Annotated in this window: 97 protein-coding genes, 3 tRNA genes, 3 rRNA genes, 1 other RNA gene and 1 pseudogene (2 of these 105 cut by a window edge); 56 read left to right on the plus strand and 49 right to left on the minus strand. The window is 68.0% G+C overall.

All coding sequences use genetic code 11. From position 1 onward, the window contains the following. From ACOZ4I_RS00900 to ACOZ4I_RS00920, 5 genes are all read left to right on the plus strand, one after another. Nucleotides 1-57, plus strand: the 3' portion of a protein-coding gene (locus ACOZ4I_RS00900; protein WP_424002104.1) for an ABC transporter ATP-binding protein. It extends 756 nt beyond the left edge of the window; 57 of the gene's 813 nt are visible here — the last part of the coding sequence; the start codon falls outside the window, past its left edge; it ends in the stop codon at nt 55-57. Beyond that, a complete protein-coding gene (locus tag ACOZ4I_RS00905; RefSeq protein WP_424002106.1) occupies nt 54-776 on the plus strand; it encodes an ABC transporter ATP-binding protein in 723 nt (240 codons plus the stop codon). The genes ACOZ4I_RS00900 and ACOZ4I_RS00905 overlap by 4 nt, the downstream gene beginning before the upstream one ends. A gap of 148 nt (nt 777-924) precedes the next feature. Further along, entirely contained in the window at nt 925-1815 is an 891-nt protein-coding gene (locus tag ACOZ4I_RS00910) for a DMT family transporter (protein WP_424002108.1), read from the plus strand. 59 nt (nt 1816-1874) lie between these two features. Beyond that, nucleotides 1875-2285 carry an SCP2 sterol-binding domain-containing protein gene (locus ACOZ4I_RS00915; protein WP_424002110.1) on the plus strand — a complete coding sequence of 137 codons (411 nt, stop codon included), beginning with the start codon at nt 1875-1877 and terminating at the stop codon, nt 2283-2285. A 38-nt stretch (nt 2286-2323) separates the two neighbouring features. Beyond that, a complete protein-coding gene (locus ACOZ4I_RS00920; protein WP_424002112.1) occupies nt 2324-2551 on the plus strand; it encodes a DUF7470 family protein in 228 nt (75 codons plus the stop codon). 41 nt (nt 2552-2592) lie between these two features. Here ACOZ4I_RS00920 and ACOZ4I_RS00925 read toward each other — a convergent pair whose 3' ends face one another. Beyond that, the gene (locus ACOZ4I_RS00925; protein WP_424002114.1) at nt 2593-3606 is read right to left on the minus strand and encodes a sensor histidine kinase; all 1014 of its coding nucleotides are present in this window, start codon (nt 3604-3606) and stop codon (nt 2593-2595) included. Between the two features lie 91 nt (nt 3607-3697). Beyond that, a complete protein-coding gene (locus tag ACOZ4I_RS00930; protein ID WP_424002116.1) occupies nt 3698-5674 on the minus strand; it encodes a DUF460 domain-containing protein in 1977 nt (658 codons plus the stop codon). Nucleotides 5675-6016: 342 nt separating this feature from the next. Here ACOZ4I_RS00930 and ACOZ4I_RS00935 point away from each other — a divergent pair, with 342 nt between their 5' ends. The 4 genes from ACOZ4I_RS00935 (at nt 6017) to ACOZ4I_RS00950 (ending at nt 10373) form a co-directional block, all read left to right on the plus strand. Next, complete coding sequence (locus ACOZ4I_RS00935; RefSeq protein ID WP_424002118.1) at nt 6017-6586, plus strand: sugar O-acetyltransferase; 570 nt, start codon at nt 6017-6019, stop codon at nt 6584-6586. Between the two features lie 30 nt (nt 6587-6616). Next, a complete protein-coding gene (locus ACOZ4I_RS00940) occupies nt 6617-7006 on the plus strand; it encodes a DUF7383 domain-containing protein (protein ID WP_424002120.1) in 390 nt (129 codons plus the stop codon). A gap of 174 nt (nt 7007-7180) precedes the next feature. Further along, the gene (thsB, locus tag ACOZ4I_RS00945; RefSeq protein WP_424002122.1) at nt 7181-8860 is read left to right on the plus strand and encodes a thermosome subunit beta; all 1680 of its coding nucleotides are present in this window, start codon (nt 7181-7183) and stop codon (nt 8858-8860) included. Nucleotides 8861-9377: 517 nt separating this feature from the next. Further along, the gene (locus ACOZ4I_RS00950; protein ID WP_424002124.1) at nt 9378-10373 is read left to right on the plus strand and encodes an ornithine cyclodeaminase family protein; all 996 of its coding nucleotides are present in this window, start codon (nt 9378-9380) and stop codon (nt 10371-10373) included. Here ACOZ4I_RS00950 and ACOZ4I_RS00955 read toward each other — a convergent pair whose 3' ends face one another. The 5 genes from ACOZ4I_RS00955 to ACOZ4I_RS00975 all read right to left on the minus strand — a co-directional run bounded on the left by ACOZ4I_RS00955 (nt 10374) and on the right by ACOZ4I_RS00975 (nt 12441). After that, nucleotides 10374-10592, minus strand: a complete 219-nt coding sequence (locus tag ACOZ4I_RS00955) for a DUF7535 family protein (RefSeq protein WP_424002126.1) — start codon at nt 10590-10592, stop codon at nt 10374-10376. A gap of 41 nt (nt 10593-10633) precedes the next feature. Then, nucleotides 10634-10801, minus strand: coding sequence for a hypothetical protein (locus ACOZ4I_RS00960; protein ID WP_424002128.1), 168 nt, complete (start codon nt 10799-10801; stop codon nt 10634-10636). Then, nucleotides 10801-10986, minus strand: a complete 186-nt coding sequence (locus tag ACOZ4I_RS00965; RefSeq protein ID WP_424002130.1) for a hypothetical protein — start codon at nt 10984-10986, stop codon at nt 10801-10803. Before ACOZ4I_RS00965 ends, ACOZ4I_RS00960 begins: the two co-directional genes overlap by 1 nt. A gap of 77 nt (nt 10987-11063) precedes the next feature. Beyond that, nucleotides 11064-11600, minus strand: a complete 537-nt coding sequence (locus ACOZ4I_RS00970) for a hypothetical protein (protein WP_424002132.1) — start codon at nt 11598-11600, stop codon at nt 11064-11066. Between the two features lie 52 nt (nt 11601-11652). Next, nucleotides 11653-12441, minus strand: a complete 789-nt coding sequence (locus ACOZ4I_RS00975) for a response regulator (protein ID WP_424002134.1) — start codon at nt 12439-12441, stop codon at nt 11653-11655. A gap of 139 nt (nt 12442-12580) precedes the next feature. On the opposite strand from ACOZ4I_RS00975, the gene leuS reads away from it, so the two are divergent. Then, nucleotides 12581-15289, plus strand: a complete 2709-nt coding sequence (gene leuS / locus ACOZ4I_RS00980; protein WP_424002136.1) for a leucine--tRNA ligase — start codon at nt 12581-12583, stop codon at nt 15287-15289. 30 nt (nt 15290-15319) lie between these two features. Here the strand turns inward: leuS and ACOZ4I_RS00985 are convergent, their stop codons facing one another. From ACOZ4I_RS00985 to ACOZ4I_RS01000, 4 genes are all read right to left on the minus strand, one after another. Beyond that, a complete protein-coding gene (locus ACOZ4I_RS00985; RefSeq protein ID WP_424002138.1) occupies nt 15320-15772 on the minus strand; it encodes a peroxiredoxin in 453 nt (150 codons plus the stop codon). 2 nt (nt 15773-15774) lie between these two features. Next, entirely contained in the window at nt 15775-16182 is a 408-nt protein-coding gene (locus tag ACOZ4I_RS00990; RefSeq protein WP_424002140.1) for an Hsp20/alpha crystallin family protein, read from the minus strand. A gap of 49 nt (nt 16183-16231) precedes the next feature. After that, nucleotides 16232-17047 carry a prephenate dehydratase gene (gene pheA, locus ACOZ4I_RS00995; RefSeq protein WP_424002142.1) on the minus strand — a complete coding sequence of 272 codons (816 nt, stop codon included), beginning with the start codon at nt 17045-17047 and terminating at the stop codon, nt 16232-16234. An 86-nt stretch (nt 17048-17133) separates the two neighbouring features. After that, nucleotides 17134-17973 carry an aldo/keto reductase gene (locus ACOZ4I_RS01000; protein WP_424002144.1) on the minus strand — a complete coding sequence of 280 codons (840 nt, stop codon included), beginning with the start codon at nt 17971-17973 and terminating at the stop codon, nt 17134-17136. Between the two features lie 212 nt (nt 17974-18185). On the opposite strand from ACOZ4I_RS01000, the gene ACOZ4I_RS01005 reads away from it, so the two are divergent. Then, nucleotides 18186-18500: a hypothetical protein gene (locus ACOZ4I_RS01005; protein WP_424002146.1), complete on the plus strand. Its 315-nt coding sequence runs from the start codon at nt 18186-18188 to the stop codon at nt 18498-18500. Between the two features lie 122 nt (nt 18501-18622). On the opposite strand, the gene ACOZ4I_RS01010 is transcribed toward ACOZ4I_RS01005, so the two are convergent. From ACOZ4I_RS01010 to ACOZ4I_RS01020, 3 genes are read right to left on the minus strand one after another with little or no spacing between them, the layout of a single operon-like run. After that, complete coding sequence (locus ACOZ4I_RS01010) at nt 18623-18835, minus strand: hypothetical protein (protein ID WP_424002148.1); 213 nt, start codon at nt 18833-18835, stop codon at nt 18623-18625. Further along, on the minus strand, nt 18810-20228 hold the full coding sequence (gene lpdA / locus ACOZ4I_RS01015) for a dihydrolipoyl dehydrogenase (protein ID WP_424002150.1): 1419 nt from the start codon (nt 20226-20228) through the stop codon (nt 18810-18812). Before lpdA ends, ACOZ4I_RS01010 begins: the two co-directional genes overlap by 26 nt. Nucleotides 20229-20257: 29 nt before the next feature. Further along, nucleotides 20258-22639 (minus strand): PAS domain S-box protein, encoded by a 2382-nt coding sequence (locus ACOZ4I_RS01020; protein WP_424002152.1) that lies wholly within the window; start codon nt 22637-22639, stop codon nt 20258-20260. A 106-nt stretch (nt 22640-22745) separates the two neighbouring features. On the opposite strand from ACOZ4I_RS01020, the gene ACOZ4I_RS01025 reads away from it, so the two are divergent. Further along, the gene (locus ACOZ4I_RS01025; protein WP_424002154.1) at nt 22746-23081 is read left to right on the plus strand and encodes a carboxymuconolactone decarboxylase family protein; all 336 of its coding nucleotides are present in this window, start codon (nt 22746-22748) and stop codon (nt 23079-23081) included. A 4-nt stretch (nt 23082-23085) separates the two neighbouring features. Here ACOZ4I_RS01025 and ACOZ4I_RS01030 read toward each other — a convergent pair whose 3' ends face one another. Genes ACOZ4I_RS01030 through pdhA form a run of 3 tightly spaced genes read right to left on the minus strand, consistent with a single transcriptional unit; the run spans nt 23086 to nt 26813 of the window. Next, nucleotides 23086-24711 carry a 2-oxo acid dehydrogenase subunit E2 gene (locus ACOZ4I_RS01030; RefSeq protein ID WP_424002156.1) on the minus strand — a complete coding sequence of 542 codons (1626 nt, stop codon included), beginning with the start codon at nt 24709-24711 and terminating at the stop codon, nt 23086-23088. A 3-nt stretch (nt 24712-24714) separates the two neighbouring features. After that, nucleotides 24715-25710, minus strand: a complete 996-nt coding sequence (locus ACOZ4I_RS01035) for an alpha-ketoacid dehydrogenase subunit beta (RefSeq protein ID WP_424002158.1) — start codon at nt 25708-25710, stop codon at nt 24715-24717. Beyond that, nucleotides 25707-26813, minus strand: a complete 1107-nt coding sequence (pdhA, locus tag ACOZ4I_RS01040) for a pyruvate dehydrogenase (acetyl-transferring) E1 component subunit alpha (RefSeq protein ID WP_424002160.1) — start codon at nt 26811-26813, stop codon at nt 25707-25709. The genes ACOZ4I_RS01035 and pdhA overlap by 4 nt, the downstream gene beginning before the upstream one ends. A gap of 393 nt (nt 26814-27206) precedes the next feature. Here pdhA and ACOZ4I_RS01045 point away from each other — a divergent pair, with 393 nt between their 5' ends. Next, a complete protein-coding gene (locus tag ACOZ4I_RS01045; protein WP_424002162.1) occupies nt 27207-32513 on the plus strand; it encodes a glycoside hydrolase family 2 TIM barrel-domain containing protein in 5307 nt (1768 codons plus the stop codon). A 21-nt stretch (nt 32514-32534) separates the two neighbouring features. On the opposite strand, the gene ACOZ4I_RS01050 is transcribed toward ACOZ4I_RS01045, so the two are convergent. The 8 genes from ACOZ4I_RS01050 to ACOZ4I_RS01085 all read right to left on the minus strand — a co-directional run bounded on the left by ACOZ4I_RS01050 (nt 32535) and on the right by ACOZ4I_RS01085 (nt 39663). Beyond that, nucleotides 32535-33305, minus strand: coding sequence for a PHP domain-containing protein (locus tag ACOZ4I_RS01050; RefSeq protein ID WP_424002164.1), 771 nt, complete (start codon nt 33303-33305; stop codon nt 32535-32537). Between the two features lie 3 nt (nt 33306-33308). Further along, nucleotides 33309-34058: a 2-phosphosulfolactate phosphatase gene (locus ACOZ4I_RS01055; protein WP_424002166.1), complete on the minus strand. Its 750-nt coding sequence runs from the start codon at nt 34056-34058 to the stop codon at nt 33309-33311. 127 nt (nt 34059-34185) lie between these two features. After that, entirely contained in the window at nt 34186-34995 is an 810-nt protein-coding gene (locus ACOZ4I_RS01060) for an energy-coupling factor transporter transmembrane component T family protein (protein WP_424002168.1), read from the minus strand. After that, on the minus strand, nt 34992-36731 hold the full coding sequence (locus tag ACOZ4I_RS01065) for an ABC transporter ATP-binding protein (RefSeq protein WP_424002170.1): 1740 nt from the start codon (nt 36729-36731) through the stop codon (nt 34992-34994). The genes ACOZ4I_RS01060 and ACOZ4I_RS01065 overlap by 4 nt, the downstream gene beginning before the upstream one ends. Before the next feature lie 6 nt (nt 36732-36737). Then, nucleotides 36738-37595: a hypothetical protein gene (locus tag ACOZ4I_RS01070; protein WP_424002172.1), complete on the minus strand. Its 858-nt coding sequence runs from the start codon at nt 37593-37595 to the stop codon at nt 36738-36740. Between the two features lie 179 nt (nt 37596-37774). Then, the gene (gene lipA, locus ACOZ4I_RS01075) at nt 37775-38734 is read right to left on the minus strand and encodes a lipoyl synthase (protein WP_424002174.1); all 960 of its coding nucleotides are present in this window, start codon (nt 38732-38734) and stop codon (nt 37775-37777) included. A 137-nt stretch (nt 38735-38871) separates the two neighbouring features. Continuing rightward, nucleotides 38872-39036, minus strand: coding sequence for a hypothetical protein (locus ACOZ4I_RS01080; protein ID WP_424002176.1), 165 nt, complete (start codon nt 39034-39036; stop codon nt 38872-38874). Nucleotides 39037-39258: 222 nt separating this feature from the next. Next, nucleotides 39259-39663 carry an ArsR family transcriptional regulator gene (locus ACOZ4I_RS01085; RefSeq protein WP_424002178.1) on the minus strand — a complete coding sequence of 135 codons (405 nt, stop codon included), beginning with the start codon at nt 39661-39663 and terminating at the stop codon, nt 39259-39261. Between the two features lie 144 nt (nt 39664-39807). Between ACOZ4I_RS01085 and ACOZ4I_RS01090 the strand changes: the two genes are divergently transcribed. Then, nucleotides 39808-42177: a DEAD/DEAH box helicase gene (locus tag ACOZ4I_RS01090; RefSeq protein WP_424004836.1), complete on the plus strand. Its 2370-nt coding sequence runs from the start codon at nt 39808-39810 to the stop codon at nt 42175-42177. A 205-nt stretch (nt 42178-42382) separates the two neighbouring features. Further along, nucleotides 42383-42625: a hypothetical protein gene (locus ACOZ4I_RS01095; protein ID WP_424002180.1), complete on the plus strand. Its 243-nt coding sequence runs from the start codon at nt 42383-42385 to the stop codon at nt 42623-42625. Between the two features lie 16 nt (nt 42626-42641). On the opposite strand, the gene ACOZ4I_RS01100 is transcribed toward ACOZ4I_RS01095, so the two are convergent. Next, complete coding sequence (locus tag ACOZ4I_RS01100; RefSeq protein ID WP_424002182.1) at nt 42642-43313, minus strand: HAD family hydrolase; 672 nt, start codon at nt 43311-43313, stop codon at nt 42642-42644. Nucleotides 43314-43461: 148 nt separating this feature from the next. Between ACOZ4I_RS01100 and yciH the strand changes: the two genes are divergently transcribed. Next, nucleotides 43462-43761 carry a stress response translation initiation inhibitor YciH gene (yciH, locus tag ACOZ4I_RS01105; protein ID WP_424002184.1) on the plus strand — a complete coding sequence of 100 codons (300 nt, stop codon included), beginning with the start codon at nt 43462-43464 and terminating at the stop codon, nt 43759-43761. Nucleotides 43762-43926: 165 nt separating this feature from the next. On the opposite strand, the gene ACOZ4I_RS01110 is transcribed toward yciH, so the two are convergent. Then, on the minus strand, nt 43927-47112 hold the full coding sequence (locus ACOZ4I_RS01110; RefSeq protein WP_424002186.1) for a methyl-accepting chemotaxis protein: 3186 nt from the start codon (nt 47110-47112) through the stop codon (nt 43927-43929). 221 nt (nt 47113-47333) lie between these two features. Between ACOZ4I_RS01110 and ACOZ4I_RS01115 the strand changes: the two genes are divergently transcribed. The 5 genes from ACOZ4I_RS01115 (at nt 47334) to pheT (ending at nt 54386) form a co-directional block, all read left to right on the plus strand. Beyond that, nucleotides 47334-48056, plus strand: coding sequence for a DUF91 domain-containing protein (locus ACOZ4I_RS01115; RefSeq protein ID WP_424002188.1), 723 nt, complete (start codon nt 47334-47336; stop codon nt 48054-48056). 57 nt (nt 48057-48113) lie between these two features. Then, a complete protein-coding gene (gene endA / locus ACOZ4I_RS01120) occupies nt 48114-49118 on the plus strand; it encodes a tRNA-intron lyase (RefSeq protein ID WP_424002190.1) in 1005 nt (334 codons plus the stop codon). 94 nt (nt 49119-49212) lie between these two features. After that, nucleotides 49213-50847, plus strand: coding sequence for a tryptophan--tRNA ligase (locus ACOZ4I_RS01125; RefSeq protein WP_424002192.1), 1635 nt, complete (start codon nt 49213-49215; stop codon nt 50845-50847). Nucleotides 50848-51123: 276 nt separating this feature from the next. Further along, nucleotides 51124-52635 (plus strand): phenylalanine--tRNA ligase subunit alpha, encoded by a 1512-nt coding sequence (locus ACOZ4I_RS01130; RefSeq protein WP_424002194.1) that lies wholly within the window; start codon nt 51124-51126, stop codon nt 52633-52635. Next, nucleotides 52635-54386, plus strand: coding sequence for a phenylalanine--tRNA ligase subunit beta (gene pheT, locus ACOZ4I_RS01135; protein WP_424002196.1), 1752 nt, complete (start codon nt 52635-52637; stop codon nt 54384-54386). The genes ACOZ4I_RS01130 and pheT overlap by 1 nt, the downstream gene beginning before the upstream one ends. Nucleotides 54387-54598: 212 nt before the next feature. On the opposite strand, the gene ACOZ4I_RS01140 is transcribed toward pheT, so the two are convergent. From ACOZ4I_RS01140 to ACOZ4I_RS01150, 3 genes are all read right to left on the minus strand, one after another. Beyond that, complete coding sequence (locus ACOZ4I_RS01140; protein WP_424002198.1) at nt 54599-55075, minus strand: RDD family protein; 477 nt, start codon at nt 55073-55075, stop codon at nt 54599-54601. A 39-nt stretch (nt 55076-55114) separates the two neighbouring features. Beyond that, a complete protein-coding gene (locus ACOZ4I_RS01145) occupies nt 55115-56167 on the minus strand; it encodes a quinone-dependent dihydroorotate dehydrogenase (protein WP_424002200.1) in 1053 nt (350 codons plus the stop codon). 103 nt (nt 56168-56270) lie between these two features. Beyond that, complete coding sequence (locus tag ACOZ4I_RS01150; protein ID WP_162413780.1) at nt 56271-56468, minus strand: hypothetical protein; 198 nt, start codon at nt 56466-56468, stop codon at nt 56271-56273. Between the two features lie 248 nt (nt 56469-56716). On the opposite strand from ACOZ4I_RS01150, the gene ACOZ4I_RS01155 reads away from it, so the two are divergent. From ACOZ4I_RS01155 to ACOZ4I_RS01180, 6 genes are all read left to right on the plus strand, one after another. Further along, nucleotides 56717-57025, plus strand: coding sequence for a non-histone chromosomal MC1 family protein (locus ACOZ4I_RS01155; RefSeq protein ID WP_424002202.1), 309 nt, complete (start codon nt 56717-56719; stop codon nt 57023-57025). 660 nt (nt 57026-57685) lie between these two features. Next, a 16S ribosomal RNA gene (locus ACOZ4I_RS01160) occupies nt 57686-59157 on the plus strand. A 107-nt stretch (nt 59158-59264) separates the two neighbouring features. Continuing rightward, nucleotides 59265-59336, plus strand: a tRNA-Ala gene (locus ACOZ4I_RS01165). A gap of 202 nt (nt 59337-59538) precedes the next feature. Further along, nucleotides 59539-62463: ribosomal RNA gene (locus ACOZ4I_RS01170) — 23S ribosomal RNA — on the plus strand. Nucleotides 62464-62595: 132 nt separating this feature from the next. Continuing rightward, a 5S ribosomal RNA gene (gene rrf, locus ACOZ4I_RS01175) occupies nt 62596-62718 on the plus strand. Together the 16S, 23S and 5S rRNA genes with 2 tRNA genes alongside form the textbook arrangement of a ribosomal RNA operon. 181 nt (nt 62719-62899) lie before the next feature. Then, nucleotides 62900-62975: transfer RNA gene (locus tag ACOZ4I_RS01180), tRNA-Cys, on the plus strand. Between the two features lie 54 nt (nt 62976-63029). Here ACOZ4I_RS01180 and ACOZ4I_RS01185 read toward each other — a convergent pair. After that, complete coding sequence (locus tag ACOZ4I_RS01185; RefSeq protein ID WP_424002204.1) at nt 63030-63443, minus strand: hypothetical protein; 414 nt, start codon at nt 63441-63443, stop codon at nt 63030-63032. Nucleotides 63444-63771: 328 nt separating this feature from the next. Between ACOZ4I_RS01185 and ACOZ4I_RS01190 the strand changes: the two genes are divergently transcribed. After that, entirely contained in the window at nt 63772-64641 is an 870-nt protein-coding gene (locus ACOZ4I_RS01190; RefSeq protein ID WP_424002206.1) for a hypothetical protein, read from the plus strand. A gap of 57 nt (nt 64642-64698) precedes the next feature. On the opposite strand, the gene ACOZ4I_RS01195 is transcribed toward ACOZ4I_RS01190, so the two are convergent. From ACOZ4I_RS01195 to ACOZ4I_RS01210, 4 genes are all read right to left on the minus strand, one after another. Then, a complete protein-coding gene (locus ACOZ4I_RS01195) occupies nt 64699-64914 on the minus strand; it encodes a hypothetical protein (protein ID WP_424002208.1) in 216 nt (71 codons plus the stop codon). Nucleotides 64915-65244: 330 nt separating this feature from the next. Then, nucleotides 65245-65318: transfer RNA gene (locus tag ACOZ4I_RS01200), tRNA-Lys, on the minus strand. Nucleotides 65319-65352: 34 nt separating this feature from the next. Then, nucleotides 65353-66030 carry a DUF7119 family protein gene (locus tag ACOZ4I_RS01205; protein ID WP_424002210.1) on the minus strand — a complete coding sequence of 226 codons (678 nt, stop codon included), beginning with the start codon at nt 66028-66030 and terminating at the stop codon, nt 65353-65355. A 46-nt stretch (nt 66031-66076) separates the two neighbouring features. Beyond that, complete coding sequence (locus ACOZ4I_RS01210) at nt 66077-66220, minus strand: hypothetical protein (protein ID WP_174242934.1); 144 nt, start codon at nt 66218-66220, stop codon at nt 66077-66079. Between the two features lie 271 nt (nt 66221-66491). Here ACOZ4I_RS01210 and ACOZ4I_RS01215 point away from each other — a divergent pair, with 271 nt between their 5' ends. Together ACOZ4I_RS01215 and ACOZ4I_RS01220 are read left to right on the plus strand one after the other, a co-directional pair. After that, on the plus strand, nt 66492-66833 hold the full coding sequence (locus ACOZ4I_RS01215; RefSeq protein WP_424002212.1) for a hypothetical protein: 342 nt from the start codon (nt 66492-66494) through the stop codon (nt 66831-66833). Nucleotides 66834-66926: 93 nt separating this feature from the next. Then, complete coding sequence (locus tag ACOZ4I_RS01220; RefSeq protein ID WP_424002214.1) at nt 66927-68690, plus strand: nitrite/sulfite reductase; 1764 nt, start codon at nt 66927-66929, stop codon at nt 68688-68690. Between the two features lie 60 nt (nt 68691-68750). Here ACOZ4I_RS01220 and ACOZ4I_RS01225 read toward each other — a convergent pair whose 3' ends face one another. Together ACOZ4I_RS01225 and ACOZ4I_RS01230 are read right to left on the minus strand one after the other, a co-directional pair. Beyond that, nucleotides 68751-70052 carry a hypothetical protein gene (locus tag ACOZ4I_RS01225; protein ID WP_424002216.1) on the minus strand — a complete coding sequence of 434 codons (1302 nt, stop codon included), beginning with the start codon at nt 70050-70052 and terminating at the stop codon, nt 68751-68753. Continuing rightward, the gene (locus ACOZ4I_RS01230) at nt 70049-70684 is read right to left on the minus strand and encodes a hypothetical protein (RefSeq protein WP_424002218.1); all 636 of its coding nucleotides are present in this window, start codon (nt 70682-70684) and stop codon (nt 70049-70051) included. Before ACOZ4I_RS01230 ends, ACOZ4I_RS01225 begins: the two co-directional genes overlap by 4 nt. Before the next feature lie 113 nt (nt 70685-70797). Here ACOZ4I_RS01230 and ACOZ4I_RS01235 point away from each other — a divergent pair, with 113 nt between their 5' ends. The 16 genes from ACOZ4I_RS01235 (at nt 70798) to ACOZ4I_RS01310 (ending at nt 85457) form a co-directional block, all read left to right on the plus strand. Continuing rightward, nucleotides 70798-71427 carry a hypothetical protein gene (locus ACOZ4I_RS01235; RefSeq protein WP_424002220.1) on the plus strand — a complete coding sequence of 210 codons (630 nt, stop codon included), beginning with the start codon at nt 70798-70800 and terminating at the stop codon, nt 71425-71427. Nucleotides 71428-71672: 245 nt separating this feature from the next. Continuing rightward, nucleotides 71673-72100, plus strand: an RNA gene (gene rnpB, locus ACOZ4I_RS01240) — RNase P RNA component. A 61-nt stretch (nt 72101-72161) separates the two neighbouring features. Continuing rightward, nucleotides 72162-72776: a rubrerythrin family protein gene (locus ACOZ4I_RS01245; RefSeq protein WP_424002222.1), complete on the plus strand. Its 615-nt coding sequence runs from the start codon at nt 72162-72164 to the stop codon at nt 72774-72776. Between the two features lie 76 nt (nt 72777-72852). Then, nucleotides 72853-74913: an excinuclease ABC subunit UvrB gene (uvrB, locus tag ACOZ4I_RS01250; RefSeq protein ID WP_424002224.1), complete on the plus strand. Its 2061-nt coding sequence runs from the start codon at nt 72853-72855 to the stop codon at nt 74911-74913. A 222-nt stretch (nt 74914-75135) separates the two neighbouring features. After that, on the plus strand, nt 75136-75771 hold the full coding sequence (cbiT, locus tag ACOZ4I_RS01255) for a precorrin-6Y C5,15-methyltransferase (decarboxylating) subunit CbiT (protein ID WP_424002226.1): 636 nt from the start codon (nt 75136-75138) through the stop codon (nt 75769-75771). Next, entirely contained in the window at nt 75768-76550 is a 783-nt protein-coding gene (locus ACOZ4I_RS01260; RefSeq protein WP_424002228.1) for a cobalt-factor II C(20)-methyltransferase, read from the plus strand. Before cbiT ends, ACOZ4I_RS01260 begins: the two co-directional genes overlap by 4 nt. Continuing rightward, nucleotides 76543-77427, plus strand: a complete 885-nt coding sequence (locus ACOZ4I_RS01265; RefSeq protein WP_424002230.1) for a cobalt-precorrin-4/precorrin-4 C(11)-methyltransferase — start codon at nt 76543-76545, stop codon at nt 77425-77427. Before ACOZ4I_RS01260 ends, ACOZ4I_RS01265 begins: the two co-directional genes overlap by 8 nt. Nucleotides 77428-77790: 363 nt before the next feature. Continuing rightward, entirely contained in the window at nt 77791-78762 is a 972-nt protein-coding gene (cbiG, locus tag ACOZ4I_RS01270) for a cobalt-precorrin 5A hydrolase (RefSeq protein WP_424002231.1), read from the plus strand. Continuing rightward, entirely contained in the window at nt 78759-79682 is a 924-nt protein-coding gene (locus ACOZ4I_RS01275) for a precorrin-3B C(17)-methyltransferase (RefSeq protein ID WP_424002233.1), read from the plus strand. The genes cbiG and ACOZ4I_RS01275 overlap by 4 nt, the downstream gene beginning before the upstream one ends. A gap of 2 nt (nt 79683-79684) precedes the next feature. Beyond that, the gene (gene cobJ / locus ACOZ4I_RS01280; RefSeq protein ID WP_424002235.1) at nt 79685-80770 is read left to right on the plus strand and encodes a precorrin-3B C(17)-methyltransferase; all 1086 of its coding nucleotides are present in this window, start codon (nt 79685-79687) and stop codon (nt 80768-80770) included. A gap of 2 nt (nt 80771-80772) precedes the next feature. Next, nucleotides 80773-80994: a ferredoxin gene (locus ACOZ4I_RS01285; RefSeq protein WP_424002237.1), complete on the plus strand. Its 222-nt coding sequence runs from the start codon at nt 80773-80775 to the stop codon at nt 80992-80994. Next, entirely contained in the window at nt 80991-81650 is a 660-nt protein-coding gene (locus tag ACOZ4I_RS01290) for a cobalamin biosynthesis protein (RefSeq protein WP_424002239.1), read from the plus strand. The genes ACOZ4I_RS01285 and ACOZ4I_RS01290 overlap by 4 nt, the downstream gene beginning before the upstream one ends. Further along, nucleotides 81647-82870 (plus strand): CbiX/SirB N-terminal domain-containing protein, encoded by a 1224-nt coding sequence (locus tag ACOZ4I_RS01295; RefSeq protein WP_424002241.1) that lies wholly within the window; start codon nt 81647-81649, stop codon nt 82868-82870. Before ACOZ4I_RS01290 ends, ACOZ4I_RS01295 begins: the two co-directional genes overlap by 4 nt. A 28-nt stretch (nt 82871-82898) precedes the next feature. Continuing rightward, nucleotides 82899-83270, plus strand: coding sequence for a DUF3209 family protein (locus tag ACOZ4I_RS01300; protein ID WP_424002243.1), 372 nt, complete (start codon nt 82899-82901; stop codon nt 83268-83270). Next, on the plus strand, nt 83263-84531 hold the full coding sequence (locus ACOZ4I_RS01305) for a PQQ-binding-like beta-propeller repeat protein (protein ID WP_424002245.1): 1269 nt from the start codon (nt 83263-83265) through the stop codon (nt 84529-84531). The genes ACOZ4I_RS01300 and ACOZ4I_RS01305 overlap by 8 nt, the downstream gene beginning before the upstream one ends. A gap of 149 nt (nt 84532-84680) precedes the next feature. After that, nucleotides 84681-85457: a hypothetical protein gene (locus tag ACOZ4I_RS01310; RefSeq protein WP_424002247.1), complete on the plus strand. Its 777-nt coding sequence runs from the start codon at nt 84681-84683 to the stop codon at nt 85455-85457. 11 nt (nt 85458-85468) lie between these two features. Here ACOZ4I_RS01310 and ACOZ4I_RS01315 read toward each other — a convergent pair whose 3' ends face one another. The 3 genes from ACOZ4I_RS01315 to ACOZ4I_RS01325 all read right to left on the minus strand — a co-directional run bounded on the left by ACOZ4I_RS01315 (nt 85469) and on the right by ACOZ4I_RS01325 (nt 88617). After that, nucleotides 85469-86182, minus strand: a complete 714-nt coding sequence (locus ACOZ4I_RS01315; protein ID WP_424002249.1) for a CbtA family protein — start codon at nt 86180-86182, stop codon at nt 85469-85471. Then, nucleotides 86182-86388 (minus strand): CbtB domain-containing protein, encoded by a 207-nt coding sequence (locus ACOZ4I_RS01320; protein ID WP_424002251.1) that lies wholly within the window; start codon nt 86386-86388, stop codon nt 86182-86184. The genes ACOZ4I_RS01315 and ACOZ4I_RS01320 overlap by 1 nt, the downstream gene beginning before the upstream one ends. Nucleotides 86389-86454: 66 nt before the next feature. Then, nucleotides 86455-88617 carry a VWA domain-containing protein gene (locus ACOZ4I_RS01325; protein ID WP_424002253.1) on the minus strand — a complete coding sequence of 721 codons (2163 nt, stop codon included), beginning with the start codon at nt 88615-88617 and terminating at the stop codon, nt 86455-86457. A 35-nt stretch (nt 88618-88652) separates the two neighbouring features. Between ACOZ4I_RS01325 and cobN the strand changes: the two genes are divergently transcribed. From cobN to ACOZ4I_RS01340, 3 genes are all read left to right on the plus strand, one after another. Then, nucleotides 88653-92591 carry a cobaltochelatase subunit CobN gene (cobN, locus tag ACOZ4I_RS01330; protein ID WP_424002255.1) on the plus strand — a complete coding sequence of 1313 codons (3939 nt, stop codon included), beginning with the start codon at nt 88653-88655 and terminating at the stop codon, nt 92589-92591. Beyond that, on the plus strand, nt 92581-93306 hold the full coding sequence (locus ACOZ4I_RS01335; protein WP_424002257.1) for a precorrin-8X methylmutase: 726 nt from the start codon (nt 92581-92583) through the stop codon (nt 93304-93306). The genes cobN and ACOZ4I_RS01335 overlap by 11 nt, the downstream gene beginning before the upstream one ends. Before the next feature lie 66 nt (nt 93307-93372). Continuing rightward, entirely contained in the window at nt 93373-94137 is a 765-nt protein-coding gene (locus tag ACOZ4I_RS01340) for a cobalt-precorrin-7 (C(5))-methyltransferase (RefSeq protein WP_424002259.1), read from the plus strand. A gap of 143 nt (nt 94138-94280) precedes the next feature. Here ACOZ4I_RS01340 and ACOZ4I_RS01345 read toward each other — a convergent pair whose 3' ends face one another. After that, on the minus strand, nt 94281-95054 hold the full coding sequence (locus tag ACOZ4I_RS01345; protein ID WP_424002261.1) for a CbiX/SirB N-terminal domain-containing protein: 774 nt from the start codon (nt 95052-95054) through the stop codon (nt 94281-94283). A 162-nt stretch (nt 95055-95216) separates the two neighbouring features. Between ACOZ4I_RS01345 and ACOZ4I_RS01350 the strand changes: the two genes are divergently transcribed. Then, the gene (locus tag ACOZ4I_RS01350) at nt 95217-95705 is read left to right on the plus strand and encodes a cation:proton antiporter regulatory subunit (protein WP_424002263.1); all 489 of its coding nucleotides are present in this window, start codon (nt 95217-95219) and stop codon (nt 95703-95705) included. Nucleotides 95706-95739: 34 nt separating this feature from the next. Beyond that, the gene (locus tag ACOZ4I_RS01355) at nt 95740-96951 is read left to right on the plus strand and encodes a cation:proton antiporter (protein WP_424002265.1); all 1212 of its coding nucleotides are present in this window, start codon (nt 95740-95742) and stop codon (nt 96949-96951) included. Between the two features lie 20 nt (nt 96952-96971). Here the strand turns inward: ACOZ4I_RS01355 and ACOZ4I_RS01360 are convergent, their stop codons facing one another. Continuing rightward, nucleotides 96972-98012, minus strand: coding sequence for a zinc-binding dehydrogenase (locus ACOZ4I_RS01360; RefSeq protein ID WP_424002267.1), 1041 nt, complete (start codon nt 98010-98012; stop codon nt 96972-96974). A gap of 413 nt (nt 98013-98425) precedes the next feature. Between ACOZ4I_RS01360 and ACOZ4I_RS01365 the strand changes: the two genes are divergently transcribed. After that, on the plus strand, nt 98426-98620 hold the full coding sequence (locus ACOZ4I_RS01365) for a XapX domain-containing protein (protein WP_424002269.1): 195 nt from the start codon (nt 98426-98428) through the stop codon (nt 98618-98620). A gap of 77 nt (nt 98621-98697) precedes the next feature. Here ACOZ4I_RS01365 and ACOZ4I_RS01370 read toward each other — a convergent pair whose 3' ends face one another. Beyond that, complete coding sequence (locus ACOZ4I_RS01370) at nt 98698-99459, minus strand: hypothetical protein (protein ID WP_424002271.1); 762 nt, start codon at nt 99457-99459, stop codon at nt 98698-98700. Between the two features lie 3 nt (nt 99460-99462). Next, complete coding sequence (locus ACOZ4I_RS01375; protein ID WP_424004769.1) at nt 99463-102837, minus strand: CehA/McbA family metallohydrolase; 3375 nt, start codon at nt 102835-102837, stop codon at nt 99463-99465. Nucleotides 102838-103313: 476 nt separating this feature from the next. Here ACOZ4I_RS01375 and ACOZ4I_RS01380 point away from each other — a divergent pair, with 476 nt between their 5' ends. Then, nucleotides 103314-104237: a nucleoside hydrolase gene (locus ACOZ4I_RS01380; RefSeq protein WP_424002273.1), complete on the plus strand. Its 924-nt coding sequence runs from the start codon at nt 103314-103316 to the stop codon at nt 104235-104237. Nucleotides 104238-104290: 53 nt separating this feature from the next. Here ACOZ4I_RS01380 and ACOZ4I_RS01385 read toward each other — a convergent pair whose 3' ends face one another. The 4 genes from ACOZ4I_RS01385 to ACOZ4I_RS01400 all read right to left on the minus strand — a co-directional run bounded on the left by ACOZ4I_RS01385 (nt 104291) and on the right by ACOZ4I_RS01400 (nt 109778). Beyond that, a complete protein-coding gene (locus tag ACOZ4I_RS01385; RefSeq protein ID WP_424002274.1) occupies nt 104291-105466 on the minus strand; it encodes a mandelate racemase family protein in 1176 nt (391 codons plus the stop codon). An 82-nt stretch (nt 105467-105548) separates the two neighbouring features. Then, complete coding sequence (locus ACOZ4I_RS01390) at nt 105549-106415, minus strand: MBL fold metallo-hydrolase (RefSeq protein WP_424002276.1); 867 nt, start codon at nt 106413-106415, stop codon at nt 105549-105551. 42 nt (nt 106416-106457) lie between these two features. After that, entirely contained in the window at nt 106458-107540 is a 1083-nt protein-coding gene (gfo6, locus tag ACOZ4I_RS01395; RefSeq protein ID WP_424002278.1) for a D-xylose 1-dehydrogenase Gfo6, read from the minus strand. Nucleotides 107541-108326: 786 nt separating this feature from the next. After that, nucleotides 108327-109778, minus strand: a complete 1452-nt coding sequence (locus tag ACOZ4I_RS01400) for an aldehyde dehydrogenase family protein (protein ID WP_424002280.1) — start codon at nt 109776-109778, stop codon at nt 108327-108329. A gap of 361 nt (nt 109779-110139) precedes the next feature. Between ACOZ4I_RS01400 and ACOZ4I_RS01405 the strand changes: the two genes are divergently transcribed. Next, a complete protein-coding gene (locus ACOZ4I_RS01405; protein WP_424002282.1) occupies nt 110140-110904 on the plus strand; it encodes an IclR family transcriptional regulator in 765 nt (254 codons plus the stop codon). A 1150-nt stretch (nt 110905-112054) separates the two neighbouring features. Further along, nucleotides 112055-112699 (plus strand): annotated as a pseudogene (locus tag ACOZ4I_RS01410) (HAD family hydrolase); the annotation flags it as partial. A 47-nt stretch (nt 112700-112746) separates the two neighbouring features. Here ACOZ4I_RS01410 and ACOZ4I_RS01415 read toward each other — a convergent pair. Continuing rightward, entirely contained in the window at nt 112747-112923 is a 177-nt protein-coding gene (locus tag ACOZ4I_RS01415) for a hypothetical protein (RefSeq protein WP_424002284.1), read from the minus strand. A gap of 219 nt (nt 112924-113142) precedes the next feature. Between ACOZ4I_RS01415 and ACOZ4I_RS01420 the strand changes: the two genes are divergently transcribed. Next, on the plus strand, nt 113143-113709 hold the 5' portion of the coding sequence (locus ACOZ4I_RS01420; RefSeq protein ID WP_424002286.1) for a metallophosphoesterase family protein. It continues 144 nt past the right edge of the window; the window shows 567 of its 711 coding nt (coding positions 1-567); the start codon lies at nt 113143-113145; the stop codon falls past the right edge of the window.

The following is a 113709-nucleotide window of genomic DNA, read 5'->3' on the forward strand; positions in this document are numbered from 1 at the left end:
GCGGTCCGCAGCGACGAGCGCGTCATCGACGCCTACCTCGGAGGGCCGTCCGAATGAGCCAGCCGATCCTCACCGTCGAGGGCGTCGACAGCGGCTACGGCGAGGTGCAGGTGCTCGACGACCTCTCGCTGACGCTCGAAGAGGGCGAGATCGCCTGCCTCGTCGGTCCGAACGGGGCCGGCAAGTCGACCGTCCTCAAGACGGTGTTCGGCATGCTGGAGCCCTGGACCGGGTCGGTCCGCCTCGGCGACCGCGAAATCGGCGGCATGGCCCCCGAGGACATCGTCCGCATCGGCGTCGGCTACGTGCCACAGACCGAGAACGTGTTCGGTTCGCTGACCATCGACGAGAACCTCCGGATGGGTGGCGTCGCCCGCGACGGCGGCCTCGAAGCAGTCGTAACCGAGTTGTACGATCGGTTCCCCATCCTCGACGAGAAGCGCACCGCCAAAGCCAAGACGCTCTCGGGCGGTCAGCGGCAGGTGCTCGCATTCGCCCGCGCGCTCGTGATGGAGCCAGACGTGCTCCTCATCGACGAGCCAAGCGCCGGACTGGCCCCGAACACCGCCGCGGAGGTGTTCGAAGACGTGGTCACGGTCAACGAACTCGGCACCTCCATCCTGATGGTCGAACAGAACGCCCGTGAGGGGCTTGGCATCTCCGACCGCGGGTTCGTCCTCGACCAGGGCTCGGTCGAGTTCGAGGGCGACGCCGCGTCGCTGCTCGACGACCCCGAGGTCTCCCGGCTCTACCTCGGCGGCGAATCGAGGCACTGACCCGCGGCCGCCGAGTCGGCGTTCTCTCGCCGACCGCGGCCATCAGCGACAGCCTGAGTCACTGACGAATCGACGGACGAACGCCTCTCTCTGACGCTTTACATCACATGAATGCGACACGCCGTATCGGCGGTTTCGGAACAGTTCGATGACCAGGACGGAACGGATACTCGGCATCCTCGCCCCGCTCACGACCGCGATCATCTGGGGTGGGATGTACGTCGTCAGCAAGTGGGGGTTCGATGCGATTCCACCCGTGACGCTCGGGTTCTTTCGGGTCGCCCTCGGCGCGGTGGCGCTGGTCGCCATCGTCGGGTACAACGAATCGACCCGGACGCCGACGCGGGCGGACTGGCGCGGATTCACGGGACTCGGCGCGCTGGTCACCGCGACCATCGTCACGCAGTTCGTCGGGACGGACCTGACGACGGCCAGCCAGGGGTCGCTGCTGACCGTCGCGACGCCCGTCGCCACGCTGTTGCTCGCCGCCGTGGTCGTCGACGAGCCCCTCACCCGCGCGAAAGTCACCGCCGTCGGACTCGCGACCGTCGGGACCGTGCTCGTCGTCGCAGACGGCGGACTCGACGGGAGCCTCGACCCGGCCGGCGTCACCGCGCTGCTGGGCGCGAGCGTGGCCTGGGCCGGCTACACCGTCTGGGGCAAGCCGCTCGTCGCGCGCTTCTCCGCGCTGGAGACCGCCACCTACGCCACCGTCACCGCGGCGCCGATGCTGGCGGTGCTCGCGGCCGGGGAACTGTGGCTACTGGGCCGCTCCGTGTGGTCGCTCCCGACGGACCCGGCGGTGCTCGCCGCCGTCGCCTACCTCGGCTTTCTCGCCACCGCGGTGGCCTGGTACCTCTGGTACAAGGGGCTCGAATACGTCGACGCCGGCACGGTGTCGGTGCTGTTCGTGGTCCAACCGCTCGTCGGAACGGCCCTCGGCGCGGCCCTGCTGGGCGAGCAGATCGGTCCGTGGTTCCTCGTCGGGGGGACGCTCCTGCTCGCGGCCGTCGTGGTCGTCGGCCGGGCGCGGTCCTGACGGCGCGCGCCGACCGTAACGACAACACAAAAATGCCCCCCATGCCATATCGCCTGCAAATGACCGTGACGCTCCCGACCGACGCCGACGAGTGGGCCGCCGCGTGGCGTGACCGGATCAACGACCGAGCCGAGTTCGCCGACGCGGCGGCGGGCTTCACCGCCACGTTCTGCTTCGAGATCCGCGACGACGACACCTACGTCGGCGACCCGGTGCAGTTCCGGGTCGACATCGAGGACGGCGTCTGCACGCACGCGGCGACCGACGACGACCCAGACTACGACTTCGCGCTCCGTGGACCCTACGGCGAGTGGGTGTCGATGCTGCGGGGGGAACTCGACGTGTCGGCCGCCGCGATGGACGGAACCTTCGCGATCGAGGGCGACACGATGACGCTCCTGCGCCGGCAGGACACCATCGCGGAGATGGTCGCCGCGGCCCAGAACGTCGACACCGAGTTCGAGCACTGACCGACGGGCTTTTGTCCCGCGGCCCGGCGAACACGGATATGCTCGACAAACTCGGTGCCGTCGGCCTCGCCGGCGTCGCCGTCCTGCTCGGCGGCATCGGTCTGGTCGCGTGGAAAGCGCCGATCGTCGCCGTCGGTATCGCGCTTGTCGTCGGCGGACTCGGCCTCGTCGTCTACGGACTCGTCTCCAGCCTGCTCGGCGCGTTCGGGATGGGAATGGGCGGCGGCATGGGCGGTGGCGGCATGGGCGGCGGCGGAATGCCCTGACGACCGTCGCAACCGAACCCCGGCCCGCAGCGCCCCGGCCGCTACTGGCCGGTGGTGTCGGCGTCGAGGTCGAACTCGAAGCGCGCGCCGCCGCGCTCACCGTCGGTGACGGATACCGCCCAGCCGTGGGCCTCCGCGATGGCGCGGACGATGTAGAGGCCGAATCCCGTCCCGTCGGCCACAAGCGACGCACCGGGATCGAACACCCACTCGCGGTCCTCGGGGTCGATGCCCCGGCCGTCGTCCTCGACGGCGAATCCTTCCGCCGTCGCCTCGACGCGGACCGTCACGCGCTCGTCGCTCACCGGCCCGTGAGTCACGGCGTTGGCGAAGACGTTCTCGAACAGGCGGAGCAGTCGCTCCTCGTCGGCGTCGACCAGTATCGGCGCCGGCGGTTCGAGTACCGCGCCGTCGGTCTCGACGTGGCTCCAGGCCGCCTGCGCTACCGCGGCGAGGTCGACGGTCACCTCGTCGGTGGCGAGGGTCCCTTCTCTGGTCGCGGTCCGGATGTCCTCGATGATGGCTTCCAGGCGGTCGAGCCCCGCTTTGGCGGCCTCGACGTGCTCTGACGGCGACGCTTCGGCCGCCAGTTCGAGGTGCCCGCTGGCGACGGCGAGCGGCGTCCGGAGGTCGTGTGCCAGCAGGTCCGCGAACTCGGTCAGGCGGTCGTTCTGCCGCTCCAGATGCCACTCGCGCTCCAGTCGCTCGGTCACGTCGCGCCCCGTCCCGCTGAACCCCAGAACCGTGCCGTCCTCGTCGGTGATGAGCTGGCCGCTGAGTTCGAACGTCACGGGCCCTTCCGTCGTCTCGGCCCTCGCCTCGACGATGGTCCAGCCGGACTCGAAGATGTCGGCGAGCGCGGCCTCCACGTCGGGACGGTCCGCCGCGACGAAGAACTCGGTCGGGGCCATCCCCTCCAGCTCCGCGTCCGTCTTGTCGAACAGCTCGTTCAGCCGCGCGTTCCAGTAGAGGAGTTGTCCGTCGGCGTCGTAGACGTAGAAGACGTCGTCGAGCGTGTCAAGCGCCTCCATCAGGACCCGACACCGGTCTTCCATGCGTCAGCTAGGCTGTCAGAGGATATAACGATTCATGTGGGTAACTCGACGAACCCGCGCCATAGCGGGCCGATGGGCTCGATCTCTCGGCTCAGTTCTCGCTCGTCGGCCGGTCGGCCCGGTGCTCGCTGATGATCTGGTCGACCATCTCCGCGTTTCGCTCCTTGCGCCGGTCGGCGGCCCGCTCCTCCCAGTCCTCGATGGCGGCCTCGACCTCGCGCTCGCGGGCGACGGCCAGTTCGTCGACCTCCTGGACGGTGACGAGGTCGGCCGGTGCGACCGGCACGTCGTGATCGAACAGCACCTCGTCGGCCGCGTCCGAGAGGTTCCCCGTCCGCAGGACGAGTTTCGGGTCGATGTCGGCGAGTCGCTGGGCCGTCGACCGGCCAGCGCCGGAGGCGTCACGGAACAGGATCACGTCGTCCGCCACGAGGCCGAAGCGCTCGTCGGCGTCGTCGATGGCGTCGCGCGTGAACTGCTCGACGACCTTCACGGGCGTCAGCCCCTCGCGCTTCTCGGACACGTCGGCGAAGTTCGAGTGGTCGAGCTTCCACAGCTCCTTCAGTCGTTCGAGCTTGTCGGCCAGCGCCTCGCGCTTCTCCGCTTCTTCCTCGACCTTCCGCTCCAGCGCGTCGTTGCGCCGCTGGAGCCGCGTCACCTCGCGTTCCTTTCGGACCTCGCGGCGCCCCTCGCTGCGGGCCTTCTCCAGTTGCGACTCCGTCTCGGCGATGCGCTCGTCCTTCTGCTGGATCGTGTCCTTGAGGTCGTCGACGTGTGACTCCAGCCGGTCGATGCGGGCCCGCAGTCGCTTGATCTCCTTCTCGTCCTCCGTGAGTTCACGGGGCTCGTGGGCGGTGGTCTCTTCGGCCTCGCTCTCGTCGTCGTCGAGGTCCCGGAGCACGGCCTCGACGGACTCCTCGCCGGCGACGACGCGGTCGACGACCGTCCCCACGTCGAACTGCGGCGGGACCTTGCTCGCTATGCGGTCGAACTGGTCGGCGTGGTGGTCGAAGGCGGACAGCGCCGCGGCCATCGCGTCGCGCTCGTGGTCGTTGTCGTAGGCCTCCTCGCGGGTCCGGTGTTTCTTCTCGTCGACCGGCAGGTCCCGATTGGGCTCCCACCCGGCGGCGCTGAACGACCGGCGGAGCTTCTCGACCGTCTCTGGCATCGGCGTCACGTCGGCCGCGACGACCACGGGGCGGCCCCGCTCGATGATCCACTCCGTGGTCGCGGCCGTGTCGTCGGTCCGCGAGGAGTACACGTCCAGAACGGTGCCGTCGAGGGAGACGACGGCGACGGCCGTCGTCGTGCCGGGATCGACGCCGACGACGACGTGGTCGCGGCGCTTGGCCAGCGGTCGGAACTCGATGCCGTCGCGGCGCTGGCGCTCGATCTCGACGCGGGTGTCGCCGGAGCGACTCGCCGACACCGGAATGTCCTGCGGTCGGGCCGACACCTCGAAGACGGCGTTCGAGAAGCCGCCGTACTTCTCGGTCGCGTCGCGGTCGTACGCCAGCCCCGCGGCGTCCAGTTCCGATTCGACCTCCCGGGCGCGCTTCTTGACCGCGCCGTGGATGCGCCGCGTGTAGCGGTCCTCGGACCAGCCGCCCTTCCCCGTCGAGCGGCCCCGCGAGACCTTCACCTCCGTCGTGTCGGTGAACGCCGACACCTCCTGGCCGACGTTGGCGGCGGCCAGTCTGGCGGCGGCCTCGGCTTCCTCCATCGGGTCCTTGCCGTAGGGGACGCCGTGGCGCTTGGCGACTCGCGAGAGCGGCTCTGGCCGCTCGTCGCCGGTCACCTGCACCAGCTTCGTCGCGTCGGGCAGCGAGCCCAGGAAGTGTATCAGCGCGTCCTTGTCGGCGGCCAGTTCGTACATGTTGTCCGTCGCGACGATGGCCGGCTCCTCGCCCTCGATGCGCCGGCGGAGCTTCCGGCGCGAGACCACGTCCCGCTCGATGGACTCGCCGTCGAAGACCGCCAGCGCGTAGGAGGGCGCGTCGCCGCGCACGTCGCCGCTCTGGATGTCGACCCCGAAGACGACCGCGTCGAGCGCTGCCGTGCGGTTCACGGACCGTGATAGGCGACGAGCGATTATAAATCCGTTCCGGGCTCGGCTGTGTGTTCGTTCGCAGTCGGGAGTGTCAACAGCCAGAAAGCCCCCGCATTCTCCGCTCCCGCGGCTCGCTGCGCGCGCTTCGCGTGCTTACTTCGCCGGGGTTCGCGGAGAATGCGGCCCCTTTCAGTCCCACCCACGTCGGCTGTACGGCCGGCCGGGACGCCCCGGCCGTCGAAAGCCATGCCGCCCCCGTCGTGTTGACCACCGGGACCACCAGACCCATTACCGCCGCCATTCCAGCCCGTGGTATGACTGCCACCGCGCTCCACTCGCTGGCTTCGGAGGCCGATTCTCGTGCCCACTGAACGCGAGAAGATGCTCGCCGGCGAGCGCTACGACCCGAGCGACCCCGACCTCGTCGCGCGGCGCGAGCGCGCCAATGAACTCACTCGCCGGTACAACGAGACCGACCCGGGCGACGACGCCGCGCGGCGAGACCTCCTCGCGGACCTGTTCGGCTCCGTCGGCGCGGACCCGCACGTCGAACCGCCGTTTCGGTGTGACTACGGCGAGAACGTCCACGTCGGGGACGGCTTCTACGCGAACTTCGACTGCGTCGTGCTGGACGTGTGTCGGGTCGAGGTCGGCGACGACTGCCTGCTCGGCCCCGGCGTCCACGTCTACACCGCGACCCACCCGCTCGACCCGGCAGAGCGACGCAGCGGGGCCGAGTACGGCAAGCCGGTGACGCTCGGCGACAACGTCTGGGTCGGCGGCCAGGCGGTCGTCAATCCGGGCGTCACGGTCGGCGACGACGCGGTGATCGCCTCCGGCGCGGTCGTCACCGACGACGTGCCGTCCGGCGTCGTCGTCCAGGGCAACCCCGCCGAAATCGTCCGCGAGGTCGACGCGAGCGGGCACTGATTTTTGTACCGTCCGCGTGACGTGTTCCCTATGTCACGCCGCGCCACTTACGCGCTCTGTCAGTTCCAGCAGCACCTCGGGCCGTCCGCGGACTCCCTCGACGTTCCCTGGGCCGAGTACACCGGCGACGCGACCGACCCGGCCACCTTCGAGGTCCCGACCTCCCGCCCGACCGACCCGTACGTCCAGATGCAGGTCTTCGACGTGGCGGACTTCGACCACGAGATCGTGGTCAACGGCGAGCCGCTGTCGGGCTTCGACATCGCGCCGGGCGAGGGCTGGCAGCTCTGGATGGACACGATCGGGCCCGAGAGGCTCCGCGTCGGCGAGAACACGCTCAAGTTCCGCCGCAACGCCGACTCCGACGACGCGTTCGTCGTCGGCTCGGTCACCGTCCACTGGAAACAGCCCGTCGAGTGACGGTATAAACGCGCGGCGAGGCGACACCCCTCCCGTGCCAACCGGTGACACAACGTTCCGCAAGTCCCGCCGCAGTACGGCGGTTTTCACCGCTCCGCGACTTTCGAGTGGTCGCGAAGCCGCATCCTCTAACCCCTACTTTTATATAGAACCACATACAATCTCAGTCTGATTATGAGCCAACGCCAGATGCAGGGCCAGCCGATGATCATCCTGGGAGAGGACTCCCAGCGGATGAAGGACAAGTCTGCACAGGAACACAACATCTCGGCCGCTCGCGCGGTCGCCGAGTCGGTACGCTCGACGCTCGGCCCGAAGGGGATGGACAAGATGCTCGTCTCCTCGATGGGTGACGTGACCGTCACGAACGACGGCGTCACCATCCTCTCGGAGATGGACATCGACAACCCGACGGCCTCGATGATCGTCGAGGTCGCGGAGACACAGGAGGACGAGGCCGGCGACGGCACCACGTCCGCCGTCGCCATCGCGGGCGAACTCCTCAAGAACGCCGAGGACCTCCTCGAACAGGACATCCACCCGACGGCCATCATCAAGGGCTTCAACATGGCCGCCTCGCAGGCGAAAGACGAACTCGACGACATCGCCACCGAGGTCGACCCCGACGACGAGGAACTTCTCAAGAAGGTCGCCGAGACCTCGATGACGGGCAAGGGCGCGGAGCTCAACAAGGAACTGCTCGCCCAGATCATCGTCGACGCGGTCAACGCCGTCACCGTCGAGGCCGAGGACGGCTCCGTCATCGCCGACCTCGAGTACCTCAACATCGAGACCCAGACCGGCCGCTCGGCCGGCAACTCCGAGCTCCTCGAGGGTGCGGTCATCGACAAGGACCCCGTCCACGAGGAGATGCCCACCGACTTCGACGACGCCGACGTGCTGCTCGTCGACACCGCCATCGAGCTCGACGAGACCGAGGTCGACGCGCAGCTCTCCGTCGACGACCCGAGCCAGCTCCAGAACTTCCTCGACAAGGAAGAGGAGCAGCTCAAGCAGATGGTCGACCAGATCGCCGACACCGGCGCTGACGTCGTCTTCTGCCAGAAGGGCATCGACGACATGGCCCAGCACTACCTCGCCCAGAAGGGTATTCTCGCTGTGCGCCGCGCCAAGAAGTCCGACATCGAGTTCCTGAAGGAGGTCCTCGGCGCGCGGATCGTCTCCGACCTCGACTCCGCGACCGCGGAGGACCTCGGCCACGGCTCCATCTCGCGCGACGAGAACGAGGGCCTGTTCTACGTCGAGGGCAGCAACGAGGACGCCCACGGCGTCACCCTGCTGCTGCGTGGCTCCACCGACCACGTCGTCGACGAACTCGAGCGCGGCGTGCAGGACGCGCTCGACGTGGTCGCCTCCACCGTCGCCAACGGCAGCGTCCTCGGTGGCGGCGGCGCCCCCGAGGTCGAGGTCGCTGCGCGACTGCGCGACTACGCCGACGGCGTCGAGGGCCGCGAGCAGCTCGCCATCGAGTCCTTCGCCGACGCGCTGGAGATCATCCCGCGCACGCTCGCCGAGAACGCCGGCCTCGACAGCATCGACACGCTCGTCGACCTGCGCGCCGCCCACGAGGACGGCGACGTCAGCGCCGGCCTCGACGTGTTCACCGGCGACGTCGAGAACACGCTCGACGCCGGCGTCGTCGAGCCGACTCACGCCAAGCGCCAGGCCATCTCCTCGGCTGCCGAGGCTGCGAACCTGGTCCTCAAGATCGACGACATCATCGCGGCCGGCGACCTCTCGACCTCCGGCGACGGAGACGAGGGCGCCGGCGGCCCCGGCGGCGCGCCCGGCGGCATGGGCGGCATGGGCGGCGGTATGGGCGGCATGATGTAAGCGAGGTTCTGACCAACGCGAAGAACCTCGGTATTGCGAGCGGGGAACGCAGTGACCCGCGAGCAGGGTAGGGCCGAGCGGAGCGAGGGCCTACCTCACGGCCGAGCGGCGGAAGCCGCGAGGCAAGCGAGGGGCCGAACGAAGTGAGGGCCCTCGCAGACAGCACCGACCTCCGAATCGAAGTGCGGCTAGCGGACGCCGCGCACCACACTTCTCGTTCAGAGACGCTACGGATAGCGTCTCGCTCGCCCTGTCGACCGCCTCGCCCCATCACCGACGGGGTCCGTGGTGGGAATCTGGGCCTCGATATCGAACGGTGAAACGGGAGAAACTATTACCGTGTTCCCTGTTCAAGCACCGGTGTCCCAGTCCGCCCGGGGGTGGCGACTGGTGACCTCCAGGGTGTGGCACCCATTTCGTTTCCGTTTTCCGACCGCCGAGCCCGCGGCCCGGTCAATCGCGCGACCGGGGGCCGGCGACGTGGAAGTATAAGTGCCGCGGCGTTCCAGCCTTCACCATGCAGACGCTGCTTCTCGGTCCCGACGCCGTCGAGGAACACGCCGCGATGGCGGCCGTCATCGAGGCGGTCGCGGACGCGTTCGCCGCCGACGCGCGAGGCGAGACGATCATGCCGGCGAAGTCCTACATCGACCTCCCCCAGTACAACGGCGACTTCCGCTCGATGCCGGCCTACGTCGCCGCCGAGACGTGGGACGCCGCCGCGGTCAAGTGGGTCAACGTCCACACGGACAACCCCGCCGACCACGACCTGCCGACGGTGCTGGGGACGCTCATCTACTCCGACCCGGAGACGGCGTTCCCGCTCTCGGTGATGGACGGCACGGTCCTCACGCGCCTGCGGACCGGGGCCGCGGCCGCCGTCGCGACCGACCACCTCGCCGTCGCCGACGCGGACTCGCTCGGACTCGTCGGCGCGGGGACGCAGGCCTACACGCAACTGGAGGCCATCGCCGAGGTGCGCGACATCGAGACGGTGGTCGTCGCCGACCGGAGCGAGGAGAAACAGCGCGCGTTCGTCGACGCCTTCGACGACCAGTACGACGTTCGCGCGGGGAGCATTGAAGACGCCGCCGGCTGTGACGTGCTGTCGACGATCACGCCGGTCGAGTCGCCCATCGTCGAGCGCGAGTGGCTGGGCGAGCGGACCCACGTCAACGCCGTCGGGGCCGACGCCGCCGGCAAGCACGAGCACGACGACCAGACGTTGCTCGACGCGAAACTGGTCATCGACGACTTCGAGCAGTGCACCCACTCCGGCGAGATCAACGTCCCCTGGAGCGAGGGCGTCCTGACCGACGACGACCTCTACGGGGAACTCGGGGACGTCGTCGCCGGCACGCTCGACGGCCGGACCGACGCGGACGGCCTCACCGTCTTCGACTCGACGGGGCTGGCCATCCAGGACGTGGCCGCGGCTCACGTCGTCTACGAGCACGCCAGCGAGGCCGGCGACGGGACGGGCTTCTCGCTCGTCGGCACCGACGCGACCTGACTACGACGGCGTGAGCGCGTCGGTGATCTTCGAGATGAGCCAGACGATGACGAGGAACGGGAGTAGCGGGAACAGCAGGACGAGCAGCCCGAGGAACATCCCCCAGCCGAACACGTCCATCTCCTCGTCGCGGTGGGGCCGCGACCCCGGCGTGACGGTTCGAAGCGCCTCCGGCAGTAGCGAGCGGTCCTGCGTGTCGTCGTCCGCTGAGTCGGCCATACCTGATCTTGCGTTGAAACGTGTATAAGCCTAGGCCCGATTCACATCGCGCCGGCGACGCCGCTGCCGATGGCGGCCCCGCACTCGCCACAGGCCACGAGGTAGAACCGTTTGGAGGCCGTGAAGAAGCCGGTCGTCGAGTCCATGTCGAGGAACTCCACGTCGTCCTGGTCGGTCATCTCCGCGTCGCACTCGGGACAGTGGACCATCAGGCCGCACCCCCGTTTGACTTCGCACCGGCGACGCCGCTGCCGATCGTCACGCCGCAGGTCGCGCAGTTAGCCGTGTAGAACCGCTTGGAGGCTTTGATGAAGCCCACCGCGGAGTCCACTTCGACGAACTCGATGTCGTCGACCGTTTCGAGCGAGGCTTCACAGTCAGGGCAGTGAACCATACACTCGTCTCTCAGATCGAATCCACGAAAGCTTTGTGTCGGTCGTTCGGCCCTGTCCCCGTCTCACGCGTGTGGGCTCACTCCGTCTCTGTCGCCAGCGCCTCCCCGAGTTCGAGCGTGATCGACACCTCGACGGGAGCCGTTCCCGGCGCGGTCGACTGGTCGGTGTAGTCGAGCGCGAACAGGTACTCGCCACGCGCCAGTTGCTCCGTCACGGACGCGTCCGTCACACCGACGCGACTGTACGCCGAGACGACCGACACGTCGCGGGCTCCGTCCTGATACCGGTCGTAGGCGTCGCGTTCGAACACGAGGCAGTCGACGGGCGTCTCCCCGTGGACCGACACCTCGTAGTCGAGGAAGTCGCCGCTCGCCCGCTCGGAGTTGGTGAGCGCGACGGCCTGGAACTCGCCCGGTTCCAGCGTCGCCGTCCCCTCCCACTGGAAGGAGCGAAACGCCCGCCGCTCGTCTCCGGGGTAGTCGTCGGCGTGGTCCGGCGCGCCGTCGCCGTCGCGGTCCGGGCGGGGCGTCGGCGTCGAGGAGTCGCCGAAGCCGACACAGCCGCTACCGAGCGCGCACACTCCCGCCACGAACCCCCGGCGCGTCAGTCTCATCGGCGCTCGCGGCTCCCGGGGGACGGCATTCGGACGCAGTCGGTCGTCCCGGTCACGCCTCGTCTCCCTCCTCGCCGAGGTCCGTGACGTCGGCGTACACAGCGTAGGCGGACTCGGCGGCGGCCGGCGACTCGATCGGAATCGCGTGCAACCGAAAGTCCCGCGGCCCGTCGACCGTCTCCCGGGTCACCTCCCAGACCGTCGTCTCCCCGGCGCGCGTTCGTTCGGTGATCTTCCGCGCTCGCTCGGCCTGCGCGTCGGTTCCCGTCACGAGGTCGTCCAGATTCTGCCCGATGGGGTCCGTCCTCGTGGGGACGAACAGGGCTTCGAACGCGGGGTTGACGCTCTGGATGATCGGCACGCCGTCTTCGAGCGTGACCGACACGATGGCGTTCGGCGTGTGCGTGAACAGCACCTCGTACCGTCGCGTCGTCTCGGCCGCCCGCCGTTCGGCCCGCCGCTGTGCCACCGCGTTCCTGAGCCGGTTCGCGAGCAGTTCGTACTGCTTCGTCCCGCGCTGCTTCTGCAGGTAGTCAGTCACGCCGGCCGATATCGCCTCGCTGGCGACCGCCTCGCTCCCCTTCCCGGTGAACAGCACGAACGGGAGGTCAGGGTACTCCTCGCGGACGCGTCCGAGGAACTCGATACCGTTCGTGCGCGGCATCTCGTAGTCCGAAATAACGCAGTCGAAGGGCTCGCTCGCCAGTAGCGATAGTCCCTCGCTGGGCCGGTGGGCGGTCGTCACGTCGAACTGGTCGTCCCCGCGTTCGAGGACCGTCGCTGTCAGCGCAGCGAAATCGTGGTCGTCGTCGACGTGCAGGACGCGAATCTCGTCACACAAATTGACTGTACTGTTGCGATGTTCTCGGAAAAGCGTTCCGTCAAATCACGGGCTACTTACATGATCGATGCCGGACCGCACGGCGGCCGCCTCCCGAAGGGAAAGGTATAGCACCGTCGCTACCGGAAGTTGCCATATCATGACTACGACCGGTGAGGAACGCGAGCGGGGGTTCGACCACACGGAGATCGAACCCCGGTGGCAGCGCACGTGGGAGGACGCCGACGTGTTCCGGATCGCGGACGACGAGACGGACCCGGAGTACGTCCTGGCGATGTTCCCCTACACCTCCGGCGAACTCCACATGGGCCACGTCCGGAACTACACCATCACGGACGCCTTCGCCCGCTTCGAGCGGATGCGCGGCGAGAGCGTGCTCCACCCGATGGGCTGGGACTCCTTCGGCCTGCCCGCCGAGAACGCCGCCGAGGAGCGCGACACCAATCCCCGGGACTGGACGATGCAGTGCATCGAGTCGATGCGCGAGCAGCTGAAGGAGATGGGCTTTGGCTACGACTGGGAGCGCGAACTCGCGACCTGCGAGCCGGAGTACTACCGGTGGAACCAGTGGCTGTTCAAACAGTTCCGCGAGGCGGGGCTGGTCGAGCGACAGGCCGCCGAGCTGAACTGGTGTCCCTCCTGTGAGACGGTGCTGGCCGACGAGCAGGTCGAGGGCGAGGCCGAACTCTGCTGGCGGTGTGACACGCCCATCGAGCACCGCGAGATGGACCAGTGGTTCTTCACCATCACCGACTACGCCGAGGAGCTGCGCGCGGCCCTCGACGACCTCGACGGCTGGCCGAACAACGTCCGGGAGATGCAGCGCAACTGGATCGGCAAGCAGGAGGGCGCGAGCGTCGCCTTCGAGGTCGGCGACTACGGCGCGGTCGACATCTTCACCACGCGACTGGACACCATCCACGGGGCGACCTACTTCTCGCTGGCCCCCGGGCACCCGGTCGCCCAGCAGATCGCCGAGGACGACGAGGCCGTCGCCGAGTACATCGAGATGGCCGAGGACGCCGACGAGGACGACCTCGACGTGACCTCCGGTGTGTTCACCGGCGAGTACGCGACCAATCCTGCCACCGGCGAAGAGATTCCCGTCTACGTCGCCGACTACGTTCTGACCGACGTTGGGACGGGCGCGCTGTACGCCGTGCCGGCCCACGACGAGCGCGACCACGAGTTCGCCGAGGCCCACGACATCGACATCGTGCAGGTCGTCGAGCCGACGGACGACGCCGACGTCGACCCCGAGGACGTCGACGTGCAGGACGCGGCCTATCCCGAGGACGGCGTGCTCGTCAACAGCGGCGAGTTCGACGGCCTCACCAGCGAGGAGGCTCGCGACCGCTTCGTCGAGGAGTTCGACGGCGAGCACCGTACGGAGTACAACCTCCGGGACTGGGGCATCTCCAGGCAGCGCTACTGGGGCACACCGATCCCGATGATTCACTGCGACGACTGCGGCTACGTCGAGGTCCCGGACGAGGACCTCCCCGTCGAACTGCCGGAGTTCGTCCACACCACGGGGAACCCGCTCGACGCCGCCGAGGAGTGGAAACAGGTCGACTGTCCGGACTGCGGCGGCGACGCCGTCCGCGAGACGGACACGATGGACACGTTCGTCGACTCCTCGTGGTACTTCCTGCGCTACACCTCGCCGGACCTCGGCGACGCCCCGTTCGACGCCGAGCGGGCGAGCGACTGGATGCCCGTCGACCAGTACGTCGGCGGCATCGAACACGCCGTCATGCACCTGCTGTACGCCCGCTTCTTCACGAAGGTGCTCGACGACCTCGACATGGTCGACGGCGTCCGCGAGCCCTTTACGAACCTCACGAACCAGGGGATGGTGCTCGGCGAGGACGGCAACAAGATGTCCAAGAGTCTCGGCAACGGCGTCTCGCCACAGCGCATCATCGAGGAGTACGGTGCTGACACGGCCCGGCTGTTCATCATGGAGGCCGCCCAGCCCGAGAAGGAGTTCGCCTGGAGCCCCGAGGGCGTCCAGTCGGCCCACAGCTTCCTCCAGAACGTCTACACGCTGGCCGAGGAGTACGCTGACGGCGAGGTAGGTGGCGAGGCGCGGAGCGCTTCGGAAACCGAGAGCGCCGGCGACGCCGACGAAATCGCCGACTACGTCGCCCGCGAGATCGACGCCACCGCCGCGAAGGCGACGGCGGAGTTCGAGGACTTCCGCTTCAACCACGCGCTCCAGGCCGTCCGCGAGATGGTGTCGCTGCTGCGCCGCTACCGCGAGGCGACGACGCCCGACGCCGAGACGTTCGAGCGCGGCCTCACGACCGCGGCGAAACTGCTCGCGCCGGTCGCGCCCCACGTCGCCGAGGAGATGTGGGACGCCCTCGGCGGCGACGGCCTCCTCGCCGAGGCCGAGTGGCCGGCGGCCGAGGCCCCCGACGGCTACGACATCGAGCGCCGCCTCGTCGAGAACACCCGCGAGGACGTCCGCGACATCGTCGACACCGTCGGTATCGAGGACCCCCAGACCATCACGCTCGCCGTCGCGCCAGCGTGGAAACACCGCGTGCTCGACCTCGCGCGCAACGCCGACGGCAACGTCGTCGGGACAGTCATGCAGGACGAAGACCTCCGCGAGCACGGCGAGGCCGCGGCGGACTTCGCCAAGGAACTCGCGGGCCGGGCGCAGTCGCTCGACGAGCAACTGCCGCCCGAACGCGAGCGCGAGGCGCTCGAACGCGCCGCGTGGCTCGTCGAACGGGAGTTCGGGGCCGAGGTCGTCGTGCAGGGGCCCGACGAGGCCGCCCCGGATCTCGTGGGCAAGGCCGGGCCGGGCCGACCGGCCATCGACATCGCCGAGTGAGGCGCTCGCGCCCGCCGACTCGCAGGCGTCCTATTCGGCGCTGATCAGCCCGGTGTCGACCAGGTCTTCGTAGACGTTCGCCGCGTGGCCGTCGGGCGCGACCCGCTCGTAGACGCCGACTACCTGTTCTTGCGCGATGACGAACGTCGTCCGCTGGGCCCGCCCCTCGGCCAGTTCCACGTCGAACGCCGCCGCGATCCGGCCCTCGGGGTCGGCGAGCAGGTCGAACGAGAGGTCCTCGTTCTCGGCGAACTCGCGGTGGCTCGCGACGCCGTCCGTCGACACGCCGTACAGTTCGACGCCGGCTTCCGCGAACTGCTCGGCGTGGGTCTCGAACTGGTTCGCCTCGATCGTACAGCCGGGCGTGTCGTCCGCCGGATAGAAGAACAGCACCGTGGGCCGCTGAAACCCGGGCTGGACGGGGTCGCCGCGCTGGTTCTCCGCGCGTATCGTCGGCACGTCGGTTCCCGGTTCCAGCGCCATCGTCAGTTCACGGGGATGTCCGTCCCCTCGTCGTCGCTGTCGCTCGTGACCTTCCCCAGCCTGACCGTGAGGACGCCGTCCTCGTAGCTCGCCGTGGTCTCGGCCTCGTCGACCGCCTCCGGAAGCGGAATCGAGCGACTGAGCGACTGCTCGCGGCGCTCGCGCTGGACGTAGTGGCCGTCGCTCGTCTCGCGCTCCTCGCTTGCCGAGGCGCTGATCGTGAGCTTGCGGTCCTCGACCAGTTGCACGTCGATGTCTGCGCTGTCGTAGCCGGGCAGGTCCGCGTGAACGACGAACGCGTCGCCCTCGTCGATCACGTCGACCGGGATGGAGCCGAGGTCGACGCCGAACTGCTCGCCCAGCATGTCGAACGCGCGCTCGATCTCCGAGAACGGGTCTCTGTCTGACATGATCGACGGTACGAGTGCCCGGAACTTAAGCCTAAAACGGAGACGGCGGTCAGTTGATGACCGTCTCGGAGTCGTACGATCCCAGCCGGCGCACCCAGCCGCCCTCGGCGATGGCCTCGATGTCGGCGAGTGCGTCCTGCGTGCGCTCCTCGTAGAGGCCGGCGGCGATGTCGATGTGGAAGACGTAGTCGCCCAGTCGCTCGCCGCTGGGGCGGGACTCGACGCGCGTGAGGTTGATGTCGCGGTCGGCGAAGGGCTCCAGCAGCTCCAGCAGCAGGCCGGGGTAGTCCACGTCGGGGTAGACGATGAAGGAGGTCTTCCCGCCGGCCTCGGCGCGCTCGCTCGTCGGCGCGACGACGACGAAGCGGGTGGCGTTCGAGGACTGGTCCTGGATGTCCTCGGCGAGCACCTGCAGTTCGGTCCCGTTGGTGGCGTTCTCCGGGTGGCCGATGGCCGCGACGCTCGGGTCCTCGCGGGCGCGCTCGACGCCGCGGGCCGTCGAGGCGACGGCCTCCACGTCGACCCCGGGGTAGTGCTCGTCGAGCCAGCCGCGACACTGGGCCAGCGCCTGCGCGTGGCTGGCGACGAGACTGAACGAGTCGCCCTGTGCCAGCAGGGCGTGGCGGATCGGCGTGATGATCTCCTTGACGACGGCGACGTCGTACTCCGCGAAGGCGTCCAGCGACTCCGTCACCGACCCCTCGATGCTGTTCTCGACGGGGACGACGCCGCGCTCGGCCTCGCCCTCGGCGACGGCCTCGACGATGGCGGTCACCGACTCGGCGAACGACACCTCGTCGTCGGTGACTGCCTGTGCGGCGCGGTGCGAGTAGGTCCCCGCGGGACCGAGCGTCACGGTGGTCATACCCCCGGATACTCCGCTGGGGAGTAAAAGAACCGCGGTCCGGCCCTCGGCTGTCCTCACAACTGGCGGCCCGCGCGCCGGTCGCGTCAGGACAGGCGCGCCAGTTCCTCGTCGGTGAGGTCGATTGCGCTCGCGGCGACGTTCTGTTCGAGGTGCGCGAGGTCGCTGGTCCCCGGAATCGGTAGCGTCACGTCCGAGTGCCCCAGCAGCCACGCCAGCGCGATCTGGTACGGCGTCGCGTCGTGGCGCTCCGCGATCTCGTCGATGCCGTCCACGCCGGCGAGGTCGCCCGCCCCGAGCGGGAACCACGGGATGAAGCCGATGCCGTACTCCTCGCAGGCTTCGAGCACGTCCTCGTCGTCGCGGTGGGCGACGTTGTACTGGTTCTGAACCGTCGCCACGTCGACGACGTCGCGGGCCCGGTCCAGTTCCTCGACCGTGACGTTCGAGACGCCGATGTGACGGATCAGCCCCTCGTCTTTCAGTTCCGCGAGCGCGTTGAGCGAGTCCGCAAGCGGCGTGTCGGGGTCGGGTCGGTGGAGCTGGTAGAGGTCGATTGGGTCCATCCGCAGGCGGTCCCGCGAGCAGAGCTGCGCGTTCCGCAGGTAGTCCGGGTCGCCGTGGGCCAGCCAGTCGGCGTCCGTGTTGCGCAGGAGCCCGCCCTTCGTCGCGACGACGAGGTCCTCGCGCTCGGTGTCGAGCGTCTCGCCGATGAGGCGCTCCGAGACCCCGGGACCGTAGGAGTCCGCGGTGTCGATGAAGTCGACGCCCAGGTCGACCGCCCGTTCGAGCACCTCGCGGGCGTTCTGCACGTCGTCGGGCTCGCCGATGATGTCCTCGCCGGTGAGACGCATCGCGCCGAAGCCGAGTCGATGCACCGTGCGGTCACCGCCGATGTCGAACGTGTCGCTCTCGTTTGTGACCATAGGAGCACTGTCGTGGGCACGCCTGAAAACGGCGGTGCATGGCTCGGTCGCTTCCGGTACCGGTGGCCTCTATTCTGCGAGGGACGCTGGGGCTGGGGGGAGTGGACCGCAACAATTATCTCTCGAATCAGTTAGAAAATCCAACACGATGGGCGCATACTTTTTTCACGAAGCGAGAGCGAAGAACCTATCGTATGTCCGGAACTCCGCAAGTGACTGACTCGTCAGCGTTCAAGAAGGGTTCACTCGGCCTGCAAGTCGTCCTGTTCGTCGTGACTGGAACGCTCTATGGCCTGTACTGGCTGTACAAGACTGCCAAACAACTCGACGAGGGGACGGACCAGAGCCTGTCTCCCATCCTGGCGGTTATTCCCATCGTCAACATCATCGGCATCTGGCAGATCTCGAACGCGGCCGAGGCCGTCACCGATCAGAGCGGCGTGGTCCTGTTCGTGCTGTTCGTCGTCTTCGGCCCCATCTCGTGGTTCCTGATTCAGTCGGGCATCAACGACGTCGCGGCCAACTGAGACCGTCCGAGGTCGTTTTTCACGGGCGAATCGCCGCTACTGATAGTTTCTACCGCACCGATAGCGCTGTTCGTCGCCGCTCACTCGCTGTCGCGGTGGCACAGCGCGAGTCGGACGAGGAGCTAGCGCGAGGCAAAAAAGATCGTGACGCTGGCGGCGAAGGCAAACAGCGACACCCCGGCGACCGACACGCCGAAGCCGGAGTCGACGAAGGGGTTCCGTCCCATCGCTGCGATGTGCGGCGACACCCCGTCACCGCCGCCCAGGCCCACGGCGAACAGGCCGAGCAACAGCGCCAGCGCGCCGCCGTCACCGGGTGTGGATCGCCTCGCCACGGGCGGCCGCGGCGGCCTCGTGGACCGCTTCCGAGAGCGTCGGGTGGGTGTGGATCGTTCCGACCACGTCTTCGAGGCGCGCACCCATCTCGATTCCCAGCCCGAGTTCGGCGATCAGCTCCGAGGCCTCCGGGCCGACGATCTGCGCGCCCAGCAGGAACTCCTCGTCGGCGTCCGCGACGACGCGGACGAAGCCCTCTCGCTCGTCGACGGTGAGCGCCCGCCCGCTGGCCCGCAGCGGCATCTGCCCGACGACCGTCTCGAAGCCGGCGGCTTCGGCCTCGGCCTCGGTCATCCCGACCGTGCCAATCTCCGGATCGGTGAACACCGCGGCGGGGATGGCCTGGTGGTCGAAGGCGGCCGGCTCGCCGGCGGCCACCTCTGCGGCGACGTTCCCCTCGGCCATCGCTTTGTGCGCGAGCATCGGTTCGCCCGCCACGTCGCCGACGGCGAAGACGCTCTCGACGGCCGTCCGACACTCGTCGTCGGTGGCCAGGACGCCGTTCTCGTCGGGCTGGAGGTCGAGCGCATCGAGGTTCAGCGTCTCCGTGACCGGTTCGCGGCCGACGGCGACCAGACACCGGTCGGCGTTGTACTCGGTGATCTCGTCGTCTTCGTCGGTGGTCTGGACGCGGATCCCCTCGTCCGTCTCCTCCCAGTCGTGGGCCGCCTCGCCGAAGTTGAAATCGACGCCCAGGTCGGTCGCGCGCTCGCGGACGACGGCCGCTACGTCGTCCTCGTAGCCGGGCAGCACGTCGTCCAGCATCTCGACGACGGTGACCTCCGCCCCGAGCTTCGCGAACACCGTCGACAGTTCCATGCCGATGTAGCCCGCGCCGACGACGACCAGTTTCTCGGGGACGGTGTCGAGCGCCAGCGCGTCCTTCGAGGAGAGGATTCGCTCGCCGTCGAACGCGAAGCCCGGCACTTCCATCGGCCGACTCCCGGTCGCGACGACGGCGTGCTCGAAGGCGATGGACTCCGAGCCCTGGCCCTCGCCGCCGTGGGCGACTCTGACGGTCTCGTCGTCGACGAACTCGGCGGTCCCTTCGACCAGTTCGACGCCGGCGCTCTCACACAGCGACTCGACGCCCCGCGTCAGGCGGGTGACCACGCCGTCTTTCCACTCGGTGAGGCCGGCCATGTCGACGGCCGGTTCGGCGAAGACGCCCATCTCCTCGCCGTGTCTGGCGTCGTGGGCCACGTCCGCGGCCGAGATGACCGCCTTCGACGGGATGCAGCCGTGGTTCAGACACGTCCCTCCGTAGGCGTCGCGTTCGACGAGCGTCACGTCGAGGCCAAGCTGTGCGCCGCGGATGGCGGCGACGTAGCCGCCCGGTCCGCCGCCGATGACGAGCAGTTCGGTTCCAGTGGTAACGTCTCCGACGACCATAGCGGCTCCTCGGCCGGGCCGGTGAAAAGCTACCGCCCTTCGTGGGGCGCCGCCGGGCCCGGCCAGTCGCCGTCGGCGGTGGGCAGTTCGACGACGACACGCGTCCCGCGCGGGTCGCGGTCCTCGACGCGGACGGACCCGCCGTACCGCGTCACCATCGTCTCGACGAAGTGCAGGCCGAACCCGCTCGCGCTGACCGGCGTCGTGTGCAGGCCGTCGCGGCCGAACACCCTGTCCCGAATCGTCGGGTCGATGCCGGGGCCGTCGTCCTCGATGCTAACCGCCGTCGTCTCGCCATCGACCGCCACCGAGACCCACGCGCTGGGGTCGTCGGCGTCGTTGTGCTCGACGGCGTTGACGAGGACGTTGTACACGACCTCTTCGAGCAGTTCGTCGGCGAGGACCGGTGCCGTCGCGGGCGCGTCGACGGTGACGGCGGCGGCCGGGTAGTCGGCTTCGAGCCGCGACGCGCAGTCGTCGACGATCGAAGCGATGTCGTGCGGTTCTATCTCCGGTGATTCGTCCGCGATCTGCCGGAGGACGCGCCGGACGCGCTGGACCGTGTCGACCATCTCGACACCGCGACCGTCGATCTGCTCGACCAGCGCCCGGCGCTCGTCGCCTTCGTCCAGCGCGTCCATGAGGCGCTCCGTCGCGCCGAGGACGACCGTCATCCCGTTGAGCACCTCGTGCCGGAGGAGGTTGTTGAAGAAGGCGATCTGGGACTGGCGTGCCTCGAGCTCTGCCTCCTTTCGGCGGAGTTCGGTCACGTCCGCGATGGCCGCCACCGCGCGGACGACCTCGCCGTCGCCGTTCGTCATCGGGACCATGTTGGTCGAGAGCCACACCGTCTCCCCGTCGGACTGCTCGACGGCGTGTTCGTGGCCGTACACCGGTTCGCCGGTCGAGACGACGTGATCGAACGGCAGGTCGTCGACGTCGAGCAGGTCCGTCCGGTCGTCGAAGACCCGCCACTCCGTGCCCTCGGTCGGCCGACCGAGGATTTCGACGGTCTCCAGGCCGAGCACCTCCTTGGCGTAGCCGTTGGCGCGGAGGACGGTCCCGTCGCGGTCGAGCACGGCGATGGCGACCGGGCTCGACTCCAGGACGGACTCGATGAACGCGAGCTGCTCGCCGAGGCGCTCCTGGATGTGCTTCTTGCCGGTGATGTCCTTGACCATCCCCACGATGACGGGCTGGCCGTCCCGCTGCTCGCTCTGTATCAGCGTCAGGAGTCCCCAGACCGTCTGTCCGCTGACCGTCTCCAGCTCCAGTTCCCGGCTCACTTTCCCGCGTTCGCGGATCGCTTCGAGGACGTTCTCGCGCTCTGCCGGGTTCGCGTACACGTCGACCACCTGTCGGCCCACGATGTCGTCTGGACACTCGGCCCCGAGCAGTCTCGCCAGTTCCGGGTTCGCTTCGAGGACGACGCCGCCCTCGACCGACTCGGTCACGAACACCCCGACCGGGGCGTGCTCGAAGAACTCCGCCAGCTTCTCCACCTCGTCTCTGAGCTCCAGCGTGTTGGTGGCGTAGGCGATGTCGCGGCCGATGTCGCTCAGCAGTTCCCGCTCCGGCGCGTCGAAGGCGTCGGTCCGGTCGGCGTAGACGAACAGGGCCCCGTAGGACTCGCCGTCGTAAGTCAGGGGCACGGCCGCGACCGACCGGAAGCCGCGCTCCAGCGCTGCCTCCCGCCACGGCTCGAACGAGGGGTCGTGCTCGATGTCCTGACAGATCTGGATGTCGCCGGTCCGTATCGCCCGTCCCGCCGGCCCGCGGCCGTGTTCGGTCTCCGCGGCTGTCACGGCTATCTCGTCGAGGTAGCCCTGTTCGTCGCCGCCGCCGGCGCGCGGTTCGATTGCGTCCGTCTCCGGGTCGTGACAGCCGATCCAGGCGAAGCGGTAGGGCTCCGACTCCGTGATGATCCTGCAGACGCGCGCTTCCAGCGTTCGCCGGTCGCGGGCCCACAGCAGCGCCCGGTTGACCTTCCGGGTGACTGCGGCGATGTGCTCGTACCGCGTCGCGCGCCGCTCCGTCGACCGGTGTTCGATGACCGCCTCGACGCGCGCGACGAGCAGGTCTGGGCCGGCGTCGCCGGCCCGCGGGACGAATCCGGTCACGTCGCTCGCCAGCGCCTCACGGGCCAGTCCCTCGTCGGCGGGAGCAAAGAGGAGGACGGGGAGCGACGGGTCGGCCGCTCGGACCGCTCGCAGGAGCGAGAGCCCGTCGCCCTCGCGGAGGGACTGCTCGGTCACGACGCAATCGACGGTCTCGGACTCGATGACGGCCAGCGCGTCGCGCTGTCCGGCGGCGACCTCGACGGTGACTCCGTCCCCGTCGGCCAGCCGTCGGCGAACGGCGTCCGCGCCGTCCTCCGCCCCGACGTACAGGACGACCGCCGGTAATTCCATGGGTAGCCATCGACCGTTGGCGCGTATAACGCTGTGGGCGGTATTTCAAATCCTGACAGCCTCGCCAGTGACAAACTATGTCATGGGGGTGGCCGTACTCCTCTGTATGGCAGACGAAGTCACAGATACGGAGGAGCTCCCGGCGACGCCCACGCGCTTCGCCACCGAACAGCCGGCCGTCTGGGAGGCGTACGGCGACCTCGGGAAGGCCTGCTCCGACGCGGGACCGCTCGACGAGGAGACCAAGCGCCTCGTGAAACTCGCGCTGGCCGTCGGCGCGCAGTCCGAGGGGGCGGTCCATTCACACGCCCGGCGCGGGCTGGACGAGGGGCTCGACTCCGAGACGCTCCAGCACGTCGCGACGCTGTCGATCACGACACTCGGCTTCCCGAAGGCGATGGCCGCCCGGACCTGGATCGGCGACGTGATCGACGAGGAGTGACGGGCTACTCCAGCAACAGGCGCGTCGGATCCGCGAGGTAGGTCGTCAGCGTGTTGACGAAGCGCGCGGCGTCGGCCCCGTCGATGACGCGGTGGTCGATGGCGAGCGACAGCGGAAGCGTGGGTTTGGCGAGTACGTCCCCGTCTTCGGCGACCGGTCGCTCCTCCAGCGAGCCGATGCCGAGGATCGCCGTCTCGGGGACGTTGATGATCGGGTCCGCGTACTCGCCGCCGATGACCCCGAAGTTCGTCACGGTGAACGTCCCGCCTCGCATCTCCGCGCGCTCGATGTCGCGGCTGCGCGCCCGCTCGACGAGGTCGTTCACCTCGCGCGCGATCTCCAGAATGCCCTTCTCGTCCACGTCGTCGACGACCGGGACGACCAGCCCGTGGTCGGTCGCCGTCGCGACGCCGACGTTGTAGCTGTCGCGGTAGACGATCTCCTCGGCCTCGGCGTCCAGCGCCGTGTTGAGGATCGGATGCTGGTCCAGCGCCGCGGCGACGCACTTCAGCACGAGCGGCGTGTAGGTCAGGCGCACGCCGCGCTCCTCGGCCAGCGGTTCGAGGCGCTCGCGGGCCGCGACCAGTCCCGAGACCTCGGCCATGTCGTGGTGGGTCGCGTGGGGGACCTCGCGACGCGAGCGCGCCATCTGCTCGCCGATGCGCCGGCGGATGCCGCGGTAGGGCTCGCGGCGGTCGCCGTCGCTCGCCTCGACGGCCGGCGAGTCGCCGGACGCGCCGCCGGTCGCACCCGCTTCGGCACCGCCGACCGCCTCGGCGTCGGCCGCCTGCGCGGCCTGCTGGGCCTCCGCGTAGGCCCGGACCGCCCCCGCGTCGACGTAGGGCTGGCCGTCGCGCGCCTCGTCGGTCGGGACCGCGTCGATGTCGACGCCGAGTTCGCGGGCCACCTTCCGCGTGGCCGGCGTCGCCAGCGTCTGCTCGCGGCGCTCGGCTTGTGGCTCCTCGCCGACCTTCCGGACGGCCGATTTCACGGCCGGTCCGTCGTCAGCGTCATCGTCCGTCTCGCCGTCGTCGACCCGGGTGACGACCGCGGTCGGCCCGTCGCTCTCGTCGTCCGAGACCTTCGAGACGACCGACGTGGGGCCGTCGTCCCCGGAGTCGCTCTCGTCGGCCGACTGCGCCGCCGCCTCGATGTCGCTCTCCGTGACGCGGCCGCCGGGGCCGCTCCCCTGGACGGCCGCCACGTCGACGCCACGCTCGCGGGCGAGGCGGCGGACGCTGGGGGAGGCGAACACGCGGCCGCCGCGGGCCGACGCGGTCTCGTCCCCGGTCTCGCTGTCAGCCGCACCGTCGCCGGCGCTCGCGTCCGCTTCGTCTTCCGCTGTCGCGTCGTCGGCCGCCTCGTCGACACCCGTGCTTCCCGCCTCGGCGTCGCCGTCCTCGTCGATCGTGACCAGCACCTCGCCGGTCTGCACCATGTCACCGACCTCCGCGTGCAGGTCCCGGACGACGCCGTCGACCGGCGACGGTACGTCGACGGCGGCCTTGTCGGTCTCCACTTCGGCCAGCACCTGGTCCTCGGTCACGGCGTCGCCCGGCGCGACGTGCCAGGCGAGCACCTCCCCCTCGGCGACCCCTTCGCCGAGGTCCGGGAGCTTGAACTCGAACATGGCTCAGAACTCGACTGCCTCTCTGATACCGTCTTTGATGCGGGCGGGTTCGGGGAGGTAGTAGTCCTCCAGGGCGTACAGCGGGTAGGGCACGTCGAAACCCGTGACGCGGGTGATCGGCGCTTCCTGGTACAGCAGCACCTCCTCCTGGATGGTGGCGATGATTTCGCCGGCCAGCCCGCCGGTCTTGGGGGCCTCGTGGACGACGGCCGCCCGCCCGGTCTTCTTGAAGGACTCGACGATGGCGTCGGTGTCCATCGGCGACAGCGTTCGCAGGTCCACCACTTCGGCGTCGATTCCCTCCTCGGCCAGCTCCTCGGCCGCCTCGAGCGTCGGCCGGGTCATCGCGCCCCAGGTGAACACCGACACGTCCGACCCCTCGCGGCGCGTCTTCGCCTCGCCGAGTTCGACCGTGTAGGACTCGTCTGGGACGTCCTCGCGGAACGAGCGGTAGATGAGCTTCGGTTCGAGGAACACGACGGGGTCGGGGTCGCGGATGGCCGCGGTGAGCAGTCCCTTCGTGTCCCGCGGGGTCGAGGGGACGACCACCTTCAGGCCGGGCTCGTGGACGTAGAACGCCTCCTTGGACTCGGAGTGGTGCTCCGGGGCGCGGATGCCGCCGCCGTAGGGTGCACGGAGCGTCAACGGGCAGTGGTACCGCCCCCGGCTCCGGGTCCGCAGGCGGGCGGCGTGGCTGACCAGCTGGTCGAAGGCGGGGTACATGAACCCCGAGAACTGTATCTCTGGGACCGGCCGCAGCCCGTAGGCCGCCATGCCGATGGCGGTGCCGACGATGCCCGACTCCGCCAGCGGCGTGTCGACGACGCGGTCGTCGCCGAACTCCTCGTGGAGCCCCTGGGTCGCGCGGAAGACGCCGCCGTTTTTCCCCACGTCCTCGCCCATCACGATCACGTCCTCGTCGCGCTCCATCTCGCCGTAGAGCCCGTCGCGGACGGCCTGTACCAGCGTGAGACTCTGCGTACTCGTCTCCGTACTCATTCCAGTAGCACCTCGTCGCCGTGTCGCTCGCGTAGCTCCTCCAGGTACTGCAACTGCTGTTCGAGCCGCCGCGGCATCTCCGCGTACACGTCCGCGAACATCTCCTCGGGGGTCGGCCGCTCGGTCGACTCGGCGGCGTCGATGGCGTCGGCCACCGCCGTCTTGACCGACTCGTCGATGGCCGCGACGCGCTCGTCGTCGAGCAGGCCGCGGTCCCGCAGGAACGTCTCCATCCGCGGGATGGGGTCTTTGCGCTTCCAGCGTTCGACCTCCGAGTCCTCGCGGTACACCGATGGGTCGTCCGCGGTGGTGTGTGCGCCAAAGCGGTACTGCACCGCCTCGATCATCGTCGGCCGGCGCTGTCCCTCCGGCGGGTCGCGGGCCTTTTCGATAGCCTCGCGGGTCACCTGGTACACCGCCAGCGGGTCCATGCCGTCGACCTGCACGCCGTCGAAGCCGTAGGCGTTCGCCTTCTGTGCGAGCGTCTCGCTCGCGGTCTGGCGCTCTCGCGGCACGGAGATGGCCCACTGGTTGTTGTTACAGAAGAACACCGCGGGCACGTCGAACACGCCCGCGAAGTTCAGCCCCTCGTGGAAGTCGCCCTCCGAGGTCGCGCCGTCGCCGAAGTACACGAGACACGCCGAATCGTCGCCCCGGAGTTTCGCGGCCCAGGCCGCCCCGGTCGCGTGCGGTATCTGCGTCGCGATGGGGACCGCGAGCGAGAACACCCGCACGTCCTCCGAGGGCGCGTTGCCCGTCTCGTTGCCCATCCAGTACAGCAGGTCGTCCGAGAGGTCCCACCCTTTCACGTGGAGGGCGACGTGCTCGCGGTAGCTCGGAAACAGCCAGTCGCGCTCGTCGAGCGCGAACGCGCTCCCGACCTGTGAGGCCTCCTGGCCCGACATCGGCGGGTAGGTCCCCATCCGGCCCTGCCGCTGGAGGCTCACCGCTCGCTGGTCGAAGTGGCGGCCGAGTTTGAGATAGCGATAGATCTCGACCAGTTCGTCGTCCGAGAGATCGGGCACAGACGCCCCCTCGACCACCGTCCCGTCCTCGTCGAGCACCTGTACCCTGTCCGCGGGGTCGCGCTGGAGGACGCTCACCGGAACCGCCTCCCTCGAAGTGACATACGTCAACTGTTCACTCGCGCGACGCTTAGGGCTTTCGCGGCGGCGAGACCCCGGGCCCACGAAGGTATTACCGTCGCGTCGTCGGGGTACCCCGTCGCTTCTGGGGCCTGTCGCACTCCGTTTCGCCTGCCGAATTACTCGGATGTATCGGCCACTGAACGCCCCGTCGCGTACAGGAATACCGAACGCCCCCACCACTATTTCTGGTCGACCGATCCGACCGAATCCGCCCCTCCCGAGGCGGCCTGAACTGTCACCGTCACGACCCACGACTGACATGTTTAATCACCGATGAATTAAGTGGAACCGCGCTGTGTGGTCCCTGTTCCGTGACGCATCGCGGGACGCGACGGTGGATGTTCATCGATGGAAAACAGCGATTCACACTCTGATGGGCGTACGACACAGACGACTGGCGGCGGCGTGCTCTCGGCGTCGCGGCGGGAGTTCCTCCGCGCGACCGGACTGGCCGCGCTGGCGGCCGGAGTCGGCGGCGACGCCGCCGGCGCGGTACAGGGGGCGACACAGGTCGAGTCGCCGGGCGGCCCCGGCCGGATCGAGAACCTCGACGCGTACATCGAGGACCCCGAGGTGTTCGAGCAGAACCGGGAGCCGACCCACGTCTCGACGACGATTCCGTACGGGTCGGTTGGCGCGGCCCGCGACGCCGACGAGCCGTTCACGGCGCTCGAAGACCGCTGGGCGGACTCGGCGTACTTCCGACTGCTCGACGGCGAGTGGGGCTTTCAGTTCTACGAGCGGCCCGCGGACGTTCCCGACTCCTTCGGGAGCGACGGCTGGGACACCATCTCGGTGCCGAGCGTCTGGCAGACCGAGGGGTACGGGCAGCGGATCTACACGAACACCGGCATCACCTGGGACGAGTACGAACCGGACCTGGACGGCAACCTCGACCCGACCGCCGGCGACATCGCCGTCCCTGACACGAACCCTGTCGGGGTCTACCGGCGGTCGGCCCGCGTCCCGTCGGACTGGGGCGACCGCGAGGTGTTCCTGCACTTCGAGGGCGTGAAGCAGGCGTACTTCGTCTGGGTCGACGGGACCTACGTCGGCTTCCAGCAGGGGTCGATGACGTCCGGCGAGTTCGACATCACCGACCACGTCACCCCCGGCGAGGACCACGCGATCACGGTGCAGGTGTACCGCTTCTCCGACGCCGAGGCGATCGAGAACCAGGACATGTTCCGGTACTCGGGCATCTTCCGGAGCGTCTACCTCTACTCGACGCCGACCGTCCACGTCCGGGACTTCTACGCCCGGGCCGGACTCGACGAGGACTACGCGGACGGCCGACTCCGGGTCGACGCCGAGGTGGCGAACTTCACCGGCGAGTCACAGGGGAACCACACCGTCCGGGCGCACCTGTTCGACCCGGACGGCTCGCCCGTCGAGACGCTCTCGGAGACGGTCGACGTGGGCGCGGAGGGTGGCACGGTCGCCCTCGAAACGACCGTCTCGGACCCCGAGACGTGGTCGGCCGAGCACCCGAACCTCTACTCGGTCGTCGTCGAACTCGTCGCCAGCGAGTCGACCGCCGAAGCGCTGTTCGAGAAGGTCGGCTTCCGAACGTACGAGACCACCCGCGGTTCCCGCGGCGCGCAGGTCCTCGTCAACGGCGAGTCGGTCAACGTCCGCGGGGTGAACCGCCACGAGACGACCCCCGAATCGGGGCGGACGGTCTCTCTCGATCGGATGCGCGAGGACATCGAACTGTTCAGGCGGTACAACGGCAACGCCGTGCGGACCTCCCACTACCCCAACGACCCGACCTTCTACCGACTGGCAGACGAGTACGGGCTGTACGTGCAAGACGAGGTCAACGTCGAGACCCACTGGTGGGAGGGCCTGCTCGCGAACACCGAGGTGTTCCACGACCAGGCCGTCTCTCGCTTCCGGCGGATGGTGCTCCGGGACCGCAACCACGCATCCATCTTCTCGTGGTCGACCGGCAACGAGGCCGGGACCGGCGGCGAACACCTCGCGATGGCCGCGCTGGCGATGGACTCGGACGAGTACCTGCCCGCGGACACCAGCGACGTGACCGGCGCGTCGACCGTCGACAGCTTCGACGGCCCGACGCAGGGTCTCGCACCCGACCGCATCATGTACCACCAGCCCAACGGCGGCGGCTGGGACGTCGAGTACTCCGACATGCTCGGGCCGCGCTACGCCAGCGTGGACACCCTGCTCTCCGTCGGCGACGGCTCGTACATCGGGGACGGGGAGCGCCCGGTCGTGATGGGCGAGTACAACCACGCGATGGGTAACAGCCTCGGCCTCGTCCACGCGATGTGGTCGGAGTACATCCAGCCCGACGCGCGCCGCGCCCGCGACACCACCGGCGCGGGCAACGACGCCGTCCTCGTCGGCGACCCCACCGTCGACGTGGGCCGGTCCGAGGGGCAGGTCACGCTCGGTCCGGACGACTCCCTCGAAGTCCCGGACCTCGACTTGGCGGACTTCGAGACTCCGAGCTTCACGCTGGCGGTCACGTTCACCGGGCTGCGCCCCAACACCGAGGTCGACCTCGTCTCGCGCGGCGAGGACTACCGCCTGACGGCGCGCGAGGGCGGTCACATCGAACTCAGTCTCGGTGACGCGTCCGTCTCCGGCAAGCCCCAGGGCCGACTCGACCCGGACGAGTGGCACACGGTCGTCGCCGCCTGCTCCGCCGACACGCTCGCGCTCTATCTGGACGGCACGGAACTCGCCGCGACGAGCCACTCGCTGTCGACCGTTCCCGGCGGGTCCGAACCGCTCCACGTCGGCGTGAGCGACCAGCCGGGCCGGGACGAACCGATCTCGCTCGATGCGGTGTCGGTCCTCGACTCGGCGGTCGACGCGGGCGGCGTCTCGTCCGTCCACGAGGCCGACGACGCGGTGCTCCGATACGACTTCGGGGCGCTCCTGCGCGACCAGAGCCTCGCCGGCGGCTTCATCTGGGACTGGGTCAATCAGGACATCGACGCCACGACCGACGACGGCACCGAGTACCAGTTCTACGACGAGGACCCGTTCTGCCTGAACGGTCTGGTCTGGTCCGACCGCTCGGTCCAGCCGGAACTCCTCCAGCTCAAGCACAGCCACCAGCCCGTCAAGGCCGCCCCGCGGGACCTCACGGCGGGAGAGGTGTACGTCACCAACCACCACGCGTTCACCGACCTCGGCGCGGTCGACGGGGAGTGGGCGCTCACGGCCGACGACGAGGTCGTCCAGTCCGGCACGCTCGACCTCGACCTGCCGGCCGGCGAGACCCGCCCGGTCGAGATTCCGTTCGACGCCCCGTCAGACCCCGCCCCCGGGACGGAGTATCACCTCGAACTCTCCTTCACCCTCGCGGAGTCGACCGCGTACGCCGACGCGGGCCACGAGGTCGCCTTCGACCAGTTCGAGGTTCCATTCGACGTGCCCGAGCCGTCGACCGTCGCCGTCGACGACATGCCGCCCGTCTCGCTGTCGGAGTCCGACGGCGCGGTCACGGTCTCCGGCGACGGCTTCGAGTACGCGCTGGACGCGGAGACGGGCGCGCTCTCGTCGATGCGCTACGGCGGCACCGACCTCCTCGCGTCCGGCCCCACGTTCAACGCCTGGCGCGTCCCGATCATGAACGAGACGGTCAGCTGGGGGAGCGAGCAGGCCTCTAGCTGGCGCGAGGCCGGGCTGAACGACCTCACGCAGACCGTCGACGCCGTCCGAACCGACCAGCCCGCCGACGCGCTCGCCACCGTCGAGGTCGACGCCTTCCTCGAAGGGGCCGGTCCCGGCGACGCGCTGATCACCCCCGACGCGTCGAGCACCGGCGCGGACGGGACCGTCCAGGGCGACCCGGAAATCGTGGCCGGCCAGTCCGGGCAGGCCATCGCGTTCGACGGCTCGGACGACTTCGTCGACGCCGGGAACCCCGGCGCGCTCGGGTTCACCGAACCGGGCTTCACCGTCGCCGCGACGTTCCGCGACCCCGACACCGGCGGCCACAGCCCGTTCCTCACGAAGGGGGACAGCCACTACGCGCTGAAGATCAACGGCGAGCAGTTCTCCTTCTTCATCTACGACCCGACCGCGGAGTCCTCGTGGAAGTCCGTCCGGGCCGACGTTCCCGACGACCTCGGGACCGACGGCTGGCACCGACTGGTCGGCGTCTGCGCCGAGGGCGAACTGCGCCTCTACCTCGACGGCACGGCGGTCGCGACCCAGTCACACGAGGTGACCGAACTCGTCCCGACCGACCACCCGGTCCAGGTCGCGCACAACGCCGAGCAGTCCGACCGGTACGCCGCCACGACCATCGACTCGGTCCGGGTCTTCGACCGCGCGCTGTCGGCCGACGAGGTGGCATCCGGGTTCGACTCGCCGCCCGAGAGCGCCGTGCTCTGGTACGACTTCGATTCGTTCGCGGAGCGCTCGTCGACGCAACTCACGCCGGACGCGACCGACTTCGGCAACGACGCGGTGCTCCGCAACGGTCCCGCGGTCGTCTCCGGCGTCTCCGGACAGGCCGTCGGGTTCGACGGCCAGAGCTACCTCTCGATGGAGGCCTCGGACAGCCTCGACGTCACCGAGGGCGGCCTCACGCTCGAATGCTGGGTCCGGCCCGGCGAGCCACAGGCCGGCGGCGGGCCACAGCCCTACGTCGTCAAGGGGAGCCAGTTCCTGCTCAAGCGCCGCTCCGGCGACCGCGACGGCGCGCTCGAACTGGCGTTTCAGACGGACGAGTGGCACTGGGTCTCGACGGCCGTCCCGGACGACTGGGCCGGCAACTGGCACCACATCGCGGGCGTCTGGGACGCCGAGGCCGGCCAACTGCGCCTCTACGTCGACGGCGAGCGCCAGAACACGACGGCCTACGACGGGTCGCTCCAGCACGTCGACGCCGGCGTGACGGTCGGCAGCGACGGCACCGCCCGGGTCGCTGACGGGACGCGGATCGACAACGTCCGCATCTTCGACCGCGGCCTGAGTGACGACGAGGTCGCGACGACTGACACGTCGCCCCTCGACGGCGCGGTCGCCTGGCTGAACCTCGACTCCTTCGAGACCGTCACTCGCCGGGGAGCGGGCTTCGAAGCCACGTACCGGTATCGCGTCTTCGGCAGCGGCGACGTGGCCATCGACGTGACGGCCTCGCCCAACGACCGGCTCCGCGGCATCGTCACGGACTACCTCCCGAAGGTGGGCCTGCGACTCGAAGCGCCCGGTGCGTTCGACCAGTTCGAGTGGTACGGTCCGGGTCCCGAGGAGACCTACCCCGACCGGAAGTGGGGCGTCCGCGTCGGGCGGTACGAGGGATCCGTGGCCGACCAGTACGTCCCATATCTGCCGCCGACCGAGAACGGGAACAAGGCCGACGCGCGGTGGGCGCTCCTCTCGGACGGCGACGGGACCGGCCTGCTCGGCCTGCCGCTCGACGAGTCGATGAACGCCAACACCGACCACTGGGCCAACCTCGACGAGGCGGCCCACCAGCACGACCTCTCGGAGAGCGACACCGTGACCTTCGACCTCGACCACCGCGTCACCGGCGTCGGCGGGACGCCGACCGAACCGATCGACGAGTACACCGTCCCCATCGCGGACGCGTCGTTCGGCTTCGTCCTCCGGCCCGTCTCGGACGCCGACCCGATGGCGCTCTCGAAGCGGCGCTTCCCGGAGTGAGCAGCCAGGAAGACGGCCGTCTCAGTCCGCGAGCGCCGCTATCGGGACCGGGTCCAGCCCAGCGTCCCTGACCGCGTCGCGGAGCGCGGGAACGCGCTTGCGGAGCTCCGCCGGCGCGTGGCTGTCGGTGCCGAGGACGAACTCGACGCCCGCCTCGCGGAACACGTCGAGGACCGCCGGATCGGGGTGGACCCGGCCCAGCGAGCGGTGGACCCGGCCCGCGTTGAGTTCGGGGACCGTCCGCGAGTCCGCGAGCGCCGCGGCGACGCGCTCGTAGTCCTCGCGAGTGGTGTACCGGCGGAGCGCGCCCATCCGCTCGGGGAGGTCGAGGTGACCGAGCACGTCGAACAGCGCCGACTCCACGAGCGAGACGACGGCGTCGTAGTACCGCTCGACCGCCGCGCGGCGGTCCGCGCCGTCGAGGTCGGCGTACTGGCTGACACTGGTGTAGTCGTACGGCCCCGCGAAGTGGACGCTGCCGATGGTGTAGGCGAACTCGGCGCGGTCGAGGAACGCCGCGAGGCGGTCCTCGTCGCCCTCGACGTAGCTCACCTCCGCGGCGTCGTACAGCCGCAGGTCGGTCGCTGTTCGCGCCTCGTCGATGACCGCCCGTCGGTCGGCGTACGTCTCGACGAGGTCGTAGCGCTCGCGCCGCCCGAACGGGTCCTCGGTCACGATGCAGTGGTCCGTGAGCCCGAGCGCGTCCAGTCCGGCGGCTTCGGCGGCCGCGACCATGTCGTCGAGCGCCGCCCCGTCGGAGAACGTCGTGTGGGCGTGTCCGTCCGCGTCCATCGCTCACTCGCCGCCGTCGCTCACGTCGACCAGGCGCTGGTCGACGAGCTTCGGAACGACCTCGCGGCTGTCGAAGGCGAGGGTGTACTCGTAGAGGTCGGTCCGCTTGACCTGGGGCTTGCGCTCGTACTTCGGCCCCTTCCCGAACGTGACCATCTCGCGGAAGACCGCGCGCTGGTCCGCCGTCGGCGGGCGCTCGTGGAGGTGTCGCGCGATGTACAGCGCCCCCGCGAGGTCCTCGGGGGAGGGCTTGCCGTTCGATCCCGCGCCGACGAAGTACGTCCGGCGGTCGCTGTCCCTGAGGTGTTCGGCGACGGCCTTGCCGTTGGTCAGCCCGCCGACGTACACGTCGACGTCGTCGCCGCCCGCGAGACGGAGGTCGGTGACCGCGTTGCCGCCGTTGGTCGAGGTCATCGCCGTCGGGCGGCCGGCCACGTCCACGTCCTGAACGTAGCTCGGTGAGTTGAAGAAGTCGTAGCCGTCCTCGCCCTCGTAGTTCGGCCCGGAGCTACCGCCGATCTTCGCGCGGGGGTGCTCGGCCCTGAAGTCGGGTTCGTTGCCACGCTCCTCCGTGATGTAGATGTACTCCGCCCCGTTGGCGAACAGTTCGGGGACCGTCGTCGAGAACTGGGCCACGTCGACGACGACGTAGTTGCCCGGGTCGGGGTCGTCGGGAATCTGTGCCCGCGCCGGGATCATCGTCTCCAGCAGTTCCGCTTCGAGGTCGTCGTCGCCGTCGGAAACCAATCGCATATCCGGGAGTTCGCTCCGCCACAGTTAGTTCGAACTAAGAGTGCTATACCGAACTGCGTACGGCTATATAGCGGGCTGGAATCGGCAGGGTCGTTCAGTCGGGGGCGATGGACGCTGGCGGCCGCGCTCACAGCGCGACGGCGATGACTGCCACCACGGCCAGCGACCCGGCGAAGAACCCGACGTCGAGAGGTCGGACTCGCATATCGGCCAACTGCAGTTCCTTGCTCGCCTCGTCGTGCAGGGAGTGTGAGAATCCCCGCGTCTCCATCGCTTCGACCGTGACCCGGCTCCGCTTCGCGACGTTGAAGATCATCGGGTAGAACGCCCGCATCGACGTCTTCAGCAGGTAGGCGTAGTGTCGCCACCGGAAGCGGCCCGGGGACTCCGGCGCGGCGCTGCGGAGCCGATAGGCGTTGACGAGGTCGTGGTACTCCTCGAACAGCACCGGCAGCATCCGGTAGCCGTACGTGATGAGGAACGTGAACTGGCGGGGGATGCCGAGGCTCCGGAGTCCGCGTGCGAGCGTCTTCGGACCCATGCTGGAGAAGACGGCCAGGCTCGACACAGAGATGACCGTCAGCTTCAGCGTGAACGGAATCAGCGCCCGTATCGCGGCCAGCGGGTCACCCGTGAACGCGGTCACGACTGCGTACGACGCCAGCGTCGAGGCGACGGTGAACGCCATCAGCGCGACCAGAAAGAGGCTCACTCGAGAGGCGTACGCGAGCAGCGAGACGAACGCCAGCAGGGCCAGCAGGACGCCCACGTCGTAGAACAGCCACGGGACGAACAGGAAGACGACGTACCACAGCAACAGCACGCGGGGGTCGAGGCGGTGCAGGAACGACCCCTCGTTCTCGTAGGCCGTCTTCAGCAGGTCGTTCTTGATGGCGTCGACCGAGGTCGCGTCCCGGAGCCCGTCGAGGGAGGTCATCGCTCGGCCTCCGCGGGCGCGGCGCTCTCGGCGGTCCCGAGCCGACTCGCGAGGTCTTCGACGGTCAGCGGCGCGGGCGAGAGCCCGAGGCGCTCGCTCAGCCGGACGACCTGCGGCGGTCGCAAGCTCGCCCGTTCCAGCGTCTCGGCGTCCGAAAAGACCGTCTCCGGCGGTCCGTCGGCGATGACTCGACCCGCGTCGAGGACGACGACGCGGGTCGCCCACGCCGCCGCCAGTTCGAGGTCGTGGGTCGCGACGACGACCGTCTCGACGCGCTGGCCCGCCCGGTCGATGGTCCGCCCGACCTCCGCCCGGCTCGCGAGGTCGAGGCTCCCCGTCGGCTCGTCGAGCAGGACGATGGAGGGGTCGGTCGCCAGCCCGATGGCCAGCGAGGCGCGCCGTTGCTGGCCGACGCTCAGCAGGCGGCCGTCGCGGTGCTGGAGCGCGTCGAGGTCGAGAAAGTCGATCACGTCGTCGACCCGCCGGTCCACGTCCGGGTATCCCCGGTCGCGGAGGTAGTGGGCCACGTCGGCGCGCACCTCGTCCTCGATGAACATCTCCTCGGGGTTCTGGTGGACGTACACCACGTCGTTGGCGAGCGTCTCCGGCAGTGCCGCTCCCGCGTCGACGCCGTCGACGGTCACCTCGCCCGCGTCGGCGCGCTCGATGCCGGTGACGAGGCGCAACAGCGTCGACTTGCCCGCACCGTTGCTCCCGACGAGGACGACCCGTTCGTCCGGGTAGAGGTCGAGCGAGAGGCCGTCGAGCGCCTGTCGCGTCCCCTCGCGGAGCGTCTCGTAGCTGTGGGACACGTCTGTGAGAGAGATGACCGGTTCGCGCCCGGCGTCGGCCGCGGGGGACGGTTCGACCGCGCCGTCTGCTCGCGCGCCGCCGGCCGCCCGGTCCGAGAACCGCGCCGCGGCGTCAGCGACGGTTACGGGCAGGTCGCCGTCGCCGTCGCACACCCGCTCGGCGACGCGGGTCACCTGCGGGGGGTGGACGTCCTGCGCCCGGAGGTCGTCGAGCCTGTTCAGCGCGTCCTCGACCGGGAGCTTCCACTCGACCGCCCCGTCGGCGACCAGTACGACGCTCTCGCAGTACTCCGCGATGAACTCGGTGTGGTGTTCGATGGTGACCACCGTCTTCCCGTGGTCGGCGTTGAGGTCGGTGAGGTGCTCGTAGGTCGCCCGAGCGTTGACGGGGTCGAGCTGGGCCGCCGGCTCGTCGACGACGAGGATCTCGGGGTCGAGCGACAGCGCCGCCGCGAGGGCGACGAGGTGCTGCTGGCCGCCCGATAGCTCCCAGATGAACCGGTCTTCGAGCCCGTCGAGGTCCAGCAGGTCGAGTGTGCGGTGGACCCGTTCGCGGTAGTCCTCCCGGCCGTAGTTCAGCGGTGCGAACGCCACCTCCTCGAACACCGTGGGATTGACCAGCTGATTGTCGAACTCCTGGAACACGTAGCCGACGTGCTGTGAGAGTTCGGCGACCGAACTGCTCGCGGTGTCCAGCCCGGCGACCGTGACGCTCCCGTCGAACGTCCCCTCGTAGAAGTGGGGGACGATGCCGTTGAACGACTTACAGAGCGTCGTCTTGCCGGATCCGTTCCCGCCGACGACGGCGACGAACTCGCCCGGCTCGATCGAGACGTCGGCCCCGTCGAGGACGTTCTCGTCGGTTCCGGGGTAGCGAAACGACAGGTCGTCGACGACGATGGCGGCGGCGTGTGTTTCGTCCATCGCTGTTCAGGCCGACCGCTGGGTCGCTCGGTACCAGACGACGGCGGCGACGACGGCCGAGACCGCGATGGGGACCGCGATGAACGGCTGGCCGTACACCTCCAGGAACTCGGGCTCCCAGACGACGTTGATCGCGCCGCCGACCTCGCTGGCCGCTTCGGCGACGAACGCCAGCGGGAACGCGACAAGCATCGCGAGGAACGCCTTCGCAGAGAAGCCGCGCCACATCGAGGCCCCGCGCTCGCCCTCGTAGGGCTCCATCCCCAGCAGGGGTTCGACCTTGCCGTGGAGCTTCGGGTAGAGGTACAGCGCCGGGATCACGCCGAAGACGATGCCGGTGATGACCATCTGCGTGACGAGGTCGACCGCCTCCAGCACGAAGATGCTCTCGGGGAGCCCGGGGACGGCCTCCAGTTCCTCGACGCCGACGTACACCTTGCCGATGTCGATGAACATCGCGAAGAACTCCTCTAACCCCTCCGCGAGGAACACGACGAGGGCGAGCTGGGTCGCGTTCTCCGGGTCCTGCAGGAGCTTCGCGGCGAAGTAGTAACAGACCGGAATCAGGAGAAGGCCCTCCATCGCCCCCAGCCCGTCGAACTCGCCCAGCAGGATCTCGCCGAACACGATCTCGCCGACCGGGACGGCGAGCGCCGCCCAGTAGGTCCGAAAGAGGAGGACCAGCACGATGGGGATGAAGACGAACTCACCGACCCCGAGTTCGAGCGGTCCCAGCGTGAACTCCGGGAGGATCTCGGTCACGGCGTTTTGCAACCCCGTGAGGGACATGACGAGGATGAACACCATCATGTCCTGTTTGTCGAAGGTGAACCAGCTCTCTGACGCGGTCGACGTTGCACTCATGCGTTCAGCACAACGGACATCTGGTTCCCTATTTGTGCGCTTATAATAGTTCTCTAACGGATATTGTCCCACAACAGCGCTGTGTACGGCTATATAGCGGTCCGTTCGTGCGGGCGCTCTGCACTCGCCGTCTGGCCCTCGTCACACCGACCGCCAGCGCGTCGTGACGCTCCCCTCTCTCACGGACTCCCGCCGGTTCGCGCCCGCTCGCGGGCCTCGGCGGGGTCGTCGCCGTCGCGGAGGACCGCTTCGACGAACAGTTCGCCCGCCCGGTACGACGAGCGGACCATCGGCCCCGCGGCGCAGTACCGGAAGTCGAACTCCTCCTCGGCGACCCGCCGCCAGGTGTCGAAGGCGTCGGGGTGGACGTAGTCGGACACTTCGAGGTGCGAGCGGGAGGGCTGGAGGTACTGGCCGAACGTCACCACGTCGACGCCGACCTGCCGGAGGTCCGACAGCGTCTGGTACACCTCGTGGGCGTACTCGCCGACGCCCAGCATCAGGCTGGTCTTGGTGTACACGTCGCTCTCGCGGTCGGCCTGCCGGAGCACCGAGAGGGACTGCTCGTAGCCCGCCCGGCGGTCCCGGACCGGCCACTGGAGTCGGTCGACGGTCTCGACGTTGTGGGCGAACACGTCCGGGCCGGCGTCGAGGATCTCGCGGACGAGGTCCGGTTCGCCCCGGAAATCCGGGACGAGACACTCGACGAGGATCGAGGAATCGCGCTCCTTGATCGCCCGGATGGTCTCGGCGAAGTGGCCCGCGCCCTGGTCGGGCAGGTCGTCGCGGTCGACGCTCGTGAGGACGACGTAGTCGAGGCCGATCTCGGCGACGGCCTCGGCCACCTGTCGGGGCTCCTCGGGGTCCAGCGGCTCCATCCCGCCCGTCGCCACGTCACAGAAGTTACACCCCCGCGAGCAGCGGTCGCCCATGAGCATGAACGTCGCCGTGCCCGGGCCGCCGTCGCCCGCGCCGGGCGCGTTCTCGCTCCCCGACCAGCACTCCCCGAGGTTCGGGCAGTTGGCCTCCTCGCAGACGGTGTTGAGGTCGCGCTCGCGGAGGATTCGCTTGATCTCGGTGAACCGCTCGCCCGACGGCGGCCGGGACTTCAGCCAGTCGGGCTTGCGCGAACGACTCATTACCCGCGAATTGGAGGCGTCTCGCAAAAGGGATTGTGTTCGGGTGGCCCGAGTCTCACCGCGACACCGCGTGCCGGGCGCTGTCGCTGGTACGGAACCTACGGAGAACCGACCGCCGCTCGTCGTCGCGACTGGCGTTACTCGATCTGGGTGATCTCCTGTGACTCGCACTCGGGGCACTTCGACCAGTACGAGTCGGGGTCCGCGGACGAGCGGAACTCGTGGCCGCAGTCCTGACACTCGTATCGGGGCTTTTCGTCGGCGATTCCCACCTTCTCCTTGACGGTTTCGAGCACAGACATCGGATGCACCCGCCACTTGTCGAGCGAGACCGTTATAACGCCGGCCAGCGCTTCAGGCGCTGAAATCCCCGATATCGACCGACCAAGCTTGTCCGGTCGCGCCGCGTCGAAATCTATCCGTTCGGTCGGCCCAGCGGGACCAACCGCCGCCGCGCGCGGCAGTTTCAGTCCGTGAAGCCCCGCGCCGACACCGCCGGACTGCGTTCGTATTCACCGGGCGAATCACGCCTCGTCGCCACTGCTCACGCCGCCGTCGGCCGGCTCGTCGCTCTCCGAATCGCCCGCTTCTCCGCCCTCGCGGACCGCGGTGCTCCCGTCGACCAGTTCGCGGCGCAACTGGATGTCCACCTCGAAGACACCGCCGTCGAGTTCGAAGCACACCCGCTCTAAGGCGGTCTCGTACACCTTGTAGTGGTTGCCGTCGGCGTCGACGCGGGTCTCCTCGCGCAGGAGGTCGTACTCCTGACAGACGTTGACGCGGCGATACACCGTCGGCTCGGAGGCGTCGAGGCGGTCTGCCAGCGCCTGGACCGAGACGGGGTCGACGTTCGCCGCCGCGAGGATGCGCCGGACCGCCTCGCTGCCGAGGACCTCGAACACCGTCTCCGGCTCCCACTCCTTGCTCACACCTCTCATCCCGGGAGCCAGACAGTTAAGGGTACCCGAGCGGGGAGGCCGGCTTCGGCACACTTTCACTCCGCCATAGAAACGCCTTTGCCGTCGCGGACCCGCCACTGTGACGTGCCATCCCGAGCCGACAGCGAGCCGACCGTGGCGGTCGCGGAGGTCCTTCCGGAGTTCGCCGACGCCTTCCCCTTCGAGCGGTTCAACGCGATGCAGTCCGAGGCCCTGCCGGCCCTGCTGAACCGCGAGGACAACGTCGTCGTCAGCGCGCCGACTGCCAGCGGCAAGACCGCGCTGGCGGAACTGGCGATCTGCAAGACGCTCGCCGCGGACGGGACCGCTCTCTTTCTCGCCCCGCTTCGCGCGCTCACCAACGAGAAGGAGAGCGAGTGGGAGCGCTTCGAGGACCTGGGCTACTCGGTGTACGTCGTCACCGGCGAGCGGGACCTGAACCCCCGACGCGCCGAGCGGGCCGACATCCTCGTGATGACGCCGGAGAAGGCCGACTCGGCCACGCGCAAGCACGAGACGCGGCGCTACTCGTTCATCACGGACGTGGACTGCTGCGTCATCGACGAGGTCCACCTGCTCGACTCGGACCGCCGGGGCGCGGTGCTGGAAGTCACCGTCTCGCGCCTGCGCCGGCTCTGTGACCCGCGCGTGGTCGCCCTCTCGGCGACGATGCCGAACATCGACGACGTGGCCGACTGGCTGGACGCCCCCGACGAGACCACCTTCGCCTTCGGCGAGGACTACCGGCCCGTGCCGCTGAACGCCGACGTGAAGACCTACTCCCACGGCGAGAACGCCTTCGCCGACAAGTACCGCCGCCTCTACCGGGCGCTCGACCTCGCCGAGCCCCACATCCGCGAGGAGGGCCAGGCGCTCGTGTTCGTCTCCTCGCGCCAGGACACCGTCCAGGCCGCGAAGAAGGCCCGCGACGAGATCACCGAGCGCGACGTGCCGATGGGGGCCCGCGGCGACTACGACTTCCACAACGAGGCCGCCGACCTCTCGAACGACACCCTCCGGCAGTCCGTGCTCGACGGCGTCGGCTTCCACCACGCCGGCCTCGCCCGCGAGGACAAGAACCGGGTCGAGGAGTGGTTCAAGCAGGGGAAGATTCAGCTGCTCTTCTCCACGTCGACGCTGGCGTGGGGCGTGAACCTCCCCGCCCGCTGTGTCGTCATCCGCGACACCAAACTGCACGACCCGCTCGAAGGTGAGGTGGACATGAGCCCGCTCGACGTGCTCCAGATGCTCGGCCGCGCGGGCCGACCCGGCTACGACGACATGGGCTACGCCTGGGTCGTCTGTGACCGCTCGGACGCCGACAAGTACCGCCGCCTGCTCCGGGACGGCAAGGAGATCGAGTCCCGACTGGCGGCCGAACTCGACGCCCACCTCAACGCCGAAATCGCGCTCGGGACCATCGGCGACGTGGACGACGTGATGGACTGGCTCGCGACGACGTTCTACTACGCCCGCTCGCAGTCCGCGCCCGACGAGTACGACGCCGGCAGCGACCTGCGACAGCGGGTCAGCGACACTCTCTCGGCGCTCGTCTCCGAAGGGTTCGTCGAGCAGGACGGCCTCGCCGTCGAGCCGACGCGGCTGGGCCAGCTGGCCTCGAAGTTCTACCTCCGGCTGTCGACAGCCCGGCGCTTCGCCGACCTCGCCGAGCGCTGCGAGCGGGCGGCCGACCCCGACACCGGGGTCACCGTCGACGAGGACGACCTGCTGACCGCGGTGGCCGGCGCGACCGAGTTCGACAGCGTCAGCGCCCGCTCCGACGAGGAGGACGCGGTCCACGCGGTGCTCGGGGGGTCGGCCGCCGACAGTCTCGACGCCGGCCAGCGGAAGGTGCTCGCCATCCTCCGGTCGGGGATGACCGGGACGACGCCCACCGAACTCAAGAGCGACGCGTGGGTTATCCGCCAGAACGCGCTCCGCCTGCTCGCCGCGCTTCGGGAGTTCCTCGACACGCTCGGGCCGGCCCGCTACGCGAACCTGGCCTGCCGGGTGGAGGCCCGCGTCGAACACGGTATCAGCGCCGACGCGGTCGGGCTGACCGCCATCGACGGCGTGGGGAGCGGGCGCGCGGGTAAACTCGCCGCCGCGGGCCTGTCCTCGCCCGCCGACGTGGTCGACGCCGGCCACGACGCGCTCGTCCGCGCCGGGCTCTCAGAGGGCGTCGCAGAGCAGGTACTCGCCAACGCCCGGGACCTCCCGGTCATCTCCGTCGATTGGGGCGCGTTCCCCGACAGCATCGCCCCCGGCGAGAACGAGATGCGGGAGGTCACGGTCGGAAACGCCGGCGGCGGCGCTCGTGCGGGCCTGCGCGTCACCGTCAACGGCCGGGAGATGACCGCCAAGCCGTCGTATCTCGGCGAGGCCACGCTCCCGGTCGCCGTCTTCGGCGCGGACGCGGACGAACTCACGTTCACCGTCGAGATCGCGTTCCCGGCGCTCCCGTTGCCGCCGATCACCGAGACGCGGTCCGTGACGGTCCGGTAAGGCTTCCGATTATGACGAACTCGAAACGCGCTCAGACGGCGTTTTAAAATTTACAAAAGCTTCTCGAAGCGTCTCAGACGTAGAGTATACACTCCCTGAAAGGTGGTGAAATCCGCTGAAGGATGCGGAAACGAGCGAACTCACGGCAAGGGTCTGCCGTTTATATTGTGGGACAGGTCCATACGAAGAAGTGAGGAAGCTCACAATGTCCAGTGCATCGCCCTTCCGCTCCCCGACGGAAGCCGCCCCACGCAAAACCGACCTCCAGTCCCTCGCGATCCGTCCCCTGCGCTTCGTCGCGTTCTGGCTCGCGATACTCGCGCCGCTGGCGTATCCCCCGCTCCTGCTGGGCGGACTGGACAGTCAGACCTTCCTCGTCTTCGTGGGTGTCGTCGCCCTCAACGTCTTCGGCCTGCTGGCGGGCCGAGGCTACGGCGACCGGGCCTGACCCGGCCGGTCGCTCTCTATTCTGGCATTCCTGACCCGTCGCCGAGCAACAGCGCCCTGAGGTCCGCGCTCCCCGACGCGACGTGATCGACCATCGAGAGGTCCGTCTCGTCGCCGTCGCCGCGGAAGCCGATGGTCGTCATTCCGGCGGCGACGGCCGCGCGCGCCCCCATCGTCGAGTCCTCGACGGCCCAGCACGCTTCGGGTGCGAGTCCCAACTCCGCCGCACCGCGCTCGTAGATGTCGGGTTCGGGCTTGCCGGGGCCGTCGACGTCTTCGGCGCTGACCGCCGCGTCGAACTTCGAGAGGATGTCGAAGCGCTCGTCGACCACGTCGATCCAGGCCCACGGGGCCGACGTGGTGAGCGCCAGCGCGACGCCGGCCGCCCGGAGGTCGGCGAGCAGGTCGTGTGCGCCGGCAAGCAGCGTCGCGTGCTCGCCGTAGATGCGCTCGCCGTGTTTCTCGAACAGCGCCTCGAACTCCTCGCGGCTGATTTCGAGGTCGTACTCGGCGGCGAGGTCGGGGTACACCTCGGTGTAGTCGCGGCCGGTAATCGCCGCGACGGGGATGTCGTCGTTCGGCGCGGCCGTCGGGAGGATTTCCTCTCGCTGGGCGCGGACCCAGTGGTCTTCGGACTGGACGAGCACGCCGTCCATGTCGAAGCAGACGCCGGCGGGGATGTCGCTCATTGCCACTCAATCGAGCGCCGACGGCTTTGGCTGTTGCGACTTCTGGAACTCGCGTCTCGGGTGGCGGTCAGAGCGGGAGCTTGTTCTGATACGTTCGGCGTGCGCCGAGAACATCGGTAAGCCAACGGCTGCCCTACTGTGAACCGTAGTGAGCAACGACTTCAGCGACATCACGGGACTCCCGGACGACATCGGCGTCGGGGACGACCTCGCTCGGGCACAGCAGCGCGTCTCGATCCGCGTCGAGTCTCGCCGGTACGACAAGCCGGTGACCGTCGTCTCGGGGTTCGAGGACGCATCGACGGACCTCGAGGCCCTCGCCTCGACGCTCAAGCGCCGCCTCGCGGTCGGCGGCACTGTCAGCGACGGCCGCATCGAACTGCAGGGCGACCACGGGGCGCGGCTCCGTGCGGCGCTCGAAGACGAAGGATTCGCCGTCGACGCCTGATCCCTGCGGACGGAGCCGGCCCCGTTCAGCGCCCCGGCTCCTCGCGTCGTATCGCAGTCGGCTGAAAATCCGCGTCGCGTACTGCTGCAAAGCGGCGTCGCGTTTTGTTCGGCTGTGCCATTCCCGCCGGCGAGCGGCGGGTCCGCCGCGATGGGACGTGGCCGCTCAGTCGTCGCCGGTGACCGGTCCGTCGGTGTCCGCGTCCAGCGACTCCCGCCCGCTCGTGTCGTCGCTGACCTCGAACTCGTCGACCAGTTCCTCCAGGTCGTCTGCGAGGCCGGCGACCGACCGGACGTTCTCGGAGACGCTGGTGAGCGAACTGGACTGCTCCTCGGAGGCGGCCGAGACGTTGCTCGCCTCCGCCGCGGTCTCCTCGCTGACGCTGCTGACCTCGTCGACCATCGCCACGACCTCCTCGGTGGTGGCGGCCTGCTCGTCCGTGGCGTCGCTGATCTCCGTGACGCCGCTCTCGGCATCGTCGACGACTTCTTCGATCTCCTCGAACATCTCGATTGCGCCCTCGGTGGTCCTGACGCCCTCCTCGACCTGGTCGCGCATCTCCTCGATGTCCTCGACGGTCTCGCCGGTCGACGACTGGATCTCGCTGATGAGCGACTCGACTTCCTCGGTCGCCTGGCCGGCTTCCGTCGCGAGCGACTTGATCTCGTCGGCGACGACGGCGAACCCTTCGCCCGCTTCGCCCGCGCGAGCGGCCTCGATGGAGGCGTTGAGCGCGAGCATGTTCGTCTGCTCGGCGATGTCGGTGATCATCGAGACGATCTCGCTGATCTCGTCCATCTCCGACTCCAGCGCGGCGACCTGATCGACCGCCTCGTCGGCGCCGTCTTCGATCTCTCGAATCTCCGCCGACGCTTCGGCGGCCCGTTCGCTGCCTTCCTGGGCTCGTTCGGCCGCTTCCTGGGCCGTTCCGGCCACGTCGACCGACGACGAGGCGATCTCCTCGATGGTCGCGGACATGTCGTTCATCTCGCTGACGACCTCCTGGAGGTTCCCGGACTGGGTGTCGGCCCCACTGGAGATCTCCTGGACCGACTCGGCGACCTCCTGGCTCGCTTTCTCGATCTCGGACGTGCTCGCGGCGACCTCCTGGCTCGCCTCGCTCACGTCCTGGGCGATCGACTGGACTCTGGCGATGCTCTCGTCGACCGCGTCGAGGCCCTCGTCGATGTTTTCGAGGACCTCGCCGTATGCGCCGGGGAGGTCGGTGTCGAGCTCCTGGTCCAGATGGCCCTCGCGCAGGTCCGCACTCACGGCCTCGAGCTGGTCGAAGCTCTCCGAGAGCTGCGTGAGCCCGGAGTCGAGTTCACGCATGACGGTCCCGTAGTCGCCGGGGAGGTCGGTGTCGAGGTCCTGTTCGAGCTCCCCGGAACGGACGTTCTGGCTCGCCCGACTGATCTCGTCGAAGCTCGCACCGAGCTGGGTCATCCCGTCTTCGAGCCCCTCCATGATCTCACCGAACTTTCCGGGCAGGTCAGTTTCGACCTCCTCGTCGAGGTGCCCCTCACCGAGCGCGTCGCTCACGGACTCGATCTGCTCGACCTGTCGGTTCAGGTTCGTCTGCATGTCCTCGAAGGCGTCCACCATCTCGCCGATCTCGTCGTCGCCGGTCGAGATGTCGTCCGTCTCGTCGAAGCGGCCCTGCGACAGCGCCATCGCGCGGTCGCGGACCTGCACGATCGGCTTCGAGAAGTACCTGGCGGCGGCGTAGCCGGTCACCGCGACCGCGACGGCCGCGAGGCCGGACAGGGCGATGACGAGGTTCCGCGCCGACGCGGCCGTGGACTGTAGCGCCGCCCCGAGCGCGGCAATCGGTTCGTTGATGTCCTCTTCGGGGACCGTCGCGACGAGCGTGAACTGCCTGTCACCGAACTGGAGCGGGGCGAAGCCGACGTAGCGCGTCTCGTTGTCCTCGCCCTCGACGGCCTTCGTGTGCGTCGTCATCCCCGACTCGCCGGCGAGCATCTGGCTCTGGGCGATCGTCCCGAGTTCCGCACCGTACTCACCGTCGGCGACGTTCGTCCGCTGGTCGATCATCTGCTGATCCGGGTGGCTGACGATCTCGCCCTCGTCGTTCAGGATGTAGAGGTAGCCGGTCTCGCCGACCGTGACGCGGTTCGTGGTCTGGGTGACGATCGAGTAGTTGAACTGCGCGGCGACGACGCCCCGGAAGGCTCCCCTGCTGTCGTACACCGGCGTCGAGACGTACAGCTGCTCGTGCCCGTCGCTCGTCTCGATTTCGTCGAAGTAGGCCTCTCCCCGGGTCCCGGACTCGGCCATGGTGAACCAGCTCTCGTCGGCGTAGGACACCGAACTGTCCGCGCCGGTGGTCACGTCCCGCCCCGACCGGTCGGCGTGCAGGATCTCGTTGCCATCCGGTCCCGCAAACGTGATGTGCTCGTACGCCAGGTGCTCCTCGTCTCCGACGGTGACCGTCCGCGTCAGGAGGTACCGCTGGAAGGAGTCTTCCATCTCGCTCTCGGCGTCTTCGACGGCGGTCTGCTGAAGTTCGTAGTAGTAGACGCTCGGTGCGATGACCCAGTCGAAGGGCTCGTAGTAGGTGTAGGCGATGAATTTCGTCATCTCGGGGTTGCCCTCCTGGGTCGTGTCCTCCCACTCGTACTCGGCGATGCCCCACTTCTCGCCGTCGCGGATCGTCTGATTGGACTCGACCTCGGACTCGATGTCCTCGAAGACGACCAGCGTCCCGCCGCTGTCCTCGACGAGGTTGTGGCCGTCGTCGAGGCTGTGGTGGACGACGACGTTGGAGTCGCTGTCGGTGATGTACGCGTACCCGGTGTCGCCCATGTAGCCGGGCTGGAACGAGTCGTACATGGTGCCGTCAGTGCGCGTCCGGTCGCCCGCCGTGCCGCTGATCATCGCCTCGACCTCGGACTCGACCTGTCGCTGCTCCGCGGGAGAGAGATCTTCCCACTCTCGCCCGTCGTACTCTTTCTCCAGAACCATCTGCATCGCGTTGTCGATGCCGGAGCGCATCTGGAGCGACGTATAGCCCAGTTGGCGCTGACTCGATTGCTGCACCAGTTCCATCTCGCCGTCTCTTGCGGACAGGTAGTTCTCCATCGTCGAGGAGTCCGCGAGCGAGCGCACGTCGACCTCGCGCTGGTTGACCTGGTTCTGGATCCCCTCCTGTCGCGCCTCGACGCTGTTGTTCAACTGGTCGGTCATCGATCCGCGCAGGTACTCGCCGCTCTGGACCTGCGCGTTCTGGTTCAGCTCTCCCATGCTGTTGACCGAGAGCAGTCCGACGCCGGCCAACGGCACCAGCGAAATTGTTAGAAGTAAGACTATTAGTTTGCCCTGAATATTCATATCAACGCTCGTCTAATCGCTCCCTTAAGGGTTGTCGCCGCATTCTTAGCTACGATAATTGGCGGCTGAATTCAGGCCCGAACGCGTCTGTAACGTGCTCACGGACTGTGATGGCCATTCCCGTGGTGTCCGGTATCACCTGTCGGGAAGCTGTGGATCCCGATTCCCGTGGCTCACGTCCGTGGGTACCTTCAAATACCAGCGCGGGACCAGGCCGCTCCATGCACGATGGACTCCGCGTGATGGCCGGCGAGTGTACGACTGTCTTCGAGGGCTCCCGCGAGCGCGAGCAGCGCGGGAACGTACTCGTGATACTCAAGCCCGACAACACCGTGCTCGTCCACGACGCTGAGGGGTACCAGCCGGTCGCGTGGCTCACGCGCGCCGAGAGTGTCGTCGTCGACGACGGCACGGTGACGGCCCGCGACGGCGACGAACTGCTCCGCGTGGTCGCCCACGACGAACACGGGAGCGCCCGCTATCCCACGTCGAGCGCGGGTGTCCCGGTGGCAGACTGCCCCGACTGTCCCGGTACGCTGGTGCGTGCCCGAAGCACCGTCGACTGTACCGCCTGCGACGCGTCCTACGGGATCCCGACCGATGCCGAGGTCACCGCCGGTCGCTGTTCGGACTGCAGGCTGCCCACGTTTCGGGTGGAACGCGGCCGGCCCTTCGAGTGCTGTCTGGATCGGGCCTGCGAGTCGATGGACGACGCCGTCGCCGACGCCTTCGACCGGGAGTGGGGCTGTCCGCACTGCGACGGCGACCTGCTGATCCTCCGGCGGGGCGGCCTGCTCGCCGGCTGTGAGCGCTACCCGGACTGCGACACTGGATTCGCGATGCCCGCCGGCGTCGTCGTCGGCGAGTGCGCGTGCGGCCTGCCGCTGTTCGAGACGGCCGGCGGTCGCCGGTGTCTGGACAGCACCTGCGCGGCGTCGGAGTGACCGCGGCCCGCGGGCCGACCCGCAGGGGCTTTGTCTCCGCGGGAGCCACGTCCGGACATGGAACTGACGCTCGACGGCGACGTCGTCCGGGCCGGCGGGGAGGCCCGCGAGCGATTCTACGATTCGCGCGGGTACGGCCGGGCTCGCAACGGCGACCTCGACCTGGCCCCCGTGGAGGCCGCACACCTGCTCTCCCGCGGCGACATCGAGCGGATCGACGGGATGGACTTCCGCGCCTTCCTCACCTCCGCGGCCGTCTCCGAGGTCGCCTTCCTCGTCTACAAGGACCTGCGGGACCGCGGCTTCTACCTCTCGCCGGCCCGCGAGGGCTGGGTCGACGACCCGACGGGCGCGGACTTCGTCGTCTACCCGCGCGGGAAGGGCCCGTGGGACGGCGCTGTCGCCTACCGCGTCCGTGTCGTCGGCGAGCGCGACACCGTCGACGCCGGGGCCCTCGGCGAGTGCGTCCTCGCCGTCGTCGACGAGGAGAGCGAGGTGACGTACCTCGAGACCGACCGGCCCGACATCGGCGGGACCAGCGATGCCGTCATCCCGGCCACCGAGGGCGACCTGCTCGCCGAGCGGGTGCTGTGCTGGGACCCGCCGGCGGCCCTGTACGAGTCTGCGTTCTACGGCCAGCGCCTCGACGACGACGGCGCGGTCCAGCTCTCGCTCGTGGAGGCCGCCTACCTCGCCCGGGAGGGCCTGCTGTCGGTCGACGGCGGGGCCGAGCGCGTCGTCGAGCGTGGTCGCGCGGTCGAAGGCGAGCGCTTCGACCGCCGGCTCGCGGTGTACGCGACGCTCCGGGACCGCGGTGTCGCACCCAAGACCGGCTTCAAGTTCGGGGCCGATTTCCGGACCTACGCCGACGTGACGAGCGCCGACGACCTCGGCCACTCGGAACTGCTCGTGCGCGTCCTGCCGGCCGACCACGCCTTCGCGCCCCGCGACCTCGCGCTGGACGTTCGGCTGGCCCACGGCGTTCGAAAGCGGATGGCGTTCGCGCTCGTCGACGAGGCGGGCGACATCGACTGGATCGCCGTCGAGCGGCTGACGCCCTGAACGGGTCCCCGGACGGCGCTCGGAAACGAACCCTTTTTGCGCCGACCGGGACCAAGACCCCTGTAACGCGGCTCACCGCGAGCCCGGTGTACCCATGACGACGGACGACTCCCACCACGACGACGCATCGCCCGACGAGGACTGCCGCCAGTCGGGCGCACAGTGGCGGGAGTCCGACTCGCCCCTGCGCGCCGACGGCGGCACCGAGGCCGAGGGGGCCGACGAGGCCACGCTCGACCCGTGGGGCTCCTCGACCATCGCCGACTACCGCAAGCTGTTCGAGCAGTTCGGCATCGAGGAGTTCGACGACCTGCTCCCGGAAGTCCCGAACCCCCACTACCTGATGCGCCGCGGCGTCATCTTCGGCCACCGCGACTACCGGCCGGTCGCCGACGCGATGCGCACCGGCGACGACTTCGCGGCGCTGTCGGGGTTCATGCCGACCGGCGACCCCCACATCGGCCACAAGCTCGTCTTCGACGAGATCATCTGGCACCAGCAGCAGGGCGGCGACGCCTACGCGCTCATCGCCGACCTGGAGGCCCACAGCGCCCGCGGGCTCACGTGGGACGAGATCGACGAGCACGCGACGAACTACGTCCTCTCGCTGCTCGCGCTCGGCTTCGACCCCGAGGACGGCACGCTCTATCGCCAGTCCGACAACCGCGAGGTGCAGGACCTCGCGTTCGAACTCGGGGCCGAGGCGAACTTCTCGGAGCTACAGGCCATCTACGACTTCGACGGCGAGACGGACGTCTCGCACATGCAGTCGGTCGTCACGCAGATGGCCGACATCCTCTACCCGCAACTGGACGAGCCCAAGCCGACGGTCATCCCCGTCGGCCCGGACCAGGACCCGCACATGCGTCTCGCGCGGGACCTCGCGGCGCGGATGCGCTACTTCGGCGTGACCGAGGCGTTCGCCAGCTTCGAGGCCGACGCGGCCGAGCGGACGCTCCTGCGACAGGCCTACGACGCCCGTGAAGAGTACGCCGAGGAGCCCGACCGGCCCCGCTGTGGCGAGGCGGCCGACTGGCTCCGCGAGAACAGACAGGCCCCCGGCGACGCGCTGGTGTCCGTCACCGCGAAACTGGACGAGGCCGGCAAGGAACCGCTCCGTCCGCGCATCCGCTTCCTCGACCGCAACGCCACCGACGGGGCCTTCGAGGCACTGATCGAGGCCATCGACGGCGAGAAGCGGGTGTACGACGAGCACATCGACACGTTCGACCTGGACCACGCCGAGGCGGAGGAACTGGCCCGCGAGGTCGAACTCGACACCGGCGGGTACGGCTTCCTCCCGCCGTCGTCGATTTACCACCGGTTCATGACCGGCCTCACCGGCGGAAAGATGTCCTCCTCGATTCCGGCTTCGCACATCTCGCTGCTCGACGACCCCGCCGAGGGCTACGACAAGGTGAAGTCCGCGACGACCGGCGGCCGGACGACCGCCGAGGAACAGCGCGAGAAGGGCGGGAAGGCCGACGAGTGCCCGGTGTACGAGCTGTACGCCTACCTGCTGTCGGGCGACGACGACGAGTTCGCCACGGAGGTCTACGAGGAGTGCGTCGGCGGCGAGCGCCTCTGTGGTGGCTGCAAGGAGCAGGCCGCCGAACTGATAGAAGACTTCCTCGAAGACCACCAGGAGAAACGCGAGGAGTGGGCCGACAAACTGGACGACCTGGACATCGACCTCGACTCCGACCGCAAGCGCTCGGGCGCGGACTGAGCGGGCGGTCGCGCTTCGTTCGTTTCTGTTGAGACGGCTACACGCGCAACGCTTTTGGTCGGCAGTCACAATCGCTGAGACATGGCACCCGAATCCCACCGTGCCGGCGTCGCGCGCCAGCCACCAGTCCGCTCGGGGTTCGGCTTCTTCTTCGCCGCCTGATCGTGCGTGGACTCCGACGGCGTCGAGAGGCGCTGTCGGACGAAACCGCGAGCGGGAAGTGAGAACCGTTAACTGAGCGACCCGCGCTATTCCGACAACGACCGAGACCCTCGTATGAAACGACCACAGGCACAGGTGGCCGTCCTGCAGGCCGCCGACGCACAGGAGGACAGACGAATCGACGAGGTGGCCGAGGAGGCCGACCTCAAACCGGAGGCGGCGACGCGCGCCGCGTTCGAACTCGAAGCAGACGGCCTCGTCGCCGTCGCCGAGGAGACCGTTTCGCACTACGAACTGACCGAGGAGGGCGAGCGCTACGTCCGCGAGAGCCTGCCCGAACAGGACCTCTACGCGGCGGCGGTCGACGCCGGCGCGGACGAGGGGCCCGTCCAGATGGGGCAGGTCATCGGCGCATCGGGCCTCGAAGGCGGCGCGGTCGACATCGCGCTGTCGAACTACGCACGCAAGGCCTACGGCGAGATCGACAGCGGCGAGATCACGGCCAACCCCGACGCCGACCCCGGCGCGGACCCCGAGATGCTCGCGCTGGAGGCCGTCGCCGACGGGCGCGTCGACGACGCCGACGCGGACGCCCTCGACCAGCTGGAACGGCGCGGCCTCGTCGACGTGCGCGAGGAGACCGTCCGCTCCGTGCGGCTGACCGACGACGGCGTCACCGCCCTGATGGAGGGCGTCGAGGCCGCCGAGACCGTCGACCAGTTGACGCCCGAACTGCTCACCAGCGGCGAGTGGGAGGACGTGGCGTTTACCGAGTACAACGTCGAGGCCGACGCCGAGGACGTGCGCCACGGCAAGGAGCACATCCTCCGCCAGACCGCCAACCGCGTGAAGGACACGCTCGTCGGGATGGGCTTTCAGGAGATGGAGGGGCCCCACGCCGACGCACAGTTCTGGATCAACGACTGCCTGTTCATGCCCCAGGACCACCCGGCTCGGACTCACTGGGACCAGTTCGCGCTGGAGCGACCCGACGAGATCCGCGACCTGCCCGACGACCTCGTCGAGCGGGTCCGGTCCGCTCACAGGGAGGGCGTCGGCCCCGACGGCGAGGGCTATCACTCGCCGTGGACCGAGGACGTGGCCCGCGGGATGGACCTCCGGGGGCACACCACGTCGCTGTCGATGCGCTACCTCTCGGGCCACCAGGTCGGCGACCTCGAACCGCCACAGCGCTACTTCAGCGTCGAGAAGGTGTACCGCAACGACACCCTCGACCCGACGCACCTGCTGGAGTTCTTCCAGATCGAGGGGTGGGTGATGGCCGAGGACCTCTCCGTTCGCGACCTGATGGGGACGTTCACGGAGTTCTACGAGCAGTTCGGCATCACCGACATCGAGTTCAAGCCTCACTACAACCCCTACACCGAGCCGAGCTTCGAACTGTTCGGGACCCATCCCGAGACTGGCGAGATCGTCGAAGTCGGGAACTCGGGTATCTTCCGCGACGAGGTGCTCACGCCGCTCGGCGTCGACTGCGACGTGATGGCGTGGGGACTGTCCTTAGAGCGCCTCCTGATGCTCATGTACGGCTTCGAGGACATCCGCGACGTGCACGGGACGCTGTGTGACCTTGAACTGCTGCGAGAGACGGAGGTGATGCACTGATGCCAGTCGTCGACGTCGACCCCGAGGAGCTTCGCTACCTGACCGGCCACGACGAGAAGGACGACGAGGAACTGAAATCCGACCTGTTCGACCTCGGACTGGAGTTCGAGGGTCGGACCGAGGACGACGAGTTCCAACTCGAGTTCGCGCCGGACCGCCTCGACCGCCTCTCCGTGGAGGGCGTCGCCCGCTCGTTGCGCTACCACTACGGCGACGACCGCGGCGTGTACATCCCGAGCACGAACAGCGCCGACTGGACCATCGAAGTCGAGGACCAGCCCGAGGAGCGCCCGTACGTCACCGGAGCCGTCGTCCGCGGCCTCGACATGAGCGAGGAAGCCCTGGAGTCCCTGATTCAACTGCAGGAGAAACTCCACGCGACGATGGGCCGCAAGCGCGCGAAGGGGGCCATCGGCGTCCACGACCTGACGATGCTCAAGGGGGCGGCCGCGACCGACGGTGAGGGCAAGTCCATCACCTACACCAGCGCCGACCCCGACGAGGCGACGTTCGTGCCGCTCGACGCCGACGCCGAGATGACGCCCAGCGAGGTCGTCACGTCCCACGAGACCGGCCAGACCTACGGCGACCTCGTCGCCGACTTCGACCGCGTCCCGGCGATCTACGACGCCATCGGCCTGTTCTCGTTCCCGCCGGTCATCAACGGCCGCCGGACCGAGGTCAGCGAGGACTCCCGGGACCTGTTCATCGAGATGACCGGGACCGACCAGTGGACCATCGACCGGATGTGCGCCATCGTCTGCTACGCGCTGGAGGCCCGCGGCGGCCGCGTCGAGCGCGTCGCAGTCGAGTACGCCGACGACGCGCCCGGCGAGTACGCCGGCCGGACGCTGGAGCGCCCCGACTTCGCCGTGCGCACGAAGACGGTCACGCACGACCGCATCGAGTCCATCCTCGGCGTCTCGCTGGACGAGCGCGAGGTCGTCGACTACGCCGAGCGCGCGGGCCTCGACGCCACGCCGACCGAGGGCGACGACGCGGCCTACGAGGTGGAGATCCCGCCGTACCGCGTCGACGTCATCCACCCGCTCGACCTCATCGACGACATCGGCCGGGCGCTCGGGTTCAACAGCCTCGAACCGGTCTACCCCGACGTGTCGACGGTCGGGGGCCGCCACGACCGCTCTCGGTTGGAGGACGCCGCCCGCGACGCGCTGGTCGGACTCGGCTTCGAGGACCTGCTGAACTTCCACATGATCAACGAGACCGAGAACTTCGAGCGGATGAATCTCCCGGTGCCGGATGCCGGTGACGGGAGCGGCGGGGACGCCGTCGGTCTGGCCGATCCGGTCACCATCCAGGAGCCCTACAGCGAGGACTACACCATCCTCCGGACGTGGGCGCTCCCCTCGATCATGATGGTCCTAGAGAACAACACCCACCGGAGCTACCCGCAGGACCTCGCGGAGATCGGACTCGCCGCCGGCCTCGACGAGTCTGAGAACACCGGCGTCGCCGAACACCGGACCGTCGCCGGCGCGCTCGCCCGCACGGACGCCTCCTACGAGGACGCGAAGGCCCGCCTGCAGGCGCTCGCCGACGCCTTCGACAAGGACCTCTCGACGCCGCCGACCACCCACCCGTCGTTCATCGACGGCCGCGCGGCCGAGGTCGTCCTCGACGGCGAATCGGTCGGCGTCGTCGGCGAAATTCACCCGAAGGTGCTCGTCGAACACGACCTGGAACTGCCGGTGGCGGCGTTCGAACTGCGACTGGACGGACTGTCGTAGCGCCGACTGCGAGCGGCGCGAGCAGTCGGTTTTTCGCCCACGTTTTTCGGCGAGCGGTACCGCAGCGAACGGAGTGAGCGAGGGTACCCGACGCCGAAAAAGGTGGTTGCAACACGACCTGGAACTGCCGGTGGCGGCGTTCGAACTACGGCTGGACAGACTGGCGTAGCGTCGACTGCGAGCGGCGCGAGCAGTCGGTTTTTCGCGAGTTCTCACTTCTCGCTCGGATACACGTACTCCACGTCGTCGGGCTTCGCCGTATCGTCCTCGTCGACTTCGACGACGATGGTCGAGGAGAGCCTGTTGAACAGTCGCAGCCCCTCCTCCTCGTAGGCGAGCCAGCCGATGAGACAGTCGAGCGGGAGCAGGAACGCCTTTCCGAAGCTCTCGACGGCGGCGGTTCCGTAGTCGATCGGGTCGCCGCGTTCGTCTCTGACGGCGATGTCCATGACCATCTTGCCGGCCGACTGGCCCTGCCGGCCTTCGAGGACCGTCCAGTACGCGAACAGTGCGAGGCCGTTGAGTCCGGCGAACGGCGTCGTCACGGAGAGGCTGCCGGTCACGAGCGAGAAGACGCCGGCGACCTCCCCCAGCCCGGAGAGGACTGCGCCGACGAGGAGCACGTCGACGAGCCACGCCAGAAAGCGGTCGTCCCAGGAGGCGATGTGGATGGTGCGGGGGCGTGCCATGCTTGGGGTTCGGCGGCCCCGAACTTCAGGATTCGCCGGCTAGAGGTCCGCGCCGACGGCGTCTTCGACGCTGTCGAAGCCGTCCTCTGCGAGCAGTTCGAGCAGTCCCTCGTTTATCTCGCGGGCGATGGACGGGCCGCGGTAGACCAGCCCGGTGTACAGCTGGACGAGCGACGCGCCGGCACGGATCTTTCGGTAGGCCCCTTCGGGCGTCGAGACGCCGCCGACGCCGACGACGGGCACGTCGACGCGCTCGGCGACGAAGCGGACCATCTCCGTGGCCGCGTTCTCGATGGGCTTGCCCGAGAGCCCGCCCTGTTCGACCGCGTTGGGCGAGCGCAGGCTGGCCGGCCGCTCCGTCGAGGTGTTCGTCGCGACGACGCCGTCGAGACCGAGTTCGGTGACGAGGTCCAGCGTGTCCTCGACGGCCGGTTCCGGGAGGTCCGGCGAGAGCTTCACGAGCAGCGGTCCAGCGCCCGCGTCCTGGAGTTCGGTGAGGATGGCCTCCATGGCCTCGCGGTTCTGTAGCTCTTCGAACCCCTGTGAGTTCGGACAGGAGACGTTGACGACGAAGAAGTCGCCGCCGGCCGCGACCCGCTCGTAGGTGTAGCGGTAGTCCGCGGGAGCCTCAGCCGTCCCGACGTGCTCCGACTTCGCGATGTTGACGCCCAGCGGGAACGGTGCGTCGGTGTTTTTCAGTCGCTCGCCGACCACGTCGGCCCCGTCGTTGTTCAGCCCCATCCGGTTGATGATCGCCTCGTCTTCTCGGAGCCGGAACATCCGCGGTCTGGCGTTCCCGGCCTGTGGCTCGGCGGTGACGCCGCCGACCTCGGCGAAGCCGAATCCCAGGGACCCGAGCACGGACGGGACGGTGGCGTTCTTGTCGAACCCGGCCGCGACCCCGACTGGGTTGTCGAAGGACTGGCCGAAGGCCTCGACGTTCAGGCGGTCGTCGTCGACCGTGTATCGGGCGGCCATCGCGTCGGCCACGGGCGTCCCGTCGGCCAGTTCCAGGAGCCGATGGACGCTTCGGTTCGCCGTCTCCGCCGGGAGTGAGAACAGGACCGGTTTGGCGATGTCGTAGAGTCTCATTGCTGGATATCGTCACCGAACAGAACGCCGCGGATGGAGCATCGCTGTCGGCCGATTCGGGTTCGCCGGCCGGCGATACAGCTGTCTCACCGACGATGGTGCGTTAGAAGTCGTGTTCGACCTCTTCGGGGTCTGCCTTCTGGATGATAATCTTGTTGTCGCGTACGCGAACGAACACCTCGTCGCCGATCTCCATGCCGGCGACGGCCAGCTCGTCTTCGTGAAGGTTGATGTGTACGTTGTGGTACTCGCCGTCCTCATCTTTGGCGCCACTCGGGCTGAGCTTCTTCTTTCGCACCATCGCGGTATCCTACTCCGCACTTCACTGCAGGATACACTTAAGTCTACCGTGCCGACCGTCGCGGGACTGCGGCGGGGCGGGCGCGCGTGACGCTCTCGTCGCGGTCGCTTCGCCGTATATCGGCCCGAACGGCAGGTCTCACGGAGCCGAATCGGTGGGTACTTATAAATGCACCCCCCGAAGGCGGCCGAATTGGGGGGTATATTTATGGTCTGCCATGTGCTGGATTGGCATGGAGCGGTTCAATCATGGCACCCGACAGTGACAAGCGCAACTTCGCACTGCGCGAAGACGGTGACGAATCGAGCGTCTTCTCGGGCGGGACTCCGCGGCAGGCCGCGCTGAAAGCAGCGCGTCGCCTCGACCCGGCGGATGGAGAGGACGAGGCCGACCCCCAGGAGATACGTCTCAGAGAAAAGGGGACTCACAAGGTCCACATCTACGAGGCGTGGGCCTGGATCGAGGAGGCACCCGACGACAAACCCGACTGGATGCCCGGTGACATCACGAAGGGGAACGTCTCGAAACAGGGCGTCGAGCACCTCGACGAGATCTAATCGCGGTTCCGACTTTCGGTCAGAGCTAATTTTCTCGCTGATTACGCACGCGTGCGCGCGAAACGACGTAGATACGACGGTCGATCCTGGAGAGTTCGACCACCAGTTGCCCCTGTTATCCATCCCGTGTGGGGCACTCACTCCCGTGTAATCTCCTGTCGTAGCGGGTTCCCTTCGACGGGGTTAAGTATGGCACTCCCATCGGAATGTAATGCGAAGGCGGCGCGGGGCGACGCCCCCTGCCGAACGATAATCCATTCGACGCCCTTAAGTGGAACAGGGCATTCGGATGGGACGCAAAGGAGGTTCACGTCGGGCGGTTTCGACGTGACCCCGATCCGACGCCCTTAAGTGGAACAGGGCACTCGGGTTGAATGCGAACGACGTTCGGTCGGGACATCGAAACCCGGCCGCCACGGACCGAGGCGAACGGGAGTTCGCCGATGGAACTCGAAGCCTTTATGAGGGTTTCGAGACAACATACAGGTCCGAAGAAATGAGGATTCCACCCCTGCGGTCCGCCGTCAAGATGGGATCTGATGTTAGCCCTGATAGTTCGGTGACACCCGGTCGATGGGTGTCCTCGAACACCCTTCGATAGCGACCACACCCACATCGGGTGTGATCCCGCCTAACCCTCCCGGCCTCGAGCTGGGAGACATTCCGGTTGATCCTGCCGGAGGCCATTGCTATCGGAGTCCGATTTAGCCATGCTAGTCGCACGAGTTCATACTCGTGGCATATAGCTCAGTAACACGTGGCCAAACTACCCTACAGACCGCAATAACCTCGGGAAACTGAGGCTAATAGCGGATACAACTCTCAGACTGGAGTGTCGAGAGCTGGAAACGTTCCGGCGCTGTAGGATGTGGCTGCGGCCGATTAGGTAGATGGTGGGGTAACGGCCCACCATGCCGATAATCGGTACAGGTTGTGAGAGCAAGAGCCTGGAGACGGTATCTGAGACAAGATACCGGGCCCTACGGGGCGCAGCAGGCGCGAAACCTTTACACTGCACGACAGTGCGATAGGGGGACTCCGAGTGCGAGGGCATATAGCCCTCGCTTTTCTGCACCGTAAGGTGGTGCAGGAACAAGGACTGGGCAAGACCGGTGCCAGCCGCCGCGGTAATACCGGCAGTCCAAGTGATGGCCGATATTATTGGGCCTAAAGCGTCCGTAGCCGGCCGGACAAGTCCGTTGGGAAATCGACCAGCTCAACTGGTCGGCGTCCAGCGGAAACTGTCCGGCTTGGGGCCGGAAGACTTGAGGGGTACGTCCGGGGTAGGAGTGAAATCCTGTAATCCTGGACGGACCACCAATGGCGAAAGCACCTCAAGAAGACGGACCCGACGGTGAGGGACGAAAGCTAGGGTCTCGAACCGGATTAGATACCCGGGTAGTCCTAGCTGTAAACGATGCTCGCTAGGTGTGCCGCAGGCTACGAGCCTGCGCTGCGCCGTAGGGAAGCCGAGAAGCGAGCCGCCTGGGAAGTACGTCTGCAAGGATGAAACTTAAAGGAATTGGCGGGGGAGCACCACAACCGGAGGAGCCTGCGGTTTAATTGGACTCAACGCCGGACATCTCACCGGTCCCGACAGTAGTAATGACGGTCAGGTTGACGACTTTACCCGACGCTACTGAGAGGAGGTGCATGGCCGCCGTCAGCTCGTACCGTGAGGCGTCCTGTTAAGTCAGGCAACGAGCGAGACCCGCATCCGTAGTTGCCAGCAATACCCACGTGGTAGTTGGGTACACTACGGAGACTGCCGCTGCTAAAGCGGAGGAAGGAACGGGCAACGGTAGGTCAGTATGCCCCGAATGGACCGGGCAACACGCGGGCTACAATGGCTCTGACAAAGGGATGCGACGCCGAGAGGCGAAGCTAATCTCGAAACGGAGTCGTAGTTCGGATTGCGGGCTGAAACTCGCCCGCATGAAGCTGGATTCGGTAGTAATCGCGTGTCAGAAGCGCGCGGTGAATTCGTCCCTGCTCCTTGCACACACCGCCCGTCAAAGCACCCGAGTGAGGTCCGGATGAGGCCAGCATGCGCTGGTCGAATCTGGGCTTCGCAAGGGGGCTTAAGTCGTAACAAGGTAGCCGTAGAGGAATCTGTGGCTGGATCACCTCCTACTGATCGGGATTGGGGCTCTGCCCCAACCCACCTTACATCGGTGTTCGAGAACACCCGTCGACCGGGCACCTAAGAACTATCAGGGCTAACACGTGCGGATCTGCCGGGCCCATAGCTCAGCGGGAGAGCGCCGCCTTTGCAAGGCGGAGGCCCTGGGTTCAAATCCCAGTGGGTCCATACCTCGTGCCGGTCCCGAACCGTGCCCCTTAAGTGTGGGACGGCGATGGGATATGGTACGACGACAGATGCACCAGGCCGGGTCAAACCGAGCCTGGGAAGGGTCGACACGCCCACCACTCCCACCTTGGGGGCGTGTATGAAACCGTGTGTACGTGCGATCCAGGCGTCCACTGGACTCGTTCAGTTTAACGAGTCACAATGACGTTGGCTACTATGCCAGCTGGTGGATTGCTCGGCTCAGGCGCTGATGAAGGACGTGCCAAGCTGCGATAAGCCACAGGGAGCCGCACGGAGGCTAAGAACTGTGGATTTCCGAATGAGAATCTCCTCTGCAATTGCTTCGCGCAATGAGGAACCCCGAGAACTGAAACATCTCAGTATCGGGCGGAACAGAAAACGCAATGTGATGTCGTCAGTAACCGCGAGTGAACGCGATACAGCCCAAACCGAAGCCCTCACGGGCAATGTGGTGTCAGGGCTACCTCTCATCAGCCGACCGTCTCGACGAAGTCTCTTGGAATAGAGCGTGATACAGGGTGACAACCCCGTACTCGAGACCAGTACGCTGTGCGGTAGTTCCAGAGTAGCGGGGGTTGGATATCCCTCGCGAATGTCGCAGGCATCGACTGCGAAGGCTAAATACGACCTGAGACCGATAGCGAACAAGTAGTGTGAACGAACGCTGCAAAGTACCCTCAGAAGGGAGGCGAAATAGAGCATGAACTCAGCTGGCGATCGAGCGACGGGGCATACAAGGTCCCCTGACGAATGACCGAGACGCGAGTCTCCAGTAAGACTCACGGGAAGCCGATGTTCCGTCGTACGTTTTGAAAAACGAGCCAGGGAGTGTGTCTATATGGCAAGTCTAACCGGAGTATCCGGGGAGGCACAGGGAAACCGACATGGCCGCAGGGCTTTGCCCGAGGGCCGCCGTGTTCAAGCGCGGGGAGCCATGTGGACACGACCCGAATCCGGACGATCTACGCGTGGACAAGGTGAAGCGTGCCGAAAGGCACGTGGAAGCCTGTTAGAGTTGGTGTCCTACAATACCCTCTCGTGATCTACGTGTAGGGGTGAAAGGCCCATCGAGTCCGGCAACAGCTGGTTCCAATCGAAACATGTCGAAGCATGACCTCCGCCGAGGTAGTCTGTGAGGTAGAGCGACCGATTGGTGTGACCGCCTCCGAGAGGAGTCGGCACACCTGTCAAACTCCAAACTTACAGACGCCGTTTGACGCGGGGATTCCGGTGCGCGGGGTAAGCCTGTGTACCAGGAGGGGAACAACCCAGAGATAGGTTAAGGTCCCCAAGTGTGGATTAAGTGTAATCCTCTGAAGGTGGTCTCGAGCCCTAGACAGCCGGGAGGTGAGCTTAGAAGCAGCTACCCTCTAAGAAAAGCGTAACAGCTTACCGGCCGAGGTTTGAGGCGCCCAAAATGATCGGGACTCAAATCCACCACCGAGACCTGTCCGTGCCCGTTACAGGGCAATCGAGTAGATTGGCGCTCTCATTGGATGGAAGCAGGGATGAGAATTCCTGTGGACCGATGAGTGACGAAAATCCTGGCCATAGTAGCAGCGATAGTCGGGTGAGAACCCCGACGGCCTAATGGATAAGGGTTCCTCAGCACTGCTGATCAGCTGAGGGTTAGCCGGTCCTAAGTCTCACCGCAACTCGACTGAGACAAAATGGGAAACGGGTTAATATTCCCGTGCCACCACACAGTGAAACCGACGCCCTGGGGTCGATCACGCCGGGCCTTCGCCCGGTCGAATCGTCAAACTCCGTGGAAGCCGTAATGGCACGAAGCGGACGAACGGCGAGATAGGGAAACGTGATTCAACCTGGGGCCCGTGAAAAGGGAGTGTGGTGTCCGTACCGAGAACCGACACAGGTGTCCATGGCGGCGAAAGCCAAGGCCTGTCGGGAGCAACCGACGTTAGGGAATTCGGCAAGTTAGTCCCGTACGTTCGCAATAAGGGATGCCTGCTCCGGAACGGAGCAGGTCGCAGTGACTCGGAAGCTCGGACTGTCTAGTAACAACATAGGTGACCGCAAATCCGCAAGGACTCGTACGGTCACTGAATCCTGCCCAGTGCGGGTATCTGAACACCTCGTACAAGAGGACGAAGGACCCGTCAACGGCGGGGGTAACTATGACCCTCTTAAGGTAGCGTAGTACCTTGCCGCATCAGTAGCGGCTTGCATGAATGGATTAACCAGAGCTTCACTGTCCCAACGTCGGGCCCGGTGAACTGTACATTCCAGTGCGGAGTCTGGAGACACCCAGGGGGAAGCGAAGACCCTATGGAGCTTTACTGCAGGCTGTCGCTGAGACGTGGTCGCCGATGTGCAGCATAGGTAGGAGTCATTACAGAGGTACCCGCGCTAGCGGGCCACCCAGACATCAGTGAAATACTACCCGTCGGTGACTGCGACTCTCACTCCGGGAGGAGGACACCGATAGCCGGGCAGTTTGACTGGGGCGGTACGCGCTCGAAAAGATATCGAGCGCGCCCTATGGCTATCTCAGCCGGGACAGAGACCCGGCGACGAGTGCAAGAGCAAAAGATAGCCTGACAGTGTTCTTCCCAACGAGGAACGCTGACGCGAAAGCGTGGTCTAGCGAACCAATTAGCCTGCTTGATGCGGGCAATTGATGACAGAAAAGCTACCCTAGGGATAACAGAGTCGTCACTCGCAAGAGCACATATCGACCGAGTGGCTTGCTACCTCGATGTCGGTTCCCTCCATCCTGCCCGTGCAGAAGCGGGCAAGGGTGAGGTTGTTCGCCTATTAAAGGAGGTCGTGAGCTGGGTTTAGACCGTCGTGAGACAGGTCGGCTGCTATCTACTGGGTGTGTCAAGGTGTCTGACGGGAACGACCGTATAGTACGAGAGGAACTACGGTTGGTGGCCACTGGTGTACCGGTTGTTCGAGAGAGCACGTGCCGGGTAGCCACGCCACACGGGGTAAGAGCTGAACGCATCTAAGCTCGAAACCCACCTGGAAAAGAGACACCGCTGAGGTCCCCTGTACAAGACAGGGTCGATAGACTCGGGGTGTGCGCGTCGAGGTAACGAGACGTTGAGCCCACGAGCACTAACAGACCAAGCCATCATTCATACGCACTGTGACTCATTCACCGACGATTTACTCGTCGCTGAACGAGTCCAGGCGCAATCTGGATCGCACGAACACACGGTGGAGACCAACCGAGACTGGTAATCTCGCGGTTCGATTCCGCGACTCGGCGTTAGGCGGCCATAGCGGCGGGGTTGCCTCCCGTACCCATCCCGAACACGGAAGATAAGCCCGCCAGCGTTCCGGCGAGTACTGGAGTGCGCGAGCCTCTGGGAAAACCGGTTCGCCGCCACCATTCATACCTACACGGCCCACAGCACAGCGCGTGCTGTGGGCCGTTTGTCGTTATGCACGCGGAGAGGGATCGCTGTCCAGATTTCCACGGACGGTCACAGGACAGTCTCCCGATCGACGCTACGGTGCTTGCGGGGCGAATTCGCTAGCCTTAAGCGACTGACTCCAGTAGCAACGAGTGCGCCAAGGTGGCAGAGTCCGGCCTAACGCAGCGGCCTGCAGAGCCGCCCACCGCCGGTTCAAATCCGGCCCTTGGCTTCTTTCGAACGAACCGACGAGCGGAAGCGCCGCCGATTCGATCTCAGGTCCGTCTCATTCGCTATCGACGGGGATCGTGTGTACACGCCGGAGTGGTTCGATGTGTGCCTTCGCCGTGTCGTCCAGTCTGAACGTCCCGTGGATATCTGCGGGCGCTTTCCCGTGGACGACGCGGCCGAAGGGGGCGGCGACGGCCGGGTACAGCTGCTCTACCAGGTCCGTGACCGGCCTCGCCACGTCGAGGTCGTCGAGAGCGCGACCGACGGCCGCCTCACCGACGTGGACGGCGTCGCCGTCGATCAGAACGAGAGCGAACGGTGGGTCTCCGAACTGCGCTCGGAGAAACGCCTGCACTGCGTCGGATTCCCAGGGAACGAGAGTCAGCGTCTCGGTGAAGCGGGAGATCGCCTCGGCGGCGGCGCGAAAGAGTCGAGTGCGCCCGTCGTAGATGAGAAGGGTTCGGGTCACACTAGAACGTGGCGTCACGGCCGTTTGAACGTTACTTCCAGCGTGTCCTCGTGTGTCACGGTACCCCATCGTGACGTACTGCTCCCGGTACTGTGGAACCGCGCAGTCCGTCTGTCCTGACGAGGGTCACGCAGGGCCCGATCCAGCGAGTGTGCTGTCTCACGCAAATGAGGTTCGCTGATCGTCGACACGCACAGAGCTGTGTCACACACCGACCCACAGTATGTACCGATGCGGTGGGGAATATCGCTCGTACCCTGCCGCTCGCCCACTCGAGCGTGCGGTCGAAAAGTAATCATTAAACCGCGCGCCGTCTGACCGTCCTGATATGCAACGACGAGCCGCGGCGGCGTACTTCGCGTTCTTCCTCGTTATCAGTGTTGCCGCGTACGCGTACATTGGGGTCGCGGAGAGCCAGCGGCCGCACGTGACGCTCGATGCGAGCGCGGAACTGACCAACGAGAGCACGTTCACTGTCGACGGGACGACCTACACCGCCTCGAACATTCACCTCGCCGGTGGCGGCGGTGGTGGTCACGGTGGCGGTGGCGGCGGGTCCATGGCTGCCGACTTGTCGTGGACGAACGAGTCGTCGAGATACACCGCGACGCTCGAACACAACACGACGACCACGTACCAAAACGAGAGCTATCGCGTCTTCACCGACGCCAACGAGAGCGCGGTGACGCTCCAGGAGGAACTCAACGTCTCGGCGCTCCTGGCGCAAGACTCCGCGGTCAAGAACACGCTCGCGACGCAGAACGGTACGCAGTACGTCGTCTACCGCTCGAACAACACGCAGGTCCCGCTCGAAGAGTGGCTCCCCGAACCGACGACCCAGACGTTCTCGGCCGGCGACACCTACCCCCACCAGACCGACAGCGGCACGCAGGAGACCACGATCGTCAGCGTCTCCGAGAGCGGCGCGACGCTGGAGTGGTTCGCTCCCCGCGACCGTACCGTTGAACTCTCGGAGGGTGGGAACGTGACGCTGAACGAGCAGCAGTTCTTCGCGCACTTCCCCGACCACAACACGGTCGAAATCGTTTCGGCGCAGCACTACGGCGAGTACCAGGCCCAACTCAGCCAGCAGGATTACTTCAAGGAGCGCACGAACGGTCTCTGGGGCGTTTCGATCCTCTCCGGGATCGCGGCGGTCCTGATGCTGTCGATGGCGTACCTGCCGAACCGCGGATAACGAGCGACCGCGCGACGACAATTTTTCGACTCGTTTCGACCGAATCCGATCCGTCGCCTACGCCTCCGTCGTGAGACTGAGGTACGCGAGTCCAACTCCGATGACGCCCATCACGAGCGCGCCCAGTATCTGCACGACGACGGGTCCGATGCTCTGATGCACTGCCCACGGCGCGCCGGCGAGGACAGCGACCGTCGCGAGGACGAGCAGGACGCCGACTGTTACTCCGAGCGGTTTGAACGGGTCGTCCAGTCCGCTTGCTAACGTGCTCATACCACTCCTGTCGCCCGTCCAGATGGTAAATGAACCGGTCCCGAAGCTTGGCTCCGTCCTGTCGGTACTGCTCGCCGTCGGTCACAGGGTAACGGGCAGGGAGGGAGTTGAACCACCTCCACTTCGCTCAGTACGATCGCTCGTGGCGTAATTCAACTCCTCGTAGCCGCTTCGCTGCTCACGTCCGTTCGTCACAGAAGCAGGCCGGGAGGGAGTTGAACCAGAGCAAGACATGCTCGCTCGCGTCCACTCGCTGTGCGTGCCTTCCAGGGTTCAACTTCTTCCTGCCCGGTTCGTTCACCGATTCGCGACGCTCATCGGTTCACTGCACGGGCCGGGAGGGAGTTGAACCCCCGACCATCTGGTTAAAAGCCAGACGCTCTGCCTAACTGAGCTACCGGCCCTCGCTACTCGCTCGGGGGAGTGGCGATTAAGACCTTACGGTCCGTCGTCGTAGTACTGTTCGACTGCTTCTGAGAGAATCTCGCCCGGGGTCGCATCGTCGAGGGCTGCCTGTCGGCGGAGTCGGCAGTAGGCGTCGCGGTCGATCCGCGTCGTCAGCTCGCCGAGCGTGTAGCCTTCACCCGCCAGCGCGGCGTCGACAGACGCGCCGTCGTTGACGCGGCTCGCGATGGACCGGATCTGGCGGACGGTCAGGTCGTGATCGATGGCGGCCCAGGCCAGCAGGAGCCGGGCCTCGCCGGCGACTCTGGCGATGTGTTTCGCCGCCGTCGGCGCGATCTCGCCTTTCGCGACGTGGATACGGATCGACCGGGGCAGATCGTGGACCCGGGACCACTTGCGGATGAACGACACCGACGCCTCGCCACCGGCGCGCTGTGCGGCAGCCTTGTAGGACCCCTCGCCGCGAACGAGAGCGGCACACGCGGCCGCGCCGCGGAGGATGTACACGTTGTCGTCTGCGCCCGCAGTGTTCTCGGAGAATCGCTGGACGGTCTCGGCGGCGAGTTCGAGGCTCTCGGGATCGTCGGGATCGAACTCGACGGCGTCTTCCGGCCGCTGTCCGGTCAGTGTCGGATCGCCACGGATGACCGGCTTCCCGACCGGCGACTCGCGGTCGGTTGACGGTACGTGGTCATCGGGCCCCTCTGGCATCAGTCACTCTTTACGGGCCGTCGCACAAAAGTATCCCGTACGGGACTCAGTCGTCGGCGCTCTCGCGCTCTTCGCTCATGTGCTCCCAGATCTCGGTACAGCCGCACCCGTCCTCGACGTCGTCGAGGTGGTCCGTGGTCGGCTCTTCGCGATCAGCGTCTTCGTCGTAGGTCTGTTGTGCGTCCGTCATCGTTTCTCTCGCAGCGACGACCCGTCGGGATCGTCCTGCTGTCGTACTCCTCCATAATGGAGCCACTATCTTAAACGCCCTCTCTCCTGTAAGCTCTACCCGCACTGCGGCCTACCGGAAATAGCATCCGCTATCTAGTACGCCCGGCGACGGAGGCCAGTCCGTGCGAGAGTCACGCATCCACCGCAAGACTGCAGCGGTGTCGCTTCGGCTCCGGTGAATCTTGCGATCGCCGACGCCCTCAGGTGTCTCGGCGATCTAATGAGATGTAATGACGACCGACGTTCACCAGCTCGACGACGGGGCGTGGATCTCCGTCAACGACTCCAGGGAAGTGAACGTCTCGGACCTGTGGCTGCTGGCTCGAAGCGACTTCTGCGGGTGTGAGACGACGGATTTCCTCGCCGAGGGGTTCGTGAAAGTTGGCATCGACTACCCGAATATCGAGGCGCGTATCGCCGGTCAGTGTATCGCGTGCGGGGAGAGCGGCGTCACCGACTGGCTGACGGTCGGTCGCGTCGTAGACCCTGAATCCGGTGAGTTCTACGGTGTCGACCACGAGAGCGTTCATTTCCCGGAGAAGCGGACGCGCCTCGCTCGCCCCTCGGAGTAGGTAAATATCCCCTATATTGGGGAGTGGGGGAGACGGTTGACGGCAAGGCGTGGTGTATATGTGTGGGTGGCTAGTAACCGTGTAGAATTAGCTATGCCCACGAAAGTAGAGAAATGGAAGGACGAGGTGTACGGAAACGAGATCCGAGAGCACTTGATGGAGTTCGCGGAGGAGGGATGGGACGCCATCCCCGAGGACGAGCACGACGCGTGGTTCGAGCGCTTCAAGTGGTGGGGGCTGTACCACCAGCGCTCCGGTCAGGAGTCGTACTTCATGATGCGGATCGGGACACCGAACGGCGTCATCGAGCCGGGACAACTGGAGGTCATCGGCGAAGTGGCCAAGGAGTACGCGACCGGTCCCGCCGACAACCCCGAGTTCGGCGACGCCTACTGCGACTGGACGACCCGCCAGTCCATCCAGCTCCACTGGATCAAGCTGGAGGACATCCCGGAGATCTTCGAGAAGCTGGAATCCGTCGGTCTCGGCACCCAGCAGGCCTGCGGTGACTCCTGGCGGAACATCGTCGGCTGCCCGGTCGCCGGCAAGGACAAGCACGAGCACGTCGACGCCTGGCCCGTCGCGAAGGACCTCCACGAGACGTTCAAGGGCAACGACGACTACTCGAACCTCCCGCGCAAGTGGAAGGTCGCCATCGCCGGCTGCGACGAGGGCTGCGGCCAGGGCGACATCAACGACCTCGCCTTCGAGCCCGCCGAGAAGGACGGCGAACTCGGCTTCAACGTCCGTATCGGCGGCGGCCTCTCCCGCAAGGAACCGCGTCTCGCTCGCGAACTCGACGTGTGGGTCCCGCCGGAGCAGGCCGCAGACGTGGCCCACGGCATGTCAGCGCTCTTCCGTGACCACGGCGACCGCGAGGACCGTTTCAACGCCCGCATCAAGTTCCTCATGGACGAGTGGGGCCCGGAGAAGATGCGCTCGGTCCTGCAGGAGGAGTACGTCGACTTCGAACTCCCGACCGCCGGCGAGGACATGCGCGACCAGTACAGCTACAACACCGGCTCGCAGGACGGCCACAACGACCACGTCGGCGTCCACGAGCAGAACGACGGCAACTACTACGTCGGCCTGAACGTCCTGGTCGGCCGGATGGGTGCGGACGACACGCTCGAACTCGCCGAACTCGCCGACGAGTACGGCTCCGGTGAGGTCCGCCTGACCCAGCGCCAGAACATCATCGTCACGGACGTGCCCGAGGAGAACCTCGACGACCTGCTCGACGAGCCGCTGCTCGAGGACTACTCCCCGGACCCGTCGCCGTTCATGCGCGGCTCCATCGCCTGTACCGGCACGGAGTTCTGTTCGCTGTCCATCGTGGAGACGAAGAACCGGCAGGTCCGCTACGCTCGCTGGCTCAAGGACAACGTCGAACTGCCCGCGGACCACGACGAGTTCCACATCCACCTCTCGGGCTGTACGGCCTCCTGCGCCCAGCCCCAGATCGCCGACGTGTCCCTGCGCGGCATGAAGACGCGCAAGGACGGCGAGCCGGTCGAGGCGCTCGACATCGGCCTCGGCGGCGGCCTCGGCGACGACCCGCGCTTCGCCGACTGGGTGGAGATGCGCGTCCCCGCCGACGAGGTGCCCGGCGCGATCAAGAACCTCGTGAACAACTTCGAGGAGGCTCGTGAGGACGGCGAGACGTTCCGCGACTTCGTCGAGGACCGCGACGAGGAGACCCTCGCCGAGATGGTCGAACCCGAGGAGACCGACTACCACGACCCGTACATGCACAACACGAAGATGACGTGGTACCCCTACGCTGAGGACGACGACATGCAGGCCTCGCCCGCGCCGACCGACGGCTCCGGCGAGCCGCTCCCGTCCGACGACTAACGCCACGACCGCCGTCTTTTCCGATTTTCACTCACTTCGCCGAGTCGCGTCGCCACCTCGCTACGTCGCCTCGTCCCGCAGTCGCTCGACGACGAACGTCGTCGCCTCGGGGACGGTGCTGGCGAACAGCTCCGCCCGTCGGAACTCCGCGAGCAGGTCGTCGGCGCGGGGCTCGTATCGCGAGACGCTCCGAACCGCGTAGCGGTGCGTGAACAGCGCCGGCTCGCAGAGCCGGACCGCGAGGCCTCGTGGCTCGGTGTCGAGGGCCGACTCGATGGCCGCGGCGGACGCTTCCGCGCCTGCCCGGACGGTCGCCGCCGTCGGGTCGCCCTGGTACCCGCCTTCGCGGATGCCCGTGACGACCGCCGTCAGGACCTCCAGCGCGACGAGTCCCCGACCGGCGTCGAGGACGGCGGTCGCGAAGTCCGCGTCGTCGACCGCCGCCTCCGTCTCCTCGGTTCGGATGCGGAGGTCGCGGGCCGCGTCAGCGTACAGTCGCCGGGCCGTCGTTCCCTCGAGGTCCCCTTCGAACACGTCCGAATCGGGTTCTCGGTACCCCTCGACGCGGTCCTGCGAGAATCGGAGCGCTCGCTCCAGGGACTCGGCGGCGGTCGCGATCCGGTCCCACTGGGGCGTGGGGTCGGACGCCTCTCGCAGGTAGCGGTCGTGGAGCCGCCGCGCGTCGCCGAGCGCCGCCGCGCTCCGCTCGACGGTCCCGACGGCGTCGCCTGCCCGAAAGGGCTCGGCTCGCGGGTCGTCGGGGTACGGCGGCGTCGGCTGGAGTTCCTCGCGGCACTCGGCGAGCAGTCCCTCCAGCGGTTCGTGGGCCAGCACCGCCGTCACCGGGCCGCTCGCACGGTACGCCAGATCACCGGCGAAGGCCGCGCGGGTCGCGGCGACCGTTCGCCGGTAGTCGTTGAGTCGCTCGCCGTCGTCCTCGCCCGTAGCGGCGCGGTAGGCCGACCGTATACTCGCGGCCTCGCTCCGGTCGTACCGGTGGCCGTCGAGTCGATCGAGCGGCCACGACTCGCGCGCTTCGCCGTGCGTCTCGAGCGAGTCCGCGGCCTGGTCGCGCTCTTCGAGAATCTTCCGCGCCACGGCGGCGTTGGGTATCGACGGCGAGTCGGGCACGCCGTCGAGCAGTTCGCGGGCCCGCTCGCGGTGTCGCTCTCCGAGCGAGGCCGGGACGGAAATCGGGTACGGCGACGCCGGCAGCGCGACCGTCGCGAGGTCGCCGTCCAGTCGTCCGGTGTCGACGCGCTCCTCGCGGTCGTCGAACGGTGACAGTCCCGCACAGCCGGCCAGGCCGGCCAGCCCCGCGCCGCAGGCGGCCAGCAGGCCGCGGCGTGTCGTCTCTCTCATTCCCCCTCACTCCCGTGGGGTGTCAGTTCGGCGTCGAAGGCGACCGGTGACGGGCCCCGTCGACAGGAACTCGACATCCCGCCGCCGTGGCCGCTCGTCTGCTCGCGGGCCACCGGGAGGCGAATCGCGTAGCCGACGGTGTCGTACTCGTCGACGTCGCAGGTCACGTCAGCCGGCCGGAACGCCTGACAGAAGTCGCCGTGCGGGTCGTCCTCCGAGTCGAGCGTTATCTTCTCGATCCGTATCTCGTAGCACGCGCCCACCGGCGTGGTAAAGAGGTACACCGATCCGGTCTCGAAGTTGGTGTCGACGGCGAACGACCGGAGTCGCTGGGCCTCGGGAACCTCCGCGAAAGTGAGTTCGTCCAGCGAGGCCTCCGAGAACACGTACGCGTGGTCGTAGCTTCCGGGCGGTCGGCCCGAGCTGTCGCTACCGCTCGTTCTCGTGGGGAACGATCCGTGGGTGAACAGCGGGACGGCGTCGGTGTTTCTGACCCGTTCGACCTCGTAGTCGTCGACGGGGCGGCGGTCGAGCCCCGGTGACGGTGGCGGGTCGTCGGTCGCGTTGCAGCCGGCAACCGCTCCCAGTCCGGTCGCGGCGGCCGTGAGGAGGCGTCTGCGGGACCAATCCATAGTGGCTGTGTTGCGTCCCGCATAAAACGTCTTGTGGACGCTCAAACAACCGCGGACCGTCCAGCCCGGTCGCCGCCGGACGTTTTAGGGTGTCAGCGGTCAGACGGGTGTGTATGCACCGACGTGACCTGCTGCGCGCCGGCGCGGTCGCCGCCACATCGGGCGTGACCGGCTGTCTCGGGACCGCTGACGGCCCAACCTTCGAGGAAGGGTTCGAAGACGGTCTCGGCGAGTGGGGCCGCGACGCCGCCATCGGGCCGGAGGTGGACCTGCCCGACTTCGAGTGGCGCATCGAGGTGTCCACGGAGCAGGCCCACGACGGCGAACACAGCCTCAGCATCTTCAACGAGGGCGACTACGACGACGGCACCTGCTGGGCGGTCCGACCGATCTCGGTCGACCCCGGGCGCTACACGGCGACGGTGACCGTCGAGTTCTGGAGCGAGTCGGAGTCGTTCAACACCCTCCGGGACGCCGTGGTCCGCCTCGGTCCCGAACCGCCACAGGCCGAGGCGGACTTCCCGAACCCGGGCGTCAACACGACCGCGCTCGGGCAGACGCCCTACGGCGGCCTCCGCGAGCCGCTGTGGCTCGCCGACGGCTGGCGGGCCTACCAGTTCGAGTGGACCACGCCCGCCCTCTCGACGGACACGCTGTACCTCGCCGTCGGCACGAGCGTCATCTGGGAGGGCGACGCGACCCACTACGTCGACGCCATCACGGTCGAACTGTCCCCGGAGTGACGGACCCTCACGACCATCTGGCCGCGCCAGCGGCTCGTCGCTGGCGCCGGGGAAGGGCAGGCCCGAAACGAGCGCATACCGCGCCGACGGCGCGGTTTCCCCGAGCGCGGCGACGCCGCGCTCGGCGTTTTTCGCCCACGTTTTTCGAGGAGGGTTCCCGCAGGCCGCCGCCGGCGGCCGAGTAAACCCGACGACGAAAAAGGTGGGTGGTAAGCCTTATCGGCGGCAATCGCGTACGTCGGATCGGCAGAGGGAGGCCGGCTCCCGTGCCGCGAGGCATGAGGAAAGTCCCCCCACCCGTCGGACGGGTGACCGGGCGCAAGTCCGGGGCGGGAGACCGTCGGCTCTGGAACAGAAACGACACGTCGTCGCCGGACCGATGAGGTGCGCGAATCCCGAGCGAGGTTTCGGCCGAAGCGAGGGAGAGCTAACCCACCGAGGGAACTCGCGGGTCGTGACTCGACCCGCGGTCGACGTGGGCCGTCTTCGACGCCCCACGACGTATCGTGGACCACAGTTGTGCTCCACGTACCCGGCGACGGACCGATGGAACGGCGAAACCTCACCGGTGCAAGGCCGCGTCGACAGGTAGTCCGACGCCGCGCGCAAGCGCTGGACGCGGCCGCTGAGCCGAATGCCGGCCCGAACAGAAGGGGGCTTACTCCCCTCAGCCGTCGTGATTCGCCAGCGACGGGTTCGATGGTTACAAGCCCGCGCCGGTCCCAGAGTCGGCCATGACCACCGCAGCCGACATCATCGACGCCGTCCGAGACGACCAGCAGACGGAGCTCTCGCGACTGGGTTCTTCGAAGACGCTGTACGCCGACACCCGCGGCGAGATGGATGCCGACGCGGTGCTCGGAGCCGTCGCCGCCCGCGAGGCAGCCGCACAGGAGACGTTCGACGCCTGGAGCGACGACGCCGACGAGAGCGCGGCAGGGCTGTTCGCCGACGCCGCGGCCGGGGCGGCCGAGCGCCGCGAGGGAATCGACGCCGAGGCGACCGATCGAACGCCGGCGATGCACGCCGTGCTCGACGACCTCGACGAGACGGTCGAGCGACTGGGCGGCTTCGTCGGCTGGACGCTGGTCGACAAGAAGGTCAAAGAGCAGGCGACCGGCTTCTTCACCGGGCAGGCCGACCCACAGACCGCGAGCACGTTCCGGAGCGCCGGCGGCGACGTGGAGGAACTGCGCGAGGACGCAGCCGACCTGCTCGATACCGTCTGTGACAGCGAGGACGACTGGGACGCCGCGGAGGGGGCCGCTGTCGACGCGATTCAGGCCGCCTACGACGAGTACGTTGAGACGCTCGAAGACCTCGGCGTGAACCCGAAACCGGTCTGCTGAGATCGGAGCCATCCGCTCACGGGGGACAGTCGGCCGAACCACGCGGCTCAAGTCCGTTCGGCCCTAGGAGTCGGTAATGAGCGACTCCGGTGGCCCCCTCTCCATCGACCGTCCCGACGCCGAGCGCGAGTTCCGCGTCGACGCCCCGTTCGAGCCGGCCGGCGACCAGCCCGAGGCCATCGAGCAATTGGCCGAGGGGTTCCGGCAGGGCATGGACCGACAGACCCTGCTCGGCGTGACCGGCTCCGGGAAGACCAACACCGTCTCGTGGGTGGTCGAAGAGATCCAGAAGCCAACGCTGGTCATCGCCCACAACAAGACGCTCGCGGCCCAACTGTACGAGGAGTTCCGCAATCTGTTCCCGGACAACGCCGTCGAGTACTTCGTCTCCTACTACGACTACTACCAGCCCGAGGCCTACGTCGAGCAGACGGACACGTTCATCGACAAGGACGCTTCGATCAACGACGAGATCGACCGCCTGCGTCACTCGGCGACGCGCTCGCTGCTCACCCGCGACGACGTGATCGTCGTCGCCTCCGTGTCTGCCATCTACGGCCTCGGTGACCCGCGCAACTACGTCGACATGTCTCTCTCACTCGAGGTCGGCCAGCAGATCGACCGCGACGAGGTGCTCAAACGGCTGGTCGATCTGAACTACGAGCGCAACGACGTGGACTTCACGCAGGGGACCTTCCGCGTGCGCGGGGACACGCTCGAAATCTACCCGATGTACGGCCGTTACGCCATCCGCGTGGAGTTCTGGGGCGACGAGATCGACCGGATGCTGAAGGTCGATCCGCTGGAGGGCGAGGTCAAGAGCGAGGAGCCGGCGGCGCTGATTCACCCGGCGGAGCACTACTCCATCCCCGAGGAGCGCCTCCAGCGCGCCATCGACGAGATCGAGGAGCTACTGGACCAGCGCATCCGCTACTTCGAGCGCCAGGGCAACCACGTCGCGGCCCAGCGCATCGAGGAGCGGACCACCTTCGACATCGAGATGATGCAGGAGACGGGCTACTGCTCGGGGATCGAGAACTACTCGGTCCACCTCTCGGACCGCGAGACGGGCGACGCGCCCTACACCCTGCTCGATTACTTCCCGGAGGACTTCCTCACCGTCGTCGACGAGTCCCACCAGACGCTCCCGCAGATCCGCGGGCAGTTCCAGGGCGACAAGAGCCGCAAGGAGAGCCTCGTCGAGAACGGTTTTCGCCTGCCGACGGCCTTCGACAATCGGCCGCTGACCTTCGAGGAGTTCGAGGAGAAGACCGATCGGACGCTGTACGTCTCCGCGACGCCCGCCGACTACGAGCGCGAGCACAGCGAGCAGGTGGTCGAGCAGATCGTTCGCCCGACACACCTCGTCGACCCCGCGGTCGAGGTGGCCTCGGCGACGGGACAGGTCGAGGACCTGCTGGACCGCATCGACGACCGCGTCGGGCGCGACGAGCGCGTGCTCGTCACGACGCTGACCAAGCGGATGGCCGAGGACCTCACGGAGTACCTGGAGGAGGCCGGCGTGGACGTGGCCTACATGCACGACGAGACCGACACGCTGGAGCGCCACGAACTCATCCGCTCGCTCCGCCTGGGCGAGATCGACGTGCTGGTCGGCATCAACCTCCTGCGGGAGGGACTGGACATCCCCGAGGTCTCGCTTGTCGCCATCCTCGACGCCGACCAGGAGGGGTTCCTGCGCTCTGAGACCACGCTCGTCCAGACGATGGGGCGGGCGGCCAGAAACGTCAACGGCGAGGTGGTGCTGTACGCCGACGACCGCAGCGACGCCATGCAGTCGGCCATCGAGGAGACCCAGCGCCGCCGCCGCATCCAGCAGCAGTACAACGAGGAGCACGGCTACGAGCCGACGACCATCGAGAAGGAAGTCGGTGAGACGAACCTCCCCGGGAGCAAGACCGACACCGGCGGCGTCACGGGTGAGGGACCCGGCGACGCCGACGAGGCGGCCCGGCAGGTCGAACAGCTGGAGGCGCGGATGCACGAGGCCGCGGACAACCTGGAGTTCGAACTGGCCGCGGACATCCGCGACCGGATCCGGGAACTGCGCGAGGAGTTCGACCTCGACGGCACGGACGACGACGGCGGCGTCCCCGCACCCGGCCCCGATTTCTGAGGTCGATTTCCGCGGCGTGAACGCCGCTTCTCTCGCTCCCGTTTCGCTGTTAGTTCCGCCACTCCCGCCGGGACGCCAGTTCCGTCGCTTCAGGCCCGGTCAGACGGTCGAGCGTCTGGGACAGAATGCAACAGTACTTGTTCTGTGTGCGCCCGGACACAATATCCACTTTGATTAATACAACCAAAATTGTTTTACGCGCTACCGCAGTTGTATAGCGTGATGTCACGCGTCTCGCTCCCACACGACGCGAAGGCCGGCCCGACCAAGCCGGAGGTCCGGGCCGTCCTCGCAAGCAAACTCGCCCTCAGCGAGTCCGACCACTTCGTCGAGGTCGGCTCCTGTACCGGGGCCGTCACCATCGAGGCGGCGCGCCGGGCCGGGCGGGTCACTGCGCTCGAACGGAAAGCCGGTCGACTCGACGTGACCCGCGAGAACCTCGCGGCGAACGACACCAGCGCCGCCGTCGAACTGCGCGCGGCCGAGGCCCCCGAGGGCCTGCCGGACGACGCCGACGCGCTCTTTCTCGGCGGGTCGCGCAACTACGAGGCGGTCCTCGACCACGCCGTCGAGACCGGCGTCGACCGCATCGTCATGAACGTCTCGCGCCTGGAGGTCGCCGGCGCGGCGACCGAGGCCTTCCGCGAGCGCGACATCTTGGATGAGGTCGTCCAGTTCCAGGTGAGCCACGGCTACGAACTCGCCGGCGCGACGAGCTTCGACTCCGAGAATCCGGTGTACATGCTCGTCGGCAGCGCCAGCGCGGACGTGGCCGCCGACGGCTGTGGCGGGCGGATCGACGCAGACGGCGCTGCCGGTACGAGCGGCCGCGAGTCGGCCGACGGAGGCGAGCGATGACGCTCTACGGCGTCGGCCTCGGTCCCGGCCAGCCGGACCTCGTGACGGTCCGGGGCAAGCGCGCGCTGGAGTCCGCCGACGTGGTGTACTCGCCAGGCCGGCTCTCGCGCTCCGTCGCGACCGAGCACGTCCCGGAATCGCGAATCGGCGACCTCGACTTCCCGATGACGCGCGACGAGGAGAAACTGCGGACGGCGTGGAAGGAGGCCGCCGCGGAGATCGCCCCCGCCGCCCGCGACGGCGATGCCGCCTTCGTCACGCTGGGGGACCCGAACGTCTACTCGACCTTCGGCCACCTCCGGCGGACGCTCGCTGCGTTTCACCCCGCGGTCGACCTCGAAGTCGTCCCCGGCGTCAGCGCGGTGACGGCGTTCGCGACGGCGCTGGGTGTCGAGATCACGGCCGGTTCCAGCCTCGCGCTGCGGGAGGCCGACGGGGGCGCGTCGCCGACTGGCCCCGACCGGATGGTCCTGTTCAAGGTGACCGACGCGCCGGCCACCCACGAGGGCCTGGTTGAGGCCGGCTACGACGTGGTCTACGGCCGCCGCCTGTTCATGGAGCAGGGCGAGACGGTCGTCACCGAGGACCCGAGCGAGGTCGACGAGCGAGACTACTACACGCTGGCCTACGCCGAGCGACCCGACGCCCGCGTCGAGCAGGCGACCGACGCCTTCCTCGAAGCGGCCGACGAGAGCGGCGTCGTCACCGACGGCGGCGACCTCGCGAAACTGGAGCGCTCCGAGGCCGCCCTCTGCGGCGACGAGGTGCAGCATGACTGACGAGACCGGTGAGACGGACCCGCAGGACGCCATCGACGCCGTCGCCGGCGACCGCGACCCCCGCGTCTACGAGCACAGCGCCGGCGACGAACAGGAGGGAATCCCCTTCGTCGGCGCGGGACCGGGCAACCCCCGCCTGCTGACCGTCGCCGGCCGCGACCTGCTCGCCGACGCAGACCTCGTGGTCCACGCCGGGTCGCTCGTCAACAGCGAACTGCTGGACGAGTACTGCGCCGACGCCGAGACGGTGTCGTCCATCGGCAAGGACTTGGAGGAGCTGATTCCGCTGATGCGCGACGCCTACGAGGCCGGCGACACCGTGGTCCGCCTCCACAGCGGCGACCCGGCCATCTACGGCGCGGCCTTAGAGCAGATGGACGCGCTGGAACACGAGGGCGTCCCGACCTACATCGTCCCCGGCGTCACCTCGGCGTTCGCCGCCAGCGCGACGATGCGGACCCAACTGACCCTCAACGAGGTCGCCAACCACGTCGCCTTCACCCGCCCGCAGGGCAAGACGCTGGACGAAGACGAGGACCACATCTCCGAGTTCGTCGGCATGGGCGACGTGACGACGTGCATCTATCTGGGGACCCACGCCGTCAGCGAGACGATGGACCGGCTCCTTGCTGATGGGCACGACCCCGAGACCCCGGTGGCGGCCGTCTATCACGCGTCCTGGCCCGACGAGGACGTCATCGAGGGCACGATCGGGACCATCGGCGAGAAACTGGAGGATGCCGGGTACCGCGCCTCCGCGATGGTCGTTATCGGGGATGCCGTCGGCGGCGGCGACTACGAGCGGTCGTATCTGTACGGCGACTGGGCCAATCGGGGGCGTGATTCGGGCGACAGTTCGCAGGAGGCCGACGACTAGGATGGTCCGGAAGCGTCGTCGACCGCTCGGACGCGACTGCGAACCGCCAGAAAGCCCCCGGGCGCTGGCGTCGCGCGCCTCGCTGCGCGCGTTCGCCTCGCTCACGTGCTTGCGTCGTCGTGCGTCCGCCAGCGCCCGGCCCCTTTCAGTCCACCCCGAACAGCACCGCACTGCCGACCACACGCCTCCCCAGCCGACTCGCTCCCGCCTGCCGTCGGTCGCTCGCCCCTCACACGGCTCCGGCGCGCCATCCGAGCGCGCCGGCGCGCGCCGACAGCAGTCGGGAGTCGAATCGCGGCTTGGGGGCACGCGGCTGACCGGCCGGCAGTCGCGCGCGGACGGACAGCTGGCCGGAGCGAACCCATGAGCACAGACAGCGACAGCGATTCGAGTTCGAACAGTTGCAAAGCGCCCGACTCGGACGGCGAGGTGGCCGAGGACATCGCCATCGTCGCCTTCGAGCGGAAGCTGGACACCGCCGAAGACATCGTCGACGGCATCGGCGACCGCTACGAGTCTATCGACATCCTCGAATACCACGGCGCGGTGTTCGACGAGCACTGGGGCGAGTACGACTGCTTTATCGGCCTGATGGCCAGCGGCATCGCGATGCGCAAGACCGCCCACCTGCTCGACGACAAGTGGGACGACCCCGCCATCTGCGTCGTCGACGAGGAACTGACGTGGGCCATCCCCATCACCGGCGGCCACCACGGCGCGAACCAGGTCGCCGACGACCTGGCGTCGATGGGCGCGGTCCCGGCGATGACCACCGCCAGCGAGGCCGCGGACAAGCAGGGCGTCGAGAAGCAGGCGAAGGCGCTGGACGCCCACGTCGTCAACGGCGACTCGACGGTCGCCACCAACCTCGCCGTGCTGGACGACGAACTCGGCCCCGTCGAGCGCCTCGACGGGCCGAAGGCGGTCCTCGTGGGCGACGACGTGACGGTCCTCAAGCGCAACAGCGACGACGGCGTCGTCCTCGGAACCGGGAGCGTCGCCGGCGCGGACGTCGAGCAGTTCCACACCGCGTGGGAGCGCGCCCTCGACGCGGCCGGCCGTGACCGCTCCGACGTGGAGTTCGTCGCTACCGGCACGCGGAAGGCCGACGAGGAGGGGATGCTCGCCGCCGCAGACGAGTGGGGACTGGGCGTGGTCGCCTTCGAGAAGGAGACGCTGGAGCGCTTCGAGGGGCCGACCCCCTCGCGCTCGAAGGAACTCATCGGCTGGCCAGGCATCGCCGAGGCGTCGGCCATCGCCGCCGGTCGCGACCACGACCTGCTGGCCGAGAAGACCCGCTACGACGAGGCCGTGACGGTGGCGATCGGCAAATGAGCGGGACCGAGGACGTGGCCGCGTCCGCCCCGGCGACCGCGACGCCCGACGACTACGGCACGCTGTACGTCGTCGGCATCGGGCCGGGGCTCCCCCACGACATGACCCAGCGGGCGAAAGACGTGATCCAGACGGCCGACTGCGTCGTCGCCTCGAACCTCTACCAGGAGTTCCTGCGCAAGGACGGGACGCTCCCGCCCGAGTCCGCCGCGCTGTCGGGCCGCACCGACGACAGCGAAGTGGCCGACGAGGAGGGGACCGTCCTCGAACGGCCGGACGGTCACACGCAGACCCTCATCCGCTCGTCGATGGGCAAGCAGGTCGAACTCGCGCGCGAGGCGTTCGCGCGGGTGCGCGACGGCGAGGACGTGGCCCACGTCTCCGGCGGCGACCCGAACGTCTACGGGAAGTCCGATCTCCTCTTTACGATGGCCGACGCCGACGACGCTGACGACGTACCCATCGAAATCGTCCCCGGCGTGACCGCGGCGCTGTCCGGGGCGGCGAACCTCGGCGCGCCGCTGTCGAACGACTTCTGTACGATTTCGCTGTCGGACAAGTGGCGCGGCTGGGACGAAATCGAGGAGAAACTGCGCGCCGCGGCCATCTCGGGGTTCGTCGTCGTCCTCTACAACTGCTGGCGCGACTACGAGCGGGCCGTCGCCGTCCTCCGCGAGGAGCGGGCCGACGACGTGCCCGCCGCCATCGTCAACGACGCCGGCCGCGGGACGGCGGGCCGGAACCTCGACGACGAGACGGAGACCATCACGACGCTCGGTGACCTGCCCGACCACGACGACGAGGTCGGCGGCATGGGGTCGTCCATCGTCGTCGGTACCCACGAGACGCGCGTCTGGCGCAACGATTACCAGGAGTTCCTCGTCACCCCGCGCGGCGGGCGTGACGTCGACGATTTCTGACCATGAGCACTGACAACACCACCGACGAGAGTACAGAGACGGAATCGAAGTGCGGGGCGAGCGAGGCGCGCAGCGCCTCGGAGAGTGCGAGCGCACCGGACGCAGAGACGGATCCCGCGTCCAAATGCGGCGCGAGTTCGGCGAGTTCGTCGACGGAGACGACGTCGGACACGGGCGACGATACGGCCTCGAAATGTGGGGCCTCGTCGTCCGCATCTTCCTCGTCGTCTTCGACCAGCAGTTCCTGCGGCGCGTCTTCGTCCAGCGAATCGGACGAGGAGGAGGTCGGCGCGACCGTCGACGACTTCGACGCCGAGCCGGGCCGGCTCATCGCGGTCGGTCTCGGTCCCGGCCAGCCGGAGGGGATGACCGCCCGCGCCCGCTCGGCGTTGCTGGACGCCGAGCACATCGTCGGCTACACGACCTACGTCGACCTGTTGCCCGAGGAGATCACTGACGGGGCCGACGACATTTACAACACGCCGATGTGCGGCGAGGTCTCGCGGACGGAGGAGGCCATCGACCGCGCGCTGGCCGGCAACGACGTGGCCATCATCGGCAGCGGCGACCCGAACGTCTACGCGCTGGCGGGCCTCGCGCTGGAGATAATCGAATCGAAGGGCGCGACGGCGACGATGCTCGACTTCGACGTGGTCCCGGGTGTCCCTGCGGCCCAGTCCTGTGCGGCCCGCGTGGGCGCACCGCTGGTCAACGACACCGTCTCCATCTCGCTGTCGGACCACCTCACCGACATGCCGACCATCGAGTCACGGCTTCACGCCGCCGCCAAGGAGGGATTCACCATCACCATCTACAACCCCTGGAGCCGCAAGCGCCGGGACAACTACGAGAAGTGCTGTGAAATTCTGCTGGAACACCGCGACCCGGAGACGCCGGTCGGCGTGGTCCACGCGGCCGGCCGCGAGGACGAGCAGGTCGAGATCGTCGAACTGGCGGACCTGCCCGAACTCGGCGAGACGGACCTCGTGGACATGACCACCACCCTCCTCGTTGGCAACGAGGACACCTACGTCTGGGACGACCGGATGGTGACGCCGCGGGGCTACGAGACCAAGTACGACTACTGACCATGTACCGCATCACCATCGACCGCGAGGCCTGCGACGGCGTGTTCGCTTGTCTCGTCCGCGACGACCGCTTCGTGGAGGACAACGACGGATTAGCCGCTATCGAGACGGACGACCAGACGGCGATCGAGGCCACCTTCGACGACGACCGCCGGGACGACGCCGAACAGGCCGCCGCGGCCTGTCCGCTGGACGCGATTCGGGTCGAGGAGGTCCAGCCATGAGCGTCGAGACCGGTGCGCCGTCGGACATGCTCGCCGCCCACCCGGAGACGGCGTACTTCTGGGGCCGGGTCGCCGCCGACGGCGAGTGCGAGGACGGCTGTGTCACCGTGCGGACGACCGACGAGACGGCCGCCCGCCGCCTCGCGTCTATCGCCGGCGCGGAGCGCGCCGACCGCCGCATCGTCGAGCGGGCCTACGCTCACGACACGTCCATCACCCGCCGCGAGGAGGAGTTCACCGTCCAGGTCATCGGCGGCCTGGCCGACCGCGCCAGCGCGGCGCTGGGCCTGCCCTTCGACGGCGATTCGGGCGGCTACCGCTTCGACGCCCTCGCCGACTACGACCGCCAGCTCCTCCGGGGCCTGCTGGAGGGCTGTGGCACGGTCTGTTTCAAGTCCGACGCGGGGGCCGTGGGCATCTCGTTCGTCCACGAAGACGAGCGCCTGCTCCGGACGATACAGACGCTGCTCGACCGCTGCCCGGTCGACGCGCCGTCCGACGACCTCGCCGAGGCGTCCTCGGGCTACTGGTTCGGGGTGGCCGACGAGGCGGCCCCGGCGCTGGGCGACTGGCTCTACGAGGGCAGCGAAGCGACGGGGCTGTTCGCGCCGACCCGACGGCGAAAGCTCCGAAAGAGCGTCGAGCGAGTCCGATGAGCGAAGCGACCGTCGCCGCCGACGCGCTGGACGACGAGGCGGTCCTGCTCGTCGGCCACGGCTCCCGGCGCGAGAAGTCGAACGAACAGGTCCGCGAGCTGGCCGCCGCCCTCGAAGGGCGGCTCGGGATTCCGGTCGACGCGGCCTTCCTCGAACTGGCCGCGCCGGCCATCGACGAGGCCATCGCAGGGCTGGCCGCGACCGTCTCGCAGGTGACGGTCGTCCACCTCTCGCTGTTCGCCGCGAGCCACGTCAAGAACGACGTGCCGCTGGCGGTCACGCAGGCCCGCGAGGCCCACCCCGATCTCACCATCGACAACGGCGCGCACCTCGGCGTCCACCCCGCGATCCTCGACCTGCTCGACGACCGGGCGGCGAGCGTGGAGGCCGAACTGGGCGTCGACCGCGAGCGCGACGACGTGGCCGTCGTGGTCTGTGCCCGCGGTTCCAGCGACCCGGACGCCAACGCCGACGTGCACAAGCTCGCCCGTCTGCTGTACGAGGGCCGCGACTTCTCGCGGGTCGAGGCGTCGTTCATCGGCGTCACCGAGCCGCGGCTCTCCGAGACGCTGCACGACCTCGCGAAGGCGCGGCCCGACGCCGTCGTCGTCGTGCCCTACATGCTCGGCGACGGCGTGCTGACCGGCCGCATCAAGGACGGCGCGCGCGAGTTCGACGAGGAGTACCCGTACGTCGACGCCGCGCCCGGCGAGCCGCTGGGGACCGACCCGCGCCTGCTCGACGTGCTCGGCGACCGCTGGCAGGAGGCGCGCACGGGGAGCGTCGAGATGTCCTGTGACACCTGCAAGTACAAGGTCGAACTCGACGGCTACGAGGAAGACCAGGGCGGTGCCCGCGCGATGCTCCGGGCGCTGACCCACCAGGCCGAACACGCCGACCGCGAGGACGTGGCCGACGACCCCCACGTCCACGACGCCCCCGAAAAGCACGTCGCGGTCTGCACGAACCAGACCTGCGCGGGCGATGGCTCGCCCGCGGTCCTCGAACGCCTCCGCCAGGCCGCTCGCGACAGCGACCAGTGCGACGCCCGCATCACGCGTTCGTCGTGTCTCGGCCGCTGCGGCGAGGGGCCGATGGTCGCCGTCTACCCCGACGGAGTCTGGTACGGCGGCGTCGGGGAGCGCGACGCCGCGGAGATCGTCTCCTCGCACCTCGACCGCGACCGCATCGTCAGCGAACTCGTCGACCAGACGCTTTGAGGTTTCACCCCACTATTCAACACATACCATGAGCTGCTACGAAATCGAGGCCCTCCGACTCGGCCTCATGAACGTTCTCGGCACCGAAGACGACCACGCGCGCCAGCACGCGGAACAGGAGCTGGAGGGGCACCTCGACGGCCCCATCGAGGCGCTCGCGAACGCGGAGACGCTCGCGGGGATCGAGCGCCACCTCGACGCCGCCCTCGTCGACCTGGAGGAGGAGATCGCCGCCGCCGACGAGGACGACCCCGAGTACGACTACCTCCGGGGCCGACTCGTCGCGGTCCGCGACGCCGAGCGCGCGGTCCATCGCCTCACCGCACAGGGCGAGGACGTACTCGCCGGTCTCGGCGAGGCCCACGACGTGCTCCACGAGGCGTTCCCCGTCGATGAGTAGCCGGCGCGCGCAAACCGCGTCGCTCGGCGAGGTTCCCCCGGCCCGCTCGCGCCACCAGGGCCGCCGGTCGGCGGTCGCGCTGGCCGACGACCTGGCCGTCGTCGGAACCGCAGACGGGGACGTGCTGGCCTTCGACGCCGCGAGCGACGGCCCGCCGACCCCCCGGTGGCGTCACGAGACCGATGGCGACCCGAGCGTCGTCGCGGCCGTCCCGTTCGACGGCGGCGTCGCCGTCGGGGAGCGCAGCGCCCGTGGGCAGATCCGCTGTCACGACGCCGACGGCGGCGTCCGCTGGACCTACGACGCTCGGTCCGACCTCGGCGCGGCCCAGCGAGAGACGCGCTTTCTCCTGCCGTTCGTCGCCGCCCTCGCCGCCGACGGGGACCGGCTGTACGCCGCGGCGCGCCGGTACGAACGCCGAACGGATGCGGACGGCGACGACGTGCGGCACTTCGAGAGCGCGGTCTACGCCTTCGAGTCGGATGGCTCGGTCGCGTGGACCTACCGCACCGACGCCTCGCCGATCGCGCTGTCGGTCCGGGGCGGCCGCGTCGCCGTCGCGTACAACCGCTGTCCCGGCGACCACCAGCACGGGCTGGTCGTCCTCGACGCCGCCGACGGCTCGCCCCGGTGGATGTGGGACCCCGGAACCGACGGCCAGCGCCGCGTCGGCGACGTGGCGCTGCTCGCCGACGGCGCGGTGCTGTCGAGCCACGGCGATTACTGCGGCTACCGGCTGGATGCGGGTGGGAGCGAACGCTGGCGCGTCCCGCTCGCGACGCCGACCGACGTGGCCGGCGACACCGTCTACGCCTATCCGAACCACGTCCGCGCGACCGACGCCGGCGCGGTGTTCGTCACCGGCAACACCTATCCCGAGGAGGGCCGCCAGACCGACGCGCGCCACCCGAACGAGCACACCGCCGTCGGCGTCTCGCTCGCCGGCGAGCGGCGCTGGTCGGCCCCCGTCGGCGGGTTCGCCAGCGGACTCGGCGCGGCCGGCGACCTGCTGGCCGTCCCCGGCGCGCAGCACTTCCGCGACCGCGACGCCGATGCCCACGCGCTCCGACTGTTCGACGTCGCGGACGGCCCCGTCGAGACCTTCGATACCGACGGCGTCGTGACGGCGGCGGCGGTCGCGGACGGCCGCGCGGTCGCCGTCGAGGAACCAGTCGTCTATCACGACGACGGGCGCGAGCGCGGGGCCTATCGGCTGCATCGTCTAGAGACGGCGAACGCTGCGGCCGGCCCGCGTCGCTGACGCACCGGCACGCCGATCGCGCAGTAGCGACTTGTTCTGGCGCTCCGTCACTCGGCCGCGAGCCAGTGGTTTGGCTCCGGCTACTGTGGTAAGCGCTGGCAAACTAACCGTCCGCTCGGCCATATCCTCCCGATACGGAACCGTCGAACATGGCCAACGACACAGACGCGGACCACGACCCGGACGAACCGGCTGAAACGGACGACGCCGAGTCGTCGTCCGAGACAACTGCGGATCGGGACGCCACGCCGATTGCGGCGCTGGCCAAGGACGCCGACGCGGCGTCCGAGACTTCGGACGACGATGCCGACTCCCCGACCGAAGACCACCCGACCGAGCGCGAACGGGAGTTCGCGAAGATGCAGCGTCGGCTGAACGAGCGGGAGATGGGCCTCGACCAGCGGGGCGCGGAACTCGACCGCCGCGAGGAGAAGGTCGATGCCCGCGAGGAGGAACTGGAGCGGCGAGAATCGGAACTCGACGAGCGGGAGTATCGACTCGACGAACGCGAGGCCGCGCTCGACGACCGGGAGACCGACCTCGACGAGCGCGAGGCCGAACTGACGGAGTACGACAGGCAACTGTCCGAGCGCGCCGAGGAACTCGACGAGGACGAGGAGACGCTGAACACCTACCTCTCGGGGCAGATGGAGGACGTAGAGGAGTCGGTCACCGAGACGATGCACGACGCGCTCGACCGGTACGAGGCGACCCGGTCGACCGGGCGGTTCGGCCCGACCGGCACGATGCTCGTCGGGCTGGCCGGCGTGGCGCTCGTCGTCGCCGGCATCGGGTTCGGCGCGCTGGCGTCGGCCGGTACCGCGTCGGTCGGCCTCGGCGGGACGACGGCGAACCTCGCTGTCGCGGCCGTCGTCGCCATCGTCGGCCTGGCGCTGAACCTCGGCACGGTCGCCGGGAAAATCTGATCGCGCCGCCGTCAGTCGGCCGTCGCAGGGTAGTCGAGGTCCTCGGTCGCTCGGGTCTCGGCGTCCCCGAGCCACGCGTGGACGCCCGCGATGGTCGTCCACAGGAGTAGCTGCCCGAACACCACCGTCCAGCGGTAGGCGGCGACCAGCGACGCGGGCACGTCGCCGTGAACCGGGTTCGCGGGGGCGAGTATCACAGGGATCGCGAGCAGCGCGAGCGGGGCTGCTGTCGCGGCGAGCCTGACAACCGCGTGCCGGTCAGCGGTCCGCCGTGCGGCGAGGCCCGCAAGGACTGCGATCAGCGCGCCGAGAACCATCAGCCCGGCGTACCAGGCCAGCCGCGCGTCCGTCCCCAGCGCCTGCTCGACGCCCGGCGGCTGAGGGGGCAAAACGAGCCACGGCGCGCCCGAGACGGTGAGAAAGCCCGCACCGGCGAGCGCGAGCCGCTTCGTCGCGCCCGTCCCCGGCAGGGCCGGTTCGAGGAAGAAGTACGCCATGCCGAAGGCGGCGACGCCGAACAGGACGCCCCAGAGGACGCCGCCGCCGACGCTCGCGACCGTCGTCGTCAGCTCGGAGACGACCGGTCCGCCGCCGTGGCCGTGCCCGTGCTCGAACGTCTCCAGCCCGGCGGTGAACGCGTTGCCGACGGTCGCGACGAACAGCCCGTAGACCAGCCCGCCCGCGACGCCGGCGACCGCGCCCCGTTCGAGGTAATCGGTCGCCATCAGTGGCAGGTGATGCCGGCGCTGTGCCGGAAGTTGTGCAGCGAGTCGTGGAGCATCGGGTCCTGGACGAACAGGAGCGTGAAGCCAAGCGCCGCCACCAGCGCGATGGCGATGGCGATCTGCGGGCCTGTCAGCGCCGTTCTGGCGCGGTCGAGTCGGTCGTGCACACTGTCCGTGGCACGTGCGGTGTCAGTGTCGTCCTGCATTGAAATCTCAGTTGCCTAAAGAACAAGTAAGGTTGTAAAACTTCCGCCTCGCGCGGCTCGCCCGCCTTACCGTTCGCCCGCCACGGCGTCGACGCGTTCGGCGCTCAGAGCGTCGAGGGAAACGACTCGCGCGTCCGTCTCGCCGGCCACCAAATCGAGCAGGCCGGCGCGGCTCCCGTCGCCCGCGTCGACCACGACGGTCCGGTCGGCCGCTTCACCGAGCGCGCGGGCCGCGGTCCGCGTCGCTTCGACGGGGCTCCCGTCGGCGGCGTTGGCCCGGCCGTCGGTCACGACGACGGCGACGCCGGCGTCCGGGTCGGCGCGGTCGAGCACCTCGCGGGCGGCGGTCAGGCCGGCCGGCAGCGGCGTCTGGTCGCCGGTCGGGAGGTCCTTGAGGTGACGGGCGGCCAGCGAGACGCTGTCGGTCGGCGGCAGGACCACGTCCGCGCCGTCGCCGGCGAACGTGACGAACGCCACCCCGTCGCGGGCCTGATAGGCATCCTTCAGGAGTTCGAGCACCGTGCCCTTCGCCGCGCGCATCGCCGGCCGCATCGACGCGCTCGCGTCGACGGCGAACACGACCAGCGTCTCCGCGTCACCCGCCCGCACGGACTTGCGGAGGTCCCGCGACTCGACGCGGTCGCTCCCGCGCCCGGCCGCCGCCCGGACCGACGCCGCCGCGTCGACCTCGTCGTCCCGCCCGGCGCGCTCGGTGCGGACCGTCGCGCCGCGGGTCGTGCCCGTCGCACCCGCGCGGCCACTCGCTGCCCCGCCGTCCGTATCGACCGCCGGGGCGTCCACGTCGGGTGCGCCGCTGTCCCCGACGGCGGCCCGTGACTGGCCGGGCAGGAGCGGCGTCGCGTCCTCCGGATCGTCGGACTGGTCGGCTTCGCCGGATTCGCCGTCGCCGGATTCACCCGACTCACCGTCGCCGTTCTCGTCGTCGCTGTCGGGGTTCACGCCGCCACTCCCACTCTCCTGCTGTTCGCCGTCGCTGTCGGCCGATGCGGGGGTCGGCTGTTCGCCGCGCTCCCCCGATTCGTCGCCCGCCTCGTCGGATTCTCCGCCGTCGTCCGGCCGCTGGTCCTGCTGGGTGCCCCCCTCGCCGTCGCCCTCGGAATCGGCTCCCTCGGCTGTCGATTCGTCGCCGGCCTCTCCGTCGCCGTCCGCGTCGGTTCCGTCGTCCGACTCCTCTTCGGAATCGCCGTCCCCGTCCTCGAAGTGGTCGTCCAGCACGTCCTCGACGTCCGGCGCGTCCTCGAAGGGGCGGCTGGTGAGTCGGTGGGGGAGCGCGAACTCGGCGGCGCGTTCCACGTCGGATTCGAGGACGGTCGTCCGGCCGTCGAGCGCGGCGAACGTCCGGGCCGCTCGTGCGGTGGCGATGTCGCCGCGGTGCCCGTCCAGACCGGCGTCGCGACAGAGTTCGGCGATCTGTTCGCGGAACTCGCGGGCGAGGTCGACTTCCGAGAGCATTTCGCGGGCGGTCCGCAGTCGCTCGCCGGGCGCGCGGTCGGGTTCGGTCTCGTCTCCCCCCTCGTCGCCGTCTCCGAGCGCCCGGTCGATGATGGCGACCCGGTCGTCGAGGGCCTCGCAGGCGCTGACCTCGGTCTGGAGGGCGAAGCGGTCCCGGAGCTGGGGCCGCAGGTCGCCCTCCTCGGGGTTCATCGTCCCGACGAGTGTGAACTCGGCGGGGTGGGAAACGGTGACGCCGTCGCGCTCGACGCGGTTCACCCCGCTCGCGGCGGCGTCGAGCAGCACGTCCACGAGGTGGTCGTCGAGCAGGTTCACCTCGTCGACGTAGAGGATGCCGCGGTTCGCGCGGGCCAGCAGGCCGGGGTCGAACTCGTGGTCGCCGTCCAGCGCGTCGGCCACGGAGAGCGTGCCGACGACGCGGTCCCGCGTCGCGCCGAGCGGGAGCGTCACGAGCGGGACCGAGCGCGTCTCGATGGGCGGGTCGGCGCGGCCCCGGCAGTCCTCGCACTGGGCTTCTGGGCGGTCGGGCGGACAGCCGTAGGGGCAGTCCGCGACCGCGCGCTGCTCGGGGAGCAGGTCGGCGAGGGCCCGTACCGCCGTCGACTTCGCCGTCCCCTTCTCGCCGCGGACCAGCAGGCCGTCGAGGTCGTCGTCCGTCGCGACGGCGAGCAGCCCCTCTTTCAGGTCGCGCTGACCGACGACGCCCGCGAACGTCGGCCCCTGCGAAGCTTTTTTGCCCGCGCCGAATACAACCATACTTGTATTAGTGAAAACGGAGATTTAATAACGTTATGCCACAGCTTGGACTCTACACCGCGACGGAGAACGAACTCGGGGCCGTCCAGCGGGCCGCGGGCGAGGTGGACGCGGACCTCGTCGTGCGCTCGGAGAGCGACCTCGACGACGAACCGGCGGTCGAGGCGTTCGTCGACGAACTGACCGACGCCGACGCCGTCATCCTCTGGCTCCACGGGGCCGAGGACAGCATGCCGGGCTACGACCTGGCCGTCGAGCGTCTGCGCGAGGCCGGCGTCCCGCTGGTCGTGAAAGCCACCGGCGACGCCTTCGCCTTCGAGGACACGTCGGTTCCCGACGAGCACCGCGAGACGGTCTACGAGTACCTGGAGAAGGGTGGCGCGAGCAACGTCGCCAACTGCGCCCGCTACCTCGTCGCGCAGTACGGCGACGCCGACCCCGCGTACGACGACCCGGTGACACTGCCGACGGAGGGCGTCTACCATCCAGACCATCCCGGTGCAAGCATCGACGACCTGCGGGAGACGTTCGACCCCGCCAAGCCGACCGTCGCGGTCTGGTTCTACGAGTCTCACTGGACCCACGAGAACACCCGCTACGTCGACGCGCAGGTCCGGGCCATCGAGGGCCAGGGCGCGAACGCGCTCCCCATCTTCTGCGAGCCGGCGACCGACGCCGACGGCCAGTGGAACGCCGAGCGGGTCACCGAGGAGTGGCTGCTGGACGACGACGGGAATCCGCTCGTCGACGCCGTCTGCTCCTCGTTCATGTTCTCGCTGTCTATGGACGAGCGTGGGCGGAGCGCCTCCGACGAGGGCGACACCGCCGAGGACGTGTTCCTCGACCGCCTTGGCGTGCCGGTCATCCAGACCGTGACGACGATGCGCTCGCGCTCACGGTACGACAGCAGCGACACGGGCGTGATGGGCTTCGAACTGGCCCTGTCGGTCGCGCTCCCGGAGTTCGACGGCAACGTCATCACGCATCCCATCTCGGGCAAGGAGCGCACCGAGGACGCCGCCGACATCGGGAGCGCCCCGAAGCAGCACTTCCCCATCGATGACCGCGTCGACCACGTCGCGCGCCTCGCGGTCAACTGGGCCGAACTGCGCCACACCCCGAACGACGAGAAGAACGTGGCCGTCGTCCTCCACAACTACCCGCCGAGCGACGACGGCATCGGGACCGCCTTCGGGCTGGACTCGCCCGAGAGCACGGTGAATCTGCTCGAAGAACTGGACGTTCGGGGATACGACCTCGGTGATACCATGCCCGAGAGCGGCCAGTCGCTGGTCGAACGGCTCACTGCCCAGTTGACCCTCGACGACCGCTGGGTCGCGCCCGAGGACGTGCGCGAGATGAGCGTCGACACCGTCTCGCCGACCCAGTACGGCGAGTGGTTCGAGGACCTCGACCCGGACTTCCGCGCGAACGTCGTCGAAGAGTGGGGCGACCCGCCCGAGCGCCCGTTCGCGATTCCCGGCGCGGAGTTCGGCAACGTCCTCGTCACGGTCCAGCCGCCGCGCGGCTTCGGCATGGACCCTTCGAAGGTGTATCACGACTCGGACCTCCAGCCGCCCCACGACTACGTGGCGTTCTACCGCTGGCTCCGCAACGCCTACGCGGCCGACGCCGTCGTCCACCTCGGGACCCACGGCAGCCTGGAGTGGCTCCCCGGCAAGACGGTGGGCCTCGACGGAGAGAGCGCGCCCGACCAGTTAATCGACGATATCCCGAACGTCTACCCCTACATCGTCAACAACCCCGGCGAGGGGACGCAGGCGAAGCGGCGCTCCTACGCCGCCATCGTGGACTACCTGACGCCGGTGATGGCCAACGCCGGGACGTACGACGACCTGGCAGACCTGGAGGAACTGGCCGACCGCTACCGCGAAGCCGGCATGGAGGACGCCCGTAGCGACGACGGCGAGCACCTCGCCGAGCAGATTCGCCGGACTGTCGACGAACTGGACCTCGCCGTGGAACTCGGGATTGCAGGCGAAATCGACGAGAAGGCCGACGTGCGCGGCCCGGACGAGGCCGGATCGACCCTTGCAGAAGGTGCTGTCGAAGGCGAGGAACTCGACATCGACGCACTCGTCGAGCGCGTCCACGAGTACCTCACCGACGTGAAGACCACCCAGATTCGCAAGGGCCTGCACACGATGGGCGAACCGCCGGCCGACGACCGACTGGTCGACTATCTGGTCGCGCTGACCCGCCTGGAGAACCCCGGCGCGCCGTCACTGCGCGAGAGCGTCGCCGGCGTCCTGGGCGTCGACTACGACAAACTCCGCAACGCCCCCGGCGAGTACGACGAGGCCCTGGGGATGACCTACGCCGAGGCCGCTGACCGCGTCCACGAGACCAGCAAAGACCTCGTGGGGACGCTCGCCGAGCACGACTTCGACGTGCCCGTGAGCGAACTCGACGACGGGGACTCGGAGGTGAACATGAACCTCCTCGTCGTCGACATCGACCCCATCGGCGACGCGCGTGCTCGCTCCGGCGCGCACGACGACCTGCGAGAGGTACTCGCGTACATCTGCGAAGAGGCCGCCCCGCGGGTGGCCGGCGCGGCCGACGAGATTCCCCGCACCGCCGACGCACTGGCCGGCGAGTACGTCCCGCCCGGCGGCTCCGGCGCGCCGACCCGCGGCGGCGTCGACCTGCTCCCCACGGCCCGGAACTTCTACACGCTCGACCCGCGGAAGGTCCCGGCCAAGACGGCCTGGGACGTGGGCAGCGAGGTCGCGTCCGGCGTGGTCGACCGTCACGAGAGCGACGAGGGCGAGTACCCCGAGGAAATCGGTGTCGTCGTCTGGGGCACGCCGACGGTCCGGACCCGCGGCGAGACCATCGCGCAGGTGCTCGCGCTCATGGGCGTCGAACCGGTCTGGTCCGACGCCGGCCGCGTCGAGGACGTGGAGCCGATTCCGCTTTCGGAACTCGGCCGCCCGCGAATCGACGTGACGACGCGCGTCTCCGGCCTGTTCCGGGACGCCTTCCCCGCGGCGGCGGGCGTGGTCCACGACGCGGTCGACGCCGTCGTCGACCTCGACGAACCCCACGAGATGAACTACGTGAAAAAGCACGTCGAGGCGGAGACCGACGACCTCGTGGCCAACGGCATGGACGAGAGCGACGCCCGCAGCGCCGCCAAACACCGCGTGTTCACGACGCGGCCCGGCGGCTACGGCGCGGGCACGAACAAGGCCGTCGACGAGGGCAACTGGGACGACCGCTCGGACCTCGCCGACGTGTACGTCCAGTGGGGCGGCTACGCGATGGGCTCGCGCGGCCGCGTCAGCGAGGCCCACGAGTCCTTCGAGCGCCGCCTGTCCTCCGTCGACGCGACCGTCAAGATCGAGGACACCGCCGAGCAGGACGAGTTTGACTCTTCGGACTGGTACGCCTTCCACGGCGGGTTCATCTCCGCCGTGACCGAGATCGCCGGCGAGGAACCGAACTCCTACGTCGGCGACTCCTCGGACCCGGACAACGTCGACGTCTACACCAACGAGGAGAAGGTGCGCAAGGCGATGCGCGCCCGCGTCCTCAACCCCGCGTGGCTCGACTCGATGGAGGAACACGGCTACAAGGGCGCGGGCGACCTCTCGACCACGGTCGACGTGGTGCTGGGCTGGGACGCCACCACCGGCGTCGTCAGCGATACGCTCTGGGACGACGTGGCCGAGCGCTACGCTTTCGACGAGGACCGGCAAGACTGGCTTCGGGACGTGAACCCCTGGGCGCTGGACTCCATCACCGACACCCTGCTGGAGGCCATCGACCGCGGTCTCTGGGACGCCGACGACGAGACGCGTGACCGCTTGCGGGACCTGAATCTGGAAGTGGATGGTGACTTGGAGCGCCGAGCGACGACCGGTTCGGAGCGAGGCGCTCCGGACGAGCGAGCGGGGAGCAGTGCGACCCGCGAGCCCGAAGAGGAGGTGACCTCAGATGACGATTAACACGAACGACGCGACAGACGGTGAGACGAACGACGAGGACGACTTCGAGGAGTACGCCGACCTCGGCGCGACCACGGAGAACGCGATGGACATCGCCGAGACCTCGATGGACCGCGTGCGCAGGCTCGTCCCCGACGAGACGCTGGCCGACCGCATCCGCCAGAAGTCCGTCCACGCGACCGGCGACCCCGAGTTCCAGCACCTCGTCCGCTTCACCGGCGCAGACGAGGACGAACCGGTCCGCACGGGGGCCCAGGCGGTCCTCGACGAACAGCCCATCGTCACCGACATCACGATGGTCAAAGCGGGTATCACCGGCCGCGGCCACGACTGCCCGGTGCGGAAGGCCATCGGCAACGGCGCGGAACTGGCGGCCGAGACGGGGATGACACGGACGGCCGCGTCGGTGCTGGAACTCGACCGGGAGGGCGTCTACGACGGCGCAATCGCTGTTGTGGGCAACGCCCCGACCGCGGCGCTCGCGCTCGCTGACTGCATCGAGGACGGCACCCGGCCGGCCGTCGTCGTCGCGACGCCCGTGGGATTCGTGAAAGCCGCCGAGAGCAGAGAGCGGCTCCGCGAGGTGGCGGCCGAGCACGGCGTCCCGACCATTACGAACGTCGGCCGCCGCGGCGGGAGCGGGCTGGCCGCCGGGCTGACGAACGAACTGGTGCACGTCGCAAGCGATGTGCGGGAGGGGGCGGTCGATCTATGACCTCCCCCTCGGACGGAGCGAGCGGGGAGGAACGACCCGCGAGCCGCGATGGTGAGGTCTCTCTGGATGACTGAGGGCGACGACTACGACCTCGATAGCGGGCCAGACCCCGCCGCCCTCGCGGCAAGTGCGCCCGAGGACCCCCACGCCGACCGGCCGGTCCACGCTGTCGGCATCGGACCGGGGAACCTCGACTTCCTCACGCCGCGGGGCGAGCAGGCCATCCGCGAGGCCGACGTGGTCGTCGGCTTCGAGACGGTCGTCGACTTCGTCGCCGAGCGCACCGATGCCGACCTGTTGACCTGCGGCTACCGGGACGAACTCGACACGCTCGCCGCCTTCGCCGAGCGCGTGGCCGCCGGCGAGCGCGGGACGGCCGTGCTGATGGGCGACCCGAACCACTCGGGCTACCAGTTCGTCGGGAAGGTCCAGCGGGCCGTCGACCGCCCCGTCCGCGTCGTGCCGGGCATCTCGTCGCTCCAGATCGCGGCCAGCCGCGCCCGGACGCCGATGGAGGACACGACGTTCGTCACGCTGCACAAGAGCGGCGACCTCGCCGACGACCGCGCCCGCCTCCGCCGCGACGTGGGCGAGCGCCACTTGCTCGTCCTCCCGCGGCCGTTCGACCTGATGCCCGAGGACGTCGCCGCCGACCTGCTCGACGCCGGCGGCGACCCCGACCTGCCGGCGCTGGTGTACGAGCGGCTCACCCACGACGACGAGGCGCGCACCGCGACGACGCTCGGCGACCTGGCCGCCGACGCCGGCGGCGACGGCCGCGAGGACACGCGGTTCTCGGACCTCTCGGTGCTGGTCGTCCGTCGGGACTGACCGCGCTAGCGCGCGGCGTTTTTTCGGCTGTTCCCCCGTCGCTTCGATTCGAGAGAGACGCAACGTGGCCGGGCGGCCGCTATTCGGGCGAGTCGCGACTTCGAGAAAACCAAGTAATCCAGCGCGAACCGACCGTACTGTTCCTAGTCGCCTTCGCCGTCGGTGGCCATCGGCCGCGTCGTGCCGGCCAGCGTCGCCTCGAAGGTCCGCGGCGTGGTCGCGCAGGCGAGCGTCCGGGTCGTCTCGACGGCGGTCTCGATGGCCTCGGTGACGAGCGGGTGCTCGCCGAGCGGGTCGGCGTAGGCGAGGCCGCCGCGGTCGAGGTCGAGCCTGGACGGGATCTGCTCGTCGGTTGCCTCGTTCGGGGCGAGAAAGAGCGGGACGGCGGCGGCGTGGTCGCGGGTGAGGTTGTAGCGCACGCACTCGACGGCGGGGTTCTGGAGGAGATAGCAGGGCTCGACCTCGCCGAAGTCGGTCCGCTCGCGCAGGCGCTCGGCGTGGTACTCGGTCACCTGGCGCTGGTAGGGCGTGCCGCCGGAGCCGAAGGCGACCAGCGCGACCGAGGAGTCGGGGGACTCAGGCACGACAGACGCCGCGCGCTCCCGGAGCGCCTCGGTGACGAGCGGACTGCGCCCGACCGGCTCGCAGTAGTGCGTCTCGGCGTCGACTGCTTCCAGCGCGGCCGGGATCTCCGTGACCGTCGTATGGTCGTGGGCGACGGTCAGCGGGAGCGCGAACACGCGGTCGGCGTCGACGGCGGCGAGGTCCTCGCGAAGCTCCCGGCGGGGCTCGCGGTCGTAGGTCAGCACTCGCACGTCCGTGGCTACCCCGCGGTCGCGGAGGCGGCGAGCGTGTGTCTCGAACGGCGTCGCACGCGGCGCGTCGCGACCGATGAGCAGGAGTGTGTCGTGTGGCATTGGTGGCTCCCGTCGCTAAAACAAATTACTTTGTCTTAGCGAAAGTTGGCTTGTCTTAGGGTTATGTCGCGTCCACTAATACCTTTGGGTCACTCCCCACGCCTTCCTCGAACCCGCTCTCGCACCCGGGTCTTATTGCCTCGCCACCGCAATCTTGCGGGTATGGACGTGACCGAGAGCGACCTGCCCGGCGTGGGGAAGAAACACGAGGTGGACATCGGCGGCGGCCAGCAACTGGTCATCGTCACGCACAACACGGGGACCCGCGAGCTGTATCTGAAAGCGAGCGACGACGCCGATTCCGAGAAGCTCGTCGAGCTCTCGGACCGGATGGCCCGCATGGTCGGGACCATCCTCGAAGGGGCGTACTTCCAGCCGGTCCAGTCCGACCACGTCGAGACGATGCTTGCGGAGGGGACGCTGCTGGAGTGGTTCGCCGTCGACCCGGACTCCCCGCTGGTCGGCGAGACGGTCGCGAGCGCCGACGTGGGACAGCGCACGGGCGTGACCGTCGTGGCCATCCAGCGCGACGGGGAGGTGATTCCCGGCCCGATGCCCGAGCGGACCATCGAGGCCGGCGACACCCTCGTCGTCGTCGGGAACCGCGAGAGCTGCGACGACTTCGAGCGCCTGCTCACCGGTGACGAATAGATGGGGGCGCGGAGAGTCCCGGAGGTGAGCGCGGGTGGCTGACCTGCTGGGCGTGGGCGTGCTGTTCGCCGCGGTGGCGGTCGCCGGCGTCGTCGCGGTCAGGGTCGACAAGTCCGTCATCCCGCTGTACATCGTCGTCGGGATGGTGCTGTCGCCGTCGGTGACCGAGGGTATCGACGTCGCCGGCGTCGCGTTGCCCACCATCGGCGGCTCGGAGTTCGTCGACATCGGCGCGGAACTGGGTATCGTCTTTCTCCTCTTCTTCCTCGGACTGGAGTTCAACCTCGACCGCCTCATCGAGAGCCGACAGCGCATCGGGAGAGCGGGGCTCCTCGACCTGGGCATCAACTTCGGGGTCGGCCTCTTGCTCGGGTTCGCGCTGTTTCGGGACCCGCTCGCGGCCGTGCTGGTGGCCGGCATCGTCTACATCTCGTCGTCGGCCATCATCACCAAGTCGCTCATCGACCTCGGCTGGATCGCCAACGACGAGGCCGAACCGATGCTCGGTTCGCTCGTCTTCGAGGACCTGTTCATCGCGGTGTATCTCACCGTCGCCGCGGCGCTCGTCACGGGCGGGTCCGACGTGGGGGCGGCTGTGACCTCCGTCGGCATCGCGCTCGCGTTCATCGTCGGCCTCCTCCTGCTTGCACAGTACGGCACGCCGTGGTTCGAACGAGCCTTGCAGACGAACTCGAACGAGTACAAGGTGTTGCGCGCCGTCGGCATCACGGTGCTGGTGTCCGGTGTGGCGCTCGCCATCGGCGTCAGCGAGGCCGTCGCGGCCTTCTTCGTCGGCATGGCCTTCGCGCCGACCTCGCACGCCCACGACCTCGAAAATCTGCTGGAACCGGTCCGCGACACGTTCGCGGCCGTGTTCTTCTTCTGGATCGGCGTCGAGACCGACCCGACGCTGTTCCCCGGCGTCGCGGGCCTCGTCGCCGCGGCCGTCGTCGTCACGACCCCGACGAAACTGCTCTCGGGCTACCTGGGCGGGCGCACGTACGACCTCGGGCCGCGGCGGTCGATGCGCGTGGGCCTGGGGATGGTCACGCGCGGTGAGTTCTCGCTCATCATCGCCGCCGTCGCGCTGACGGGCGCGGGCGTGTCGCTCTCGGTCGACCTCGCCAACGCCATCTACTCCTTTACCGTCGCCTACGTGCTCGTCATGAGCGTCCTGGGGACGATGATGATGCAGTACTCCGAGCCGTTCGAACGGTTCGCCGTCGAGCGGTTCGGGACGGAGTAGCCAAAACAGCGCCGAGCGGCCTACAGTTCGCTGTCCGGGACGACGACCACTTTCCCGAAGCCCTCGCGGTTCTCGATGATCTCGTGGGCGCGGGCGATGTCGCTCATCGGCAGCGTCTCGCGGATTCGCGGCTCCATGTGGCCCTCCCAGACGAGTTCGAGCACCTCGTCGGCCTGGCCCGGCGTCGCCATCGTCGACCCGATGACCTGCAACTGGTTCCAGAAGATGCGGTTCAGGTCCGTTTCGGGGTTGCCGCCCGTCGTCGCGCCGCAGGTGACTACGCGGCCGCCCTTGACGAGGCTCTTGAGCGAGTCCTGCCAGGTCTGTGCGCCGACGTGGTCGACGACCATGTCGACCCCGCGTCCGCCGGTGAGGTCTCGGATCTCGCTCGCGAAGTCCGTCTCCGCGTAGTTGATGGTGTGGTCTGCGCCCAGTTCGGCGGCGTAGTCCAGTTTCGCCTGGCTGCTGGCGGTCGCGAACACCTCCGCGCCGGCGTGGTCGGCGACCTGGACGGCCGCGTGGCCGACGCCGCCGGACGCACCGAGGACCAGCACCGACTCCCCGGCCTTGAGGTCGCCGCGGTCGCGAAGCATCCGCCAGGCGGTCTGGAACACGAGCGGGGCCGCGGCGGCCGTCTCCCAGTCGACGCCCTCTGGGACCGGCGTGAGGTTCTCGGCCGGCACGGCGGCGAACTCGCTGTGGACGCCGCGGACGTGCTCGCCGATGATGTGAAAGTCGGGCGCGAGCGTCGGGTCGCCCTTCCGCGTGAACTCGTCGCCGCCGCCGCTCTTGCCCGCGAGGACGGCGACGCGGTCGCCCGGTTCGAACCGGGATACGTCCTCGCCCACCTCGCTCACGACGCCCGCGCCGTCGCTGCCGGGGATGTGGGGCATGTCGAGGTCGACGCCGGGGAGCCCCCGCCGCGTCCAGATGTCCAGGTGGTTCAACGCGGCGGCCTTCACGTCGATCACTACCTCGTCGCGTCCCGGTTCGGGGTCCGGGAAATCGCCATACTCGAGCACGTCACGGTCGCCGTGATGGTCGAACTGAACGGCTTTCATCATCATCATTTATCGTGCAACTCTTATAAATGGACAGTCCGCGGCAGCTGACACATGACTGGTTCTGTCCGAGGTACCGGTGTGCCCTGCCAATATCTTCGTTGATATGGTTCGTTCTCGTCCAAATAGTACAACTGTGTCCTGTAACAGGTAATTCTACCGACGAAATCAGATATCGACGGAAATTTGAATCGATCTCATCAGTATATGGTCTGAATGAACGAAAATATGCTACTTATCTGTACTCCCTACGCCTGTATCGGCGTTGTCTCGCTGTGGTGTGCGAATTCTACGCACAGTGACGGCGAGAGGGAGCATACTTACCCGTCGACGCCGTTCTCTGTCCCACCAATGACACGCAGTTCGACACACGACGCGACCACACCGCGGCCGACGGACGGGGTGAGCGCCCGATGAACCTCTCGCTCGTCGTCCTCGCGACGATAACCGGCGTCCTCACCGGCGTCGCCTTCGGTCTCCTCGACGTCCCGATTCCGGCCCCGCCGAACCTCGCCGGCGTCATGGGCATCGCCGGTATCCTCGTCGGCTACCGCCTCGTCGAGTACTTCGACGTGGGCGTCAGCCTCCACTCGCTGTTCGGAATCTGAGTCGGCCGCGACGGACCCGAAATTCTCTGCCGATTCGACCGACACCGTCGAGCGACGGTGTTCGGCTGGGCTTCCGATTACCCGTCGGTGTGACCCGTCGCCTCGTGCGTGTGATCGCTGCTGCCGTCGTCGTGACTGTGTCCGGCGTCGGTTTCGGTGTGGCTGTGGTCGCTCTCACCGTCGCTGTGGTCGTGCGTGTCCTCACTGCCGTCCCGGTGGGTGTGGTCCCGCGTCAGGCGGCCGTGGTAGGTGTCGAGCGTGCGTTCGAGCAGCGCGGTGCGGGTCTCCTGGCCCGCGGCGACGGGCCTGGCCCACCGGGTCTCGGTCCGCCAGTAGCCCATCACCGCTCCCGTGGGTTCGACCAGTTTCGCGTCGAGGCCGTCGACCCGCCAGTCGTCGGCGTAGGCCTGCACGAACGAGACGACGACCGTCTCGATGCCGGCGGCGATCTCGTGGCTCCGGGTGCTCTGCGTGACGTACGTCAGCCTGACGCGATCGTCTTTCACCCGGAGCGATTCGATCTCGACGAACCGCTCGTCCAGTAGCGATTCGAACGAGCCCAGCGGACCGGTCGCCTCCGCGTGGTCATCGTGGGTGTGCTCCTCGTCGTGCCCGGGGTCCTCGGTGACGTGGCCGTGGCCGTGCTCGCCGTTCTCGTGAGCTGTCTCGGTCGCCGTCCGGGTCGGCGCGGCGGTTTCGCCGCTCGAACTGGACACGCCAGCGGAATCGGACTGGCCCGAAGACGCGCCGAACCCGCTACAGCCGGCGCTCGACGCCGCCGCCAGCGCGAGGGCCCCGAGGAACCCCCGCCGCGTCGACCGCTGGCTGGCGTCTGGCACGGCTCACACGCCCCGCCTGGTTGCGAGCAGGGCTGCACCGACGAGCGCGATCAGCGCCACGACGGCGGTGAAGCCCGGGCCCGAGGCCGCGGCGGTCTCGGTCCCCGCGGCTTCGGTCTGCGTCGCGCCGCCGCCGGACTCGGTCGCCGTCTCGGCGTCAGTCGCAGTCCCGCCCGTGTCGGTGGCCGTCTCGGTGTCGTCGGACGCCGCGCCGCCGGACTCGCCGTCGCTCTCGCTGTCGGACTCGCCCTGCTGGCTGGTCGCGATCCAGACGGGGCTGGTCAGCGCGCGGTCGCCGTCCACGTCGACGACGCGGAACGCGACCCAGGCGTTCCCGTCGACCGGTACCTCGGTGCGCATCGTGTCGTTCGTCCCGTCGAGCGTGACGTTCGCGACGGTCGTCCCGTTCCTGATGACGTGGGCGTACGCCAGTTCGTCGAGGTTGCGGACCGTGGCTTCGGCGGTGACGTTCGACCCGGCCGTCGTGGTGACGGTCTCACCGGGCATCCGGTCAGCGACGGTGAACTGGACCGCCGGCCCGTACGTCGCGTAGGTGTGGCCGTCCTTCACGGACTGGGCCCACTTCTCGGCGGTGACGTTGCCCTCGACGTAGGCCCGCGTGCGTGCGCTGCCGTACTTGACCGGGAAGCACTGCGAGCAGTGGTCGTCGCTGACCCCGGTCGCGGCGATGTCGTACCCGTTGTTCCAGAGGGTAAACAGCCCCTGCACGCTACTCGCGTCACTGGCACCGTACTCACCGTTGTACGCCTCGATTGCGTCGACCATCGGGAGGTACTCTTCCTCCTGGCCGGGCGCTTCCGAGAGGTCGACGAAGCGGTCGCCGGGGTGGTTGATCTGGAAGACGGTCGCGTTGTGCTGGGCGCGTGACTCCTCGATGAACTCCACGAGCGTCCCCTCGGAGTCGATCATCTCCTCGCCGTGCATCGGGTAGGGGTTGAAGTGCCCGAGGTCGCCGGTGGTGATCTCCTCGCTGCGGATGAACAGCTCGTCGCGCGCTTCGGCCTGGGACTGCATCGACCCCCAGCCGCCGATGGCGTTGTGATCGGAGATGAACACGGCGTCGACGCCGGAGGACTTCTGGATCGCGAGGAAGTTGTCGATCGGCGTCTTGCCGTCGAAGCTCACGCTGCTGTGTGCGTGCGGGTCGACGCTGACCCAGTCGTTCTCGCTGGGGTCGAGTTCCTCGGTGAACGTGGCGTTCACCGTCACCGCCGCGCCGGGCGTCACGGAGATGTTCTTGCGGACCGGTTCGGTGTTGTACTCCGTCCCGTGGTTCAGGACGAGGGTGTAGTTCCCGGGCGGCAGTTCGAAGGAGGCCGTTCCGACGGGCGTCGTCTGCGTGTAGACGGTCTTGACGGCCGTCCCGTCGTCGAGGACCGTGATCCGGGCGTCGGCCGGGCTGACCTGCCCGCTGTCGTTCAGCGACGTGGTGACGTTGACCGGTGCGGGGCCTTCGAGCGTGTCGAAGGAGACGGTCGTCGTCTCGCCTTCGGTGACGGTCACGGTCTTGGACTCGGAGGGCGCAAAGCCCGCGGCCTCGGCCCGGAGCGTGTACTCGCCGGCGGGCAAGTCGAGGCCGTAGGACCCCTCGTCGGTCCCGACGGTGTACGTGAACGCGCCCTCGTCCGTCGAGGCGGTGATCGTGGCCCGCGAGACGGACTCGTTGTCCGCGCTCTCGACCGTGCCGGTCACGGTTCCCACGTCGGCGTTTGCCTGTCGGTTGTAGTACTCGCTGGTCGCGCTACTGGAGCCGTCCGCTCCGACGAAGAAGGCGAACTCGGCGGACTGGCTCTCGCCGGGGTCGAGGCGGTGTTCGAGCCACGGGTCGACCCACGTCGAGGAGGCGGTGTACGCGGTGAACGAGCCGTTCCCGCCCCAGACGCCGTAGCTGACACGGTCGCCGGTGAGCGCGGCCCACGGCTGGGTGAGCGTGTCGGCGCTCACCGGCGGCGCGCGCGTCTCCTCGATAGTCCCCGAGCCGGGGAGCCAGGTGGACTGGCCCTCGGAACTCAGTGCCGCCCCGCTCTGGAGCCGTTCCGAGTCGTTGACCGGGAGGCGCTGGTCGCCGCCGTTCTCCATCGTCGTGTTGATCCAGACGTGACTGGAGTTGGCCGGCAGCGTGTACGTCGTCGTGATCGAGACGTTCGGATTGCTACTGGCGTGGCCGGTCGCGGTGACGACCGCCACGCCGTTCGGCCCGGTCGCGTTCTGGCGCTCGAAGGACTCGTAGACTGGCCACGTCCCGAAGTTGTTGAACGCGAACTCGGCGACGCCGATCTGGTCGGTCGTCAGCCCGTATGCGTTGGCGTCGTAGATGCCGCCGGGGAGCGTCCCGAAGGGCCCGTTGCTCTCGGTCCCGATGGCGACCGCGACCTCGCTGTTCTTCAGGACGATGGTCTCGTTCGCGGGCGTCTCGCCGCCCTTGAGCCGCTCGCCGGTGACTGCGACCGGCTTTGCGGGACGCTCGACGTGGCCCGAGGCGGCCAGCCACTTCACCGTCCGGAACAGGAACGGCCGGGTGTCGGTCTGCTGGTGTTCGGCCTGCCACTCGTCGGTGAGGTAGGTCGTCAGCGACTTCTGGCTGCCGAAGGCGACGACGCGGCCGTTCTGGCCGATGTCCCACGTCGCGGCCGCACCGACGATGCGCTCACCGCGCGGGAAGCTCTCCTCGGTGGTCGAGTACGTGTATTCGTAGGTGTCCTCGTCGCCGTACAGCAGCGGGGCCTGCGTCCCGTTGTCCGTGTCGGTCACGTTGATGCTGACGCCGTCGTACTCCACCGTCTCGACGCCGTCGGTGACGGGGTGGTCACCGGTGTTGTGCAGGACCACGCGCCACTCGTAGTCCTCGACGGTCTTGTTGGTCGGGTCCTGGATGTTTCGCAGCCACTTGTCGCTCTCGCCGTTGAAGTGAAGCCCGTACGGGTCGGTGATGTCGTTGAGCTTCCCCGCGTTGCCCTGTAGCGGCGAGGTCCAGTCAGCCACGACGAACAGGCTGCCGCCGTTGCGGACGTACTCGTCCAGCGCCTCCTGCTCGGCCTCGCTGTAGGCGGTCTGCGGGACCGGGACGATGACCACGTCGTAGTCAGAGAGCCCGCTCGCGGCCGAGTCGTTCCACGAGGTCAGCCCGCCCGTGGTGGAGCGCTTCGTGTCCACGTCGTACCCCCGCTCGCTGAGTCGGTTCGCGAACTTCGTGAACGTCGAGCCCTGATGACTCCCGTCGATCAGCACGTCGACGCCCGCCCCGCTCGCGTTGAGATCGACTGAACTATCAGGTCTCGGGCAGCTTCGATTCAGCTGACAGTTCACGGTCGATGCACTCGCGTTCTGTGCCGTCTGTGCCGTCACCGCAGTGCTCACGTTCGTCGGCTGTGCCGACGTCGTCGTCGAAGCGGCCACAGGACCGCTCACGACGGAGAGAACGAGAACAGTGCTAAGCACTATCGAACGGACGTTGTTACTGGATGTCACTTTGTGCACGATATAAATACCGCGTAGTTAAAACTTACGTCGGACAAACACATCTGAGAACATACCTGAAAACAATACATACTGGGAAGACGATAGCTCCACTCGTCGACGGTCGACGAGAGCACTCACGAGGCGGTCGGCGATCGGACTCGTCTGAAAGCCGTGTCCCGCCGTCTGTTCGTGTCACCAACAAGAGCGTTCCGGCCGCACACATCCGATGTGCCGCCCCGCACATCCGGCACAGACGTGTGTCACGCTCGGACCGCTCCACTCGGTGTGTCTGTGCCCGTCCCGTTCGCCGGACTTGGCATCTCGTCGCGTGCGCGTACCAGCCTTTATTAAACGCTGGCCGCAACGCCAAGGGTATGTCACGCAAGGTCTTCTTCGACGTGGATCCCGGGTGCGACGACGCCGTGATGCTGGCGATGGCGCTCGGCCACGACGCCGTCGACGTGGTCGGCATCTCGACGGTCTGTGGCAACACGACCGTCGAGAACACCACGCGGAACGCCCACGGGATACTCGAACTGGGCGGCTACGACGTGCCGGTCGCGCGTGGCTGTGCCCGCCCGCTGGTCGACGATCTCGACACCGCGGAGTGGATTCACGGGGAGAACGGCATCAAGGGCGAACTGCCCGAGACGGACCGTGAGACGCGTGCTATACACGGCGCGGACGCGATCATCGAGGCGGCCCGCGAGCACGGCGACGCGCTGACGATCGCAGCCGTCGGCCCGCTGCCGAACCTCGCGCTGGCGCTCGCGAAAGAACCCCAGTTGCCCGACCTTGTCGACGAGATATACCTCATGGGCGGGGCGGCGATGACGACCGGGAACGTCACACCGATGGCCGAGGCGAACTTCCACAACGACCCCGCGGCGGCCAGCCGCGTCCTGCAGGACGCCGCCCCGAAGATGGTCGGTCTCGACGTGACCAACCGCGCGACAGTGGCCCCGGAGTTCGTCGCCTCCTGCCGCGAGGCCGGCGGCGTCCGCGCCACCGTCGCCGAGTGGCTCGATTACCGCCCCGACTCCGGGACCTATCCGACGGCCGAGGCTCCGGCCATCCACGACGCCGCGGTCGTCGCCGACATCGTCGACGACGCCGTACTCACGTTCGAGGAGTACTACATCGCCGTCGACACGAGCGGCGGCCCCTCCCACGGCGCGGTCATCTGCGACGAGCACGGCGTGACCGACAACGATCCCACTGGGCAGGTGGCCGTCGACATCGACGTGGCCCGTTACCGCGACATCCTCGAAACGGGCGTGCGGGCCTACGCGGAGTAAGCGGTGACTTACCGCGGTAGCCTGGGAAAAACTATACGGATGTTGGCGGCTCCCTACTCGTACGTGTGGACGCTCCCGGTCGTGTTCTCGGCGATGTAGTCCCAGTCGTACTCGACACCGAGGCCGGGGCCGTCGGGCACGGAGACCGTCCCGTCGGCATCGACGGCGTCCATCAGGTCGGAGTAGCCGCCCTCGTACACCGGCGGCTGGGTGTTCTGGCAGTCCGGGTGGACCAGCGCCATCTCGTAGTAGTTCGAGTTGCGGCAGGCGGCGATGCAGTGGCGCTGGGCGGGCCCGGGCGCGTGGAACTCCACGTCGAGCCCGAACGCCTCGGCCATGCGGGCCACCTTGATCGCGCCGGTGATACCCGCGTCGTACTCTGGATCGGCCCGCAGGAAGTCGGTGGCCTCGCTGGCGGCGAAGTCGGACTTGATCTCCAGCCCGCGGACGTGCTCGGTCTGGAGGATCGGCGTGTCGAGCTTCTGGGCCAGTTTCTTGTGGGCGTGCTGTGAGATGCCGCCGTCGCGGAAGGGGTCCTCGTACCAGAAGAAGCCCTCCTCGTCGAGCGCGCGACCGAGTTTCAGCGCGTCGGCGAACGTCTCCAGTTCGCAGGCCGGGTCGTGCATGAGGTCCATCTCGTCGCCGACGGCATCGCCGACCGCGTGGACGGCATCGATCTCGCGCGTGAGGTCGCGGGCCGCGTCACCGCCGCCCCAGCCGTGGATCTTGAAGCCGCCGAAGCCCTCGTCGCGACAGTCCTCGGCGAAGTCGGCGAAGGCCTCGGGCGAGTCGAGTCCGCCAGCGTCGTCGCCGTGGTAGGTCGAGGCGTACGCCGGGATGCGCTCGCGGTAGGTCCCGAGCAGTTCGTGGATGGGCGCGTCGTAGTACTTGCCCGCGAAGTCCCACAGCGCGATGTCGATGGGGCCGATGCCCATCCGGTCGTACTTCCGGAGCGCGCGCTTGCACTCCGACCAGTGCTTCTCGCGTTTCAGCGGGTCCTTGCCGATGAGATACTGGGCGACGATGTTGTACTGGGCGGCCGCCGGGGAGTTCCCGCCGACGTACTCCCCCGTGATGCCCTCGTCGGTGTGAACCTGGACGCCGAATAGCTTCCGCGTCGTGGTCTCGCCCGGCTCGTAGACGAGGTTGAAGCCGTGCTCGTCGGTCCCCACGTCCTCGAGGGGGTACTCGAACTCCCGGCTTTCGATCTTTGTGATCGTTGGCGACATTGGCGGACGTACCGGGGTCGGCGTAATAAATGTACCCCGCCACACAGATTGTCGACGCGGCACCGGCGGACGGCGATCCGTCTCACTCTCCGTCGAGGGCGTCGAGTCGCCGGATGCCGGGCTCGTCGAGCCGGACCGAACAGCCGACGTACGGCGGCTCGACGACTCTGGGGTACTCGTGTGACACCGCGTGGTCGTGCAGGACCTTCGGGTCGCCGCCCTCGCCCTGCCACATGTCGTGGTGCGAGGGGAGCAAGCGGGTCAGCCGGAGCTGGGTCGCGGCCTCGATCACCTCGTTTTCGTCCATGTACCACTTCGTGCGGACGCCGCGGTCCGGCTCGGGCTCGTAGATGGAGCCGACGGTGCCGAACGCCAGCGCGCCCACGTCGATGTCGTAGCGCTCGCCCACGTCGGCGAACGCCGCGGCGGGGCGGCTGTCGCCCGCGTGGAAGAACGTCCCGGACTCGTGCTCGACGACGTAGCTCACCGGCTCGACGGCGTCGGGGTCGTTCGCGCCCTCGACGTGGACGGTGAAGTCGCCGACCTCGAACGAGTCGCCGGCGGCGATTTCGTTGCGCTGGTCGCCGTCGACTGGAATCTCGCCGTCGTAGTCAGGCTCCGCGTAGGACGCGGACGGCGCGTACAGGTCTGCGCCCAGATCCGCGACCAGCGGCTCGAACGACGGCGGGTGCATGTGGTCGATATGTTCGTGCGTGACGAGCACGGCGTCACACAGCGTCGCGTCGGCCGGGTCCATCGGGACCGGAATCATGCGGACGAGCGTCGGCGGGTCCCCCTCGCCGAAGTACGGGTCGACGTACAGCGTCGTCGTCGCCGACCGGAGGACGAAGCCGTTACAGCCGAGGTACCAGACGGAAACGCCGTCGCCGGGGTCCGTCGCTTCGATCTCGTCGCGGACGAACCAGTCGCCCCATGTCGAGTGAACCATGGCTCGCCAGTGGGTCCGCGCCCGCCAAAAACCTTCGTGCCGTCAGTCCAGTTCGACCGTCGACTCCGTCTCGGACGCCTCGTAGACGGCCTTGATCGTCCTGATGTCGACCAGCCCGTGCTCGCCGTCCGCGTAGGGCTCCGCGCCGGTCAGCAGGCAGTGACTGAAGTACTCGAACTCCTCTTCCATCTGGTCGATCTGCTCGAAGTCGATGTCGACGGTCGTTCCGTCGTGGGAAAGCTGGAGGGCGCGGTCGTCCCACGGGTAGAACGCCGGCTCGACGCGGACCTTCCCCTCGGTCCCGAGCACCGAGATGTGGCTGTCGAGGTGCGCGTTCTGGCTGGCGGTGCAGACGGCGTAGGCGTGCCCGGGGAAGTCGAGCTGGAACGCCCCGTGCTCGTCGGGTACGTCGTCGAACTCCTCCTGGACCGACGCGACCGTCCCGCGGACCCGAACCGGGTCCGCCTCCAGCAGGAAGCGGCTCGTGTTCAGCGGGTAGAGCCCGATGTCCATGACGGCACAGCCGCCCGAGAGCTCCCAGTCCAGCCGCCACTGGTCGGGATCGGGCACGAGGTCGAGAATCGGCTCGGTCATGTTGCCGTGGACGAACAGCGGCTCGCCGACGTACCCCTCGTCGATGAGGTCCTTCGCCCGCCTGACGGCCGGTTCGGTGTGCATCCGGTAGGCGATCATCAGCGTCGCGTCGTGCTCGTCGCAGACCTCGATCATCCGTTCGGCGCGCTCGATAGTGGCCTCCATCGGCTTCTCACAGAGGATCGCCTTGTCCAACTCCGCGGCCGTCTCGACGAACGGCAGGTGGCGGGCGTTCGGCGTGACGACGTAGACGGCGTCGTAGGCGTCGCTCGCGGTGCCGTCGTGGAACTCCTCGTAGGTGATCGCGTGTTCGACCGTCTCGGCGTCGGCGGCCACGTCCGCGGCCTTCTCACGGTCACCGCTGACGAGCACGGTCGTCTCACAGAGGTCGCCGGCGGCGACGGCGGGCATCGCCTGCTCGGTGGTCCACCAGCCCACCCCGATCATCGCGAACCGGACCGGGTCGTCGGTCGTCGTCAACTCCTGCCAGTCGCGGTGATCGAAACCCGTCGTGAGCGCGTCGACGTTCATGGCGGCCGGTGCGCCCGCGTGACTATTATGCGTTGTGTTGCCACATCGACTGCGTTCCGACTTCTCGAATACAGATTCAGCGATCAGGCCGATCGATCCCTTGCAGATGGATTACTGTTCAAGATCACGGAACGACTTGTGGCCGGATGCGTGTTCCCGACCGACTTCTGCCCCGGTGGAGAGTATCGGGGTAGAACGGCTATTGACTGGTTGTGGGGCCGTCTGGAAGCACATGTCGGCGAGCGGACGACCGCGGAATAACGACAGTACAACCGTTACGCTGCTCGTTCAGTATCGATGAACGCACGCTAGCTAATCCGGGGGGCGAGTTCAGACGTGTCTGTGTGCGGTTCCGTTCGGCGTTACTCCTCGAACGACGCGGCTCCACGGTGAATGGAGCACTCGGAGAGAGAAAGTACGCATGGCCGGGCCCAACCGGAACGCGTCTCTGCCACGAGCCACGCGGCAGTTGTGCGGTCCGATGTTACGGGAATCGCTTCGACGCGAGAGTGTCCAACGACGGGAGTTCGTTGCGGTCCGGGTGCCTACAGACTGCAACGATAGTGGAACGTCTGTACGGGACAGACGATGGCCGTCGGTGCTGGGGCCGTTCCACCATCCCTGGTCGATTGGGCTACGACCATGACTGATGACTTTGCAGGCTCGCTCTTGTGGTGGACAAGAGCAAGTACGCATACAGAAGATTAGTATAAAAAGATTGTGTTTCGCGTAGATGCTGCGGGACGGGGCGATCGAGAGATGGAGATCCCGGGTGACGCGGGTCCGTTAGCTGTTGCGGTAGACCGTCTTGATGTAACTGAAGAACTCCAGGCCGGCGTCGCCCTGTTCGCGGTAGGTGTTCGTCGAGGAGCGCTTGAGGCCACCGAACGGAACGTGCAGTTCGAGGCCGGTGGTCTTCTCGTTGACCTTGACGACGCCGGACTCGGAGCGCTCGATGAACTCGTTCTCCTCTTCGACCGACTCGGTCACGATGCTGGCCGAGAGGCCGTAGTCGACGCCGTTGGCGACTTCGAGACCCTCCTCGAAGTCAGAGACGGGGATGACGGCGAGCACCGGACCGAAGACCTCCTCCTGTGCGATTCGCATGTCGGGCTCGACGTCGGAGAAGACGGCCGGCGAGATGAAGTTCCCGGCGTCGTACTCGTCGCCGGTCAGCTCCTCGCCGCCGGTCTCGTGGGTCGCACCCTCGGACTTCGCGATGTCGACGTACTCCAGACTGCCCTCGAGTTCGCCCTGGCTGACGTGGGGACCCATGTCAGCGCCGTCGAGGCCGTCACCGACCGTCAGGGACTCGGCGTAGTCGACGATGCCGTCGACGAACTCGTCGTAGACGTCCTCGTGGACGATGGCGCGGGAGGTCGCCGTACAGGCCTGTCCCGTGCCGCCGAAGGCCCCGGCGCCGACGATGTCGACGGCCTTGTCCACGTCCGCGCTCGACGTGACGAGCGTGGGGTTCTTGCCGCCCATCTCCGCCTGGGCGCGCTTGCCGTTCGCCGTCGACTGTTCGTAGACGTGCTCGCCGATCGAGGCGCTGCCGGTGAACGACACCGCGTCCACGTCGTCGTGGGTGGTCAGTCGCTCGCCGACCTCGCTGCCGGGACCGCAGACCAGATTGATGGCACCGTCCGGGATACCGGCTTCGTCGAGCGCTTCGACGATCTTGGAACCGACGGACGGGGCCTGCATCGCGGGCTTGATGACGACAGTGTTACCGACCGCGAGCGCCGGCGCGATCTTCCAGGCGGGAATCGCGATGGGGTAGTTCCACGGCGTGATCAGCGCGGCGACGCCCAGCGGCTCCTTCTTCGTCTGCAGGCCCGCGCGGCCACCGCTCGGCTGCTTGACCGTCCCGCCGAAGTCGCGCGCCTTCTCGGCGTAGTAATAGAAGATGTCGATCGCCCGCTGTACTTCGCCCTGGGCCTCGCCGAGCGGCTTGCCCTCTTCGCGGGTGAGCGTCTCTGCCAGTTCGTCTTTCTGGTTCTTGAGGATCTCACCGGTCTCGCGCAGGATGGCGCCGCGCTCGGGGCCCGGCATGCCGGCCCACTCGTCGGTCGCCTCGACCGCGGCCGCGACCGCAGCGTCCGTCTCCGCCGTCGAAGAGACCGGGACGGTGCTGACGACCTCGCTCTCGTCGACCGGGTTCGTGACCTCCGTTGTCTCGCCAGATTCGCTACCGGTCCACTCGCCACCGATGTAGTTCTCGTACGTCTGCGTCATACGTTCGATGGATTGCGTCCACGATACTTACGCGTTTCCCCATGACGTTTCACTCACCCGCCGACGGACCGCGAGAGCGAAACAATCGGTCCGCTCGACCGCCGCGTCTCGGCCGGGAGACGTGCCCTCCAAGTGACTGAGCGATGGCTTTAAATGGAACGGTGCGGTCACTGTTACCTAACGAATACGATCTCCCTCGGTCGGTCGGCGACGGGACACGGCCGACCCGCTGGCTTCGTCGCTGTGACCCATCGCCCTGCGATTCGGGTGGCGGTGCGATTCCGGTCGGAGTCTGCCGGGTATCGCGCCAGCGGGTCAGGGCGTGTGACCGAGTCTCCGCGGTCCAGATTCGAAACCAATTATGGCACGAACGGCACAAAATCCGGTCAAATCGGTCGAGACGACGTTCAAGATACTCAACGGGCTCAAGGACCTCGGCGGCGCCGGTGTCACCGAGCTTTCCCGACACCTCGACCTCCCGAAGAGCACGATTCACAACTACCTCAGTACCCTCGAACAGGAGGAGTACATCGTCAACGACGACGGTCGCTACAGGGTCGGGCTCCGGTTCCTCGAGCTCGGTGCGTACTCCCGGCACCGCCAGAAACTGTTTCGCATCGCAAAACCCGAAGCCGATCGCCTCGCGGAGGAGACGGGCGAACTGGCGAACGTCCTCGTCGAGGAGCACGGCCGCGGTTCGTACCTCTATCGCGCTCGCGGAGAACAGGCCGTCCAGGTCAAGGCCCACGTCGGAACGCGCGTCCCGCTTCACTCGACCGCCCTCGGCAAGGCCATCCTCGCCCACCTCCCCGAGGAACGCGTCGACACCATCGTCGAACGCCACGGGCTCGGTGACGAGACAGACAACGCGGTGACCACGCGGGAGGAACTCCGCGAGAGTCTCGAATCGGTCAGAGAGGCTGGCGTCGCGTTCGACGATGAGGAACGACTCGACGGCCTCCGGTGCGTCGCCGCGCCGGTCCTCGACAACGACGGCAACGTCCTCGGCGCCATCAGCGTCTCCGGCCCGACGAACCGGTTCCGAGACGATCGATTCACTGAAGAGCTCCCTCAGAAAGTACTCGAAGTCGCCAACGTCATCGAACTCAACGTCACCTACTCCTGAATCAGTCAGCCGTTGTCGTCCCACTCTCGCCCGGAGACGCTCGACTTGGCCCACTGCGCGGACCGACCGAAACCAGTTCTTTGATATGGAACGGTCGTTCTTTCGACATAATCGGCAGATATTGACTCGCCACGCCCGGAAATACGGGATATGGAGGTTGGGAAGCCCTATCTCCTGATTTGGACACCGTCTCTAACTCTGTCTCATGGTAGTCCTTTGTCCGATAAAGCGGAACAACTGTGTCCTGCGGGCGAACGCGTTCGGAATGACGGTTCGATCTCCGTGGACGCCTGTCGATTGCTGTAGACTCGCGTAGCGGTTGGGCGGCCGATCTGGGTTCACGCAGTGATCGTAACACGTGTATAAGTGTTATCGACCGGTCGCCTTCGCCCTGTCTCCCGGGAGTCGCTCTGCGCGGTTTTCCCGTGCGGGATGGGTGATTTGATATAGCGATATACGATTCATTTTATATGTACGACACCGTCTGTGCAACCCACTATAGATTCGTCTGAACCGCTACTATCGGTCCGCTCGGGCTAACTCGGGGCTTTCGAGCGTCGAAGACGTGGTCGACTGCCGGAGTGGTCGCGTGCGCGATCAGTACATCGCCCCTGCTCCAAGCCACCGCTCGTGAGTCGTTCGGGTTTGGGGCGGACTGGCCGATAAGGGAGAAGGATGCGACATCTTCGGCGGGCCGGATCCCCCCAGCTCGGTTCGGTTCGCTTCCAGAGCCGTCGGGTCCGCGGACTCCAGATCTGCCGTCGCCACCCGTCGGTGGTCGGGTCGTCGTACCACGACGGCACCCCTCACGTTGACTGTGTTCCACGGCCGTGTGACGTCGCGCCTGGACTGCGCCATCCTGAGCGTGGGGAGCGGATCTCCCGCATGTCAGCCGTGACCACGGTCGATCTGACTGTCCGGCGGAATCCCTCTGTCGTCGACTGACTCGCCGTCCGCCGGCCGTTTCGCCGACGCCTTCGAACGGCGATTCACGGCTCGATAAATCGTACCCTGCTATATCGAATCGGGCATTCCGCGATTTGGCACAGCTTCGGAAGGTACCAATCGCTTGGGTTCCGCCTCGTCGGTGGAAGTCTGTCTCTCGTCGCTGGTCGACGTTTTTCGTACTTCCTGGGTTCGAGGCAGGGGGGACCAACTCTCTGGGAACTTCGGCGAGGGAGTCGTCGGCAAGACGTACTACGCGGGCAAGCCCGCGCTGTTCGAGGAGCGGGGCTTCGATCACCCTCGGGCACGCCGCGAGACGGACGGCTGCGTGGCAGACGCGGCGTTCGAGTCCGGCGAGGGAGCGGTCCCCGAGGACACGCTCGGGGCGCTGGAGCGAGGGCAAGACGGTCGTTCTCGTCGGGACGGGAGCGGAGCTGCTGGGGGCCATCGCCGACGAGGTGCGCCCCGTCTCGAAGCGGGCCGTCCAGCGCCTGCATGAGCCTGGCGTCGAGCACGTCGTGATGCTGACCGGCGACAACGAGGGCACCGCGCGGGCCATCGCGGAGGCGGTCGGCGTCGACGAGTACCGCGCCGAACCTTCCCCGAGGAGGTCGACGCCGTCGGGAAGCTGCCGTCCCTCTACGAACTGTCGCACACGGCCAACGACGTGATCCGGCAGAACATCTGGACAAGCCTCGGCGTGACGCTCCTGCTCGCGCTGGGCGTCCCGGTGGGGCTGGCGAGCGTCGCGCTCGCGGTCGTGGTCGGCGACATGGGGATGAGTCTCGGCGTCTCCGGGAACGCGATGCGGTTGTCACGGACCGAGTCGGACCGGTTCTCCGACACCTGACCTCCGCGTCGAAAACGGAACCGCGGCGAACGCGGCGGCCCGTCGAGTTACCGCTGGCACTCGAGATCTTCGAGCAGCGCCTCGGCGATGGTGCTCTTGCGATGTGAGACCAGCAAGTGACAGTAGATGTCGTCCCGGCTACTGGCGGTGCAGTTACACAGCGGGCAGCTGTGTGTCGGATTCGGGTGGTCTTCGATCGCACGCCGTGGGACACTGGCTTGCATGTGCGCGAGTACCGTCGCTCGGTAGAAAGCCGTTTCTAGGACCGATACGTGGCGCTCTATTCCGATATAGAGAGCCGACGAGGTGCCAGTCGGCTCGCCCTCCCGGGCGATTCATGGGCGGTCGGCCGTCGTCGGCGACCCGGACATATTCCTATATATTCCTCATATAAAGCCCCTATAGCGGGACTTCCGTCGATCCGCCTACCGACCTTTTCACTCATGGCCACCGCACTGACACTCGACCCCGAACTCGACGCGCCGCACCGACGCATCGACAGCGGTCGGTGGGACGACATCTACGTCGTCGGCGACGTCCACGGCTGTCGACCGACGCTCGAACGCCTGCTCGACCGGCTCGACCCGGCCGCCGACGACCTCGTGATCTTCGTCGGCGACCTCGTTCGGAAGGGGCCCGACAGTGCGGGCGTCGTCGACCTCGTACGTCACACGCCGAACTTCCTGACGGTCCGCGGGAACAACGAGCAGAAGCTCGTCGACGGCCGGAAGTCCGTCGCGTCGCTGACCGACGACGACCTCTCTTGGATCGCCTCGCTCCCCGTGGCGATCTCCTGGGACGACTCGCTGGTCGTTCACGGCGGCGTCGACCACCGCAAACCGCTCGTCGACCACGGGCTGACGGACCTCTTGAACATGCGCTCGCTCGTCCCCGACGGCAGTTACGACCGGCCCTACTGGTTCGAGACGCGGACGGCGGAGCCGCGGATCTTCTTCGGTCACACGGTGCTCTCCGAGCCGTTCGAGACGCCCGCCGCAGTCGGACTCGAC

The sequence above is a fragment of the Haloarcula salina genome (genome assembly GCF_049603855.1).
Lineage (GTDB): Archaea > Halobacteriota > Halobacteria > Halobacteriales > Haloarculaceae > Haloarcula > Haloarcula salina_A.

Bases quoted from the DNA above. Each gene is read 5' to 3' on its own strand.
- ACOZ4I_RS01335 (WP_424002257.1), top strand. From the start codon at position 92,581: ATGACGATTAACACGAACGACGCGACAGACGGTGAGACGAACGACGAG.
- ACOZ4I_RS01080 (WP_424002176.1), bottom strand. From the start codon at position 39,036: ATGTCTGTGCTCGAAACCGTCAAGGAGAAGGTGGGAATCGCCGACGAA.
- ACOZ4I_RS01030 (WP_424002156.1), bottom strand. From the start codon at position 24,711: ATGTTCGAGTTCAAGCTCCCGGACCTCGGCGAAGGGGTCGCCGAGGGG.
- ACOZ4I_RS01345 (WP_424002261.1), bottom strand. From the start codon at position 95,054: ATGCCACACGACACACTCCTGCTCATCGGTCGCGACGCGCCGCGTGCG.
- cobN (WP_424002255.1), top strand. From the start codon at position 88,653: ATGCCACAGCTTGGACTCTACACCGCGACGGAGAACGAACTCGGGGCC.
- ACOZ4I_RS01275 (WP_424002233.1), top strand. From the start codon at position 78,759: ATGAGCGGGACCGAGGACGTGGCCGCGTCCGCCCCGGCGACCGCGACG.
- ACOZ4I_RS01315 (WP_424002249.1), bottom strand. From the start codon at position 86,182: ATGGCGACCGATTACCTCGAACGGGGCGCGGTCGCCGGCGTCGCGGGC.
- ACOZ4I_RS01130 (WP_424002194.1), top strand. From the start codon at position 51,124: ATGAAACGACCACAGGCACAGGTGGCCGTCCTGCAGGCCGCCGACGCA.
- ACOZ4I_RS01360 (WP_424002267.1), bottom strand. From the start codon at position 98,012: ATGAAAGCCGTTCAGTTCGACCATCACGGCGACCGTGACGTGCTCGAG.
- ACOZ4I_RS01050 (WP_424002164.1), bottom strand. From the start codon at position 33,305: ATGGACGCGGACGGACACGCCCACACGACGTTCTCCGACGGGGCGGCG.
- ACOZ4I_RS01300 (WP_424002243.1), top strand. From the start codon at position 82,899: ATGAGCTGCTACGAAATCGAGGCCCTCCGACTCGGCCTCATGAACGTT.
- ACOZ4I_RS01290 (WP_424002239.1), top strand. From the start codon at position 80,991: ATGAGCGTCGAGACCGGTGCGCCGTCGGACATGCTCGCCGCCCACCCG.
- ACOZ4I_RS01260 (WP_424002228.1), top strand. From the start codon at position 75,768: ATGACGCTCTACGGCGTCGGCCTCGGTCCCGGCCAGCCGGACCTCGTG.
- ACOZ4I_RS00915 (WP_424002110.1), top strand. From the start codon at position 1,875: ATGACCGTGACGCTCCCGACCGACGCCGACGAGTGGGCCGCCGCGTGG.
- ACOZ4I_RS01045 (WP_424002162.1), top strand. From the start codon at position 27,207: ATGGAAAACAGCGATTCACACTCTGATGGGCGTACGACACAGACGACT.
- ACOZ4I_RS01245 (WP_424002222.1), top strand. From the start codon at position 72,162: ATGACCACCGCAGCCGACATCATCGACGCCGTCCGAGACGACCAGCAG.
- ACOZ4I_RS01035 (WP_424002158.1), bottom strand. From the start codon at position 25,710: ATGAGTACGGAGACGAGTACGCAGAGTCTCACGCTGGTACAGGCCGTC.
- ACOZ4I_RS01320 (WP_424002251.1), bottom strand. From the start codon at position 86,388: ATGCAGGACGACACTGACACCGCACGTGCCACGGACAGTGTGCACGAC.
- cbiG (WP_424002231.1), top strand. From the start codon at position 77,791: ATGAGCACAGACAGCGACAGCGATTCGAGTTCGAACAGTTGCAAAGCG.
- ACOZ4I_RS00965 (WP_424002130.1), bottom strand. From the start codon at position 10,986: ATGGTTCACTGCCCTGACTGTGAAGCCTCGCTCGAAACGGTCGACGAC.
- ACOZ4I_RS01065 (WP_424002170.1), bottom strand. From the start codon at position 36,731: ATGGACGAAACACACGCCGCCGCCATCGTCGTCGACGACCTGTCGTTT.
- ACOZ4I_RS00985 (WP_424002138.1), bottom strand. From the start codon at position 15,772: ATGGCGCTGGAACCGGGAACCGACGTGCCGACGATACGCGCGGAGAAC.
- ACOZ4I_RS01310 (WP_424002247.1), top strand. From the start codon at position 84,681: ATGGCCAACGACACAGACGCGGACCACGACCCGGACGAACCGGCTGAA.
- ACOZ4I_RS01190 (WP_424002206.1), top strand. From the start codon at position 63,772: ATGCAACGACGAGCCGCGGCGGCGTACTTCGCGTTCTTCCTCGTTATC.
- pheA (WP_424002142.1), bottom strand. From the start codon at position 17,047: ATGACCACCGTGACGCTCGGTCCCGCGGGGACCTACTCGCACCGCGCC.
- ACOZ4I_RS00925 (WP_424002114.1), bottom strand. From the start codon at position 3,606: ATGGAAGACCGGTGTCGGGTCCTGATGGAGGCGCTTGACACGCTCGAC.
- ACOZ4I_RS01140 (WP_424002198.1), bottom strand. From the start codon at position 55,075: ATGGCACGCCCCCGCACCATCCACATCGCCTCCTGGGACGACCGCTTT.
- ACOZ4I_RS00970 (WP_424002132.1), bottom strand. From the start codon at position 11,600: ATGAGACTGACGCGCCGGGGGTTCGTGGCGGGAGTGTGCGCGCTCGGT.
- ACOZ4I_RS01380 (WP_424002273.1), top strand. From the start codon at position 103,314: ATGTCACGCAAGGTCTTCTTCGACGTGGATCCCGGGTGCGACGACGCC.
- gfo6 (WP_424002278.1), bottom strand. From the start codon at position 107,540: ATGAACGTCGACGCGCTCACGACGGGTTTCGATCACCGCGACTGGCAG.
- ACOZ4I_RS01225 (WP_424002216.1), bottom strand. From the start codon at position 70,052: ATGAGAGAGACGACACGCCGCGGCCTGCTGGCCGCCTGCGGCGCGGGG.
- ACOZ4I_RS01020 (WP_424002152.1), bottom strand. From the start codon at position 22,639: ATGGAATTACCGGCGGTCGTCCTGTACGTCGGGGCGGAGGACGGCGCG.
- ACOZ4I_RS00910 (WP_424002108.1), top strand. From the start codon at position 925: ATGACCAGGACGGAACGGATACTCGGCATCCTCGCCCCGCTCACGACC.
- ACOZ4I_RS01195 (WP_424002208.1), bottom strand. From the start codon at position 64,914: ATGAGCACGTTAGCAAGCGGACTGGACGACCCGTTCAAACCGCTCGGA.
- ACOZ4I_RS00905 (WP_424002106.1), top strand. From the start codon at position 54: ATGAGCCAGCCGATCCTCACCGTCGAGGGCGTCGACAGCGGCTACGGC.
- ACOZ4I_RS00990 (WP_424002140.1), bottom strand. From the start codon at position 16,182: ATGTCAGACAGAGACCCGTTCTCGGAGATCGAGCGCGCGTTCGACATG.
- ACOZ4I_RS01385 (WP_424002274.1), bottom strand. From the start codon at position 105,466: ATGTCGCCAACGATCACAAAGATCGAAAGCCGGGAGTTCGAGTACCCC.
- ACOZ4I_RS01390 (WP_424002276.1), bottom strand. From the start codon at position 106,415: ATGGTTCACTCGACATGGGGCGACTGGTTCGTCCGCGACGAGATCGAA.
- ACOZ4I_RS00920 (WP_424002112.1), top strand. From the start codon at position 2,324: ATGCTCGACAAACTCGGTGCCGTCGGCCTCGCCGGCGTCGCCGTCCTG.
- ACOZ4I_RS01350 (WP_424002263.1), top strand. From the start codon at position 95,217: ATGGACGTGACCGAGAGCGACCTGCCCGGCGTGGGGAAGAAACACGAG.
- ACOZ4I_RS01415 (WP_424002284.1), bottom strand. From the start codon at position 112,923: ATGCAAGCCAGTGTCCCACGGCGTGCGATCGAAGACCACCCGAATCCG.
- ACOZ4I_RS00950 (WP_424002124.1), top strand. From the start codon at position 9,378: ATGCAGACGCTGCTTCTCGGTCCCGACGCCGTCGAGGAACACGCCGCG.
- ACOZ4I_RS01095 (WP_424002180.1), top strand. From the start codon at position 42,383: ATGTCCAGTGCATCGCCCTTCCGCTCCCCGACGGAAGCCGCCCCACGC.
- ACOZ4I_RS01025 (WP_424002154.1), top strand. From the start codon at position 22,746: ATGGCAGACGAAGTCACAGATACGGAGGAGCTCCCGGCGACGCCCACG.
- ACOZ4I_RS01000 (WP_424002144.1), bottom strand. From the start codon at position 17,973: ATGGTCACAAACGAGAGCGACACGTTCGACATCGGCGGTGACCGCACG.
- ACOZ4I_RS01325 (WP_424002253.1), bottom strand. From the start codon at position 88,617: ATGGTTGTATTCGGCGCGGGCAAAAAAGCTTCGCAGGGGCCGACGTTC.
- pheT (WP_424002196.1), top strand. From the start codon at position 52,635: ATGCCAGTCGTCGACGTCGACCCCGAGGAGCTTCGCTACCTGACCGGC.
- ACOZ4I_RS01340 (WP_424002259.1), top strand. From the start codon at position 93,373: ATGACTGAGGGCGACGACTACGACCTCGATAGCGGGCCAGACCCCGCC.
- ACOZ4I_RS01100 (WP_424002182.1), bottom strand. From the start codon at position 43,313: ATGAGCGACATCCCCGCCGGCGTCTGCTTCGACATGGACGGCGTGCTC.
- ACOZ4I_RS01155 (WP_424002202.1), top strand. From the start codon at position 56,717: ATGGCACCCGACAGTGACAAGCGCAACTTCGCACTGCGCGAAGACGGT.
- cbiT (WP_424002226.1), top strand. From the start codon at position 75,136: ATGTCACGCGTCTCGCTCCCACACGACGCGAAGGCCGGCCCGACCAAG.
- ACOZ4I_RS01265 (WP_424002230.1), top strand. From the start codon at position 76,543: ATGACTGACGAGACCGGTGAGACGGACCCGCAGGACGCCATCGACGCC.
- thsB (WP_424002122.1), top strand. From the start codon at position 7,181: ATGAGCCAACGCCAGATGCAGGGCCAGCCGATGATCATCCTGGGAGAG.
- ACOZ4I_RS01215 (WP_424002212.1), top strand. From the start codon at position 66,492: ATGACGACCGACGTTCACCAGCTCGACGACGGGGCGTGGATCTCCGTC.
- ACOZ4I_RS01070 (WP_424002172.1), bottom strand. From the start codon at position 37,595: ATGAGTGCAACGTCGACCGCGTCAGAGAGCTGGTTCACCTTCGACAAA.
- ACOZ4I_RS00960 (WP_424002128.1), bottom strand. From the start codon at position 10,801: ATGGTCCACTGTCCCGAGTGCGACGCGGAGATGACCGACCAGGACGAC.
- lpdA (WP_424002150.1), bottom strand. From the start codon at position 20,228: ATGGTCGTCGGAGACGTTACCACTGGAACCGAACTGCTCGTCATCGGC.
- ACOZ4I_RS01405 (WP_424002282.1), top strand. From the start codon at position 110,140: ATGGCACGAACGGCACAAAATCCGGTCAAATCGGTCGAGACGACGTTC.
- ACOZ4I_RS01230 (WP_424002218.1), bottom strand. From the start codon at position 70,684: ATGGATTGGTCCCGCAGACGCCTCCTCACGGCCGCCGCGACCGGACTG.
- ACOZ4I_RS00940 (WP_424002120.1), top strand. From the start codon at position 6,617: ATGTCACGCCGCGCCACTTACGCGCTCTGTCAGTTCCAGCAGCACCTC.
- ACOZ4I_RS01235 (WP_424002220.1), top strand. From the start codon at position 70,798: ATGCACCGACGTGACCTGCTGCGCGCCGGCGCGGTCGCCGCCACATCG.
- ACOZ4I_RS01210 (WP_174242934.1), bottom strand. From the start codon at position 66,220: ATGACGGACGCACAACAGACCTACGACGAAGACGCTGATCGCGAAGAG.
- ACOZ4I_RS01295 (WP_424002241.1), top strand. From the start codon at position 81,647: ATGAGCGAAGCGACCGTCGCCGCCGACGCGCTGGACGACGAGGCGGTC.
- ACOZ4I_RS01400 (WP_424002280.1), bottom strand. From the start codon at position 109,778: ATGACGCAGACGTACGAGAACTACATCGGTGGCGAGTGGACCGGTAGC.
- ACOZ4I_RS01150 (WP_162413780.1), bottom strand. From the start codon at position 56,468: ATGGTGCGAAAGAAGAAGCTCAGCCCGAGTGGCGCCAAAGATGAGGAC.
- ACOZ4I_RS01110 (WP_424002186.1), bottom strand. From the start codon at position 47,112: ATGAATATTCAGGGCAAACTAATAGTCTTACTTCTAACAATTTCGCTG.
- lipA (WP_424002174.1), bottom strand. From the start codon at position 38,734: ATGAGTCGTTCGCGCAAGCCCGACTGGCTGAAGTCCCGGCCGCCGTCG.
- ACOZ4I_RS01060 (WP_424002168.1), bottom strand. From the start codon at position 34,995: ATGACCTCCCTCGACGGGCTCCGGGACGCGACCTCGGTCGACGCCATC.
- leuS (WP_424002136.1), top strand. From the start codon at position 12,581: ATGACTACGACCGGTGAGGAACGCGAGCGGGGGTTCGACCACACGGAG.
- uvrB (WP_424002224.1), top strand. From the start codon at position 72,853: ATGAGCGACTCCGGTGGCCCCCTCTCCATCGACCGTCCCGACGCCGAG.
- ACOZ4I_RS01115 (WP_424002188.1), top strand. From the start codon at position 47,334: ATGCACGATGGACTCCGCGTGATGGCCGGCGAGTGTACGACTGTCTTC.
- ACOZ4I_RS01305 (WP_424002245.1), top strand. From the start codon at position 83,263: ATGAGTAGCCGGCGCGCGCAAACCGCGTCGCTCGGCGAGGTTCCCCCG.
- ACOZ4I_RS01220 (WP_424002214.1), top strand. From the start codon at position 66,927: ATGCCCACGAAAGTAGAGAAATGGAAGGACGAGGTGTACGGAAACGAG.
- ACOZ4I_RS01285 (WP_424002237.1), top strand. From the start codon at position 80,773: ATGTACCGCATCACCATCGACCGCGAGGCCTGCGACGGCGTGTTCGCT.
- ACOZ4I_RS01125 (WP_424002192.1), top strand. From the start codon at position 49,213: ATGACGACGGACGACTCCCACCACGACGACGCATCGCCCGACGAGGAC.
- ACOZ4I_RS00955 (WP_424002126.1), bottom strand. From the start codon at position 10,592: ATGGCCGACTCAGCGGACGACGACACGCAGGACCGCTCGCTACTGCCG.
- ACOZ4I_RS01145 (WP_424002200.1), bottom strand. From the start codon at position 56,167: ATGAGACTCTACGACATCGCCAAACCGGTCCTGTTCTCACTCCCGGCG.
- ACOZ4I_RS01055 (WP_424002166.1), bottom strand. From the start codon at position 34,058: ATGCGATTGGTTTCCGACGGCGACGACGACCTCGAAGCGGAACTGCTG.
- ACOZ4I_RS01365 (WP_424002269.1), top strand. From the start codon at position 98,426: ATGAACCTCTCGCTCGTCGTCCTCGCGACGATAACCGGCGTCCTCACC.
- endA (WP_424002190.1), top strand. From the start codon at position 48,114: ATGGAACTGACGCTCGACGGCGACGTCGTCCGGGCCGGCGGGGAGGCC.
- cobJ (WP_424002235.1), top strand. From the start codon at position 79,685: ATGAGCACTGACAACACCACCGACGAGAGTACAGAGACGGAATCGAAG.
- ACOZ4I_RS01205 (WP_424002210.1), bottom strand. From the start codon at position 66,030: ATGCCAGAGGGGCCCGATGACCACGTACCGTCAACCGACCGCGAGTCG.